The 100,531-nt window shown below is 58.9% G+C and carries 76 protein-coding genes, 3 tRNA genes and 1 other RNA gene (1 of these 80 running past the window's edge); 56 read left to right on the top strand and 24 right to left on the bottom strand.

The annotated features are described in order from the left end of the window. From zorD to recD, 10 genes are all read left to right on the top strand, one after another. Positions 1 to 532, top strand: the end of a protein-coding gene (zorD, locus tag QIW53_RS16905) for a type I Zorya anti-phage system protein ZorD (protein ID WP_371050736.1). 2,717 nt of this gene lie to the left of the window's left edge; only the last 532 of its 3,249 coding nucleotides appear in the window; its start codon lies beyond the left edge, outside the window; the stop codon is at positions 530 to 532. A gap of 446 nt (positions 533 to 978) precedes the next feature. Further along, positions 979 to 3,462, top strand: a complete 2,484-nt coding sequence (locus tag QIW53_RS16910; protein WP_371050737.1) for a type I restriction-modification system subunit M — start codon at positions 979 to 981, stop codon at positions 3,460 to 3,462. After that, positions 3,453 to 4,685 (top strand): restriction endonuclease subunit S, encoded by a 1,233-nt coding sequence (locus QIW53_RS16915; RefSeq protein ID WP_371050738.1) that lies wholly within the window; start codon positions 3,453 to 3,455, stop codon positions 4,683 to 4,685. Before QIW53_RS16910 ends, QIW53_RS16915 begins: the two co-directional genes overlap by 10 nt. 11 nt (positions 4,686 to 4,696) lie before the next feature. Then, the gene (locus QIW53_RS16920; RefSeq protein WP_371050739.1) at positions 4,697 to 6,091 is read left to right on the top strand and encodes a DUF262 domain-containing protein; all 1,395 of its coding nucleotides are present in this window, start codon (positions 4,697 to 4,699) and stop codon (positions 6,089 to 6,091) included. Beyond that, positions 6,084 to 8,057 carry a GmrSD restriction endonuclease domain-containing protein gene (locus QIW53_RS16925; protein WP_371050740.1) on the top strand — a complete coding sequence of 658 codons (1,974 nt, stop codon included), beginning with the start codon at positions 6,084 to 6,086 and terminating at the stop codon, positions 8,055 to 8,057. The genes QIW53_RS16920 and QIW53_RS16925 overlap by 8 nt, the downstream gene beginning before the upstream one ends. Before the next feature lie 19 nt (positions 8,058 to 8,076). Beyond that, entirely contained in the window at positions 8,077 to 11,229 is a 3,153-nt protein-coding gene (locus QIW53_RS16930; RefSeq protein WP_371050742.1) for a type I restriction endonuclease subunit R, read from the top strand. Next, complete coding sequence (locus QIW53_RS16935; protein ID WP_371050743.1) at positions 11,229 to 11,945, top strand: M48 family metallopeptidase; 717 nt, start codon at positions 11,229 to 11,231, stop codon at positions 11,943 to 11,945. Before QIW53_RS16930 ends, QIW53_RS16935 begins: the two co-directional genes overlap by 1 nt. A gap of 200 nt (positions 11,946 to 12,145) precedes the next feature. Continuing rightward, positions 12,146 to 15,616 (top strand): exodeoxyribonuclease V subunit gamma, encoded by a 3,471-nt coding sequence (recC, locus tag QIW53_RS16940; protein WP_371050745.1) that lies wholly within the window; start codon positions 12,146 to 12,148, stop codon positions 15,614 to 15,616. Next, positions 15,613 to 19,284, top strand: coding sequence for an exodeoxyribonuclease V subunit beta (gene recB / locus QIW53_RS16945; protein ID WP_371050746.1), 3,672 nt, complete (start codon positions 15,613 to 15,615; stop codon positions 19,282 to 19,284). The genes recC and recB overlap by 4 nt, the downstream gene beginning before the upstream one ends. Continuing rightward, entirely contained in the window at positions 19,281 to 21,374 is a 2,094-nt protein-coding gene (gene recD / locus QIW53_RS16950) for an exodeoxyribonuclease V subunit alpha (protein ID WP_371050747.1), read from the top strand. The genes recB and recD overlap by 4 nt, the downstream gene beginning before the upstream one ends. On the opposite strand, the gene QIW53_RS16955 is transcribed toward recD, so the two are convergent. The 3 genes from QIW53_RS16955 to QIW53_RS16965 all read right to left on the bottom strand — a co-directional run bounded on the left by QIW53_RS16955 (position 21,362) and on the right by QIW53_RS16965 (position 23,246). Beyond that, positions 21,362 to 21,526, bottom strand: a complete 165-nt coding sequence (locus tag QIW53_RS16955) for a hypothetical protein (RefSeq protein WP_371050748.1) — start codon at positions 21,524 to 21,526, stop codon at positions 21,362 to 21,364. The two genes, recD and QIW53_RS16955, sit on opposite strands and share 13 nt — an antisense overlap. 25 nt (positions 21,527 to 21,551) lie before the next feature. Continuing rightward, positions 21,552 to 22,229, bottom strand: a complete 678-nt coding sequence (locus QIW53_RS16960; RefSeq protein ID WP_371050749.1) for a hypothetical protein — start codon at positions 22,227 to 22,229, stop codon at positions 21,552 to 21,554. 141 nt (positions 22,230 to 22,370) lie between these two features. Further along, positions 22,371 to 23,246 (bottom strand): helix-turn-helix transcriptional regulator, encoded by an 876-nt coding sequence (locus tag QIW53_RS16965; protein ID WP_371050750.1) that lies wholly within the window; start codon positions 23,244 to 23,246, stop codon positions 22,371 to 22,373. Positions 23,247 to 23,348: 102 nt separating this feature from the next. Here QIW53_RS16965 and QIW53_RS16970 point away from each other — a divergent pair, with 102 nt between their 5' ends. The 3 genes from QIW53_RS16970 to QIW53_RS16980 all read left to right on the top strand — a co-directional run bounded on the left by QIW53_RS16970 (position 23,349) and on the right by QIW53_RS16980 (position 24,537). Next, the gene (locus QIW53_RS16970; RefSeq protein WP_371050751.1) at positions 23,349 to 23,624 is read left to right on the top strand and encodes a hypothetical protein; all 276 of its coding nucleotides are present in this window, start codon (positions 23,349 to 23,351) and stop codon (positions 23,622 to 23,624) included. Positions 23,625 to 23,926: 302 nt separating this feature from the next. After that, positions 23,927 to 24,049 (top strand): hypothetical protein, encoded by a 123-nt coding sequence (locus QIW53_RS16975; protein WP_371050752.1) that lies wholly within the window; start codon positions 23,927 to 23,929, stop codon positions 24,047 to 24,049. A gap of 278 nt (positions 24,050 to 24,327) precedes the next feature. Beyond that, positions 24,328 to 24,537, top strand: a complete 210-nt coding sequence (locus QIW53_RS16980; protein ID WP_371050753.1) for a hypothetical protein — start codon at positions 24,328 to 24,330, stop codon at positions 24,535 to 24,537. On the opposite strand, the gene QIW53_RS16985 is transcribed toward QIW53_RS16980, so the two are convergent. The 3 genes from QIW53_RS16985 to QIW53_RS16995 form a co-directional block, all read right to left on the bottom strand. Continuing rightward, positions 24,534 to 25,202 (bottom strand): hypothetical protein, encoded by a 669-nt coding sequence (locus QIW53_RS16985; protein ID WP_371050814.1) that lies wholly within the window; start codon positions 25,200 to 25,202, stop codon positions 24,534 to 24,536. The two genes, QIW53_RS16980 and QIW53_RS16985, sit on opposite strands and share 4 nt — an antisense overlap. A gap of 99 nt (positions 25,203 to 25,301) precedes the next feature. Next, positions 25,302 to 25,952, bottom strand: a complete 651-nt coding sequence (locus QIW53_RS16990) for a hypothetical protein (RefSeq protein ID WP_371050755.1) — start codon at positions 25,950 to 25,952, stop codon at positions 25,302 to 25,304. A gap of 37 nt (positions 25,953 to 25,989) precedes the next feature. Next, a complete protein-coding gene (locus tag QIW53_RS16995; protein ID WP_371050756.1) occupies positions 25,990 to 27,003 on the bottom strand; it encodes a helix-turn-helix transcriptional regulator in 1,014 nt (337 codons plus the stop codon). A 356-nt stretch (positions 27,004 to 27,359) separates the two neighbouring features. Between QIW53_RS16995 and QIW53_RS17000 the strand changes: the two genes are divergently transcribed. Continuing rightward, a complete protein-coding gene (locus tag QIW53_RS17000) occupies positions 27,360 to 28,043 on the top strand; it encodes an EcsC family protein (RefSeq protein ID WP_371050757.1) in 684 nt (227 codons plus the stop codon). A gap of 71 nt (positions 28,044 to 28,114) precedes the next feature. Here QIW53_RS17000 and QIW53_RS17005 read toward each other — a convergent pair whose 3' ends face one another. From QIW53_RS17005 to QIW53_RS17020, 4 genes are all read right to left on the bottom strand, one after another. Continuing rightward, positions 28,115 to 29,464 (bottom strand): dynamin family protein, encoded by a 1,350-nt coding sequence (locus QIW53_RS17005; RefSeq protein ID WP_371050758.1) that lies wholly within the window; start codon positions 29,462 to 29,464, stop codon positions 28,115 to 28,117. Positions 29,465 to 29,544: 80 nt separating this feature from the next. After that, the gene (locus QIW53_RS17010) at positions 29,545 to 31,788 is read right to left on the bottom strand and encodes a dynamin family protein (RefSeq protein ID WP_371050759.1); all 2,244 of its coding nucleotides are present in this window, start codon (positions 31,786 to 31,788) and stop codon (positions 29,545 to 29,547) included. After that, positions 31,785 to 33,869, bottom strand: coding sequence for a dynamin family protein (locus QIW53_RS17015; protein ID WP_371050760.1), 2,085 nt, complete (start codon positions 33,867 to 33,869; stop codon positions 31,785 to 31,787). The genes QIW53_RS17010 and QIW53_RS17015 overlap by 4 nt, the downstream gene beginning before the upstream one ends. Further along, positions 33,859 to 37,563 (bottom strand): patatin-like phospholipase family protein, encoded by a 3,705-nt coding sequence (locus tag QIW53_RS17020; protein WP_371050762.1) that lies wholly within the window; start codon positions 37,561 to 37,563, stop codon positions 33,859 to 33,861. Before QIW53_RS17020 ends, QIW53_RS17015 begins: the two co-directional genes overlap by 11 nt. Positions 37,564 to 38,022: 459 nt before the next feature. On the opposite strand from QIW53_RS17020, the gene QIW53_RS17025 reads away from it, so the two are divergent. The 4 genes from QIW53_RS17025 to QIW53_RS17040 all read left to right on the top strand — a co-directional run bounded on the left by QIW53_RS17025 (position 38,023) and on the right by QIW53_RS17040 (position 41,597). Next, positions 38,023 to 38,691, top strand: a complete 669-nt coding sequence (locus QIW53_RS17025; RefSeq protein ID WP_371050763.1) for a GTPase domain-containing protein — start codon at positions 38,023 to 38,025, stop codon at positions 38,689 to 38,691. Further along, positions 38,688 to 39,203, top strand: a complete 516-nt coding sequence (locus tag QIW53_RS17030) for a hypothetical protein (RefSeq protein WP_371050765.1) — start codon at positions 38,688 to 38,690, stop codon at positions 39,201 to 39,203. Before QIW53_RS17025 ends, QIW53_RS17030 begins: the two co-directional genes overlap by 4 nt. Beyond that, positions 39,158 to 40,042, top strand: a complete 885-nt coding sequence (locus tag QIW53_RS17035; RefSeq protein WP_371050766.1) for a hypothetical protein — start codon at positions 39,158 to 39,160, stop codon at positions 40,040 to 40,042. Before QIW53_RS17030 ends, QIW53_RS17035 begins: the two co-directional genes overlap by 46 nt. Positions 40,043 to 40,457: 415 nt before the next feature. Then, entirely contained in the window at positions 40,458 to 41,597 is a 1,140-nt protein-coding gene (locus tag QIW53_RS17040) for a PIN-like domain-containing protein (RefSeq protein ID WP_371050767.1), read from the top strand. A gap of 1,120 nt (positions 41,598 to 42,717) precedes the next feature. Here the strand turns inward: QIW53_RS17040 and ssrA are convergent. The 7 genes from ssrA to QIW53_RS17075 all read right to left on the bottom strand — a co-directional run bounded on the left by ssrA (position 42,718) and on the right by QIW53_RS17075 (position 51,214). After that, positions 42,718 to 43,111, bottom strand: a transfer-messenger RNA (tmRNA) gene (gene ssrA / locus QIW53_RS17045). 97 nt (positions 43,112 to 43,208) lie between these two features. Further along, positions 43,209 to 43,496 carry a hypothetical protein gene (locus QIW53_RS17050; RefSeq protein ID WP_371050768.1) on the bottom strand — a complete coding sequence of 96 codons (288 nt, stop codon included), beginning with the start codon at positions 43,494 to 43,496 and terminating at the stop codon, positions 43,209 to 43,211. A gap of 130 nt (positions 43,497 to 43,626) precedes the next feature. Continuing rightward, on the bottom strand, positions 43,627 to 46,437 hold the full coding sequence (locus QIW53_RS17055; protein WP_371050769.1) for an FAD-binding and (Fe-S)-binding domain-containing protein: 2,811 nt from the start codon (positions 46,435 to 46,437) through the stop codon (positions 43,627 to 43,629). After that, complete coding sequence (locus QIW53_RS17060) at positions 46,434 to 47,105, bottom strand: LutC/YkgG family protein (protein WP_371050771.1); 672 nt, start codon at positions 47,103 to 47,105, stop codon at positions 46,434 to 46,436. Before QIW53_RS17060 ends, QIW53_RS17055 begins: the two co-directional genes overlap by 4 nt. After that, positions 47,105 to 48,559 (bottom strand): LutB/LldF family L-lactate oxidation iron-sulfur protein, encoded by a 1,455-nt coding sequence (locus tag QIW53_RS17065; protein ID WP_371050773.1) that lies wholly within the window; start codon positions 48,557 to 48,559, stop codon positions 47,105 to 47,107. Before QIW53_RS17065 ends, QIW53_RS17060 begins: the two co-directional genes overlap by 1 nt. Continuing rightward, entirely contained in the window at positions 48,556 to 49,380 is an 825-nt protein-coding gene (locus QIW53_RS17070; protein WP_371050774.1) for a (Fe-S)-binding protein, read from the bottom strand. Before QIW53_RS17070 ends, QIW53_RS17065 begins: the two co-directional genes overlap by 4 nt. A 139-nt stretch (positions 49,381 to 49,519) precedes the next feature. Continuing rightward, positions 49,520 to 51,214, bottom strand: a complete 1,695-nt coding sequence (locus tag QIW53_RS17075; protein WP_371050775.1) for a lactate permease LctP family transporter — start codon at positions 51,212 to 51,214, stop codon at positions 49,520 to 49,522. Positions 51,215 to 51,475: 261 nt separating this feature from the next. Between QIW53_RS17075 and QIW53_RS17080 the strand changes: the two genes are divergently transcribed. Continuing rightward, positions 51,476 to 52,243 (top strand): GntR family transcriptional regulator, encoded by a 768-nt coding sequence (locus tag QIW53_RS17080; protein ID WP_371050776.1) that lies wholly within the window; start codon positions 51,476 to 51,478, stop codon positions 52,241 to 52,243. 130 nt (positions 52,244 to 52,373) lie between these two features. Here the strand turns inward: QIW53_RS17080 and smpB are convergent, their stop codons facing one another. Beyond that, entirely contained in the window at positions 52,374 to 52,856 is a 483-nt protein-coding gene (gene smpB, locus QIW53_RS17085; protein WP_371050777.1) for an SsrA-binding protein SmpB, read from the bottom strand. Positions 52,857 to 52,974: 118 nt separating this feature from the next. Here smpB and QIW53_RS17090 point away from each other — a divergent pair, with 118 nt between their 5' ends. Genes QIW53_RS17090 through QIW53_RS17100 form a run of 3 tightly spaced genes read left to right on the top strand, consistent with a single transcriptional unit; the run spans position 52,975 to position 55,127 of the window. Next, on the top strand, positions 52,975 to 54,378 hold the full coding sequence (locus tag QIW53_RS17090) for a sodium-dependent transporter (RefSeq protein ID WP_371050778.1): 1,404 nt from the start codon (positions 52,975 to 52,977) through the stop codon (positions 54,376 to 54,378). 7 nt (positions 54,379 to 54,385) lie between these two features. Next, positions 54,386 to 54,820, top strand: coding sequence for a type II toxin-antitoxin system RatA family toxin (locus QIW53_RS17095; protein ID WP_371050779.1), 435 nt, complete (start codon positions 54,386 to 54,388; stop codon positions 54,818 to 54,820). Further along, positions 54,813 to 55,127: an RnfH family protein gene (locus QIW53_RS17100; RefSeq protein ID WP_371050780.1), complete on the top strand. Its 315-nt coding sequence runs from the start codon at positions 54,813 to 54,815 to the stop codon at positions 55,125 to 55,127. The genes QIW53_RS17095 and QIW53_RS17100 overlap by 8 nt, the downstream gene beginning before the upstream one ends. A gap of 59 nt (positions 55,128 to 55,186) precedes the next feature. Here QIW53_RS17100 and QIW53_RS17105 read toward each other — a convergent pair whose 3' ends face one another. Continuing rightward, positions 55,187 to 55,714 (bottom strand): outer membrane protein assembly factor BamE, encoded by a 528-nt coding sequence (locus QIW53_RS17105; RefSeq protein WP_371050781.1) that lies wholly within the window; start codon positions 55,712 to 55,714, stop codon positions 55,187 to 55,189. 97 nt (positions 55,715 to 55,811) lie between these two features. On the opposite strand from QIW53_RS17105, the gene fur reads away from it, so the two are divergent. Then, the gene (gene fur / locus QIW53_RS17110) at positions 55,812 to 56,216 is read left to right on the top strand and encodes a ferric iron uptake transcriptional regulator (protein ID WP_110966279.1); all 405 of its coding nucleotides are present in this window, start codon (positions 55,812 to 55,814) and stop codon (positions 56,214 to 56,216) included. 75 nt (positions 56,217 to 56,291) lie between these two features. On the opposite strand, the gene recN is transcribed toward fur, so the two are convergent. Beyond that, entirely contained in the window at positions 56,292 to 57,965 is a 1,674-nt protein-coding gene (recN, locus tag QIW53_RS17115) for a DNA repair protein RecN (RefSeq protein WP_371050783.1), read from the bottom strand. A 239-nt stretch (positions 57,966 to 58,204) separates the two neighbouring features. Here recN and grpE point away from each other — a divergent pair, with 239 nt between their 5' ends. The 8 genes from grpE to QIW53_RS17155 all read left to right on the top strand — a co-directional run bounded on the left by grpE (position 58,205) and on the right by QIW53_RS17155 (position 68,675). Next, on the top strand, positions 58,205 to 58,771 hold the full coding sequence (gene grpE / locus QIW53_RS17120; protein ID WP_371050784.1) for a nucleotide exchange factor GrpE: 567 nt from the start codon (positions 58,205 to 58,207) through the stop codon (positions 58,769 to 58,771). 102 nt (positions 58,772 to 58,873) lie between these two features. Then, positions 58,874 to 60,790 carry a molecular chaperone DnaK gene (gene dnaK, locus QIW53_RS17125; protein ID WP_371050785.1) on the top strand — a complete coding sequence of 639 codons (1,917 nt, stop codon included), beginning with the start codon at positions 58,874 to 58,876 and terminating at the stop codon, positions 60,788 to 60,790. A gap of 297 nt (positions 60,791 to 61,087) precedes the next feature. Next, the gene (gene dnaJ / locus QIW53_RS17130) at positions 61,088 to 62,212 is read left to right on the top strand and encodes a molecular chaperone DnaJ (RefSeq protein ID WP_371050786.1); all 1,125 of its coding nucleotides are present in this window, start codon (positions 61,088 to 61,090) and stop codon (positions 62,210 to 62,212) included. A 9-nt stretch (positions 62,213 to 62,221) separates the two neighbouring features. Then, positions 62,222 to 63,028 carry a 4-hydroxy-tetrahydrodipicolinate reductase gene (dapB, locus tag QIW53_RS17135; protein ID WP_371050787.1) on the top strand — a complete coding sequence of 269 codons (807 nt, stop codon included), beginning with the start codon at positions 62,222 to 62,224 and terminating at the stop codon, positions 63,026 to 63,028. Positions 63,029 to 63,288: 260 nt separating this feature from the next. Continuing rightward, entirely contained in the window at positions 63,289 to 64,425 is a 1,137-nt protein-coding gene (gene carA, locus QIW53_RS17140) for a glutamine-hydrolyzing carbamoyl-phosphate synthase small subunit (protein WP_371050788.1), read from the top strand. Positions 64,426 to 64,541: 116 nt separating this feature from the next. Continuing rightward, entirely contained in the window at positions 64,542 to 67,763 is a 3,222-nt protein-coding gene (carB, locus tag QIW53_RS17145) for a carbamoyl-phosphate synthase large subunit (protein ID WP_371050789.1), read from the top strand. A gap of 2 nt (positions 67,764 to 67,765) precedes the next feature. Continuing rightward, on the top strand, positions 67,766 to 68,242 hold the full coding sequence (gene greA, locus QIW53_RS17150) for a transcription elongation factor GreA (RefSeq protein ID WP_371050815.1): 477 nt from the start codon (positions 67,766 to 67,768) through the stop codon (positions 68,240 to 68,242). Positions 68,243 to 68,270: 28 nt separating this feature from the next. Next, positions 68,271 to 68,675 (top strand): MFS transporter, encoded by a 405-nt coding sequence (locus tag QIW53_RS17155; RefSeq protein WP_371050816.1) that lies wholly within the window; start codon positions 68,271 to 68,273, stop codon positions 68,673 to 68,675. 9 nt (positions 68,676 to 68,684) lie between these two features. Here the strand turns inward: QIW53_RS17155 and QIW53_RS17160 are convergent, their stop codons facing one another. Continuing rightward, positions 68,685 to 68,993 carry a YhbY family RNA-binding protein gene (locus QIW53_RS17160; RefSeq protein ID WP_007942889.1) on the bottom strand — a complete coding sequence of 103 codons (309 nt, stop codon included), beginning with the start codon at positions 68,991 to 68,993 and terminating at the stop codon, positions 68,685 to 68,687. Positions 68,994 to 69,095: 102 nt separating this feature from the next. On the opposite strand from QIW53_RS17160, the gene rlmE reads away from it, so the two are divergent. From rlmE to QIW53_RS17245, 17 genes are all read left to right on the top strand, one after another. Beyond that, positions 69,096 to 69,725 (top strand): 23S rRNA (uridine(2552)-2'-O)-methyltransferase RlmE, encoded by a 630-nt coding sequence (rlmE, locus tag QIW53_RS17165; RefSeq protein WP_371050790.1) that lies wholly within the window; start codon positions 69,096 to 69,098, stop codon positions 69,723 to 69,725. A gap of 200 nt (positions 69,726 to 69,925) precedes the next feature. Then, positions 69,926 to 71,836, top strand: coding sequence for an ATP-dependent zinc metalloprotease FtsH (gene ftsH / locus QIW53_RS17170; RefSeq protein WP_371050791.1), 1,911 nt, complete (start codon positions 69,926 to 69,928; stop codon positions 71,834 to 71,836). A gap of 8 nt (positions 71,837 to 71,844) precedes the next feature. Beyond that, positions 71,845 to 72,696, top strand: coding sequence for a dihydropteroate synthase (gene folP / locus QIW53_RS17175; RefSeq protein WP_371050793.1), 852 nt, complete (start codon positions 71,845 to 71,847; stop codon positions 72,694 to 72,696). 16 nt (positions 72,697 to 72,712) lie between these two features. Further along, the gene (gene glmM / locus QIW53_RS17180; protein ID WP_371050795.1) at positions 72,713 to 74,050 is read left to right on the top strand and encodes a phosphoglucosamine mutase; all 1,338 of its coding nucleotides are present in this window, start codon (positions 72,713 to 72,715) and stop codon (positions 74,048 to 74,050) included. Positions 74,051 to 74,116: 66 nt separating this feature from the next. Beyond that, positions 74,117 to 74,872, top strand: a complete 756-nt coding sequence (gene tpiA, locus QIW53_RS17185; protein WP_371050797.1) for a triose-phosphate isomerase — start codon at positions 74,117 to 74,119, stop codon at positions 74,870 to 74,872. Positions 74,873 to 74,876: 4 nt separating this feature from the next. Next, positions 74,877 to 75,260, top strand: a complete 384-nt coding sequence (gene secG / locus QIW53_RS17190; protein ID WP_017336473.1) for a preprotein translocase subunit SecG — start codon at positions 74,877 to 74,879, stop codon at positions 75,258 to 75,260. Positions 75,261 to 75,282: 22 nt separating this feature from the next. Beyond that, positions 75,283 to 75,368: transfer RNA gene (locus QIW53_RS17195), tRNA-Leu, on the top strand. A gap of 97 nt (positions 75,369 to 75,465) precedes the next feature. Continuing rightward, positions 75,466 to 75,542, top strand: a tRNA-Met gene (locus tag QIW53_RS17200). 126 nt (positions 75,543 to 75,668) lie between these two features. Beyond that, on the top strand, positions 75,669 to 76,127 hold the full coding sequence (rimP, locus tag QIW53_RS17205) for a ribosome maturation factor RimP (protein ID WP_085578886.1): 459 nt from the start codon (positions 75,669 to 75,671) through the stop codon (positions 76,125 to 76,127). A gap of 59 nt (positions 76,128 to 76,186) precedes the next feature. Continuing rightward, positions 76,187 to 77,668 carry a transcription termination factor NusA gene (gene nusA / locus QIW53_RS17210; RefSeq protein WP_371050798.1) on the top strand — a complete coding sequence of 494 codons (1,482 nt, stop codon included), beginning with the start codon at positions 76,187 to 76,189 and terminating at the stop codon, positions 77,666 to 77,668. Positions 77,669 to 77,695: 27 nt separating this feature from the next. After that, positions 77,696 to 80,224, top strand: coding sequence for a translation initiation factor IF-2 (gene infB / locus QIW53_RS17215; protein WP_371050799.1), 2,529 nt, complete (start codon positions 77,696 to 77,698; stop codon positions 80,222 to 80,224). A 160-nt stretch (positions 80,225 to 80,384) separates the two neighbouring features. Next, on the top strand, positions 80,385 to 80,786 hold the full coding sequence (rbfA, locus tag QIW53_RS17220) for a 30S ribosome-binding factor RbfA (RefSeq protein WP_192309540.1): 402 nt from the start codon (positions 80,385 to 80,387) through the stop codon (positions 80,784 to 80,786). A 3-nt stretch (positions 80,787 to 80,789) separates the two neighbouring features. After that, positions 80,790 to 81,707, top strand: a complete 918-nt coding sequence (gene truB, locus QIW53_RS17225) for a tRNA pseudouridine(55) synthase TruB (RefSeq protein WP_008024455.1) — start codon at positions 80,790 to 80,792, stop codon at positions 81,705 to 81,707. A gap of 142 nt (positions 81,708 to 81,849) precedes the next feature. Further along, the gene (rpsO, locus tag QIW53_RS17230; RefSeq protein ID WP_003197723.1) at positions 81,850 to 82,119 is read left to right on the top strand and encodes a 30S ribosomal protein S15; all 270 of its coding nucleotides are present in this window, start codon (positions 81,850 to 81,852) and stop codon (positions 82,117 to 82,119) included. A gap of 196 nt (positions 82,120 to 82,315) precedes the next feature. After that, positions 82,316 to 84,421: a polyribonucleotide nucleotidyltransferase gene (gene pnp, locus QIW53_RS17235; RefSeq protein WP_371050800.1), complete on the top strand. Its 2,106-nt coding sequence runs from the start codon at positions 82,316 to 82,318 to the stop codon at positions 84,419 to 84,421. Between the two features lie 139 nt (positions 84,422 to 84,560). Then, positions 84,561 to 84,636 (top strand) — tRNA-Thr (locus QIW53_RS17240). Between the two features lie 135 nt (positions 84,637 to 84,771). Beyond that, positions 84,772 to 85,077, top strand: a complete 306-nt coding sequence (locus QIW53_RS17245; protein WP_371050801.1) for a DUF6388 family protein — start codon at positions 84,772 to 84,774, stop codon at positions 85,075 to 85,077. A gap of 113 nt (positions 85,078 to 85,190) precedes the next feature. On the opposite strand, the gene nadC is transcribed toward QIW53_RS17245, so the two are convergent. Further along, on the bottom strand, positions 85,191 to 86,039 hold the full coding sequence (gene nadC, locus QIW53_RS17250) for a carboxylating nicotinate-nucleotide diphosphorylase (protein WP_371050802.1): 849 nt from the start codon (positions 86,037 to 86,039) through the stop codon (positions 85,191 to 85,193). 251 nt (positions 86,040 to 86,290) lie between these two features. Between nadC and QIW53_RS17255 the strand changes: the two genes are divergently transcribed. From QIW53_RS17255 to QIW53_RS17275, 5 genes are all read left to right on the top strand, one after another. Continuing rightward, positions 86,291 to 88,480: a DUF1631 domain-containing protein gene (locus QIW53_RS17255; RefSeq protein WP_371050803.1), complete on the top strand. Its 2,190-nt coding sequence runs from the start codon at positions 86,291 to 86,293 to the stop codon at positions 88,478 to 88,480. A 64-nt stretch (positions 88,481 to 88,544) separates the two neighbouring features. After that, the gene (ampD, locus tag QIW53_RS17260; protein WP_371050804.1) at positions 88,545 to 89,105 is read left to right on the top strand and encodes a 1,6-anhydro-N-acetylmuramyl-L-alanine amidase AmpD; all 561 of its coding nucleotides are present in this window, start codon (positions 88,545 to 88,547) and stop codon (positions 89,103 to 89,105) included. Then, positions 89,102 to 89,938, top strand: coding sequence for a regulatory signaling modulator protein AmpE (ampE, locus tag QIW53_RS17265; protein ID WP_371050805.1), 837 nt, complete (start codon positions 89,102 to 89,104; stop codon positions 89,936 to 89,938). The genes ampD and ampE overlap by 4 nt, the downstream gene beginning before the upstream one ends. Before the next feature lie 179 nt (positions 89,939 to 90,117). Continuing rightward, complete coding sequence (locus QIW53_RS27290; protein WP_442439649.1) at positions 90,118 to 92,148, top strand: methyl-accepting chemotaxis protein; 2,031 nt, start codon at positions 90,118 to 90,120, stop codon at positions 92,146 to 92,148. A 237-nt stretch (positions 92,149 to 92,385) separates the two neighbouring features. Then, on the top strand, positions 92,386 to 92,775 hold the full coding sequence (locus QIW53_RS17275; RefSeq protein ID WP_371050806.1) for a hypothetical protein: 390 nt from the start codon (positions 92,386 to 92,388) through the stop codon (positions 92,773 to 92,775). Between the two features lie 2 nt (positions 92,776 to 92,777). Here the strand turns inward: QIW53_RS17275 and QIW53_RS17280 are convergent, their stop codons facing one another. Continuing rightward, positions 92,778 to 93,554: a TatD family hydrolase gene (locus QIW53_RS17280; RefSeq protein ID WP_371050807.1), complete on the bottom strand. Its 777-nt coding sequence runs from the start codon at positions 93,552 to 93,554 to the stop codon at positions 92,778 to 92,780. Between the two features lie 3 nt (positions 93,555 to 93,557). Then, entirely contained in the window at positions 93,558 to 94,553 is a 996-nt protein-coding gene (gene cra, locus QIW53_RS17285) for a catabolite repressor/activator (RefSeq protein WP_371050808.1), read from the bottom strand. A 285-nt stretch (positions 94,554 to 94,838) separates the two neighbouring features. Here cra and ptsP point away from each other — a divergent pair, with 285 nt between their 5' ends. The 3 genes from ptsP to QIW53_RS17300 are packed head-to-tail and all read left to right on the top strand — an operon-like array spanning position 94,839 to position 100,389. After that, positions 94,839 to 97,700: a phosphoenolpyruvate--protein phosphotransferase gene (gene ptsP / locus QIW53_RS17290; protein ID WP_371050809.1), complete on the top strand. Its 2,862-nt coding sequence runs from the start codon at positions 94,839 to 94,841 to the stop codon at positions 97,698 to 97,700. Then, the gene (gene pfkB / locus QIW53_RS17295; protein WP_371050811.1) at positions 97,700 to 98,641 is read left to right on the top strand and encodes a 1-phosphofructokinase; all 942 of its coding nucleotides are present in this window, start codon (positions 97,700 to 97,702) and stop codon (positions 98,639 to 98,641) included. The genes ptsP and pfkB overlap by 1 nt, the downstream gene beginning before the upstream one ends. An 11-nt stretch (positions 98,642 to 98,652) precedes the next feature. After that, positions 98,653 to 100,389, top strand: a complete 1,737-nt coding sequence (locus QIW53_RS17300; RefSeq protein ID WP_371050812.1) for a PTS fructose-like transporter subunit IIB — start codon at positions 98,653 to 98,655, stop codon at positions 100,387 to 100,389. Positions 100,390 to 100,531 lie beyond the last annotated feature (142 nt).

Genomic DNA, 100,531 nt, shown 5'->3' on the forward strand with positions numbered 1-100,531 from the left:
GCAGTGGTTGATGCAGACACTTGAGTCGATCAAAAGAGCTGGCAACGGTGACAAGGTGATTGTTTTTACCGAGTTGCGCGATATTCAACGGGAGTTGCAGCATGCGATCCAGGAGCATTTCGGGTTTCGGGCGACCGTCATCAACGGCGATACCAGTACCAGCAGTCAGAGCGCCAATAGTCGGCAGAGGTTGATCGACCAATTTCAGGAGCTGCCGGGTTTCGCAGTTATCATCCTGTCGACCATCGCCGTCGGTTTTGGGGTGAACGTGCAGGCGGCCAACCATGTCATTCACTTCACTCGTTGCTGGAACCCGGCCAAGGAAGATCAAGCGACGGATCGGGCCTATCGGATTGGGCAGCAGAAGGATGTGTATGTGTACTACCCAACGGTTAGAGATGCCGCGATGCCGACGTTTGAGGCGACGCTGGATGAGCTGCTGAGTAAGCGACGAGCGTTGGCGCGGGACATGTTGAGCGGGGCTTCGGATATTCAGGTTTCGGATTTTGAGGCATTGCTGAAAGCACGCTGAATGCGCCTGCCGAAAACCAGGGCTGGGTGATATGTCAATTATGAGTACAGGTCAGTTCATCCTCAGCTTTGCCTATGAGCAAAAAACAGCGAAGGCTGCTTGCTTGCTATCATATTGCGATCAATTTATGAGCGGATTATTTACCTGTGCACACGTCCAGTATTGGCGCCGGAAGCGCAGCGACTTAATGTGCGTGGCATTCAGGTCTGCCGCCGCTTTCTGCGACTTTTCGGGTGATTGACTGAGGTAGTGGATGAAGACCAGAAATAAGGGCGAAATACTGGCCCGACGTAACCGAAATAGATAAGGTTCACCCATTAACCGCAGGTAAAGCTCCGCTCCGAATATCTGTCGACCCCTGTCTAACGTTGGCGCTCTGGGCTGATTCCCAGGCGCGCAACAGGGGACGCCTGCGCACTTACTTTTTACTCCATTCAGGATTGCCAATGGCTATCAAGAAATCCGATCTTTACTCCTCCCTCTGGGCCTCGTGCGACGAGCTGCGCGGTGGGATGGATGCCAGCCAGTACAAGGACTATGTCCTCTTCATGCTGTTCATCAAGTACATCTCCGACAAGTACGGCAATTCGGACGACTTTGCGCCACCGGTCAATATCCCGTCGGGTGCCAGCTTCAAGGACATGGTCGCGCTCAAGGGCAAGGCCGATATCGGTGACAAGATCAACACGCAGGTCATCCAGCCATTGATCGATGCCAACGCCCGGCTGGCGCGCAGTGACTTTCCCGACTTCAACGATCCCAACAAGCTTGGCGAAGGCGACGCGATGGTGGAGCGTCTGACCAACCTTGTGTCGATCTTCGAGAAGCCCGAGCTGGATTTTTCGAAGAACCGCGCCGATAACGACGACATCCTGGGAGATGCTTACGAATACCTGATGCGTCACTTTGCAAGTTTGAGTGGCAAGAGCAAGGGGCAGTTCTATACCCCTTCAGAAGTGAGCCGCATCATCGCCAAGGTCATCGGTATCAACCCGGCCAATGCCGTAGGGTCGACGACTGTTTATGACCCGACTTGCGGCTCAGGCTCGCTGTTGCTGAAAGTGGCCGATCAGGCGGGCAAGCACATCACCCTGGAAGGTCAGGAGATGGATGTGACCACTGCTGGTCTCGCCCGCATGAACATGATCCTGCACGACTTCCCGACTGCCAACATTCTGCAGGGCAACACACTGTCCACGCCCAAGTTCAAGGACGGCGAGCAGCTGCGTACCTATGACTATGTCGTAGCGAACCCGCCGTTCTCGGTCAAGAGCTGGAGCGTCGGGCTGACGCCCGCCAATGACCCCTATCAGCGCTTCGCCTGGGGAGAACCACCGGCGAAGCAGGGTGACTACGCCTTTTTGCTGCACATCATCCGTTCGCTGAAAAGTACCGGTAAAGGTGCCTGCATTCTGCCCCACGGCGTGCTATTTCGCGGCAATGCCGAGGCAGTGATCCGTGAGCAACTGGTGCGCTCCGGCTATCTGAAAGCCATTATCGGCCTGCCGGCGAACCTGTTTTTCGGCACAGGCATACCCGCTTGCATCCTGGTCCTGGACAAGGAAAACGCCAGCGCTCGCAAAGGCATTTTCATGATTGATGCCGCCAAAGGCTTTATCAAGGACGGCCCGAAGAACAGCTTGCGCGATCAGGACGTACACAAGATCGTCGATGTCTTTACCCGGATGGCAGACGTGCCGCGTTACGCACGTATGGTCTCCTTCGACGAGATCTGCGATCCGAAGAACGACTTCAATCTCAACCTGCCGCGCTATATCGACAGTACCGAGCCTGAGGACATTCAGGACATCGACGGTCACTTGCGCGGTGGCATTCCTGGGCGGGATATCGATGCGTTCGATAGCTACTGGAAGGTCATGCCTGGCCTGCGCACAGCGCTGTTCAAGCCGGCCAGCAACCCCGGCTACTTTGAACTGGTCAGTCGAGAGGTGAAGTCGGCCATCTTCGCTCATCCACAGTTCAACGACTTCAAGGCTGGCGTTGATAAGTTGTTTAACCAGTGGCTGGAAAAAAGTACCCCACAACTGAATGGCTTCGCTGCCAATGAAGCCAGCAGCCACCCCAAGACGTTGATCGCGACATTGTCTGAAGACCTGCTCAGCGCCTTCGCCAAAGCGCCTTTGCTCGACTATTACGACATCTACCAGCACCTCATGGACTACTGGACCGAGACCATGCAGGACGACTGCTACCTGATCAGTGCCGACGGCTGGAAAGCCGCCGCTAAAGCACGTGAAATTCACAAAGTAAAGGACAAGAACAACAAGCTGGGTTGGGCTGAGAAGCATGACTACTGCCAAGGCAAGCGCCGCTTCAAGTCGGACCTGATTCCGGTCGAGATTCTGATTGCCCGCTATTTCATGGCCGAGCGCAACGCTATTGAAGACCTTGAAGCCCGGCTTGCCAGCGTTGAGCAAAGCATGAGCGAAATGCTTGAAGAGCACAGCGGGGAGGATGGCTCGCTCAGCGAAGTAGTCGAAGGCGAGGGTGACAGGCAAAAGGTGACCGCCAAAGCGATCAAGACACGTCAACGCGAGATTGGCATGGATCCGAATTATGAGGATGAGTTCAAGGTATTGGCCGAATACGACGCCTTGATTGATCAGCAAAGCAGCCTTAAGGCCAAACTCAAAAAGGCTGAGGAAGACCTTGAGAACAAGATCCACGCGAAATACCCGCTGCTAAGCGAGGACGATATCAAAAGCCTGGTGGTGGATGATAAATGGTTGGCTACCTTGGCCGCTGCCGTGCATGGCGAACTCGACCGAGTCTCTCAGACTCTGACCGGACGCATCCGCGAGCTGAGTGAGCGTTACGCCACCCCGTTGCCACAACTCACCGATGAAGTGGTAACCCTTGCCAGTCGTGTGGCAGAGCATTTGAAAAAAATGGGGGCGGTATGGCAGTAAAGCCAGGCTACAAGCAGACCGAAGTAGGTGTAATTCCGGACGAGTGGCAGGTTTCCACCCTTCAAGACGCATGCCAGGAGCCAATCTCTTACGGCATCGTTCAATGTGGTCCTCATCTAAATTCAGGTATTCCATACATACGGGTTTCTGATATGGATGAACCGGAACTTAACGTGGACGGAATGCTTCGCACATCCCCCTCAATTGCATCAAGGTTTGGGCGTTCAACCGTTCAAGAGGGAGATCTTGTTTACGCGCTTAGAGGAAAGCTAGGTGAGGTGCGTCAAGTTCGTGCAGATGTTGCAGGCGCAAATCTTACACAAGGGACAGCAAGACTATCTCCAAATAAGAAAGTATTAAGCGATTATTTTCTTTGGGCGCTGCGTAATCCGCCGACTGTACGGCAGGCAGAGATAGAGGCGAAGGGAACAACGTTTCGTGAAATCACACTTGCTGATCTGAGAAAGATCAAAGTTCTGATTCCGCCCCTTTCCGAACAGCTCTTCATCGCGACGGCGTTGAGCGATGTGGATGCGCTGCTGGGTGCGCTGGAGCGGCTTACCGCCAAGAAACGCGACCTCAAACAGGCCACCATGCAACAGCTCCTCACCGGCCAAACCCGTCTTCCTGGGTTCTATGAAGAATGGATGGTGAAGCGGCTGGGGGATGTTGCTCGAATTCAGCGTGGAGCCTCACCGCGTCCAATCGATAGTCCAGTCTGGTTCGATCAGAACTCCTCCGTCGGATGGGTACGCATCTCAGATGTGACGAAGTCGGGGATGTACCTTCGCGAAACTACACAAAGACTCTCACCATTGGGCGTTCAACACAGCCGTCCAGTCGCCCGGGGAAGTCTTATCATGAGCATCTGCGCTACTGTTGGTAGGCCTGTCATCACTAAGATTGACGTATGTATTCACGACGGATTCGTCGTATTCGACGATCTTCAAGCAGACAAGCTGTTTATTTACTACACGCTGAAGTGGATCGAGCCGGATTGGTCTAAACATGGTCAAACCGGTTCGCAGATGAACCTCAATACAGGCCTGATTACCGGCACAGAGGTCTCGCTTCCACCCCTGCCCGAACAAGCTGCCATCGCCGCCGTGCTGTCCGATATGGACGCCGAACTGGCTGCCCTGGAACAGCGCCTAGCCAAAGCCCGCGCCCTCAAGCAAGGCATGATGCAAGAACTGCTAACTGGAAGAACCCGACTGCTATGACCAACCTGAGCATGGAAGCTATTCAAACGCAGCAGGCTACTGAGCTATCCAGCAAGATCATCAGCGTTTACGAACTGCTCATTGACTCTGCGCTGGATATTCCCCAGTACCAACGCCCCTACAAGTGGACCGGCAAGAACATCAACCAACTGTTCTCCGATATCGCCATCCACAAGGACAAGTCCGCCTACCGCTTAGGCACCATCGTGTTTCACCAGGAAGGTGGGACCAGGAACATCGTCGATGGTCAGCAGCGCACTATCAGTCTGATGCTGGCGGCTCGTGCGCTGATCCAGCGGAACAAGGAAGAAAAGCTCAAACGCGATGATTTGCGGAACCGACTGCTCAAGCTTGAGCAAGCGATGGTGAACCCCAGCTTTACCAGCGAGATCTCACAGAAAAACATCCACAGCAATTACCTCGAGGTGGCCCGCATCGTTTCCCGCACGGACTTCACCGAGGCGCACATCGACTTTTTCCTGAACAAGTGCCAGGTCGTTGCCGTGGCGCTTAACGATGTGTCGGAAGCCTTTCAGTTTTTCGATTCGCAGAATGCACGGGGCCGGGATCTGGAGCCCCATGATTTGCTCAAGGCTTACCATCTGCGTGAGTTCAGCCCCCGTGACGAGCCATTGAAGGCGGCCACGGTCGCGCATTGGGAAAGCAGTGAAACCGAGGAATTGGCCACGCTGTTCTCGCAGTACCTGTACCGCATCCGCAATTGGTCAAAAGGGGTTTCGGCGCGTTATTTCAGCAAGGATGACAGCGACTTGTTCAAGGGCGTGAACATCGACACGGTGGCCAGCTACCCCTATGTGGAACAACTGCGTATCGCCCACCATTTTGTCGATCACTACAACGGGCAATACGAACGCAGGATCGATTCGCGCGAGCTTGGTTTTCCCTTCCACCTGGATCAGATCATCATCAATGGTCGGCGATTTTTTGAGCTGATCAGCCACTACCAGAGCAAGGTGGCGCGGATCAGCGCCGAGTCCTGGAGCGGACACGAGTTGGTGGGTACTGAAGGGCTCGATGGCTACGCGCAGACGATCATGGACACGCTCAATACCTACCCGGCAAGAAACCGCACCGGCGATTGTTACGTGCGGGCGATGTTCGACAGCCTGCTGATTTTTTACATCGACAAGTTTGGCCATGCGGATATTTCCCGGGCCATCGAGAAGATTTTCATCTGGGCCTACAGCTTGCGCCTGCAGATGCAGGTGGTGCAGCTGGCGAGCATGGATAACCACGTACTCAGGAACAACCTGTTCAGACTGATCAAGGAAGCCACTCGCCCTGCGGACTTTATCAACTGCAGCCTGCCCGTGCTGAGCAGCAACAACTCAACTAAGACCGAGAAGATCGAGGCTCTGTTCAGGGAGATGAAATATTATGAGTGAGGAGATCACCCAGCTTTCCATCAAGGCCCTGCTCAGCGGCAAAGTTGAATACATGATCCCGATGTACCAACGAAACTACGCCTGGGAGGAGGGAGAAATCACGCAGCTGATTCAGGACGTGATCGATTACCTGCCTGAGGAAGGTAGTACCGCGCAAAATTACTACATTGGTACCCTGGTGGTGTATGAGCGCCGGGATACCAAAACACCCGTATTCGAAACCATTGACGGGCAGCAGCGCCTGACGACCCTGTCGTTGTTGACCTCGTATTTGAAAAATACCCGAGCTGTCGAGCTCGACTGGTATTCGACGCTGAGTATCCACTTCGATAGCCGTGAGCATTCGCGCGCGACTTTTGCGGCCATCTTCGAGGGGAAATTCAACGATGACCCTGCCGAGGTGTTGGTTGAGAAGCAGATCAACACAGGCATCCTCAATGGCTATCGGCTGATCCAGAAAGTCCTTCCGCAAAAGCTGAAAGAAAACGACGTTTCGCCTCAGCAGTTTGCTGACTACCTGTTTCGCTACGTGCAAATCATGCGGGTGAAAGTACCGGCGGATACGGACCTGAACCATTACTTCGAGATCATGAATAACCGCGGTGAGCAGTTGGAAAAGCACGAAGTGCTCAAGGCGCGGATGATGAAAGCGTTGCAGGGTTGCGAGCAAAGTCAGAATTGCCTGCATGCTGTTTGGGAAGCGTGCGCCAACATGGAGCGCTACGTGCAAATGGGCTTTACACCCGAGCAGCGCAGCAACCTCTTTGGCGATAAGAATTGGGGGACTTTTGAGCTCGCAGACTTTGATGCGCTTCGGGAAGCGCTGCACCGTATGCAAAAAGTGGCAACCAGAGAAAGCGAGGCGTTAACCCTTGATCAGATTATTGCCAAGGCACCGAGTAGCGTAGAGGCGAAAGAGTCAAGTGACGACGCGCCAGAACGCTTCAACACAGTGATCAACTTTCCAAACTTCCTGCTGCATGTACTGCGTGTCGATACGCAGGCGGACCTTCCTCTGGATGACAAGCGCCTGCTCGATACCTTTGAAAGGTATGTACTCAAGCAGCCCGACCCTGTTGCGGCCGTTAAGCGTTTTACCTTCAGCCTGCTGCGTTGCAAGTATCTGTTTGACCAGTACGTGATCAAGCGCGAGTTTATCAAGGGCTCGGATGGCTGGAGCCTCAAGCGCTTTAAATGGAATGACGGCGGCAAGGCTGGCGGAGCAGGTCGCGGTAGTTACGTGAATACCTTCGGTGAGGAAGAAGGCAGCGATGGCATCAACCGTCGCATCCTGATGCTGCTGTCGGCGTTTCATGTTTCTACGCCAACGCTGGTTTACAAGCACTGGCTGAATGCGGCGTTGCATTACCTCTTCCAGGCCAGGCAAGTTGAGGCTCAGGCCTATCTGCAGCACATGGAGTCGGTAGCAAAAGCGTTTGTCTTCGACCGCTTTCTGGCTCCAGCGGCAGGCTTGGAATACTTTGCGATGATCTATACGAACCAAGGTGTCTGTCAGACACGCCGCGAAAGTATTGCAGTACAGACGTTTGAGCCCCGGTTGAGATTCGGCAATATCGAAAACAACTTGGTGTTCAACTTCCTGGACTATCTGCTTTGGCTTGAGCACGGAGCGAGCGAGAAGGTCAAACCCTACGAATTCACCTTCCGTAGTTCGGTGGAGCATTATTACCCGCAGCATCCATTGGACGGACAAGTTCAGCTCGACACTGACACGCTCAACTCGTTCGGCAATCTATGCCTGATCAGCCATAGCAAGAACTCCCGCCTGAGCAATTTCATGCCATCGGCGAAAAGCGAGTTTTATCTGAAAAACTCCATTGATAGCGTCAAGCAGTATTTGATGATGGAGACCAAGCCTTGGGATGCCAGCGCCATTCGCGTCCATGCCGAGCAAATGAGTAACGTGTTGCTCAACAGCCTCGCCAGTAAACACGAAACCGAATAAACCCTGCAGGATGCACCTGATGACTCAACAACCTCGCTCCGAACGCCGCACCCAGAATCGTGTTCGAGCCTTGTTTACAGACAAGACGCGGCCTGATTACCTTGGCTACGACTACTTGGGCGATTGGGGCAAGCGTGGGCAAAACCGCAACATCGAAGACGAGCTGCTACAGGCAAATCTGAAGCAGCGCGGCTATTCCGATGCGCAGATATCGGCGGCGTTGCAAAAGCTGAAGACCGCAGCGGATGCCACGGGCATCACCCTGTACCAGGCCAACCTGCGTACCTACCAGTTGCTTCGGTATGGTGTGCCGGTGCAGGTTGTCGTCGGGCAGGCCCACGAAACGGTGCATTTGATTGATTGGGAGCACCCTGAGCGCAATGACTTCTCCATTGCCGAGGAAGTGACCCTGCGCGGTGGCCATGAGCGCCGTCCTGATCTGGTGATTTACCTGAACGGTATCGCCATCGGCGTGATCGAGCTCAAGCGCAGTTCGGTTGAGGTAGCCGATGGAATTAACCAACTGATCACCAACCAGGAGGAAATCTTCAATCAGGGTTTTTTCAGCACGGTGCAGTTGGTCTTCGCTGGCAGCGACTCTCAGGGCCTGCGCTACGGCACGGCAACGACTCGCGCCGAGTTTTTTGTCGAGTGGAAGGCTTCGGCGGAAAAATCAGCGTCAGTCGAACTGGACACCCAGCGCGAGATGCCTGCCCCCTATGACGTAACGCTCCGCGCAGAAGCGGCGCAGTGCGGTTTTCTGCTGGATCGCCCCTTGGCGCAAATGTGCGAGAAATCCCGTCTGCTTGACCTGATCCGCAACTTCATCATTTTCGATGCGGGGATCAAAAAGGTGCCGCGTCCGCATCAATACGTCGCTGTGAAGGCAGCACAGGAGCGGGTTCGGCGAAACGAGGGTGGGGTGATCTGGCATACACAGGGCAGTGGCAAGAGCATCCTGATGGTGCTGATCGCCAAGTGGTTGCTCGAACATGATGCTGACGCGCGCGTTCTGGTGATCACTGATCGCGATGAGTTGGACAGGCAAATCTCCGGGGTCATGCGCAACGCCGGGGTGATCGGCAGTGACGCTCCGTCGCCACGGATCATCTCTCGTGCCGATCTCGTACAGAAACTCGCCGCACCTGCGCCGCGCCTGCTTTGCGCTTTGCTGCATAAATTCGAGCCGGACCTGAGCGTGCCACCGCCGCCCATGCATGGCCGTTTTTATGTCTTCGTGGACGAATGCCACCGCACTCAAGGTGGCGACATGAACAAGCAAATGAAGCAATGGCTGGCCAATGCCGTTTTCATTGGCTTTACCGGAACTCCTTTGCTGCGCAAGGACAAGCAGACCACGCACGATGTGTTCGGCACCTACATACACACCTACAAATTCCACGAAGCCGTTGCGGACAAGGTTGTGCTGGACCTTAAGTATGAAGCCCGTGACGTACCGCAGCGTTTGACTTCGCAAAAGGCCATCGATGCCTGGTTCGAGCAGAAAACCAAGGGGTTGAACAACTATCAGAAATCGATCTTGCGCAAGCGCTGGGCGACCATGGAGTCGCTGATGAGCGCTGGCGAACGCAAGCAGCGGATCGTCGCCAGCATTATCGAGGACTTCAGCCTGAAGCCGAGGCTGAATAACGACCGGGGCACCGCCATCCTGGTGGCAGCCAGCATTTATGATGCCTGTCACTATTTCCGTTTGTTTGAAACTACTTCGTTTGGCCCTTACTGCGGCATCGTCACTTCGTATGAGCCGAACCACAACTCGATCTCCCGCGACCCAGCGCAGAGTGATGAGCGTTACAAGTTCAACACTTACACACAGTACGTGCTGAAGCCAGGTCAGACCACCACGGCGTACGAAGAGGAAACCAAGCGTCGGTTTATCGAAGAACCCGCCAATCTGAAACTGCTCATCGTGGTGAGTAAGCTGTTGACCGGTTTTGACGCGCCCAGCTGTTCTTACATCTACCTGGATAACGAGCTTCGGGACCATAACCTGTTCCAGGCAATTTGCCGTACCAACCGATTGGACGGAGATGACAAGGATTTCGGCTACATCGTGGATTTCAAGGAATTGTTCGGTGACGTGCAAGACGCGATTTCGGTTTACACCTCGGATGAGCTGGATGTCGACACGGGCAGCGGTGGCAGCAACAACATCGAGCTGAAGAACTGGTTGGTTGAAGGGAAAAAGCAGCTGGATGCAGCTCGAGAGGCGCTGAGTTACTTGTGCGAACCTGTCGCGCCGCCGCGAGAGGTTGAGCAGTTTATTCATTACTTCTGTGGTGATGCGGCTAATGCGAATGCTCTGGATGAGACCGAAGCACTACGGGTCGCTTTCTACAAAGCGGTGGCCTCGTTCACCCGGGCTTTTGCAGACTTGGCGCAGAACCTGACTGAGGCCGGTTACTCAGCAGCGCAAGCTGCCACACTGCAGGCCGAAGTGCAGTTTTACGCCGATGTGCGTGAAGCGATTAAGAAACACTCCGGTGAAGAATTGGATATCAAGCCATTCGAAGCGGATATGCGGCATCTGCTCAACACGTATATTCAGGCAGATCCAGCCGATCCAATGAGCACAGTCGATAGTTTTTCGCTGGTTGAGCTGATCGTGCAGACTGGCGTGCATGATGCCATCGCCAAAAAGCTCAATGCCAAAGGCAATCTTTCCAAGGATGCGATCGCCGAAGGCATTATCAACAATGTGCGTAAGACCATCATTCGTGAACAACTGACCGACCCGAAATTTTACGAGGGGATGTCTAGGCTGCTCGAAGACCTGATCAAGCAGAGTCGTGATGATGCTGCGGCTTACGAGGAGTTCCTGCGCAAAGCCGAGGCGGTGGTCAGGCAGATGGCGAAAAAAGGTTCAGGAAATACTCCGGCCGCGCTCAATGGCCATCGAGAGGCGACGGTGCTCTTCAACAACCTTGGCAGCATTGCCGCGAAAACCTTTCAGTGCCCGCAGGACGAAGATTCAAGAGTCAGATTGGCACTGGATATTGATCAAGTCATGCGTAAGGAAGCCCCTTCTGCCTGGCGAGGAGAAACGACACGCGAATCGCGGATTCTCAATGCGTTGTTTCCTCTGATGGGACGTGACGGAGAGGCGACCATGGCCATTTTCGAGATCATCAAGAACCAACCGGGCTATTGATGGACGAGATTATCGAACTGGGCGACATCTCAATTTCGGTGACCCGCAAAGACATCAAGAATGTCCATCTGAGCGTGCATCCACCCGAGGGGCGAGTGACCTTAGTCGCCCCGACAAGCACGCGGCTCGAGGTCGCTCGGGCTTACGCTATTTCAAGGCTTGGGTGGATTCGTGAGCAGCAGAGCAAGCTGCAAGCCCAGGCACGTGAGGCGCCGCGTCAGTTTGTGGAAAGGGAAAGCCACCATGTATGGGGGCGGCGGTACCTGATGGTGATTAAACACCAGAACGCCAAGCCCTCCGTGGTGCTCGACCATAAACGCCTCACCTTGACTGTTCGCCCCGGTAGCGACGCGAACAAGCGTGCCGACGTGATGTACGAATGGCAGAAGCTGCAACTGCACGCCGCGGTGCCGGTGTTGATCAAGAAGTGGGAACGCAAGCTTAAGGTGAAGGTGGCGGGGTATTACCTGCAACGGATGAAAACCAAATGGGGTAGCTGTAACCACCGAGCAGGGAACATTCGACTGAACACCGAGTTGGTGAAGAAGCCGAAAGATCTGCTGGAGTACGTGATTGTCCACGAGATGATTCATTTGCTTGAGCCGACTCACAATGAACGCTTCATCCTCCTCCTTGGTGAGCATTTTCCAACGTGGCGTGAGGCCCGTGCCGAGTTGAATGAGCTCCCGCTGGCGGCCGAAGTCTGGAAGGAATGAAGCCCGCTTGGTATTCCAGCAGGCTTGCTCAGCTATGCGGAAAAGCACCTCGTAAGCGCTCTGGTATTTCTGAACGATGAATTCGATTTGTCGAAGGTCTTGCGTCTTTTGTAGGGCTGGCGGCACCGGTTTCTATTGTTCTAGAGTAGTGGCCTTTTGCTGTTCCCCCCGAGCAGCGCATTCAAACCTCAGGATGCCCTATGCAGGATGCAAACGCGTTAAAGCCCGGATTCATGATCATCCACGGCAATCGCCTTGACGATTTGCGTGAGCTAGCGGTGAGCTGGATGCAGCGCTACCCATTAGCCCCGTTGGAAAATGAAGTCGTGCTGGTGCACAGCAACGGCATTGCTCAATGGTTGAAGCTGGCGCTGGCTGAAGATCCTGATGTCGGTGGCTGCGGTATCGCCGCAGCGTTGGATGTGCAACTTCCTGCGCGTTTCCTTTGGCAAGCCTACAGGTCTGTCTTGGGTTCGGAGACGACACCAGAGACCTCCCCGCTGGACAAGGCGGCACTGAGTTGGCGACTCATGCGCTTGCTGCCTCAATTACTAAGTAAAACCAATTTCAGCAGTTTGCGGCGATTTCTTCAGGAGGATGACGATCAGCGCAAACTCTACCAACTCTCCGAGCGGCTGGCGGACCTGTTCGATCAGTATCAGGTCTATCGTGCCGATTGGCTGGAGGACTGGGCGGCCGGGCGTGATCAGCTAAGGCACATCAAACGCGGTGTGAAACCGCTGGATCCCGATAACCTGTGGCAAGCGGAACTGTGGCGGGAAGTATTGGCGGATGTTGGCGAGGGCGCTCTTGAGCAGAGCCGGGCCGGTGTTCACAAGCGCTTTGTCACACACCTGCGTGAAGCCGGGCAGGCCCCGTCCGGGGTGCCTCGGCGTGTGGTGGTGTTCGGTATTTCGTCTATGCCGGCACAGGTTCTCGAAGCTCTGGCCATACTCTCGCGCTACAGCCAGGTGTTGCTGTGTGTGCACAATCCTTGTCGCCACCATTGGGGCGATATCGTCGCTGACAAAGACTTGCTGGGCCATGCCTATCGCCGCCAGCCAAACAGAAGCACTTCTGTGGCAGCGAGCCAACATGGCCAGCCATTGCTCGCCGCTTGGGGCAAGCAAGGTCGCGACTACATCAATTTGCTCGACCACTATGACGAGCCGACGAGTTATCGATACCTGTTCGAGGGCCTGAACGGCGGACGTATCGACCTTTTCAATGACGAGCCACCTTCAAGCCTGCTGAGCCAATTGCAAAGCGACATTCTTGAATTGCGTCCTCCGGCGGAAACCCGCGAAGTATGGGGCCCCGTCGACTTGGCCCTAGATCGCTCGGTACGCTTCCACGTGGTCCACAGCGCGCAGCGTGAAGTGGAAGTGCTGCATGATCAGTTGCTCGCCCGCTTCAGTGCCAATCCGGCGCTAAGCCCTCGGGATGTGATCGTGATGGTGCCGGACATCAACGCCTACGCACCGCATATCGAGGCGGTGTTCGGCCAGGTACCGCGTCATGATCCTCGTTATCTGCCGTTTACCCTGGCCGACCAGGGGCAGCGTGGCCGCCAGCCATTGCTGATTGCCCTCGAACACTTGCTCAAACTTCCTCATAGCCGCTTCGCCGTCAGCGATATTCTCGACCTGCTGGACGTGCCGGCGCTGCGGGCGCGCTTCGGTATCAAGGAAGCGGATGTGCCGATCCTGCAACGCTGGATCGATGGTGCCGGTGTGCGCTGGGGACTCGATGCGCAGCAGCGTGAGAGTCTGGGCATGCCGGCGGGCCTGGAGCAAAACACCTGGCGTTTCGGGATGCGCCGCATGCTGCTGGGCTACGCAGCCGGGCAAGGGCCCGAGCTCAATGGCATCGAGCCTTACGATGAAGTGTCCGGGCTGGAGGCGGCATTGGCAGGGCCTTTGTTGACCCTGCTCGATCACCTGGAAGTCGCCCGCGAAGACCTGCAGCAGCCAGCGACACCGGTGCTCTGGGTTGAGCGCCTGCAATCGCTGTTGAAGGTGTTCTTCCGTCCGGTGGGGGATGGCGAAGAATTACTGGTCAACCAGTTGCTCAAACTGCTCGATGACTGGCTGCGCACCTGTGAGTCTGCGCAATTCAACGAGCCTTTGCCGCTGAGCGTGATGCATGAAACCTGGCTATCCGGCATCGAGGATGGCGGCTTGTCGCAACGTTTTCTCGCCGGTGCGGTGAACTTCTGCACGTTGATGCCGATGCGTGCGATCCCTTTCAAAGTGGTGTGCCTGCTGGGCATGAACGATGGCGATTATCCGCGCCAACAGTCGCCAGTCGATTTCGACCTGATGCGCAACAATTACCGTCCGGGCGATCGCTCACGGCGCGAGGATGATCGTTACCTGTTGCTTGAGGCGCTGCTATCGGCCCGAGAACAACTGTACGTCAGTTGGGTTGGCCGCAACATTCGCGACAACAGCGAGCGCGTACCTTCGGTACTGATCGGGCAACTGCGCGATCACCTGTCCAGCGGCTGGCGCTTGGCGCAGCCTGGCAAATTGCTGCATGCCTTGACCCAGGAGCACCCGCTACAGCCTTTCAGCGCCGCCTACTTTGCCGACAAGCCGGGTCCGGACGGGCTGTTCACTTACTCTCACGAATGGCGTGAGGTGCATGATTCGCCAGATCAGCAGCCATCGGAAAACCTGTTGCCAGCACTCGCCCAAGACACGCCTTTAACCCTGCGCCAACTGGCCGGGTTTGTGCGCGACCCCGTCGGGGCGTTCTTCCAGCAACGGCTCAAGGTTAACTTCGACAATGACGAGTTGACCAGCCGCGACGACGAAACCTTTCAGCTCGACGGCCTTGAGAACTGGCAGCACCAGGACCGGCTCAGCCAGGCGCTCAAGCGTTGGGTTGAAGAAGAGTACCGACCCGAGGACGCGGTGGCCGAGCTTGATCGACATGTTCAGCGTTTGCAGCGCGAAGGCAATTTGCCGCTGGGCGGCTTCGGAACCTTGAGTGCCTCGGCATTGGCAGAGCCGCTGCCGGACCTGCTGGAGCGTTACCACGCGCAGTTGCAAGCATGGCCTGAAATCGAGGACGGCCAGACCGCCGCAACGATCGCCGCGCAGGACCCGAGCCCGGGATTTAGTGATTGGCTGGGTGGCATTCGCCGTAACGCCCAAGGTGAGCGAGCCTACTTACAGTTGGACAGCAAGAAACTATGCAACGACGACAGTTGGCGCTGGCACAACCTGGTTCGTCCCTGGGTGCGCCATCTGGCGTTGCAATTGAGTGAACCGGGCTGCACCACAATTCTGGTCAGTTTGAACGGGGATGTAGTGTTCCGGCCAATGCCGGCGCAACAGGCGCAGGAACAGTTGCAGTCGCTGCTCGACGCCTGGGTGGCGGGCATGCGTGAGCCGTTGCCGGTTGCCTGTCAAAGCGCATTCGCATGGCTTGAGGAGGTGGGGGTGGAAGGCGAAGACAAAGACTCGGCCTTGGACAAGGCCCGTGAGACATTCGAGGGTGGCTTCATGCGCACCGGAGAAGCAGAGAGCTCCTTTGCCTTGCGCCGCGCCTATGCTGACTTCGACCAGTTATGCGCCTCCGGTGATTTCGTCACATGGTCCAAGCGGTTGTATGGCGGACTGTTCAAACATTTACTTTCCAGCCGCGCAGGGAGCGACCAATGAGCCCGGTAAATCTCAACCCCCTGGACTTTCCATTGCATGGCAGCCGATTGATCGAGGCCAGTGCCGGCACGGGCAAAACCTTCACGATCGCTTTGCTTTATGTGCGGCTGGTGCTGGGGCATGGCGGCGAAAACGCTTTCAAGACACCGCTGACACCGCCGCAGATCTTGGTGGTGACGTTTACGGACGCCGCAACCCAGGAGCTTCGCGACCGTATTCGCGCGCGCCTGACCGAAGCGGCGCAGTGTTTTCTGGAGCCGGATCGCAAACATGACAAGTTGCTGCAGCAACTGCGTGCCGAGTACCCAACTGAGCAATGGCCCGATTGTGCACGGCGCTTGCAACTGGCCGGGGAGTGGATGGATGAGGCCGCCGTCTCGACCATCCACGGCTGGTGTTATCGGATGCTGCGAGAGCATGCCTTCGACAGTGGCAGCCTGTTCGCCCAGACACTGGAAACCGACCAGGGCGAGCTGCTGGCGGAGGTGAGCAGGGATTATTGGCGTCGGCATTTCTATGCCTTGTCACCGGCGCTCTCCAAGGTGGTGGCCGATTGCTTCAAAACCCCGACTGATCTACAGAAGGCGCTCAGTCCTCTGCTATCGCGGGCAGACGCGGAGTTCCGGCAGGCAGGGGCATCGATCAGCGCTCCGGCACGATTGGATGCGCTTCTGCAGTCCCCTATCGATTGGGAGCAGCGATGTATTGCGCTTGAGGACCGTGCCAGAGCTGAGTGGTCGCGAGACGTCGCCGGGATAAATACGCTGCTGGGTGATGTACGAACGAAGTTGAGCGGAAAATCCTATCCAACCAAGACTCCCGAAACCTTCGAGCAGATGCTTGGTGATATCGCGAAATGGAGCCTGGGAGACGAAGCCTGTGCTCATGTTCGCAAGTGTGGGCAAACCCGGTTCAGTGTGAACAAAGGCGGCGTTGTCAGCATGCACCCCGCTTTTCAGGCCATCGATACGTGGGTCGATCATCTGGAGTCAAAAACCGAGGTGCGCGCGCAACTGCTGCTACATGCACTGCGTGAGGTGCAATGTTCGTTCAATGCCGAGAAAGTGCGCAGGGCGCAAATCGGTTTCGACGACCTGCTCAATCGTCTTGACCAGGCCTTGCAAGGCCCGTCGGGCCCTCGTCTGGCTGAGACCATTCGCAAGCAATATCCGGTTGCCCTGATCGATGAATTCCAGGACACCGATCCGGTTCAGTACCGGATCTTCGAAACCATTTACCGCATTCCCGACAACCTGAATAACTGCGGCCTGTTCATGATCGGTGACCCGAAACAGGCGATCTATTCCTTCCGTGGTGCGGACATCTACACCTACCTCCAGGCGCGCGAGGCAACGGCTGGCCGTCATTACACACTGGGGACCAACTATCGTTCCACCAAATCGATGGTCGACGCGGTCAACCACTGCTTCCGATACGCCGAAGCCCAGCCTCGGGGCGCGTTTCGGTTTGCCACAGAAGACCAGGGCAACCCGGTGCCGTTCAACACCGTCCAGGCCAATGGTCGTGACGATGTTTTGCAGATCAAGGGTGCGGATCAGCCTGCCTTGACGTTCTGGCAGCTGGAAACCGAGGGTGTGGTCAATAACGCCACCTACTTGCGTAAAGCCGCTGAAGCCTCGGCATCGGCGATTCAGGCCTGGCTTGATCCCGCTGCAACCGAGCGTTCCGGTTTGCTGAAAGGCAAGGGTGAATTCGTCGCCTTGCGGCCCGCCGATGTTGCCATTCTGGTACGTAATCGCAAGGAAGCCGAAGCCATCCGCAAGGCCCTGGCGCATCGACAGCTGGCCAGTGTCTATCTCTCCGACAGGGACTCGGTCTTCGAAAGCGAAGAGGCCGGAGACCTGTTGTATATCCTGCGAGCGTGCGCTCAACCCACCAGCGACCGGCTGGTGCGTGCTGCCATGGCGACCCGCAGCGTCGGGCTGACATGGCAGACCCTGGAGCAATTGAATCAGGATGAGTTGTTCTGGGAACAACAGGTTTTGCTATTCAGGGATTTTCGCGCGTTGTGGCAGCAACAGGGCGTGCTGCCGATGCTGCGAAAACTGCTTGCCACGTTCAAGGTTCCGGCCCGTTTGCTTCTGGAAGACCAGGGGGAGCGTCGCCTGACCAACCTGTTGCACCTGGCCGAGTGGTTGCAGCGCAGCGCCGCCGAACTCGATGGCGAGCATGCGCTGATCCGCCACCTGGCCGAGCAGGTCGATGGCCAGAGCGAAGAAGAAATTCTGCGCCTGGAAAGCGATTCGGATCTGATCAAGGTCATCACCGTGCACAAGTCCAAGGGACTGGAATACCCATTGGTGCTGCTGCCGTTTGCCTGCAGCGCCAGGGCGATCGATGGCCGAAGCACAACACCGCCCATGTTCCACGACGACAAGGGGCTGGTGATCGAGCTGATCAAGGGCGATCTGGCGAAACCGGCTCAGGCGCTTGCCAACGATGAGCGCATGGGCGAAGAGATGCGCTTGCTCTACGTCGCCCTGACCCGAGCCCGTTATGCCACCTGGATCTGTGTGGCGCCCCAGGGCTTCAAGGCTGGCGGTGCATCGACGGACCTGCACAAGGCTGGCCTGGGCTACATGCTAGCGGGTGAGAAGCCGATCTCAGCGGCTCAATTGCCTGACGTGGTTGCAGCGTTGGCCAGCGGCTGCGCAGACATTGCAGTGTGCGCAGCCCCGGTGCCGTCTGATGCTGTGCATACGGCGCCAACGCCACCGCTGGTGGGGCCGGCATTGCGCCCCATGCACACGCTCGCGGCGAACTGGTGGATCGCCAGTTACTCGGCCTTGGCCATTGCCGACGGTAATGTCTTGATGGGTGCGCAGCCGAGTGTCAACCTTGAGCCGGCGACCGCACTGGAAGCCAACTTGCAAGAAGAGGACGAAGTTGAAGCTTTGCCTGCAGGGGCCGGGATTCACGGGTTCCCTCGTGGCGCAGGACCGGGCACCTTTCTCCACGGACTGTTCGAATGGGCCGGTCGCGAAGGTTTTGCCAAGGCCGCTGGAGATCCAATAACTCTCCATAACACCGTTGCCCGACGCTGCAACCTGCGCGACTGGGAAACCTGGATCGAGCCACTGTCCGCCTGGCTGGGCAGCTATCTGAATGCACCGCTGCGGTTCAACGGTACCCAATGCAAACTCTCGACCCTGAGCACCTATCAGGTGGAGATGGAGTTCTGGTTTTCCAGCCGGTCGGTGAACGTTCAGCGCCTCGATGCACTGGTGCGTCAATACACGTTGGGTGGTGCACCGCGCCCAGTACTGGCTGCCAACGAGTTGAACGGCATGTTCAAAGGCTTCATCGACCTGACGTTTGAACATCAGGGTCGCTACTACGTGGCGGACTACAAATCCAACTGGCTGGGCAGCAACGATCAGGCCTACGACGCCGAGGCGATGGTCGAGACCATGCTGGACAAGCGTTACGACCTGCAGCTGTGTCTGTACCTGCTGGCTTTGCATCGCCAGCTCAAGCTGCGCCTTGCCGGGTATGACTACGAACAGCACATGGGCGGGGCGGTGTACCTGTTCGTTCGTGGGCACCAGGCGCCCACCCATGGTGTGCATTTCGAACGACCGCCACGGCAGTTGATTGAACAACTGGACCAACTCTTCATGGGCCAACACGCGGAGGTCAGCGCATGAGCCAGACCCTTAAGCAACTGAGCAACAGCCAGCGCAACGTTGATCACCCGCTGTTGTTCGTTGGCGATGCCGACAGCAGCGCGCTGCTGCATCAACTCGACAATTGGGTGAGCCGAGGCTGGTTGCGCGCACTGGATCGCTCATTCGCCACCTTCCTTTTTGAACAGGATCCCCAGGCCCAGGCCAGTGTGTTGCTGGCCGCCGCGATGACCAGTCATCAACTGGGTCGCGGGCATTCCTGCCTGGATCTGGTCGCTACCGTGCAAGCGCCTGACTTTGTGCTGTCGTTACCTCCTGAAGGAGAGGAGGGTGGTCAATTACCGTCGCAATGGTTGCTGGGCCTGGATGTCGCGCAATGGCGCCGGGCGTTGTGCTTGAGCACGATGGTGGAGGATCGGGACGAGCCGCAGCGATTCCCGGAGCGGCCGCTGGTGTTGTCCGGACAGCGTCTGTACCTGCGTCGTTACTGGAACTATGAGCGCAGCATTGCCCAGGCGCTGAGCGCCCGTTTGAGTGTGGACGCGGTAACACCGGGAAAACTTTCGAGTCGGCTCGATGCCTTGTTCCCTGACACCTTCGAAGTTAACGGTGAACGCCGCAGCGACTGGCAAAAAATTGCCTGTGCGCTGGCAGCGCGAGGTAACTTCAGCGTCATCACCGGCGGCCCTGGCACCGGCAAGACCACCTCGGTCGTGCGCTTGCTGGGGCTTTTGCAAACACCGGCAGTGGAAGAGGGGAAGCCGCTGCGCATTCGTCTCGCCGCCCCCACCGGCAAGGCAGCAGCACGCTTGTCCGAGTCCATTGGCAAGGCCGTCCGTGAGCTGCCGGTCAGCGCCCCGGTGAAGGAGGCGATCCCGACGGATGTTTCCACATTGCACCGTCTATTGGGCAGTCGACCGGATTCGCGCAACTTCATTCACCACTGGGATAAGCCGCTGGAGCTGGATGTATTGGTGGTCGATGAAGCGTCGATGATTGACCTGGAAATGATGGCTTGCCTGCTCGATGCCTTGCCTCGGCAGGCGCGCTTGATCCTGTTGGGTGACAAGGATCAGCTGGCCTCGGTGGATGCAGGCTCCGTGTTGGGCGACCTTTGCCGCGACGCTGAAACCGGCGGCTATAGCGAGCAAACAGTGGCCTGGCTGGAAGCCCACAGTGGCGAGTCGGTCAGCGCTCCGGGGTTGCAAACGGCAGTCGGTGCTGGCGATCCGCTGGCCCAGCAAACCGTCATGCTGCGATACTCCCGACGCTTCGACGCCCAGCAGGGCATCGGGCGTCTGGCCAAACTGGTCAATGAGAAAAATGCCGCCGAAGCACGAAGCCTGCTTGATCAGCAATTGCCTCAGCTGTTCAACCTCAAGTTGCGAGGCGAGCATGATGCCGCACTCACCGAACTGATTATCAACGGCACAGGCGATGCTCCTGGTTATCGCCATTACCTTGAGCAGCTACGAGACCAGCGTCCTGCCAAAGACACTCCCTGGGACAGTGCGCTCTGGGCCGGTTGGGCTAGCAAAGTATTGGGCACGTTTGATGAGTTCCGTCTGCTCTGTGCGCTGCGTCGCGGGCCCTGGGGTGTCGAGGGATTGAATCAACGAGTGGCCGCCGAACTGCGCCGCTGTGAGTTGTTGTCAGGGGATCAGGGATGGTTCGAAGGGCGACCGGTACTGGTCACCCGCAATGATTACAGCCTGAGCTTGATGAATGGTGACATCGGCATTGCTCTCTGGGTACCGGGCCCCTCTGCAGAACGAATTTTACGTGTGGCTTTCCCGCGAAACGATGGCAGCGGCGGCGTACGTTTCGTGATGCCGAGTCGGCTGGTGGAGGTTGAGACCGTTTTCGCCATGACGGTGCACAAGTCCCAGGGTTCGGAGTTCAACCATACGGCTCTGGTATTGCCCGACGCATTGAACCCGGTGTTGACCAAGGAACTGTTATACACCGCCATCACCCGTGCCAAACAGTGGTTCAGCCTGGTCGAAAGCAGTCCGGGTGTGTTTGAAGGGGCGGTGAGTCGCAATGTGCAGCGCACCAGCGGCCTGGCGCTGCAACTGCAAGATGAATTGGCAAAACTTCAACGCACCTGAGTGGGGGCGTTCAGGCATTTGTAGCCTGGGTACTGGGCTTCAGCGGTGACCTTTGCCATGGCAGAGGTCACCGCTTGGACCGTGATGGAGAAGTTGGCTTGGGGGCCGGCGGTGGCAACCACACGTTGCATGAAGGCTTTGTAGGTTTTCATGGCGCTGTCCTTGATGGCGGTGGTATCACGCTGCTTCGCCGTTACCACGCTTGCTGGTGATCTTTACCGCTCGACCGAGCGCAAACAGCAGCATGTCGATGTTTACTACGAATCCCGGTTCCGAATCCTGACGCACTTTAAAGTGCTTCGAGAGCCAGCCTTTGTAGCGTTCGATACAGGCGACATCGTTATCCCAGTTGATCTTCTTGCGAATGGTCTGGATCTTGGAAAAGTCTGGGTCGTTGATCTGTTCATAGAGTTCGAAGGCACGAAGCACGTGCTGATCGACAATGGATTCCGAGCGATCAGCCAGGTGTCGACCGAACTGTTTGAATACCTGACCTGGGCCGTTAGTCAGCGATGTTGGTCTGACATCGGCTGCACCTTTGATGATGTGCGCCACCTTTTGCAGGTCGCCGTTCTTCCAGACGAGGGCGTAGAGCAGCTTCTCCAGAGGCGTTTCCAGTTTGGCGCTGAGGTCCGTATGCAAGCGAAGATCGTTGCCAACCTTGGTCATGAGGGAACTGATGTCGTGGTCCGTCAACTTCAACTGCAATTCTGGGTACTTGTTGCGGTCCATCTGCCATTTTTCCAGTAGGGGATCGGACGTCAGTATCTTTTTCAGGTCGGACACTTTGTCGGCGTTCAGTATCTCGGTGAACGTGGTTTCCACCAGCTTCAGGACTTCCAGATTATTCAACATCGCACTCTCTCGTGGGGTCTGATACAGAGCTTGATTCACTCGTGCGACAGATCATGTCGCACGGCGTCAGGGCTCGGTATTTTTTGGAGTCGATTGCCAGCGGCAGGTTGTCGCGAACACGGCAGTCGAAAGGAACTGGTATCAGTCATACAGCCAGGGTTTCAACTCCTTCAGGTTCTCCACCACGATCTGTTGCGCCTCGGGTTTTGGGTCCATGTTCTTTGGATCAATCTGATAGCGCTGCAGTACATACTTGACCAACGCCTGGCGACAGGGAATCTGCAGTCGCCCATCGACCATCCCGAAATCCTCCTGGATTATCGCTTTTTGCATCAGCGTCAGACGCTCGTCGGGTTTGATGATGACGTTGACCTCGCTATTCCACTGGTCGTCGTCCGAGAGGCCATTCTCGGTTTCGCCGTCCATCAACTCAGGGATCCCGCGTAGTCGGCTCAGTACAAAGTCCCGGTACTCACGGTTTTTTTCGCAGTATGCGCGCACGTGCCAGCGCATGCCTGTGTAAACCAACGTATGCGGTGCGATGGTTCGCCCTTCAGGTTCAGGGCTGTTGAGCGAAACGTAGTCGATGTCCAGGCGCAGATGCTCCCGGCAAGCCTTGAGCAGTGGGCGCAGTATCTCGGCCTTGATCGAGCGATCCGGCACCTCCAGCACTTTGGTATGGGCGTAGGCCAACGCCAGGCCCTCAACGTGTGGCGCTCGGGCATTGTTCTGGTAGAGCAGGTGCAGGTAGGCGCTGGCACTGTCGTCGATGAACAGGGGCTTGAACTGTTTGCCCGGCACGTACCCTTTGATCTGTCGATCATATGTAAGGTTTTTGGGCGCATGCTCGGTGATGTACGTATTGATGTCCTTTGACGCCTGTTGGCGGCTGATGCCGAAGCTCTGCATCAAGTGCACCGTGGTCAGCCGGCCTTCCCACCAGGCGACGGTTTCAATCAGACGATAGCGAAGGGCGAGGTCCCAACGGACCTGCTCGATGGTTTGCTTGCGTTTCATGTCGCCTCCATGTGAGTGAATACTTTACCTGTATAAGTCTACATTCTAGACGTGTCGTTGAACACTACATATCGTGACTCTGGCAAGTTTGGAGTTGATGACATGAGGGACATGTTTATGGACGGTTGGGATTGGGTGGCTTTGGTAGCCATGCTGATGCTGTTGACGATCCTGCTGATGCTTTTGGTGCAGTATCTGCAGACTAACAAAGCCTGGAGATTGCTCGAGCATTGGCATGCGACCACGAAGGAGCGTCAGGCGCGGTTGAGCTGGCATGCCGAAGAAAATCGAGAGCTGAAATCGGCGCTGCGGGCGGAAAAGGCTCATGTGGAGCAGTTGCAGCGCAAAGTTGAGATTCTGCAGGCATTGCTGCCTTAGAGGTAGGGGACGAGGGCTCTGGTGAAGTGCCCCGAGATCCGACTTCGCCTGGGGCGTTACACCACATGAACCTCCCAATTCATTTCGTCATTCGAGGTGATGAGCGTACCACCAGTGCGCGTCATGTACTCCGGCAGACTAAGTGCGTGGAGGGCGTGAAGGTCGCGCAACCAGGCTCTTGCCGGGGTCGTTCGAACAGGATGCAGACATCAGTCAAACGGCAGGGGGTCATGTGATCACGACACGTGTTGTCGCGTGGCTAACCCATGCTTACCTCGTCAGCCAAAACAGGAGACCGAAGCATGAAAAATCTTTTCGCATTCATTGGCGTCATCGTCGTTGTCAAAAAGGGCTACGAGTTCTTCTGCGAGTACAACGAGATGAAAGAGGAGCTGGAAAGAAAGCGTTCCGGTGATCCAGCCTGACACACGCCGACGAGCGCCATTCAATCAGACTCACGACAAACAGGTTTTTTTCATGCCTTGGCCTCCCCATCCTTTTACATTTACCTGCCCCCAATGCCATTGGCATAAAACGACGGTACCACCCAGTGATGCGCTGCGTGAGGGCAGAGACTGGTTTTCGGCGTGCCCTTCATGCCAGCACATCGAATTGGATGTCCGACCCGCGACGGGACTCGAGATCTTCAAGGCCAAGCTAGTGCGTCCGTTCAGTTGATTTCCATCTCAATTCGAGGTCCCCGATGTGCAAAGATGATGCTGATACTCCCGCGATTATCCTGTCATCCTTGCAGGATCAGTCGGGGGATGTAGCCGAGTACAGCGAGGAGTTTGCAGCCATGATTCTCGATCAGGAGGAGAATGGCTGCTTCAAGGAAATTGACGTCGACGACATGCTCGAAATGCTCGACCGCATGATCCTTGAGGCTGCAGGTTTGGGCAGTGTGCATTAGCTTTGCAGGGACAGCGTCAGCAACTGATCCAGTTTGCATGACGTTACCTGGCCATCCATGCCCCAGTGGTCGCAGGAGTAGGTGCCGCCGCGCAGCGCTTTTCCGTCATCGTCGTAAACTGCAATCACCGCATTCCAGAGTGATGATTTCGGAGCTTCGCTCAGCGGGTCCAGACACAGGAGATGAGTGGGTTGGTAGACGCCATTTTCCTCGTAGCCCTGATGCCCCACAACCATCAACCAGTGACCTTCCAGTTTCGACCAGCTCACGCAGATCAGAGCAACAGCATCGCGAGCAATCTCGTCCTGTACGGATTTAACAAGCTCTTTCTTGTTGCCATCGATCAGCGCTGAAATAACATCTTCACGGCGAAAATGCTCAGCGAGTTCCATCAGGTCTCTCGTGGTGGTGCCCCGGGAAACCAAGGCGCCATGCTCTCGAAGTGCGTTACGAAAGCGTCCTTCGCGGCTGCGCCCGTCCCAGTCACCCATGTAGGCAATACGGTCCCGTTTCAGTGCTCCCAAGGTGATCAGGCCCATCATCAATGCGTATGGCCCGCAGGCACCGTCCGCATCGCCTTGACGCATATGGACCAGGCCCGGCTCATCTAGGGCGCAGGTAACCGGACCATCGGGAGAAACCAACAGCCAAGGGCTGACAAACATTTTGTTCACGGCAAATTTCCTTGTTGCTGCGAGTTTTGAACCAGTAGCCGTAGCTAACATCGTTGGATGGACGTCACAATCACGATGCAAGCGGTCAAATCAGAGCTGGACCACCGGGTAACAGGCATCTCCCCAGAGTGTGTCGGGGTTATCCAGCATCAACTCAATGATCAACGGGACCAGCTTGCCTAGCAGATTGCTGCAGTCGCGCAGTTGCGGCCGGTTGATGCTGCTGTTCCAGGTTGCACCACCGTGCATCACCTGATTACGCAGGGTGTAGATTCGATTGAACAACACAGCGAGTACTTCGGCAGTATCACGCTTTGCCAGAGCGGACTGCGCACGACGTCGGCCTGCTGCGAAGCGTTCCGTCCACTGATCTTGCGAGATTTTTCCATTCTGGTAATCCCAGAAACTTTGAAAAACATACTGATTGTCCAGTAGTACTCGAATGCTTCCCGAAAATTCCGTCCAAACCAGATTCTCGATCTGTCGCTGGCGATCCAGGTCACACAGCTTGCACAGGAAGGCTCGGAAAGTTTCCTGCTCCGACAACCGAAAGTTCTCGTCGATGTCAGTGGCATAAGCCGCGTTGAAGGCGATCCAAAGAAAAACAAAACGGCCGTCGGCGTCGTCTGTCTGTTCGGCTCGTTGCAACCAACTTAAGGCGCGGTGCACACGCAGGGTCAGATTGACGTGGTGGTTGTCACGTTCAAGACGGTGGCGGGCCTTGAGGGTCTGGTAATTCATGAATGCTGGCTCGTTCGGAAAGGTGAGGAAATATCGGTCAGATTGCGGTTTCGTGCAGAGCCAGGCTCTGCCGCTGACAGTCGATCAATGCCTGACGCAAATTAGCCGGCTCATCGACACGGATGGCGCCGGCCTGAGACAGCAACCACCATTTGAGCTCCCAACTGTCGTTGACTGTAGCGGTCAAGCGAGCGCCATTGGGTTCGACCATCAGAGCCATATCTTCTGATAGCGGGGTCTCACGAAGGCGGTTGGCGAGAGCAGGGTCGACCCAGGCACGCAGTTTGATCGACTCGGAGATACCAAATTGCATTGCACCACTCTGGATGTAATCCGGAAGCTCAAAATCCGCAGGACGTCGGCTGGATTTCCCTTTGAGTGCGACGTCTTCGAAGCGATGCATGGCATAGAGTCGCACATCGTCAAATGAGTCGGCACAGGCAACCAGATAGGTGATTTGCCCTCGTTGAACCAATGCCAACGGGTTGAGCGTCAGCTCTTGGACGCGGTTTTTGTTTGCCGACTGGTAGAGGCAGAGCAACTGCTGATCTTCGAGCAGCGCTTGCTGGAGCACGTCCAGATGCTCTGCGTTGATTTCCGGGGCAATCAGATTCAGCGTCGGTTGAACGCTGGCAACCTTATCGATCCAGCGCGCCGAAGCACTCTCCTCACTCAATGCCTTCAGCTTCTGTCGAGCCTGGTTGAAGCGAGGTTCCAGGCTTTTGAGCATCAGGCCCGGAACCAGGGGGCGAATGCTGTCTTCCACCAGACGCAGGGTCAATGCCTCTCCCACCGTGATGCCCGGCAGGTCAATGGATTTACCTGGTTGCCAGTACCAACCGTAGGGCGTGCCTTTATCGTTGCAGTGCAGCGGGAAGAGCCGCGAGAGTTCGTTGAGATCTCGTTCAACCGTGCGCTTTGTCGTGCGGTGGCCAGCGTCTTGCAGTTGCTGGTGCAGGTCGGCTGCAGATAAGCCGGGGGCACGATTGGGTAATAGTTTGAGCATTTCCCATTGGCGGGAAATTGTTCTGCCGGTCGAGTGCGTGGGCAACGTTCGCTTCCTTACTCTGGCTCACGGAGAGCAGAGCATGGCGTGAAGTTTGTCTAATATCAACTGGCCATTCTACGAGTCGCACCGAGCCGTTTTTTTCGATTTTGGATGAGCTCGGCATTTGCTCTTTTTAGCTACTACGTGCGTCGCACCCTGTCGCAGCGTAATAAATAATAAAAAATGAATCGAAAAATTGCGCGTGATATCGTAATGATATTACGCTGCTAGGCTTCGAGCTTCGAGCTTTGTCTACGCGAGGGCTGGTTCGGGATTTCGATCAAGATATGGACCCATCTGCCGATGGCTTCAGGGTAGCCCCTTTCGATACGCCACCAAGGAAAAGGACAGGAAAAGTTATGGCTAACGAGTTGACGCTGAGCAAACTGACCCAAGCGCTGGATTGGGCCTACGAAAAGGCAATGGACGGCATTCCTGGGACGGAAACGGCTCGAGAGTTCGCTGAAGAATACCGAAAAAATAACGACAGCGCGCTGGATGCAGCCAACTCCCTTATTCGTTGGCAAAATACTAAAGCGGCTACATCAGGCTTTCTGACGGGGCTCGGCGGAATCATCACACTTCCGGTAACCGTTCCCGCAAACGTTGCCAGCGTGATGTATGTACAACTGCGTATGATCACTGCCATGGCCTATCTTGGAGGGCATGACCCGCGTGATGATCGGGTTAAAACCCTCGTTTACACATGCTTGGCAGGAAATGCAGCCAAGGATATTTTGAAAGATGTCGGTATTGTCATAGCCAGTAAAGTGGCCATGAGCTCAATCAACAATATCAGCCGAGCTACGATTACCAAAATAAACCAGGCCGTAGGTTTCCGTCTGCTGACCAAGTTCGGCACTACAGGCGCGATAAATCTCGGCAAGGCCGTCCCTCTTTTGGGGGGGCTGGTTGGGGCAGCGTTCGATTCGGTGACCACAAACACTGTCGGCAACGTGGCCAGGGATATCTTTGTCCTGAATCCAGCGCCGGCAGCTACGACTGACGTTCGATCCGAAGCGGAAACTGGAGAGGTTGTGTAATACGAAGTTTAGATGCGACATTTGAGACACTCTCTCACCAGTTAGGTATTGCGTCTGTCCGCATCGCTACCTCACTTCTCAGGTAGCCGCGATGTGTTCAGGTTCCTGCATGCGGATTGCAGATCGACCTCTTCATCTTCGGCTATACCTCCAACGATGCGAGTGATGGTATCGAGCATTTCCTGCTTGAGTTCGCTGAACGCGCTGACCATTTCTTTGAGTCGGCGCTGATCATTGCGTAATCTTTCGATCTTTTGCTTGATCGTTCTACGCCGTTTCTCAGCCAAATTTTCGGCGATAGGCAAGAGCTCGTTCAAGGCAGCCAGCAGCTCACGGTTATGGGCCACAGCATTACTGTTGTGGGCGATGATGGCGTCCATTACTCGTGCGCAGGCCAAACGCTTCTGGGTGCGCTTGGGCTGGTTACTGAGCGTATCAAGCCAGGCGCGTACGTCATCGCCGGCAACGTGCTGACCCGCGAGATCATCCAGTGGGGCGGCCCAGGCCATCAGCCCGGCCCGGATGATGCCAGCCTCGTCGAGTGCCTGCGCTGTGCTGTTGAGAATCCCCTGGATGCGTGAACGACCGACCAGATCCGCTTGGGTGACGACAAAGAAGATGGGTTTTGGGTGGTTGAGGGTCTGCAGAAACTCCAGGTCATCACGGCGGATGGAGCCATTTTTGGCACTGAGCAGCCAGATCACGTGGTCGGCGTCGGCCAGTTGGCGCTGGGCGATCCGTGCATCGCTGTGCACGGCGTCGTTGCGGTCAGCCTTGCTGTAGCCGGGCGTATCGAGGAAGGCGAGGCGCTGCCACAGGCCTGGCAAATGGATCATCAGCAGGCGCAGGACATGAGCGAAACCGATCTCCACTCCGAGCGTTTCCTGGTAATGCTTCTGGAAGGCATGGGTGATTGCCTCTAGAGCACTGCGGTCCAGGGCAACCTCCTGGGTGAAACTGTTCAGCGCGATGATTTCCTCACGCTCGCCCTGCACGAGGTAGCTGGGGATCGCGGTGGTGGGCTCAAGCGATTCGGGCAGCACATCGACGCAGAGCAGGCTGTTGAGAAAACGCGATTTGCCGGCACTGAAGCCGCCGCCCACACCGATCACGGTTTTGTTGGCCAGGTTGGGGAAAGCAACCAGGTCTTCCAGCGACTGCTCCAGCGCCACCAGCTCGCGATAGGCTTGTGCTTCGGCCGGGTAGTCGTCGCGCGCCGCGAGATTGACAAAGCTATGGTGGATCATTTGGTGCAATCGATGCAACTGCTGGCGATGTTGGCTGCGGATCGTACCTTGAGGCTGGGCGATCAGCCGGGTGATCAGCTGCAGGCCCATCGCCGAATCCGCCAGATAGGGATTGGCAGTTTCGGCTTCGGCGGCCTCCAGTTCTTCGGGGGAGAAGATGTAATCAAGGGACATATATAGTTCTTCTGTTTGCAAGCCACTGTTTCGTGCTGGCCTCTATTTCATGACGCTTTCAGACGCTCGGCACTTCACGGTCACAGCGTTGCCAGCGCTTTTGCTACCGCCTGACGGGCGGCAGCGATCTGCTGGATGCTCTGCTCCTTGTTGGCTATGTCATTGCGCAAGCTGGTCAGGCTCTGCTGAATGTCGCGGCTCATGCTTTCGACAAAGGTTTGGCCGGTGCTTCCCAGGCTCTTTTCGATTGCCTCTACCTTGCCCTTCACTTCGCCTTCCAGATCACGAATGATCGCGGCCACTGCTTCGCGTTGAGCTTCCTTGAGGCCGTTGATCTGGCTCTCTGATACTCGGTCGCTGCCAAATGATTTGAGGATGCTGAGGCTGTAGTCCTTGTCGCCGAAGCTGACATTTGGAATGGTGATACGGCGCAGGCTCTTGTTGACCTCTGCCAGCATCAGTTCGGCATCGAATTCGGCGCTGCCAGTGTCGAACAGCGACATCGCCGCGACACCCACTTTGCTGCGCAGTTGATCGAGGTCGACACAGCCAATGATTGCCGTCTGCAGCGCCCTGGTGGTCTCTAAGGCGAAAACATGGACCTTTTCGATGGCATCCTGGGCGCTGGCGTAGGCGGTGACTACGTCACGGTAGCGTGTTTCTCGATTACCCCAAGAGAAAGGGTTGTACCAGTTGGACGTCGAAACTGAGTAAGACTCGGTCTTGGTTTCCTTGATTACATCCACCCTCGAATGCTTCTGTGCCTGCTCGCGAATATCTGTCTTGAGCAGCGCGAATTGCTGGCTGGCTTTGACCACCTGCTCGTCAAACACTCCCTCCAGGCGCGCCTTGCCGCTTTGCATGCGCCGGAGCATATCCTGTTCGGTTCTCTCCAACCCTCCAATGTCGCCGTTGCGAACCCGTTCACTGCGCGCCTGCAGGCTGAGCTCAATCTGTTGCAGGCGTTCGCGCGTCCCGTTGTGCACGCCTTCGATCAGCTGTTGTTCCTTGCTGGCAATCAGGTGCTGTTTGCGTTCTCGCTGGGCGAGGATCTCGTCGCGTAGCGCCGGAATGTTGGAGAGTTGCCGCAGGCTGTTCGGTTCAAAGGCAAAACCCGTGGTGGTGCACAGCTGATCGAGTTGTTCCCGGTCTTCTTCGGACAGCGCATCGAAGTGCTCGGCGACCAGCCACGCCCAGCTGGAAATGAAGCGTGGTGGGGATTTTTTGACAGCGCCGAGGATGCGCCGGGTCTTGCTATCCTGGTCTGGCTGGTTGATCTGCGCTTCCAGTGTCAGGCTGGCCTGATCGGACATTTTCTTGTCCAGCAACTGCAGCATGGCACCGGTTCGTACCGCAGAACGTTTCTCGGCAGGTGCCCGTTCGGCGAGCTTGCTGGCTGTGATGGCGATACCACGATCCTGACGCAGAGCAAGATCGCGCTGCGATCCGACCAGAAACACCGCCTTTTCGTCGATACCCGCTTCGGGTAGCTGCTCGCGCAGCACCGCCATGTCGGAGGAGGTGAGGAACTGGCTGACTGCGGAGAGCAGGAAGATCACGTCGCACTGGCCAAGGAAGCTTCGGGTGATTTGGCCACGGGATACCACTGGGTCGTTGAAGCCGGGGGTGTCAATTATTTCCAGGCCCTGCAATCGTTTGTCGTCGACATGCAGCACGGACATCTTGGTGATGGCCGTGAAGCGTCCGCCGCTGCCAACATATTCGTGCAGTGCATGGGCGAGATTCTCTGCGCCGCCGGCGACGTCCAGTACCTCGGTTTTACCCAAGTAGTCGCGGACGTCGAGGCCCTTCCTGCGTGCCATTTCCACCAGCTCCCTTGAGGAACGGATGGCTTCGGGAACGTGGCGATCGATCTCCTGCGCACTATGCATGCGAGGTGTCACGTTAGCTTTGGCGAAAGGGCTGTCGGACTTCTGCGGCTCATTCAGCCTGCGCTCTGCTTCGGCATACGCCTTGGGGTACTCGTTGGCACGTAGTTCGATATCTTCCCAGTCGTCGGCGCTGTAGAACACCACTTCAGCCTTGGCTTTGGAGGCGTAGACAATTTTGGTCAATGCAGCAGTCATTGGCGTGTCCGCCTTTGGCAGCAAGTCGCGGCCGAAGAAGGCAGCATTGAGGAACGAGGACTTGCCGGCCTTCATTTGACCGACAACCGCGATGCGCAGGTCGCGATCTTTTTCGCGTACAGCTTTAAGGTTAACTTCCAGCCCGTCGAGCAAGGCTTTCAAACCACTGAGTTGTTCTGGGTCGATAGCGGCGGCATGCGGGGTCAGCGAATCCAGGGAGAACACATGGGATGTCATTGGATTTTATTCCTGAACATATGAATCTGAGAAAACCAGCCTGCCGACTGAGGGGGGCGACTCAATCGTTGTTGATTCAGCAATGAAGCGGCCTTGGCATGTTTTTGCACCGCCGCCTTTTCCAGCCAACTGATCGCGTGAGCGGAGTTTTTCCGTAGTCCCTGTCCATTTAAATAGCGCTGGCCAAGTTCAAATTGGGCATCGGCATTTCCGCCCTCGGCCGCTTTGCGATAAACCGCGATGGCCTTTTCCAGGTCCTGGGAAACGCCCAGGCCTTTCTCGTAGAGCACCCCGAGCGCGTACTGTCCGGCGGAGCTGCCTCGTTGGGCCGCGAAATTGACCACGTGGAAGCGAGCTTCGGGGTGACCTTGCTCGGCTGCTTTTTCAAACCAGTGCAGTGCCTGCTGGTGGTCTTTCGAAGTACCTTCACCATTGGCAAGGCAGACGCCCAGGTTGAATTGAGCGTCAATGTGCCCTTGCTCCGCAGCCTGAAGGTAGCAGGCCACAGCGCTTTGCAGATTTTCTTGCAGGCCTACACCGTTCTCGTAGCAGACGCCCAGGTAAAACTGAGCCTCCATATGGCCCTGATCTCTGGCCTTGCGGTACCACTCTGCTGCGAGGCGTTCGTTTAGACACACGCCCTGGCCTAGCTCGTGGTAGATGCCCAGGTGAAACTGAGCAGCGGAGCTACCCTGGTCCGCTGCTTGCTGGAAGAAGGTAATCGCTGAGTCGTAATCGCCTTCTTCATGCAGGGCCAGCCCCTTGGCAAACAGTTCTTCAATGGAAAGCGCATCAATGGCCAGATCACCGATGATCTGCGTGATGATTTCCTGCATCTCGTGTTTCAAAGCGGTGAACTCGTCGACCAGTTCAGCAAAAATTTTCTGCTGGGCACGTTGCTCCTGGAGCAGTTCCTGGAGCGTTACCTGTTCACTTTGAGGCAGTTTTTCCCGGAGGGGCATCAGGGTATTGAACAGCGATAATTTTCTGCGGCTGTTGGACAGATTTTCCCGGTTGTGATGGATGTAACCGTCCAGCACACGTTCGCATGTGCGCCTGTGGTGGGTGTACTTGGGCGCTTCGTCCAGTGCTTGGAGCCACACGCGAATATCATCACCAGCGATCAACGTTCCCTGTTCGGTTTCCAGGGGAGCCGCCCAGGCCATCAGTCCGGCGCAGGGAATGCCAGATGCGTCGATCGCCTCTGCTGTGGCTTGCAGAATAGAACCGATAGACGAGCGGCCAACCAGATCGGCCTGAGTGACAACGAAGAAAATCGGTTTGGGATGATCGAGGCTGCGCAGAAAAGCCAGATCATCCTGACGAATCGAACCGTTCCTGGCGCTGAGCAGCCATATCACGTAGTCGGCTTCGGCCAGTTGTCTTAGCGCAACGGTCTCATCACTGTGATGGCTGCCAAGGGCGTCTGCCTTGCTGTAGCCGGGCGTATCAAGAAAGGCCAGGTTGTTCCAGTCGAAGCTTGCGCAGTGGAGCATCAACAGCTTGAGCACATGGGCGAGACCGAATGACTCATCAAGGCTGTCGCGGTAGTGACTGGTGAAGGCGTGAGTGATGGCCTGGAGGCCGTCGTGGTCCAGCCGAATCTGCTGGTTGAAGGTGTTTAGCGCGACGATACCGTCTTCGCCACGGGTGATGAAACTGGGAATCGCCGTGGTCGGCTCCAGCGACTCCGGTAGCAGATCCACGCCGAGCAGGGTGTTGAGCAGGCGCGATTTACCGGCGCTGAAGCCACCACCGACACCGATCACGGTCTTGTTTGCCAGATCGGGAAACAGAGCAAGGTTTTCCAGTGACGTCTCCAGCGCCTGCAGTTCTCGCAACGCCTTGGCTTCGCCGGGATAGCTGCCTTTAGACGTGAGGTCGATGAAGCGCTCATGGATCAGTCGATGCAGCGTGGCGGACAGTTGTTGACCTTGCGACAGGCCCACGCCAGGGCGTGGTTGGCCGACCAGGCTGGCAATCAGTTGCAAGCCTTTGTCGGGGTCACTCAGGTAAGGGTTGGTGGTGGCCGATTGCGCAGCTTCCAGGTCTTCGAGGGAGAGGTTGAAATCAAGCGACATCGGTGCAGGCCTCCGCAGGGCAGGGTTGGTGCTGGCTGCTGTGGTCGAGCAATTGGGCGACGCTGTTCAGCGCCTGTTCGGCCTTGTGCTGGATTTGTTGCTTGCGTTCACGGTCGGCCATCAGTTGTTGTTCGATGCGTTCGAGGTTTTCCCGCTGCGTGGCCAACTGTGCGGCCAGTCTGTCGCACATATCGGAGATGAATTTACGGGCATGCTTGTCGAGTGCATCGGGAATCACGCCTTGCAACTGGCTGATGACTGTTTCAATCGCGTCATTGGCTTTGCCTTCAGCTTCACTCTCCTTGTTGCTGCGCGAAGCAAGCTGGCCAACCGCGCTGCCGATCAAACCGCCGATCAAGGTGCCAATTCCCGGCACTATGGTGCCTATGGCCGCCCCGGCCGCTGCACCGGCTGCGGAGGCACCCAAACCGGACTCGGCCTCCATTCCGGCCGGGCCGTCGCCGGAGATTTGAGGTCCCTCACCGGCGTTGAACTCGATATGACTGCCCAGGCGTTGACAGGCGTCCTTGAGGCGTGTGGTCAGGTTTTGCTCAATGGCCAACTGGCTAGCGTTACGCGCATCGGCGGTGAGCAGCGGGCCAATGCCCTGGCCAGCCAGCAGCATCTGCTTGTAGGCCTGGCGACGGTTGCGCAGGTAGCTGTTGACGGTGGCCAACACGTGGCGGCTGATCGGTCCGCGGCAGTCGCGTAGCAGGCTGTCTTGCTCGTTGGTGTAATTTTCTTTGAGGCGGGCCATGCCCTTGTCGAGGATCTTCTGCTGCTCGAGCAATTGCTCGGCGCTGGTGTCCATCGCCAATTGCTGACGAATCAGACGTTCGGCCTGAACCAACAATGCCTTGATCTGCGCAGCGAAGCGCTCGTGGAACAAGTCCGCCTTGCGTGTTTCGAGGCCAGCAAGCGAATCCTCGAAGCCACTCAGATCACCCTCACGCGCAGAGCAACCTCGGGTCGGCTGGCGTGGGTCTAGGCCAGCCTGTTCGGCGAGGGAGCGGCGCAAGGATTCGCGCTGCTGACGGCTGTTCAGTGCCTCCTGGCAGACCAGCAGGGAAAACGTCTGACCCAGGGAGCGCTGGCGATCAATGAATGCCAGCTCGTCGATACCGACCTGGCTGATACGGGTGACGCAGAGGATGCACGAAACTGCTTCACCGATGTACTGCTCCAGGGCACGTTCATGTTGGCCGTTATTGGAGCCCAGGCCCGGCGTGTCGACCAGCACCAGATCAGGGTGGCGGGCGAGGGCAGTGCGGCAAAGGTGCAGTTCGACGAACAGCGGTGGCCGGGCGCTGGTGTCTGGGTTGGCGATCAGTGCGTCGTAGGCTGTGAGCGGTTTTTCTTCGCGACTTACCTGGCCGGTCGCGGCGTCCTCCAGCCAGTGGATGACCAGCTTTTCCGTGCCCGGTTCAGCATAGTGAAATTCAGTGGCCAGACTGGTACAGGCACCCAGGTCGTCCTTCTGGATCTCCTCGCCCAGCCAGCAGTTGAGCAGGGTCGACTTGCCAACACTGAACTTGCCGATCAGCGGCACCTTGAGGTGGAAGCCGGTGATCTGCTGGCGTAGGGCGTTGATCTCCCCGGCGAAGCTCTTGGGCAGGATGTTGTCGCCCAGCAGGTCGTCAAGCACTTGCAGTTGCCCCAGCCAGTGCTCCTTGTACCGACTCAGGTCGCTGCTGCGTACCACCGAAAATCCGGCACACTGGAGGTGGTAGAGCAGTTCGGCGAGAAAGTCCCAGGCGGGTAGCTCCGTGGCCGCGCCATACCCCCAGCGGGCCGATACGCTGTCGAAGTCTGTTGGTGCAGTACCGCCGCGCAAATCAAGCAACCAGAGGGCGTTCGGGTTGCACAGGTCAGCCTGAGGCAGCGCGGCCAGTTGCAGGGTAAGTGCCTGCAGACAAGCAGGTTGCTCGCTCAACTGGGTACAGAACTTGCCGATGTGCACGGGGTGAGCATGATCCAGCCCTACGAGCAGGCACATCTCTTTGAGGCTGTTCAGCTCGTGGACTGTCCACTGGCCGTCGGTGAGGCGAAAGAAATCGTTGGCCAGACAGCTGAGACGCAAGGCCGCAGGCAGCTCGCTGAGCGCTTTGCCGTCAAGATGACGCCTGTTGGGATGCAGTAGCCAATCGTGCAGGCGGCTGGTGCGTTCCAGGGTATCGAGGCGGCTCTCATGCGCACTCAGGCGGTCGCGTAGCTTGCAGTAGACTCCGGCGAGCGAGAGATAGACGCGTCGCAGATCCCGGTTATGACGATCTCCCAATCGCTGGATCTCGGCGAAGGCGCCGTTCAAGCGGTTCTGCAACGTGCAGGCGAACTCGAGGGAGATTGCGCCTTTTTCCTGAACCGCTGCAATCAGGCGTAGGGCGGCGAATTGCGCCTGGGCCAGATCACGGTCGTTCTCGGCGGCAATGTGTTGATTCTTGCCGGTGATGGCGCTCATGAAACGCGACAACACTCCCTGTTCACGCAGGTGTGTGGCCCGCCCGCTGACGGGGGAAAGGGTGGCGAGGGCGTCCAGCACCGAGGTTTCGACCGCCCTGCGGTTGTTGCTGTTCTGAGCCAGGAAACTGACGACGGCCGTTTCAAGTTGCTGCCGCTCGATATCAGCCAGCAGCGCAGTGTTGTCCAGAGCCAGGTGCTCGAGCGCGAGGGGAATATCGTCTTCGGCCAAATCGAATTTCTGACTGAAATCGTCGTTGCGAATGTGCCGGTCGAAGTCATGGATATCGCCGATGGTGCGGCTGTGTTGACGGTCCACCTCGTACAGCTTGTGACTGATCTTGCGCTCCTCTTCGGCTGCCAGGCGGGCGCGCTCCCACAGGGCTTCGTACTGCGCCTCATTGTCCAGGAACATCTGCAGGTGACTAAAGATATGAAGGCTGTCGGTATAACCTTGTTCCATGCGCCTTGCAGCGCCTTCGTTGGAAAAGTCGAGCGTGGCGCTGACGCCGCCCAGGCTATTGGCAGGAACGATTGGCAAAATTCGCACCCCGGGATAGTGGCGCGGGTCGATACTCAGGTCGTCGGGCGACAGATACACCACCACGATGGTGTCGCAGCCAGTCTCGATCAGTGGCCGGATCGGGGTGTTATCAATCTGTTTATGCGGCAAGCCCCAGTAAAAGCCACCATCGGTATAAATGCCGTCGTCAATGGCGACCTCATCGAAGATCAGGGGCAGGGCCGCCGTACCGAGCAGCATGTCCGCTGCAGTGTGGGTGTCGCGTACCGAAAGGTAGTCGACCCGGTTGGCGGCAGTATTGTGCAGCGCCACGGTCAGCGGCAGCGCCGAGGAAGCCAGCCTGCCTGCGTCCAGGCCTTCGGCGATCATGCTCTTGAGGCCATCCTGCTTGAAAAAGCCCTTGGTGCTGATGAAGTGGCTGAGCAATGGCGAGATCATGCCGCTTGCGGTCAGTAACGCCAGCCGTGAAGCCAGCCCAGGCACATCCTGTACGGAAAGCATGTTGTTGCTTTCGATGTTCAGCCACATGGATTTGGCCTGGTCGAGTTTGTTTTGAGCAAACATGGCCCCGTTGAGTCCGCCTACTGAAGTGCCGGAGATGGCGCTCAGTTGGCTGTCCAGTCCCAGGTCGCGCATAGCCTGCCAGACGCCGATCTGATAGGCGCCCTTACCACCGCCGCCAGATAGGGTAAGACCGAGTTTCCTGAATTTCATGCTCTGCTCCATGAGGGGGGCGGCGTCTCTAAGAGGGCTCGTCCGAGTCTTCCAGATGAGGGGTATCGGGGGAGGGGCTGTACGAATTGTCGGAAGCTCGGGGAATCGTCGTTGCCCGATAACTCACGGCAGACGGCCTCTTTAGTCGGGCGCGGGGGGAGGGACATTCCAAGTTCCTTTTGACTGGAGCAATTTCCATGGTGGCGTTCTGCCCTTGAAGACCAGTATGCTGACTTTGTGCGAAAGATTTTGCAATTGGTCAGACGCGTCGTCTGACTTCATGGGCTATGCAGTTCAGGTCGACGCATAGTGGCTAGCCGGCTCTCCCACAGCGTAAAACCCGCCGCGTACTTAAGTGCAACACTGGGTAGCCGATAGCCTCTCCATGCTTATGCACGCTTATAAACAAATGGGCCACAATGTTGGCCATTCGAGAAACGAAGGACAGGGACTGCTCGTATGGGTTGGGAGAGACTAATCGTTGCCGGAGCCGCAGCTGTGGTCGCGGCTGGCGTCGCTTACTGGAAGCGTGACGAAATCAAGGATGGCTGGGACAGCCTGATCATTAGCCTCAAAGGCAAGCGCGTGGCGGTGCTGGGAGAGCGTAACGTCGGCAAGACGGTGCTATTGAAGTTCCTTGCCAGCGGCGAGCTTCCCGACGAATACATGCAAACCACGCTGACCGAGAAAGTCCAAGGGAAACGGTTTGCGCTGGATGACCTGAAGCTGGACCTTAAGGAAACCCGCGACGTTCCCGGTGCGCCTGATGCAATCGAGGACTGGAAAGCACTGCACAATGAAGCGGACATCGTTCTTTATCTGGTCAATGCTCAAGAGGTCAATCAACAACGTATCAAGCGCGATCTCGAAAAGCTTGAAAGCTGGAGGAAGGCTCCGGCGCCATCGCCCAAACTGGTCGTGATCGTCACGCATATGGACCTCGACCCTACGTACGTCGCCACTCCCGTGTCCAGTCAGGGGCATTTCCGTGATCGTTTCGTCAAACTCCACCTTGATGCAGGCCTGTCGAAACTCAGTCAACGGCCGCCGATCATTCTCGGCAGTCTTGTGAGTCGAGATCAGGCGGCCAGACTTGTCGCGACGTTGATCAAGACGGTAACGGCATGATGCACGCCAAGGTTTTTCAGGCTCAAGCGCTGGATAACAGCTCCTCGGACCATTTGCGCCTGGCGGAGTCTGGGGCGGAAATTCGCAGCCCGATCCGCGAGCAAACGTATTCCGCACTGACCCGTATTAGCGCGCAAGGTAGTGTGCTGTACGCACAAGATGGCGTGAAGTTGTTCGTCAAAGGCAACGCAGCAGTTTTGCAAGTCGTCGCCGAGGAGCGGGACCGCGCGGGCCGCTTGGCGCCAGTGGTGTGCTGGATCGAGCGCAACACCGGGCAGGGTCCAGGAGCGATTGGTGTCGATGCGGTGTGGGCATCGCTCGAGCAATTCGCTACCGCCATCGGGCGCAGCTTTTCAGAGCCTAAACGCTTGGCTGCGCGGGAGGCGCTTGAGCAATTCGAAAAAAAGCATTCGAGCCAGAGCTTCATAGCCCTGGCGATAACACTTTTACAGCGCAAGTGGGCAGCGTGGCTCAGACGCACACTGGCGGCGCTGAAAACTTTCGGCAAATGAACGAACAGGGCACGCGCATCGCGCGAAAGGGGAGCAATGTGGCAACAGGCAAGATTCCGCTGGACCATGGCGCACGCAGAGTGATGCTCGTGTTGGATGAGAACACGATCAATGAGTGTCTCTATGATCTCGAGCCCGAAGCCAAGGGGTTTCTATTTGATACCCAGTCCCACGTCCTGCAGTACCCGCTTACGGTCGATGAGCCAGATAGCCAGGCGCTACAGAATATTATCGATGCTGACCTGCTTCGACCGGGCGCGGTGCTCTTACAGAGCCCGTATGACCGTAACGCCTATGTGGACCTGAGCCAGGCCACGGATCAGTTCGCGATTGAGAAGCTGCGGCATTTTTCGCGTCTCTGCCAATACCTGGGAGCTCGGGACGTAACCGTTGAGCAGGTCGAAGTCAGCAAGGACTCTTCGTCCGAAGTGTACGAGTTGCACGGCAAAGCTCCTGTTGCCAAGCTCGATGTCAAGGTCGAAAACAAAGTGGGCAATTCACTGGCCAGAAAGTTTTCCATCAATGCCTCGTTTCGCGGAGGCAAACCCAACACCGAGGCAGCTGAAAAATACTTGCGTGGCAAACAGCTGTGGGGCGATGTGGTAATGCGAAGCCTGGTCGAGCAGTGCGCTGATGAAGACAACCAGATCCTTGAACAGAAGGTGGTCATCAGCCTGTCGAGTGAATCGAAGCGTTCTTTGGGCGTAGTGGCCAAGCTTAACCTGCCGGCCAAGGGGCTAGGACTGACGGCAAATTACCTGGACAGTGCTCATTCGATCGAAGAGTACCTTCTGACCTTGACGGTAAAATTTGACAGCCCTGAAACCGATAGTTTGTAGCGGTGCGTCGCATGATTACTATTGCCTAGCCTGGACTATCATGTTTGATACCGGGTGGGGGCTTGACCAAGATTTTTGACAGTCTTCAATGGATGCTTAACGTTAGGTTTCTCTGTATCCCACACATAAAAAAGACGCCCTAAGGCCTCTTTTTTTCAGTGTTGGTGGGCCGGGGTCATTTTAACTTATCGCTAAATTTGCCGTTTTTACTGGGGTTTGTGGCATTCGAGTTTTGAGGATACAGGTTGGGATACAAGAGTCGACATGCTGGACCTTCTGAATATTAGAAAGTTTATCGGTATGGATGGATTCTATTCATAATGCTTGATTGCCAAATAGTCAGATTTTCGATGTTGTATCTACAAATACTCGACAGCCCGACTAAAAATAGTATTGATCTATAAGGGAGTGTTTGGTGATAAATTTTGACATAAGAAAAGAATTGCCGATATCGCTATCTGCAAAAGCATTGCAAACCTATGCAGAAAATTTTGAGAAGGCTTATTCACTTAAAAAAGATGTCGCCATTTTTTTAGATACGAACGTATTACTAAGCTATTACGGCATGGCGGCGAGCGAAAAAACTAAACTATTATCCTTCTTGAAAGATAATAGTTCGCATATTTACCTGACTGCTCAAGTACAAGAGGAGTTCAGAAGAAATCGTGTTAAGAATATTGAGAAGGATCTTTTTGAACCTCTGAGAAAAATCCCTGATAGTTTTGTTGGGGTGTGTGATGAAATAACGAATAAATTTGAGGCTGTACTGCACCTTAATAAAAAAATTCTAGTTAACGACTATCCGGAAGAGTGGAGGGAGCTAGAAAAGGTGCGGGATGAGTTGAATGAGGTAATGTCCATTCAGCTTACGCTGGATAAGCTGAAGGCGCGTATTTCAGAAACCACCAATGACTTTAAGGATGTTAAGATAAAAGATGAGCTTTTATTTACTTGTGCTAGTTTGAATACAACCGAAAAGTTAAGTGAAGGCGAAATTTCTGGGATTGAGAAGTTATATGCAGAGCTGTTGGATGCACATAAAAATTCTAATCAATCAACCAAGCCTTACACGGTTTTTCCTGGTGCAGGCGACTCCAAGGGGAAAGAATACCCTTATGGTGACTTCATTATTTATCATGAGATTTTGAAGTTTATAAAAGCGGAAGCTAAGCACGCGGTGTTCTTGACTAACGAGAAAAGTAAGGGTGATTGGATTGCTGATGATTTCTCTCCGCATGTTCATTATATAGAGCACACCTATTCTTTGACAGATCAGATAATATTTATCCTCAATGCAGAAAAGCCACTTAGTCTTTCTTTAGCAAACATTCATCAGACGATAGAGCAACCAACTAATTTGTGGCGAGAGGCAGTGGTCACAACTATCGATCATGAGAAAGGGTACGGCTTCGTCTTTAATGATGGCGAGACATACTATTTTAATGTTCGCTCGTTTATGGATGATGCTGATTTTTACGCTCTCAATAAGCAAGATTATCTCAGGTTTAATTTGACCAGCACTCCGGATGGTAGAGTTGCGGCTGTTTTGTGTTAAGCAGAGTTATGACTTCTCTAGCTCCTCAAAAATTTGCTCTGGGCATATTGTTACGTTGCATGGGCGGTACGGGTTTGTTAGGTCGGGCGATGCTACTTTATACTTTCATTTTTTGACTGTTGATGGTAGTTGTAATTTTTCGAATTTTAAGGTTGGGGACTTGGTAGAGTATGTTACTGGTATAAATTTTGATGGTGATCAACTAGTTAGGAAAATACGGCTTTTGCAGTAATGTTAGATTGCTTTGAATACGCCAGATTTAAAGGTGGATTAAGGGTTCAGCGTTAGGAAGTCGGGTGCCAAGTTTCAGAAGTTAGAATGGGTTCTGGTTCTAGCCAAGGACCCTGTGTAGTTCAAAGACGTACGGGGTCGGTAACCCGCGGCATCGTGTTAGCTACAGACTGCGCAGCTTACTGAAATTTTAAACTTTGAAATTGAAAGGATCTTGAAGAAAAAGGGGCATCGTTACCGTGTCCGTAACTATGCCCCTTTGTGGTGGTGATAACGCACGCTTGGCGTTGGTCAATCGAATCAGCCAGCAAGATCAGAATTGAACTGCAATCTGCGTTAGCTCGGGCTGAAAAAGCTAAAATTATTGTCCTCGCGAAAAGTGTTGAGATTGCTGTGCTCGAGAACCGAGATAGGCTTAGTATTTTTGAGCTATCTGCAAAACAACGAACCATACAGTCACAGAAATTAGAAATCCAAAAGTTACGAGAAAAGCTGGAAGTCTTGGGCGAACGCGGGAAAAGACCGCGCCCTCAACCTGCCAAAAAGCGCGCAATTATGGCTGTCCATGAAATGGCAGCACGCCTAAGGGCGTCGATCAGTCATGGGGGGTGTCAACATGAGTGCATTCCTCCTGACTCAGATTGACGGCGAGCCCCGTCTAGACAGCCGCCAAATTGCAAAACAAATGGGTAGTCAGCACGACCAATTAAGGCTCCTTGCCGTTTTTGGTATTCCCAAAACTAGCAGCCGGAGGCTGGGAATACCATTGGGAATACCGATGCGCCTGGAACCCAAAGGGCATCAGTGGAGCCCAATAGCCCTTAAGCCCTTGATTTAACTGGGTTTCAGGCACAAAAAAGACGTCCGTGGACGTCTTTAGATGATGAAGTGGTGGAGCCGGGGGGATTTGAACCCCCGTCCGCCAGTACTCCGCTGTCGGTACTACATGCGTAGCCGTGTCTATTAAGTTAACCCTCAGCGACCCGACGGGCAGGGTGCTTTGGGCGAGTTGTGTAAGTTTTAGCCGCTTCGTCCACAACGTACTGCACGGCGATTCTGTTCTATATGACAATCACTTTGGGTTTACAGACATCCCCTGATGATTGCTGGACCCGAAGGTACCAGAAGGGAAGAGCTAAGGCTGCTTACGCAGCGAGAGCGTATTCCCCGTAGGTTTCGTCATTGGCAACTATAAGAAGTTGCAACAGTGGATTTACGAGTTCTGTTACCAACTCGGCATGCACCTAAAGTTTCGCAACCGGCGTCGAATCCTAAACGGCCCCGAGCCTGATGCTCGGTGAATCATGTGAGCAACAGGCCTGTGCAGTGTACGCCAAAGCGGCCCGGAAGGCCAACCCGAAGGTTGGCCTGCGCGCCAGGTCAGCTGCTTTTGCCGTCTTTGTTGGTTTTCTGCAGTTCGGTGAGGGTCTGCTCGGTCTCGGTGATGCATTGCTTGATGCTGGTGTCATCACCTTTGTTCAGCAACGCCTTGGCTTTGTTGAGCGAGACTTCAATCTGCCCCTGCATGTCCGGCTTGACCTGTGCCTTGTTGTTCTCGATGGTTTTGATATTGGTTTCACACAGATTATCCGTCTTGCTCGCCGCAAACGTGGTGGACGCCATCATGGAAGCTGTAACGAACAGACCTAACAGTACAGAACGTTTCATGTGTATCTCCTTGAACTGAGGGTCCAGGCATTTGCTGGCCGTCAGCACGGGCTGCCGAGTTTGGGTATGGCCCGGCAATGTCCGGGCTTATTCGGTGGACTACAGCCGCGCGTCAGGGTTCTATTTTTCTTCAGATGGCCCTCGCCCGGGTGACGCGATCCACGAGGTAGACCAGGCCGTGGTAGTCGATGCCGCCGTGTTGGGTCAGGCCGATTTCGCAGGTGCGGCTGGTGGAAATCCCTTCGTTGCAGGTCTGCACGGCGTCCTTGAGGGTGCGCAGCGAGTGGGCGTTCAGTTCCGGTGTGGTGAAGCCCTTGTCGCCGGCAAACCCGCAGCAATGAATCCCTTCGGGAATCACCACGTTTTTGCTGCACTTGCGGGCCAGGTCGATCAGCGCCTGGCTTTCGCCCAGGTGTTGGGTGCTGCAGGTGACGTGGACTGCGATCGGGGCTTCCTGGGGCATGAACTCGAGCCGGTCCATCAGGTGCGTACGGATGAAACGCACCGGGTCGTACAGGTCGAGTCGGACATCGCCCAGGTCCTGGACCAGGCGCAGGGTGCAGGGGCTGGTGTCGCAGTAGATCGGATCGAGGCCGCCACGGCTGGCGTGCAGCAGGGCGCCCAGCATTTCCTGGCGCTTGTGTTCCGCCTGCTCGGCGTAGCCTTTTGAGGCGAACGGTTGGCCGCAGCACAGGCTGTCGAGGTTGTCCGGAAGGACGACCTGGTAGCCGGCTTTTTCCAGCAGGCCACGGGTCTTTTCGTACAGCGACGTTTGCTCTTTGTCACCGGCCGCCGGCCCCATCACTCGCGAGACGCAAGCCGCCAGGTACACCACGCGCGGACGGGCGTCCGATACGCTCGGGCTGAAGCGAATCGCTTTCTCCGGCTGCGGCATGGCGTTGGTCCATTGAGGGACCTGGCCCTTGGACACCTTCGTCAGGGTCGCCGACAGTTTGGCCAGGCGTGGCGCCCCCAGCAGCATCCGCGCGCCGTTGGCCACGTGCAGGGTGAAGCGTGCGCCTTGCAGGGCGGTGGCGAAATTGCCTTCAAGCCAGTTGGCGGTTTTCGTATGGGTGGCTGTACGGCCGCGCAGCTTTTTCACCAGGTCGCCGGTGTTGATGCCGACCGGGCAACGCTGGGCGCACAACCCGGTGGCGGCGCAGGTCTCGAGGCCGTGGTACTCATACGCGGCTTCCAGTTCGCGGGTGTCCACGCCGGCACGCTTTTTCGCCTGGATGTCACGCCAGATCACGATGCGCTGGCGCGGGCTCAGGGTCAGGCCTTTGGAGGGGCACACCGGTTCGCAGAATCCGCACTCGATGCACTTGTCGACGATCTCGTCGGCGGCCGGCAGCGGTTTCAGGTGCTTGAGGTGAATCTGTGGATCTTCGCTGAGCACCACGTCCGGGTTGAGAATGCCGTTGGGGTCGAGCAGGCGTTTGAGTTGCCACATCAACTGATAGGCGTCGCTGCCCCATTCCAGTTCGACGAAGGGCGCCATGTTGCGGCCGGTGCCGTGCTCGGCCTTCAGCGAGCCGCCGAACTCCACGGCGACCAACTGCGCGACGTCATCCATGAACGCCTGGTAGCGTGCGACTTCTTCGGGGTTGTTGAAGCCTTGGGTGAAGACGAAATGCAGATTGCCTTCCAGGGCGTGTCCGAAAAGGATTGCTTCGTCGTAGTGATGTTTGTCGAACAGCTCGATCAGGCGGTTCACGCCAATCGCCAGTTGTTCCACCGGGAAGGTCACGTCCTCGATGATCACTGTCGTGCCGGTTTTACGCACGGCGCCGACGGCGGGGAAGGTGTCCTTGCGGATGGCCCAGAGACGGGCGTTTTCCACCGGGTTTTCGGTGAAGTCGACCTGTTTCTCCACTGGGAACGACGCCAGCGACGCCATGATCTGCGCCAGTTGCTCGTGCAGCAGGGTGGAGGATGCGGCGCGGGATTCGATCAACAGCGCGCAGGCATTGTCCGACAGGTGTTGTACGAAATCCGGCATGCCTGGCTTGTTCTGCACCGAGCGCAGGCTGCGCCGGTCGAGCAGTTCCACGGCCGACACCGGCTGGCTCTTCAACACGCTGACGGCGTTGCAGCAGGTCTCCACATCGGGGAACACGATCAGCGCCGAGGCTTTGTTCGGGTGGTCGATCACGGTGTCGTAGGTGACCGCGCTGATGAACCCGAGCGTGCCTTCGGAGCCCACCAGCAGGTGGCTCAAGATATCCACAGGCTCGTCGAAATCCACCAGGGCATTGAGTGACAGGCCGGTGGTATTTTTCAGGCGATACTTGTGGCGGATCTTCGCGGCCAGCTCGCTGTTGGCGCGGGTTTCGCGGCCCAGCTGCGCCAGGCGATCCAGCAGTTCGCCGTGGCTTTGGCGAAACGCCGCGACACTCGCCGCATCTTCGGTGTCGAGACGGCTGCCGTCGGCCAGCACCAAGCGAATCCCGGCCAGCGTGTGGTAGGTGTTTTGCGCCGTGCCGCAGCACATGCCGCTGGCATTGTTGGCGACGATGCCGCCTATCTTGCAGGCGTTGATCGAGGCGGGGTCCGGGCCGATCTTGCGTCCGAACGGTGCCAGCCAGGCGTTGGCCTGGGCGCCGATCACGCCCGGTTGCAGGCGGATTTGCGTGCCCTGGCCACGAATCTCGCGGCCGTTCCAGTTATCCCCCAGCACGATCAGCACCGAGCCGCTGATGGCCTGGCCGGACAGGCTGGTGCCGGCGGCGCGGAACGTCACCGGGACCTGATCCCGTTGTGCCAGCTTGAGCAGGGCGATCACCTCGTCCTCGGATTCGACGCGGATCACCAGTTTCGGAATCAGCCGGTAGAAACTGGCGTCGGTGCCGAAGGCCAATGTCGACAGAGGGTCGTCGAAACGGCGCTCTGGGGGGATCAGTTGCTGCGCATCTCGCAGGAAAGCGGCCGGTAGACTCATTGGTCCTCCAGAATCAAAACCACCAGGTCCTTCGGACCGTGGGCGCCATATGCCAGGACTTGCTCGATGTCGGCGGTCTTCGACGGGCCGGACACCAGCAGCGCGTTGGTCGGCATGCCCTGGGCCCAGTTGAACTCCTGCTGCACCTGATAGAAGTTGTCGCGGATTTCACTGGCCTTGACCAGGGCGAAATGCACCGAGGGCGCCAGGCTCATCAAGCGCGGTTCTTCCCGCGTCGGCCAGAGAATCAGGCTGCCTGTCGCCGCGATGGCCCCGAGCGTGCCGGTCAGGCTGGCCGGGGTGTCGTTGAACAGCTCGGCTTTCCATTCCTCCACCGGACGGTCGTAGGATTTGAGTGCCGGCAACCCCGGATTGTTCGCCCAGTGCTGAGTGATCTGTTGACCGTGAGCGGTGGTCGGCGCGATCAGCAGGCTCGGCAGTTGGCGCTCGCCAAGCAATTGCGCGAGCAACGCCGGCCAGCCTTCGCCCGAGGTCAGATGGATTTCCGTGTGCACCGCTTCCATCAGTTTGCGCAGTTGCGCAATGCGCTGTTCCGGTGCGTAGGTGTAGGGCGCAGTCACCAATTCGACATCGAAGTTGTCGGGCACGGGTGTGGTACCGGTCAGACTTTTGCGCAATTTGCCGAGGATGTTTTGCTTGGCGCTCATCAGCGGTCTCCCTGTTTGCCCAAGTGTTCGCGGGCCATGTCGTGCAGTGAGCGGGCAGCGGGTTTCGGCGCGCTGTGGTTTTGCGTCCAGGGGCCGACGTTGCTCGGTGCGAGCGCACGCAGGCGCGTGGCGAGAAAGCCGAACAGACGGTACAGCGTCGGCGAGCTGTTGAGCCGCGCCCAGGCGTTCCAGATCAGGCGTTCCTTGCGCGAATACTTGCTGCCCTGGCCGCGCATGACTTGATGCGGGCTGTCCGGCGCCTTGACGTTTTCTTCGCGCAGGCGGCGCAGCAGCGAGGGGATCGGGATCTTCACCGGGCACACCTCACCGCAGGCCCCGCACAGCGACGAGGCGCTGGGATGGTTCGGCACTTTCGCCAGGCCGACCATGTGCGGGGTGATGATTTTTCCGATAGGGCCGGGGTACACCTCCCCATAGGCGTGGCCGCCGATTCGGGTGTAGACCGGGCAATGATTCATGCAGGCGCCGCAGCGGATGCAGTTCAGACTCTGACGCAGTTCGCTGTCGGCAAAGGCCTGGCTGCGACCGTTGTCCAGCAGCACCAGGTGCACTTCCTGCGGGCCGTCGAGCTCGTGCTCCTTGCGCGGGCCGGAGATCATGTTGACGTAGGTGGTGATCGGAATGCCCAGGGCAGAGCGGGTCAGCAGCGACAGCAGCGGCACCACGTCGCGCAGGTTTTCCACGACTTTCTCGATGCCGGTAACGGCGATGTGCACCGGCGGCACGGTGGTGGTCATGCGCCCGTTGCCTTCGTTTTCCACCAGCAGCAGGGTGCCGGTTTCGGCCACGGCGAAGTTGACGCCGGAGACGCCGATGTCCGCTTCGAAGAATTTCTGCCGCAAGACCTTGCGACCGATCTGAATGAGTTGGTCAACGTCCTTGGTGTATTCCACGCCAAGTTTGTCGTGGAACAAGGACGCGACCTGACCGGCATTCTTGTGGATCGCCGGCATAATGATGTGTGAAGGCTTCTCGTGGTCGAGCTGAACGATGTATTCCCCCATGTCCGACTCCAGGCATTCAATGCCTTGAGCTTCGAGGACATGGTTCATTTCCATCTCTTCGCTGACCATCGATTTGCCCTTGATCACTTGCCGCCCCTCGTGAGCGCGGATGATCGAGAGGACGATGTCATTGGCTTCGTCCACCGTTTCCGCCCAGTGCACTGTCACACCGTTGCGGGTCAGGTTCTGTTCAAGCTGTTCGAGCAGGTCGGGCAGCTTGGATAACGCACGGGCGCGGACGGCATTGCCCAGCGCTCGCAAATGTTCTCTTTCGTGGGCATCGCTGAAGGACGCTGCCCGTTTTGTCATCAGTGAATCCATCGCCTTGCGAAAGTTGTTTCGCAATTGCGGGTCACCCAGTGCCTTGTGCGCACGGGTGTGGAAATCTTCTTCTACGGCAACCGTAGGAATGATCGTGGAAGCGTTCATTGGCCGCCTCCGGTTCGTTGCCAGAGGAAACTCGCCAGGTGCTGACCGCGCAACGCTTCCTGCTGTTTTTCCAGAGAGCCGTTGATGTTCATCAGGCATCCGCAGTCGGCACTGAGTACCTGATGCGCACCGGATTCCTTCAACGCGCGGGTCTTGTCAGCCACCATCGCCCCGGAAATATCCGGCATACGGACGCTGAACGTCCCACCGAAGCCACAGCATTCGCTTTCATGGCTGTGCTCGACCCGCTCCACATTGCCCAGTTGCGCCAACAGCTCGCGACCGTGCAGGTGGGTATTCATTTCCCGGCGCGCCGAGCACGACGTGTGCAGGGCCACCTTGACCGGGGCGCCATTGTCCTCGAGCTGCACCTTGCAGACAAACAACAGGAACTCGGCCAATTCGTAAGTCCGGGCCGCCAGGGCCTGAACCTGTTTCAACGTGTGCGGCTCGTCCTTGAACAGGTCGGCGTAGTGTTCACGAATCATGCCCGCACAGGAACCCGACGGCACCACCACCGGATAGTCACCGGCAAACAATGCCAGCTGCGCACGCGCCACGGTCCGGGCCTGTTCGGTGTAACCCGAGGTGTAGGCCGGCTGTCCGCAGCAGCTCTGCCCTTGCGGGTACTCGACGCGAATACCTTCGCGCTCCAGCAGGTGGATCGCATCCATCCCGGCTTCCGGATAGAACAGATCCACCACGCAGGTGCCGAACAGATAAACCCGGGACGGTTTTTCGCCGGGATACTGTCGAGGCTCGGGCAGGGGCGGGGCGACGCGGGTCGCGTTCGGCACGGCGTTGTAAAAAAGCTCGCTCATCAGGCGTCTCCGGGTGGTCCCGGTTATTCGTCCGCTGAGGCTGCTCAAGCATAGCGCGCGATGCTTTCAGCAGCCTTGCGGACCGGGTGGTGAATAGCTGACGCCGCCATCCGGGCGGCGTCGGTTCGTGCGTGTTGACTCAGTGCACCAGCATGCCGGTGAACCAGTAGGCTTGAGCCAGGGTGATCAGGCCGACGATGGTGGCGAAGAACAAACTGTGCTTGAGGGTGAAACGGAACAGATCCGATTCCTTGCCCACCAGGCCGGTCGCGGCGCAGGCCACGGCGATCGATTGAGGCGAGATCATCTTGCCGGTCACGCCGCCGCTGGTGTTCGCCGCTACCAGCAAGGTGTCGTTGACGCCGATCTGGTGCGCGGTGGTCGCTTGCAGGGAACTGAACAGCGCGTTCGACGACGTATCGGAACCGGTCAGGAACACGCCCAGCCAGCCGAGAAACGGCGAGAAGAACGGGAACGCCGCGCCCGTGCCGGCCAATACCAGGGCCATGGTCGAGGACATGCCCGAGTAGTTGGTGACGAAAGCGAAGGCCAGCACCATGCCGATGGACAGGATCGGCCAGCGCAGTTCGAAAAAGGTTTCCTTAAAAGTGGTCAGACCAGTTTTGACGTTGATCTTCAGCACCAGCATCGAGATCAATGCCGAAAAGAAGATCGCCGTGCCGGTCGCGGAGATCGGGTCGAGCTTGAACACCGCTGGAATGGCGGTAGGCGCGGCCACGATCGGTGCGGTCTTGATCACCAGTTGATCCAGGTGCGGAATCGCGAAGTTGAACACCCAGCTGTACATCGAGCCACCGGCGGCAAACATCGCCTTGAACGGCTTCAGGGTCCAGATGGTGACCAGTACGGTAAGGATCAGGAACGGCGACCAGGCCTTGATGATTTCACCCAGGCTGTAAGGCGAGGCCTCGGTGGTGCGCTTCTGGCCAAACCCGCCGACGCTGGCGTTGACGACGGAGGCCGAGACGGCCCCGGCGATGTGTTGGCCGGCGGCGCGTTTTGGCTGCCAGACTTTCAGGAACAGGGTCAGGGAAATCAGGCTGGCCAGTGCCGAGGTGATGTCCGGCAGTTCAGGGCCGATGAAGTTCGACGTGAAGTACTGGGTGATGGCAAAGCTCAAACCCGCCACCAGCGCGGCCGGCCAGGTTTCACGCACGCCACGCAGGCCGTCCATCATGAACACCAGCCAGAACGGCACGAACAGCGACAGCAGCGGCAGTTGACGACCGGTCATGGCGCCGATCTTGAAGGCGTCGATGCCGGTCACTTGCCCGGCCACGATGATCGGGATGCCCAGGGCGCCGAAGGCCACTGGCGCGGTGTTGGCAATCAGGCACAGGCCGGCCGCGTACAGCGGGTTGAAACCCAGGCCCACCAGCAGGGCGGCGGTAATCGCCACCGGCGCGCCGAAACCGGCCGCACCTTCCAGGAAAGCACCGAAGCAGAAACCGATCAGCAGCACCTGCAGGCGCTGGTCGTCGGTGATCGAAAGGACCGAACTGCGGATCACCTCGAACTGACCACTCTTGACCGTCAGTTTGTAGAGGAACACCGCAGCCACGATGATCCACGCGATCGGCCACAGGCCATAGGCGAAGCCATATCCGGCTGCGGCGAACGCCATGTCGGCCGGCATCTGGAACGCGAAGATGGCCACCAGGATCGACAGGGCCAGCGTAATGCTGCCGGCCACGTGGCCCTTGAGGCGGAACACCGCCAGTGCCAGGAAGAAAAATACGATGGGAATGACGGCCGCGAGGGCGGACAGGCCGAGACTGCCGAGCGGGCTGTAGAGCTGTTGCCAGGTTTGCATATGGGGTGGCCCCTAGTTGTTGTTGGTAGGCACTGGTCAGCGTGCTTGGTTAATTGGTAATACCAATTTACAATCGCTGTTCGCTAGGGTAAAAGCCTTGTCGGTGGTGTGTCAATTTGCAGCACTTAAACTTTTGTCGAATAAGCGCTGTGCCATCTGCGTGATTCGCCCGAACAAATGCTGTCTGGTGCGTGCCGGCCTGGCGCCGATAGGCCAGAATAGAGAGCCCGGCGAGCCGTCGGGATCGTGGAGATTTGAGTTATGGGGTTTGATCAGATTCGTCAGCGCCGTTTGTCTGACGATATTGTCGAGCGGCTGGAGGGGATGATCCTCGAGGGTACGTTGAAGGCGGGCGAGCGTTTGCCGGCCGAGCGTGCGCTGGCCGAGCAATTCGGCGTGTCACGCCCTTCGTTGCGCGAAGCGATTCAGAAACTGGCGGCCAAGGGCTTGCTGGTCAGTCGCCAGGGTGGCGGCAATTATGTGGTCGAGTCCTTGGGCACCACGTTCAGCGACCCGCTGCTGCACCTGCTGGAGAGCAACCCCGAAGCCCAGCGAGACCTGCTGGAATTTCGCCACACCCTGGAAGCCTCCTGCGCCTATTACGCGGCGCTGCGTGCCACGGATGTCGACCGCGAACGCCTGACGACCGCTTTCAACGAGTTGCAGGATTGTTACTCGCGCCACGACGAGGTCAGTCGCGCCGAAGAAGGGGCAGCGGACGCCAAATTCCACCTGGCCATCGCCGAAGCCAGTCACAACGCCGTGCTGCTGCACACCATCCGTGGGCTGTTCGACCTGCTCAAGCGCAACGTGGTGACCAACATCGGCGGCATGTACAAGCAACGCACGGAAACCCGCGACATGCTGATCACGCAGCATCGCGAGTTGTACATGGCGATTATCGAGGGCAGGGCGGAGCAGGCGCGGGAAGTTTCCAGCCGACACATTCTGTATGTGCAGGAAGTGCTGGAAGAGGTGCGTCAGGAAGTGCAGCGGGTGGCTCGGGCGGAGCGGCGGAAGGGGATGTAGGCGGCAGATTTGCAGTGACAGGGCAATTGCTATCGCGAGCATGCTCGCTCCTACAGGGGGCGTGATATTCCTGTAGGAGCGAGCATGCTCCGGGCGGCGCTCCGACGATGGGGCCATCAGGACGAGCGAATTACTCTTCCTTGCCCTTGTTGCGCACCGCACGCTGCAGCTCGCGACCGGCGTCGCGCTCGCGTTCGGTATCACGCTTGTCGTATTCCTTCTTGCCCTTGCCCAGCGCGATTTCGCACTTGACCATGTGCTTGCTCCAGTACCAGGACAGGCACACGCAGGCGTAACCCTTTTGCTGCACCGAGGTGGCCAGCTTGTCCAGTTCGCGTCGGTTGAGCAGCAGCTTGCGGGTACGGGTCGGGTCGGCGATGACGTGGGTGCTGGCCGTCATCAGCGGCGTGATGTGGCTGCCGAGCAACCAGGCTTCGCCGTCCTTGAGCAGCACGTAGCTGTCGACCAACTGCAGCTTGCTTGCCCGCAGACTTTTTACTTCCCAGCCGGCCAGGACCAGTCCAGCCTCGAACTTGTGCTCGATGAAGTAATCGTGTCGCGCCTTTTTATTCTGCGCGATGGTCCCTGTAGGGTGTTTCTTCTGTTTAGCCATAGGGGCGGCATTATAGGGCGTTGCAAGCGAGTCGGCTACGGGCATGCTGCGTGCTTGAGCAGGTTGATCGAATCCCGGACAATGCGCGCTCTTTTTGCAATGCTTGGACGTGACAACGATGTCGACAGACAAGGTTTCTGTCCACGGCAGCTGGGCCAGCCGCTGGGTCTTCATTCTGGCCGCGACCGGTTCGGCCGTGGGCCTGGGCAGCATCTGGAAATTCCCGTACATGGTCGGGATCTACGGCGGCGGGGCCTTCGTGTTGATGTTCCTGGCCTGTATCGCGCTGATCGGTGTACCGGTAATGCTGGCGGAAACACTGATCGGGCGGCGCGCGCGGCAAAGTCCGGCCAATGCCCTGAAGGTGCTGGCGCTGGAGGCCGGGCACTCGGCGAGGTGGTCCTGGGGCGCCTTCGCCGGGATGATCACGGCCTTGCTGATCCTGTCGTTCTACAGCGTCGTCGGCGGTTGGTCGCTGGATTACATCATCGACATGGGGCGTGGCGATTTCCAGGGTGTGACGCCTGATCAGGTCGGCGCGTACTTTGGCAAGGTGATCGCCGACCCCTGGCGCCTGACACTTTGGCACACAGTTTTCATGCTGCTGTCGGCGTTTGTGATCGCCAAGGGCGTGGTGGCGGGGCTTGAGCGCAGTTTGCGCATCATGATGCCGCTGCTGTTCGTCATGGTTCTGGTGTTGCTGGGCTACAGCATGACCACCGGCCATTTCATGGACGGCCTGCACTTCATGTTCGACTTCCACCCGGAAAAGGTCCTCGACGGCCTGTTGCCGGCCATGGGGCATGCGTTCTTCTCGTTGAGCGTCGGCGTGGGCTCGATCATGATCTACGGCGCCTACATGCCCAAGCAGTCATCGATTGCCGGCACGGTGGTCGGCGTCGCGTTGCTCGATACCTTCGTTTCGCTGGTGGCCGGCCTCGCGCTCTTCCCCATCGTATTTGCCGCCGGGCTGAACCCCAGCGAAGGACCGGGGCTGATGTTCGTCAGCCTGCCCTTTGCCTTTGGTAACGTAGCCTTTGGCCAGCTGATGGGCGTAGTGTTCTTCGTGCTGGTGGCGATTGCGGCCTGGAGTTCGGCCATTTCGCTGCTTGAGCCCATGGTCGCCTACCTGGTCGAGCGGACTAAAGTCAGGCGCGCCTGGGTGACGTTCTGGCTCGCGTTCACTTGCTGGTTCGTTGGCCTGGGGACGGTGTTTTCGTTCAACATCTGGAAACAGGCCCGGTTTTTCGTGAACGAAGGCGGCGTATTCCATCTCTACCAGTGGGGTGCCGCCGGCGGTCTGGATTTCTTTGGTGTGATCGATTTCTTCACCTCGCGGATCATGTTGCCACTCGGTGGCTTGTGCTTCGTGTTGTTTGCGGGTTGGGTGATGGGGCGTGAAGCGGTGCGCGACGAATTGTCGATCCGTAACCCCGGGCTGTTCACCCTGACCCTGTTTTTGATGCGCTATGTGGCGCCCATCGGCATTCTCGTAGTGTTTGCCGCCCAGCTGTGGAAGTGACGCTGACATGACGACACACATTCAACGTTCGGCCTTGCTGCCGTATCCGGCGCAAGCGCTGTATGACCTGGTCAACGACGTGGCGCGCTACCCGGAGTTTCTGCCCTGGTGTTCCTCGGCCGAAGTCCTGGAAAGCTCCCCCGACTACATGCGCGCGAGCGTCGGCGTGGCCAAGGGCGGGCTCAGCCAGCATTTCGTGACGCGCAATACCCTGGTGCCGGGGCAATCGATCGAGATGAACCTCGAAGAGGGCCCCTTCACCCAGTTGCACGGTATCTGGGTATTCAAGGCCCTGACCGACAAGGCCTGCAAGATCAGCCTGGACCTGTCGTTCGACTACGCCGGGCCGATTGTCCGCGCCACCCTGGGGCCGTTGTTCAATCAGGCGGCCAACACCCTGGTGGATGCGTTCTGCCAGCGCGCCAAGCAGATGCATGGTTGAAGCCGTGATCGAGATTGAAGTGGTGTATGCCGCCATTGATCGCCAGGTGTTGCGCAGCTTTTCGGTGCCGGCCGGCACCAGCGTACGCGCCGCGCTGTTGAGTTGCGGGCTGGACAGCGAATTCCCGCAGTTGAACCTGGCTGATTGCCCGGTCGGGGTTTTCGGCAAGGTGATCGGTGACCCGGATGCGCGTCAGGTTGAGGCTGGGGATCGCCTGGAGATCTACCGGGCGCTGGTGGCGGACCCCAAAGAGGTTCGCCGCCTGCGCGCTGCCAAAGCGGCCGAGGCGAAGGCGCGCAATGCCTGACGGCTGAAACCCAGGCAATAAAAAACCCGGAATTTCCGGGTTTTTTATTGCGTCGCAAATTATTGCGGCGATGTGTCCAGCGGTTCTGGTGTCGGGACCGGGACGGTTTCTACGCCGTCGACGTCCTTCTGGATCTGATCCAGCAACGAACCTGGCTTGGCCGGTTTTTCCGGTTTTGGCTTCTCGACGTTCTCGGCAGGAGCGGTCACGGTAGTGCCGCTGTCCTGGCCCAGAATGGCTTCATCACGGCTCACGCCTGGCATGAAGTCACCGGCGAGGCTGACAAGTTGATCATTTGGGTTGAAGATAAGGCTGATGCGTTCCTGTTGGCGTTCACCGCCACCCGGTTGCAGGCTGTACAGATAATCCCAGCGATCGGCATGGAACGTGTCGGTCAGCAGGGGGTTACCCATGATAAACCGTACTTGCCGTCGGGTCATTCCCGGGCGTAACTGGTCTATCATATCCTGCGTGACGACATTGCCCTGCTGGATGTCGATTTTGTAAACCCCGGGGAATGAACAACCGGCGAGTGCGAGCAGTCCCACAAAGGTGAAACTGGTTAGCAAGAGCTTGGTGTTTTGCATCGGTGGGCGACTTCCACTATCTTGGCTGGGACAACGTAAACGCCGATCATACCCGCATTAAGAGAAGCTGCGAAGCAGCATCGCGAGAAAGCTGACCATGGTTGAAAATAGCGAACTACGCAAAGCCGGCCTCAAAGTGACCCTGCCACGGGTCAAAATTCTGCAAATGCTCGATTCCGCCGAGCAGCGCCACATGAGTGCCGAGGATGTCTACAAGGCGCTGATGGAGGCTGGCGAGGACGTCGGTCTGGCCACGGTCTACCGTGTACTGACCCAGTTCGAGGCAGCTGGCCTTGTGGTGCGGCACAACTTCGACGGGGGCCATGCGGTCTTCGAGCTGGACGACGGCAAGCATCACGACCATATGGTCAACGTCGAAACCAGCGAAGTGATCGAGTTCTTCGATCAGGAAATCGAAAACCTGCAGAAAGCGATCGTCGAGAAGTATGGCTTCGAAATGGTTGATCACAATCTGGTGCTGTACGTACGCAAGAAAAAGTAAGCATGTCGCGTGAGCTGCCAGGCTCGCGAAACGAACAAAGGCGACCCCAGGGTCGCCTTTGTGCTTTGTGCGCCGCTAGATTTTTGCGGTGACCACCATCTTCTTCGCGTGCGCCAGGGATTCCTTCGTCAAGTCGATGCCGCCCAGCATTCGAGCGACCTCCTCGACGCGATCATTTTTGCTCAGCTTGGAGACGGCCGTGTGGGTCGCTTTCTCGCCGCGCACCTTGTGCACAAATAGATGCTGATGCCCTTGGGCCGCCACTTGCGGCAAGTGAGTCACGGTCAGCACCTGGCCGCGCTCGCCCAGGCGCCGCAGCAACTGGCCGACGATCTCGGCGGTTGGCCCGCCGATGCCCACGTCCACTTCATCGAACACCAGGGTGGGCACTCGCGATGTCTGTGCGGTGATCACCTGGATCGCCAGGCTGATCCGCGACAGTTCACCGCCCGAGGCGACCTTGGCCAGGGCTTTGAGTGGCTGGCCGGGATTGGCGCTGACCAGCAGCTCGACCTGCTCCAGGCCATTGGGCAGCAGGTCGCCGCCACTGTTAGGGCGCAACTCGATGGTGAAGCGACCGCCCGGCATGCCCAGGCGTTGAATCTCCTGCTCAACGGCGCTGGCCAGGCTGCTTGACGCCTGGTGGCGCAGATCGCTCAACTCCCGGGCCTTCTCCTGGTAATGACGGGCGTAGGACGCCAGCTCGTCGCTCAGGCGTTCGATCGACTCGTCGTTGGCGTTCAGGGTCTCGATTTCATCCAGCAGCCGTTGCTGCAACTCGGCCACCTCGGTGGGCTGGATACGGTGTTTGCGCGCCATGGTGTAGATCGCGTCGAGGCGCTCTTCCAGGTATTGCAGGCGTGCCGGGTCGGCGTCGAAGTTGTCGAGGAAGCGATTCAGCTCGCCCACGGCCTCCTCGACCTGGATCTGTGCGCTGGTCAGCAAGCTGCTGGCCTCACCCAGTGCGCCAATCGAGCTGTTGACGCTCGACAGACGATTGAGGCTGGCGGTCAGGGCGTTCAGGACATTGCCTGAATCACTTTCGCTGCATTGCTCGACCACTTGCCGGCAGATGCCGAGCAAGGTTTCGGCATTGGTCAGGTTCTTGTGTTCCTGCTCCAGCTCTTCCAGTTCGTTTTCGCCAAGGCCCAGGTTTTCCAGCTCTTCAAGCTGATAACTGAGCAACTGATGGCGAGCGCGTTGCTCGTCGCCCGAGTTGGTCAGGCGCTCCAGCTCCTGACTGGTTTGGCGCCAGCGCTGGGCGGCGAGCTGCACCTGACGGGCAAGGTCGGTGGCGCCGGCATATTCGTCGAGCAGGCGGCGGTGCGTGTCGGTCTTGAGCAGGGACTGGTGTTCATGCTGGCTGTGGATGTCGATCAACAGCTCGCCCAGGGCCTTGAGGTCGCCCAGTGGGCAGGGCGTGCCATTGATGTAGCCGCGCGAGCGGCCTTCGGCGGTGATGACCCGGCGCAGGATGCACGGCCCGTCATTCTCCAGGTCGCGCTCGGCCAGCCAGGCGCTGGCTTCCGGAATATCGATCAGGTCGAATGTGGCCAGGATGTCGGCCTTGTCAGCACCGGGGCGGACCACGCCGCTGTCGGCGCGATCCCCCAGCGTCAAGCCCAGGGCGTCGAGCATGATCGACTTGCCGGCGCCGGTTTCCCCTGTGATCACGCTCATCCCGCGATCGAGTTCGAGATCGAGATGTTCAACGATGGCGTAGTTGTGTACGGACAGGTGCACCAGCATGACGGCCGCTCCCAGGCTTTAGGTCTGGTTATTTATACAGTGTTTTATTTGCGGCTGACAATGCCCTCGCTTAGGTCGATTCGCTTGGTCCGACGAAATCGTTAGCGCATCAAGGAATGACAATGCAGGGTTTTTTGTAGGGTTAATCAAGGGCACCCCTTGAAGCTGGTTTTTGCGGCCCCATATACCGGGACAGAAGCGCGAGTCGAGCTCGCGGACGTTATTGAAAGGAGAATTCTATGGCTGACGAACAGACAGTAGATACGCAAAACCCAGACGCCAACCAGGCGCCCGAGGCTTCGGCTGAAGACCTGGCGACTCGTGTTCAAGTGCTCGAAGAGCAACTGGCCGGCGCGCAGGATAACGCTTTGCGCGTAGCCGCCGATCTGCAGAACGTCCGTCGTCGCGCCGAGCAGGACGTCGAAAAGGCTCACAAATTTGCACTGGAAAAATTCGCCGGCGACTTGCTGCCGATCATCGACAGCCTGGAGCGCGGCCTAGAGCTGTCCAACCCGGACGACGAAAGCATCCGTCCGATGCGCGAAGGCATCGAGCTGACCCTGAAGATGTTCCAGGACACCCTCAAGCGTTACAACCTGGAAGCGATCGACCCGCATGGCGAACCGTTCAATGCCGCTCTTCACCAGGCAATGGCCATGCAGGAAAGCGCCGACGTCGAGCCCAACAGCGTTCTGAAGGTGTTCCAGAAGGGTTATCAGCTCAGCGGTCGCCTGCTGCGCCCGGCCATGGTCGTGGTCAGCAAGCCTGTCGCGCCAGTTTCGCCTTCTATCAACGAGCAGGCTTGAAATTGGCCGCAAGGCCCCCATTTATAAGTCAAGCGTTTAAGTGCTACCGCAGTTAGCCACCACTGCTGCGGCAACCAAATCCAAAGTTTCGGGAGAGTGAACATGGGCAAAATTATCGGTATCGACCTGGGGACTACCAACTCCTGCGTCTCCGTGCTGGAAAACGGCAAGGCCAAAGTGATCGAGAACGCCGAAGGCGCGCGCACCACGCCTTCGATCATCGCTTACGCCAACGATGGCGAAATCCTGGTCGGCCAGTCGGCCAAGCGTCAGGCTGTGACCAATCCCCACAACACCCTGTACGCGGTGAAGCGTCTGATCGGTCGTCGCTTCGAAGAAGAAGTGGTTCAGAAAGACATCCAGATGGTCCCTTACAAGATCGTCAAGGCTGACAACAATGACGCCTGGGTTGAAGTGAACGGCCAGAAAATGGCACCGCCACAAATCTCGGCTGAAATCCTGAAAAAGATGAAGAAAACCGCCGAAGACTACCTCGGCGAGCCAGTGACCGAAGCGGTGATCACCGTTCCGGCCTACTTCAACGACAGCCAGCGTCAAGCCACCAAGGACGCCGGTCGCATTGCCGGTCTGGACGTAAAACGCATCATCAACGAACCGACCGCAGCCGCTCTGGCTTACGGTATGGACAAGGCCAAGGGCGATCACACCGTGATCGTTTATGACCTGGGTGGCGGTACGTTCGACGTCTCCGTGATCGAAATCGCTGAAGTCGACGGTGAGCACCAGTTCGAAGTGTTGGCCACCAACGGCGACACCTTCCTGGGTGGTGAGGACTTCGACATCCGTCTGATCGACTACCTCGTCGACGAATTCAAGAAAGAAAGCGGCATGAACCTCAAGGGTGATCCGCTGGCCATGCAGCGCCTGAAGGAAGCTGCTGAAAAAGCCAAGATCGAGCTGTCTTCCGCTCAGTCGACCGACGTCAACCTGCCGTACATCACTGCAGACGCGACCGGTCCTAAGCACTTGAACGTGAAGATCTCCCGCGCCAAGCTGGAATCGCTGGTGGAAGACCTGGTTCAACGCACCATCGAACCTTGCCGCATCGCGCTGAAAGACTCCGGCATCGACGTCGGTTCGATCAACGACGTGATCCTGGTCGGCGGTCAGACCCGTATGCCACTGGTTCAGAAGCTGGTCACCGAGTTCTTCGGCAAAGAAGCACGTAAAGACGTGAACCCGGACGAAGCCGTTGCCATGGGTGCTGCCATCCAGGGCGCCGTTCTGGCCGGTGACGTGAAAGACGTTCTGCTGCTCGACGTCAGCCCGCTGACCCTGGGTATCGAAACCATGGGCGGCGTGATGACGGCGCTGATCGAGAAAAACACCACGATTCCTACCAAGAAATCGCAAGTGTTCTCGACGGCCGACGACAACCAGGGCGCCGTGACCATTCACGTGCTGCAAGGCGAGCGCAAGCAAGCGGCGCAGAACAAGTCCCTGGGCAAGTTCGACCTGGCCGAGATTCCACCAGCACCACGTGGCGTGCCACAAATCGAAGTGACCTTCGACATCGACGCCAACGGCATTCTGCACGTAGGCGCCAAGGACAAGGCCACCGGCAAGACTCAGTCGATCGTGATCAAGGCCAACTCCGGCCTGTCTGACGAAGAGATCGAGCGCATGGTCCGTGACGCCGAGGCGAACGCCGAGGAAGACCGCAAGTTCGAAGAGCTGGCCGCTGCCCGCAACCAGGGTGATGCACTGGTTCACTCCACGCGCAAAATGGTCGCCGATGCTGGCGACAAGGTGAGCGCTGAAGAGAAGACTGCAATCGAAGCGGCCGTGGTTGCCCTGGAAGCCGCCGTCAAGGGCGACGACAAGGCTGCCATCGAAGCCAAGGTCGAAGAACTGTCGAAAGTCTCCGCTCCTGTGGCGCAGAAGATGTACGCCGAGCAGGCTCAACCTGCTGAAGGTGCTGCACCGCAAGGCGAATCGGCCGAGAAGGCTGACGACGTGGTCGACGCCGAGTTCGAAGAAGTCAAAGACAACAAGTAAGTTGTTGGTCGTCCGGTTGACTGCCTTCGGGCAGTGACTGGTAGGATGTCGCCGCGCGGGAGCCTGCTCCCGCGTTGGCGTGTCTGGAGTACACGAATTTTTACAGCATGCGACAACGCTCGCGTGTTGCAGGCATGGCCGGGGATGCTCCTGCTTTCCGCGCCGCAAATGCCACATCGAATCAAGACCAGGATCGTTGAATTGACGTGAGTTGGGTCCGGGCCTGTATTGGGGCTCAACGAGTTTGGCGAAGCTCAGGAGAGGTTGGCTGAACGTCCTCAAGGGTGCAGAAGACTTATGGCAAAGCGTGACTATTACGAAGTATTGGGTGTCGAGCGCGGCTCGAGCGAAGCGGACCTGAAGAAGGCCTATCGCCGTCTGGCGATGAAGCACCACCCGGACCGTAATCCTGATGACAAGGCGTCGGAAGAGCTGTTCAAGGAGGCCAACGAGGCCTACGAAGTGCTGTCCGACTCCAGCAAGCGTGCCGCGTACGACCAGTACGGTCATGCCGGCGTCGACCCGAGCATGGGTGGCGGCGGTGCCGGTTTCGGTGGCCAGAATTTCTCCGACATCTTCGGTGATGTGTTCAGCGACTTCTTCGGTGGCGGTCGCGGCGGTGCCCGTGGCGGCGCCCAGCGTGGCAGCGACCTGCGCTACACCCTGGAACTGAACCTGGAAGAAGCGGTGCGCGGCACGACCGTGAATATCCGCGTTCCGACGCTGGTCAACTGCAAGCCGTGCGACGGCTCCGGGGCCAAGAAAGGCTCTTCGCCTGTGACCTGCCCGACTTGCGGTGGTATCGGTCAGGTGCGCATGCAGCAAGGTTTCTTCTCGGTGCAGCAGACCTGCCCGCGCTGCCATGGCCAGGGCAAGATCATTTCCGATCCGTGCAGCTCCTGCAACGGTGACGGCCGTGTCGAAGAGTACAAGACCCTGTCCGTGAAAGTGCCGGCCGGTGTCGATACCGGTGACCGCATTCGCCTGTCGGGTGAAGGCGAGGCGGGCGCCCAGGGCGGCCCGACCGGCGACCTGTATGTGGTGATCAACGTGCGTGAGCACGCGATCTTCCAGCGCGACGGCAAGCACCTGTTCTGCGAAGTGCCGATCAGCTTCGTCGATGCGGCGCTGGGTGGCGAACTGGAGATTCCGACCCTCGATGGTCGGGTCAAGCTGAAAATCCCTGAAGGGACCCAGACCGGCAAGCAGTTCCGTGTGCGTGGCAAGGGCGTTGCCCCTGTGCGTGGCGGCGGTGCCGGTGACCTGATGTGCCGTGTCGCGGTCGAAACCCCGGTCAACCTGGGTCGCCGTCAACGCGAACTGCTGGAGGAGTTCCGCAGCTCGCTGGAGGGTGACAACAGTCACTCGCCAAAAACCACCGGCTGGTTCGAAGGCGTGAAACGCTTCTTCGGCGATCTGTAAGGAGTGAGCATGCGACGTATAGCTGTCATGGGCGCCGCTGGCCGCATGGGCAAAATCCTCGTCGAGGCGGTGCAGCAACGCGCACCGCTGACCGGCCTGACCGCCGCGATCGTGCGCCCCGGCAGCACGCTGATCGGCGTGGATGCCGGTGAGCTGGCCTCGCTGGGGCGTATCGGTGTGCCACTGTCCGGCAACCTGGACGCGGTCGCGGATGAGTTCGATGTGCTGATCGACTTCACGCTGCCGGAAGTCATGCTGAAAAACCTGGCGTTCTGCCGCAAGGCCGGCAAGGCCATGGTCATCGGCACGACCGGCCTGGACGCGACGCAGAAGCAGTTGCTGGTCGAAGCGGGCAAGGATATCCCCATCGTGTTCGCCGCCAACTTCAGCGTCGGCGTCAACCTGTCGCTCAAGCTGCTCGACATGGCGGCGAGGGTCCTGCGGGATGATGCCGATATCGAGATCATCGAGGCTCATCACCGGCACAAGATCGATGCGCCGTCCGGCACGGCCCTGCGCATGGGCGAAGTGATCGCCGATGCGCTGGATCGCGATCTGCAGAAAGTCGCGGTCTATGGCCGTGAGGGTCACACCGGTGCGCGTGAGCGTGAAACCATCGGTTTCGCCACCGTTCGCGGCGGCGACGTGGTGGGCGATCACACGGTGTTGTTCGCTTGTGAAGGCGAGCGGCTGGAGATCACCCACAAGGCGTCCAGTCGCATGACGTTCGCCAAGGGTGCGGTGCGCGCCGCGTTGTGGCTGGATGCGCGCGAACCTGGCCTCTATGACATGCAAGACGTGCTCGAACTGCGTTAAGATGTGCCCCGAAACCGGGCTCAAATCCACGATTGGGCCCCGGTTTCATTACGCCAAGTGACGTCCTGTCGCATTCTCCAGCCTTAACGGCTCATTGGCGGTAGACCAAAAACGCCTTTTTCTGTAAGCTACAGCTTTAGTGTGTCCACTAAAAGCGCGCAGAATAATTCAGTGAAGAAGCGGGGTGACGTGTCCATACGTCACTCCGCTTTTTTACAACCTGCGATCGCCCTTTCAGGCTTTATTTACGGGAGGTCTTCTTGACTAAGCCAGCCATACTTGCCCTTGCTGATGGCAGCATTTTTCGCGGCGAAGCCATTGGTGCCGACGGTCAAACCGTTGGTGAGGTGGTGTTCAACACCGCAATGACCGGCTATCAGGAAATCCTTACCGATCCTTCCTACGCCCAACAGATCGTGACCCTGACCTACCCGCACATCGGCAACACCGGCACCACGCCGGAAGACGCCGAGTCGAACCGCGTTTGGTCCGCTGGCCTGGTTATCCGTGACCTGCCACTGGTGGCGAGCAACTGGCGTAACACGATGTCCCTGTCCGATTACCTGAAGGCCAACAACGTGGTGGCCATCGCCGGTATCGACACCCGCCGCCTGACGCGCATCCTGCGTGAGAAGGGCGCGCAGAACGGCTGCATCCTGGCCGGTGACAACATTTCCGACGAGGCCGCCATCGCCGCTGCCCGGGGTTTCCCAGGCCTCAAGGGCATGGACCTGGCGAAAGTCGTGAGCACCAAGGAATCCTACGAGTGGCGTTCGACGGTCTGGGATCTGAAGACCGACAGTCACGCGACGATTGAAGCGTCCGAGCTGCCTTACCACGTCGTGGCCTACGACTACGGCGTCAAGGTGAACATCCTGCGCATGCTGGTTGAGCGCGGCTGCCGCGTCACCGTGGTGCCTGCGCAAACGCCGGCTGCCGACGTGCTTGCCCTCAAGCCCGATGGCGTGTTCCTGTCCAACGGCCCTGGCGATCCGGAGCCTTGCGACTACGCCATCCAGGCGATCAAAGAAGTGCTGGAAACCGAAATTCCGGTATTCGGCATCTGCCTGGGCCACCAACTGCTGGCCCTGGCGTCCGGCGCCAAGACCCTGAAAATGGGCCACGGCCACCACGGTGCCAACCACCCGGTCCAGGACCTGGACAGCGGCGTGGTGATGATCACCAGCCAGAACCACGGTTTTGCGGTAGACGAAGCGACCCTGCCAGCCAACGTCCGGGCGATCCACAAATCGCTGTTCGACGGCACCCTGCAAGGGATCGAGCGTACCGACAAGAGCGCCTTCAGCTTCCAGGGTCACCCTGAAGCCAGCCCTGGCCCGAACGACGTAGCACCACTGTTCGACCGCTTCATCAATGAAATGGCCAAGCGACGCTGATCGCTGGCCCTGATGCAGCAAGGCCTGGAGGCGGTCCCGAGACCGGCGGCCCCTCCAGGCTTCACCGATTGAACAAGACGGCTTGCCGACTGACCTGCGGATTTGAGTGACAACCCATGCCAAAACGTACAGACATTAAAAGCATCCTGATTCTCGGCGCTGGCCCGATCGTGATCGGCCAGGCCTGCGAATTCGACTACTCCGGCGCCCAGGCCTGCAAAGCCCTGCGCGAAGAGGGCTACCGCGTCATCCTGGTGAACTCCAACCCGGCCACCATCATGACCGACCCGGCCATGGCCGACGCCACCTACATCGAGCCGATCAAGTGGCAGACCGTTGCCAAGATCATCGAAAAAGAGCGTCCGGACGCGCTGCTGCCGACCATGGGTGGCCAGACCGCCCTGAACTGCGCCCTGGACCTGGAGCGCGAAGGCGTTCTGGAAAAATTCGGTGTGGAAATGATCGGCGCCAACGCCGACACCATCGACAAGGCCGAAGACCGTTCGCGTTTCGACAAGGCCATGAAGGCCATCGGCCTGGCCTGCCCGCGCTCCGGCATCGCCCACAGCATGGAAGAGGCCAATGCGGTCCTCGAGAAGCTGGGCTTCCCGTGCATCATTCGTCCGTCCTTCACCATGGGCGGCACCGGTGGCGGCATCGCCTACAACCGTGAAGAGTTCGAAGAAATCTGCGCCCGTGGTCTGGACCTGTCGCCGACCAAGGAGCTGCTGATCGACGAATCGCTGATCGGCTGGAAAGAATACGAAATGGAAGTTGTCCGCGACAAAAAGGACAACTGCATCATCGTCTGCTCCATCGAAAACTTCGACCCGATGGGCGTGCACACCGGTGACTCGATCACCGTGGCGCCGGCACAGACCCTGACCGACAAGGAATACCAGATCCTGCGTAACGCCTCCCTGGCGGTACTGCGCGAGATCGGCGTGGAGACCGGTGGTTCCAACGTTCAGTTCGGTATCTGCCCGAACACCGGCCGCATGGTCGTGATCGAGATGAACCCGCGTGTATCCCGCTCTTCTGCCCTCGCCTCGAAAGCCACCGGCTTCCCGATCGCCAAGGTCGCGGCCAAGCTGGCCGTGGGTTACACCCTGGACGAGCTGTCGAACGACATCACCGGCGGCAAGACCCCGGCGTCCTTCGAACCGTCCATCGACTACGTCGTCACCAAGCTGCCACGCTTCGCCTTCGAGAAATTTGCCAAGGCCGACGCACGCCTGACCACCCAGATGAAGTCGGTCGGTGAAGTCATGGCCATCGGCCGGACCTTCCAGGAATCCCTGCAGAAAGCCCTGCGCGGCCTGGAAGTGGGCGTTTGCGGCCTGGACGAAAAGGTTGACCTGAGCAACCCGGAAAGCATGAGCATCCTCAAGCGCGAGCTGACCGTGCCGGGTGCCGAGCGTATCTGGTACGTGGCGGACGCCATGCGCGCCGGCATGAGTGTCGAGGACATCTTCGGCATGACCATGATCGACCCTTGGTTCCTGGTGCAGATGGAAGATCTGATCAAGGACGAAGAGAAGGTCAAGACGCTGGGGCTGTCGGCGATCGACAAGGACCTGATGTTCCGTCTCAAGCGCAAGGGCTTCTCCGATCAGCGCCTGGCCAAGTTGCTGGGTGTGACCGAGAAGAGCCTGCGTGCGCACCGCCACAAGCTGGAGATCTTCCCGGTCTACAAGCGCGTCGACACCTGCGCCGCCGAGTTCGCCACCGATACCGCCTATCTCTACTCGACCTACGAGGAAGAGTGCGAAGCCGCGCCATCGGGTCGCGACAAGATCATGATCCTGGGCGGCGGTCCTAACCGCATCGGCCAGGGTATCGAGTTCGACTACTGCTGCGTACACGCCGCCCTGGCGCTGCGCGATGACGGGTACGAGACCATCATGGTCAACTGCAACCCGGAAACCGTGTCCACCGACTACGACACCTCCGATCGCCTGTACTTCGAGCCGGTGACCCTGGAAGACGTGCTGGAAATCGTGCGGGTCGAGAAGCCGAAAGGCGTGATCGTCCAGTACGGTGGCCAGACCCCGCTGAAGCTGGCGCGTGCCCTTGAAGCCGCCGGCGTGCCGATCATCGGCACCAGCCCGGATGCCATCGACCGTGCCGAAGACCGTGAGCGTTTCCAGCAGATGGTTCAGCGCCTGAACCTGCGTCAGCCGCCGAACGCCACCGTGCGCAGCGAAGACGAAGCGATTCGTGCCGCTTCGAAGATCGGTTACCCGCTGGTGGTGCGTCCGTCCTACGTGCTGGGCGGTCGGGCGATGGAAATCGTCTACGAGGAAGAAGAGCTCAAGCGCTACCTGCGTGAAGCGGTTCAAGTGTCCAACGACAGCCCGGTGCTGCTGGACCACTTCCTCAACTGCGCCATCGAAATGGACGTGGATGCGGTCTGCGACGGCAAAGACGTGGTGATCGGCGCGATCATGCAGCACATCGAACAGGCGGGCGTTCACTCCGGTGACTCCGCATGCTCCTTGCCGCCGTACTCGCTGCCAGCGCACATCCAGGACGAGATGCGCGAACAGGTCAAGAAAATGGCCCTGGAGCTGGGAGTTGTCGGCTTGATGAACGTGCAGTTGGCGCTGCAAGGCGAAGACATCTACGTCATCGAAGTCAACCCGCGTGCTTCGCGGACCGTACCGTTCGTGTCCAAGTGCATCGGCGTTTCCCTGGCCATGATCGCGGCGCGCGTGATGGCCGGTAAAACCCTGCAGGAACTGGGTTTCACCAAGGAAATCATTCCGAACTTCTACAGCGTGAAAGAGGCGGTGTTCCCGTTCGCCAAATTCCCGGGCGTAGACCCGATCCTCGGCCCGGAGATGAAGTCCACCGGTGAAGTCATGGGTGTCGGCGACACCTTCGGCGAAGCCTTCGCCAAGGCCCAGATGGGCGCCAGTGAAGTGCTGCCGACCGGCGGTACTGCGTTCATCAGCGTGCGTGATGACGACAAGCCATTGGTTGCAGGCGTAGCGCGTGATCTGATCAACTTGGGCTTCGAAGTGGTCGCCACTGCCGGTACTGCCAAGCTGATCGAAGCCGCAGGCCTGAAAGTGCGCCGTGTGAACAAGGTGACCGAAGGCCGTCCGCACGTGGTCGACATGATCAAGAATGACGAAGTCACCCTGATCATCAACACCACCGAAGGTCGCCAGTCGATCGCCGATTCGTATTCCATTCGTCGTAATGCCCTGCAGCACAAGATTTACTGCACCACCACCATTGCTGCGGGCGAGGCCATCTGCGAAGCGCTGAAGTTCGGTCCTGAAAAGACCGTGCGTCGCTTGCAGGATCTACATGCAGGGTTGAAGGCATGAGCATAACGAAATACCCGATGACCGTTCAGGGCGCTCGCGCCCTGGAAGAGGAACATGCTCACCTGACCAAGGTCGTGCGTCCGAAGCTCAGCCAGGACATCGGTACGGCCCGTGAGTTGGGTGACCTGAAGGAAAACGCCGAATACCACGCTGCTCGCGAACAGCAGGGTATGGTCGAGGCGCGGATCCGTGACATCGAAGGCCGCATGCAGAATGCGGTGATCATCGATGTCACCTCCATTCCTCACACCGGCAAGGTGATTTTCGGCACCACCGTCGAAATCGCCAACGTCGAGACCGATGAAAGCGTGACCTACCAGATCGTGGGTGAGGACGAGGCCGACATCAAACTCGGCAAGATCTCCGTCGGTTCGCCGATCGCTCGCGCCTTGATTGCCAAGGAAGAAGGTGATGTGGTCGCGGTCAAGACGCCAGGCGGCGTTATCGAGTATGAGATTGTCGAAGTTCGTCACGTCTGACGGCGGGCGCCCGTATCGTGCGGGCGCCATGCTTTGGCAGCTGACCCAGATGCTGTGGGTGGGCGGCCTGTGGTTGTCGCATGTGGGTCTGCCGCCGGCGCTGGGTCGAATTGGCCTGGCGCCGCTGCTGATCGACGAAATTGCCGGCATGCTGAATGCGCTGATGGTGGGTTTCGCCGCAGTTTGTGTGATTTTTCAGGCGATGGTGCTGGTTCGGGCCGAAGGCCTTGCCAGTCTGTGGCGGGATATTCGCGGGCAGTTGCTGCTGATGGCGCTTTATGCGAGCGCGATGTTCTTCGCGGTGCTGCTGGGTTGGCCGCAGGCCGTGCGTTGGCAGGTGTTCAGTTATCTTGTGCTGGGCTTTTCCGGGGTCATACTGGTGCTGCAGCCGGTGCCGGGATGGAGTGGCAGGGTGCGCGAAGCACACCCTTGACCCTTGCCATCACTTGAAGCGATGGACGTTCGACAGCTGCTTGTTGACGCTGAAGTTCTTGCGGTAGATCAGGGCCATCTTGCCGATGACCTGAACCAGATCAGCCTTGCCAACCTTGCACAGTTCTGCGATGGAGGCCAGGCGCGATTCGCGATCGAGGATGTTGAGCTTGATCTTGATCAGCTCATGATCCGCCAGGGCGCGTTCAAGTTCGGCTAATACACCTTCAGTCAAACCGTTGTCCGCCACGATCAAAACCGGTTTCAGGTGGTGACCAATGGATTTGTACTGTTTCTTCTGCTCTTGAGTGAGCGGCATAAATCTGACCCTTTCGTCTGGATTCTGTAAAATGGCGGCCATTTTACCCGAGGGCTCGTTGATCCGCCCAATTAATCACGACCCTAATCATCGAGGTGCCCAATGGCGCGTTCCAAGACAAGCCTTGGTTGGCTGAAACGACATGTCAACGATCCTTATGTGAAGCAAGCGCAGAAGGATGGCTACCGCTCGCGTGCGAGTTACAAGCTTCTGGAAATCCAGGAAAAATACAAACTGATCCGTCCGGGGATGAGTGTGGTCGACCTCGGTGCGGCGCCGGGTGGCTGGTCGCAGGTCACCAGCCGTCTGATCGGTGGTCAGGGGCGTCTGATCGCCTCGGACATCCTGGAAATGGACGGCATTCCGGACGTTACCTTCATCCAGGGTGATTTCACCGAGGACGCAGTGCTGACGCGGATCCTGGAAGCCGTGGGTAATTCGCAGGTAGACCTTGTGATTTCCGATATGGCCCCCAATATGAGTGGTACGCCCGAAGTGGACATGCCCAAAGCCATGTTTCTTTGTGAGCTGGCGCTTGATCTGGCCGAGCGGATACTCAAGCCCGGTGGCAATTTCGTGATCAAGATCTTTCAGGGCGAAGGCTTCGATGTGTACCTGAAGGACGCTCGCAAGAAGTTCGACAAGATCCAGATGATCAAGCCGGACTCTTCCCGTGGCACCTCCCGCGAGCAATACATGCTGGCATGGGGCTATCGTGGTAATGGCGAGTAAACCGAGGTTTTTTGTCGGGTCGATAGGTTTTTCGTATTTCGCCCGCGAGCATTAGCGAATACTGTGTAGAAAGTGTTTCACAAAGGGTTACAGACGGCGCCTGCCAAGCCGTACGTAATGTAGTAAGTTAGGCCGGTGAATATCATGCGAAGCGCGCGCCATTAGCGGAGCTTGCTTCAGAGGGTAGTTAATTGAACGATATGGCAAAGAATCTGATCCTGTGGTTGATCATCGCGGCTGTCCTGGTGACGGTGATGAACAACTTCTCCAGTCCTAACGAGCCGCAGACCCTCAACTATTCCGACTTCATCCAGCAGGTCAAGGATGGCAAGGTCGAGCGCGTAGCGGTTGATGGCTACGTGATTACCGGCAAGCGCAACGATGGCGACAGCTTCAAGACCATCCGTCCTGCGATTCAGGACAATGGCCTGATCGGCGACCTCGTGGACAACCACGTCGTGGTCGAAGGCAAGCAGCCGGAGCAGCAAAGCATCTGGACTCAACTTCTGGTCGCCAGCTTCCCGATCCTGGTGATCATCGCCGTGTTCATGTTCTTCATGCGCCAGATGCAAGGTGGCGCGGGGGGCAAGGGCGGGCCGATGAGTTTCGGCAAGAGCAAGGCGCGCCTGCTGTCCGAAGACCAGGTGAAAACCACCCTGGCTGACGTCGCCGGTTGCGATGAAGCCAAGGAAGAAGTGGGCGAGCTGGTCGAATTCCTGCGCGATCCGGGCAAGTTCCAGCGCCTGGGCGGTCGTATTCCTCGCGGCGTGCTGATGGTCGGCCCTCCGGGTACCGGTAAAACCTTGCTGGCCAAGGCAATCGCCGGTGAAGCCAAGGTGCCGTTCTTCACCATTTCCGGTTCCGACTTCGTCGAAATGTTCGTGGGTGTCGGTGCCAGCCGTGTTCGTGACATGTTCGAACAGGCCAAGAAACACGCTCCGTGCATCATCTTCATTGACGAAATCGATGCCGTCGGTCGTCACCGTGGTGCCGGCATGGGCGGCGGTCACGACGAGCGCGAGCAGACCCTCAACCAGTTGCTGGTAGAGATGGACGGCTTCGAAATGAATGACGGCATCATCGTCATCGCGGCCACCAACCGTCCTGATGTATTGGACCCTGCGCTGCTGCGTCCCGGCCGTTTCGACCGTCAGGTCGTGGTCGGTCTGCCGGACATCCGTGGCCGTGAGCAGATCCTCAAGGTTCACATGCGCAAGGTGCCCATGGGTGACGACGTCGCTCCAGCGGTCATCGCCCGTGGTACTCCAGGCTTCTCGGGTGCCGACCTGGCCAACCTGGTGAACGAGGCGTCGTTGTTCGCCGCCCGTACCGGCAAGCGCATCGTAGAAATGAAAGAGTTCGAGCTGGCCAAAGACAAGATCATGATGGGTGCCGAGCGCAAATCCATGGTCATGTCCGAAAAAGAAAAACAGAACACCGCATATCACGAGGCAGGTCATGCCATCGTCGGTCGCGTGGTTCCCGAGCATGACCCGGTCTACAAGGTCTCGATCATCCCGCGCGGTCGAGCGCTGGGTGTGACCATGTTCCTGCCGGAAGAAGATCGCTACAGCCTGTCCAAGCGCGCATTGATCAGCCAGATCTGCTCGCTGTACGGCGGCCGAATTGCCGAAGAGATGACCTTGGGCTTCGATGGCGTCACCACCGGTGCGTCCAACGACATCATGCGTGCCAGCCAGATTGCGCGGAACATGGTGACCAAGTGGGGCTTGTCGGAAAAACTCGGTCCGTTGATGTACGCCGAAGAAGAGGGTGAGGTGTTCCTGGGTCGCGGCGGCGGTGGTCAGAACGCCAGCTTCTCCGGCGAAACCGCCAAGCTCATCGACTCCGAAGTGCGCAGCATCATTGACCAGTGCTACGGCACCGCCAAGCAGATCCTCACGGATAACCGTGACAAGCTGGACGCCATGGCCGATGCCTTGATGAAGTACGAAACGATCGATGCCGAGCAGATCGACGACATCATGGCGGGTCGTACCCCTCGCGAGCCCCGCGACTGGCCGGGCGGTACCGGCAGTTCCGGAACGCCTCCGGTGGTGCAGGATCCGCGTCCGGAAACACCGATCGGCGGTCCCGCTGCTGACGTCTAAGGTTTGAAATGACTTCTGTTCAGTCCTCGACCCGGTTGCCTTGCGGCAACCGGGTTCTTGATTTGGCCCATACGCATGTCATGGGCATTCTCAATGTCACTCCTGATTCCTTCTCCGATGGCGGCCGGTTCAGCCAGCTCGATGCGGCCTTGTGCCACGCCGAGGCGATGGTGCTGGCGGGTGCCACGCTGATCGACGTCGGTGGCGAATCGACCCGGCCTGGGGCCAGGGCGGTGTCGCCGATCGAAGAGCTGGAGCGTGTCGCGCCGATTGTCGAGCGCATCAGTCGCGAGCTGGACGTGATCATTTCGGTGGATACGTCCACGCCGGCCGTCATGCGCGAAACGGCGCGGCTCGGTGCGGGGCTGATCAATGATGTTCGCTCGCTGCGGCGCGAAGGCGCCCTGGATGCGGCGGCCGACACCGGCCTGCCGGTCTGTCTGATGCACATGCTCGGCGAGCCGGGCGATATGCAGGATAATCCGCAGTACCAGGACGTCACCCGCGAGGTAGCCGGGTTCCTCGCCGAACGCATGGCGCAGTGCGCGGCCGCCGGGATTCCGGCGGAACGAATTATTCTTGATCCGGGTTTTGGTTTCGCCAAGAATCTGGCGCACAATCTAAGCTTGTTTAAACACATGGAAGCCCTGCATGCGCTCGGGCGCCCCCTGTTGGTCGGGGTTTCGCGCAAGAGCATGATTGGTCAGGCGCTGAATCGTCCGGTTGATGAGCGACTGTCGGGTGGCCTGGCCCTCGCGGCGCTGGCATCCGTCAAAGGTGCGCGTATATTGCGCGTCCATGATGTGGCCGAAACCGTCGACGTGGTGCGAATGATCGCTGCAGTGGAATCAGCCGAATAAGAATGATGGAGCACTTATGACTAAGAAATACTTTGGCACCGACGGCATTCGTGGTCGGGTCGGCGAATATCCGATTACCCCTGAATTCATGCTCAAGCTCGGCTGGGCGGCCGGCATGGCGTTCCGCAAAATGGGCGCCTGCAAGGTATTGGTAGGTAAGGACACCCGTATTTCCGGGTACATGTTCGAATCGGCGCTCGAGGCCGGGCTGACGTCGGCGGGTGCCGACGTAATGCTCCTTGGCCCGATGCCGACACCGGCCATTGCCTACCTGACGCGTACTTTCCATGCCGAAGCCGGCATCGTGATCAGTGCTTCGCACAACCCGCACGACGACAACGGCATCAAGTTCTTCTCCGGGAAGGGCACCAAGCTGCCGGATGAAGTCGAGCACATGATCGAAGAGCTGCTCGATACCCCGATGACGGTGGTTGAATCGAGCAAGATCGGCAAGGTCTCGCGCATCAACGACGCTTCGGGTCGTTACATCGAATTCTGCAAGAGCAGCGTTCCGACCGGGACCAGTTTCGCTGGCCTGAAGATCGTGATCGACTGCGCTCACGGTGCGACCTACAAGGTGGCGCCGAGCGTGTTCCGGGAGTTGGGTGCCGACGTCGTTGTGCTGAGCGCGCAACCCAATGGCCTGAACATCAATGACAATTGCGGTTCGACCCACATGGGTCCTTTGCAGGCGGCCGTGCTGGCCGAGCATGCCGATCTGGGCATCGCCTTCGATGGCGATGGCGACCGGGTGCTGATGGTCGATCACACGGGGGCGGTGGTCGATGGCGATGAGCTGCTGTTCATCATTGCCCGCGACCTGCATGAGCGCAACATGCTCAAGGGCGGTGTGGTCGGGACGTTGATGAGTAACCTGGGGCTGGAACTGGCCCTTGCGGACCTGTCGATTCCCTTCGTGCGTGCCAATGTCGGTGACCGCTATGTCATCGCTGATCTGCTGGAGCGCAATTGGCTGGTTGGCGGGGAGAACTCGGGCCATATCGTGTGCTTCAACCACACCACGACCGGGGATGCGATCATCGCGGCCCTGCAGGTGCTGATGGCGCTGAAGACCCGTTCCGAAACCTTGGGTCAGGCCCGTCAGGCGCTGCGCAAGTGTCCTCAGGTGTTGATCAACGTGCGTTTCGGTGGCGGCGCAAGCCCTCTGGAACATGCGGCAGTCAAGGAGGCCAGCGAGCGTGTCACCCAGGCCATGGCCGGTCGTGGGCGCGTGCTGTTGCGCAAGTCCGGCACCGAGCCGTTGGTGCGTGTCATGGTCGAGGGCGAGGACGAAACCGTGGTTCGCGGTCATGCCGAGGCACTGGCAAAACTGGTTACTGAAGTTTCTGCCTGAATTCGGCTTGCCAGCCATGATTGTGTTGGGTAACATCTGCGCCCACTTTGACCGACGAGGTACAGCATGCGTCGCCCTATGGTAGCTGGTAACTGGAAGATGCACGGTACCCGCGCCAGCGTCGCTGAGCTGATCAACGGCCTGAGTCATCTGGCCTTGCCGAGCGGTGTAGATGTCGCGGTATTCCCGCCTTGCCTGCATATCAATCAAGTGATTGATGGGTTGGAAGGAAAGTCGATTTCGGTCGGCGCGCAGAACTCTGCGGTGGAATCCATGCAAGGTGCATTGACGGGTGAAGTTGCCCCGAGCCAGTTGGTGGATGCAGGGTGTTCCCTGGTGCTTGTCGGGCACTCCGAGCGCCGCCAGATAATGGGCGAGCAGGACGATGTGCTGATTCGCAAGTTCGCAGCGGCACAGGCATGTGGCTTGATTCCGGTGTTGTGCGTGGGGGAGACCCTCGAGCAGCGTGAAGCCGGTAAAACGCTTGAAGTTGTCGGGCGTCAGCTGGACAGCGTCATCGCGGAGCTGGGTGTCGGTGCCTTTGCAAAGGCAATTATTGCTTACGAGCCGGTCTGGGCCATTGGTACCGGGCTGACGGCTTCGCCGCAACAGGCGCAGGATGTGCACGCAGCCATTCGCGCCCAGTTGGCGGCAGAGAATTCTGAGGTCGCACAAGGTGTGCGGCTTCTATACGGCGGCAGCGTGAAGGCGGCCAATGCGGTCGAACTGTTCGGCATGCCGGATATCGATGGGGGGCTCATTGGTGGAGCTTCCCTGAATGCAGATGAGTTCGGTGCGATCTGTCGCGCCGCGGGAAACTGAAAAAATGCTGGAAACAGTCGTAGTCGTTTTTCATCTGCTGGGTGCATTGGGCGTAGTTGCTCTGGTATTGCTGCAGCAGGGTAAAGGTGCGGATGCTGGCGCGTCTTTCGGAGCAGGTGCTTCAAATACTGTGTTCGGAAGCCAAGGTTCCTCTACCTTTCTCAGTAAGTTTACTGCTATACTTGCCGCCGGTTTCTTCATAACCAGCTTGGGGTTAGGTTACTTTGCTAAAGAGAAAGCTCACCAGCTGACTCAAGTAGGTTTGCCAAACCCGGCAGTGTTGGAAGTTCCAAAGCAACAACCGGCTTCTGATGATGTACCGGTGCTTCAAGAGCAAAAGTCGGCTACTCCAGCGACTGACGTGCCTCCAGCTCAAGAGCAGAAGTAAGAAGGGTTTCAAACGTAGTATTGCCGAGGTGGTGGAATTGGTAGACACGCAACCTTGAGGTGGTTGTGCCCATAGGGTGTAGGGGTTCGAGTCCCCTTCTCGGTACCAATTAGTCAGGAGAGCCCGCTGTTGCGGGCTTTCTTGCAGGTGGAAGGTTACATTGACCCTGCAGGGGATCGGTCGTATACTTCCGCCCCAGCTTTGTCGCGGGGTGGAGCAGTCTGGTAGCTCGTCGGGCTCATAACCCGAAGGTCGTCGGTTCAAATCCGGCCCCCGCAACCAGTTTCAGGAGCCCCTATTCAGGGGCTTTTTGTTAGCTGAATACTTTTTGACGCCGATGTTCAATGGCGATCTCATGTGGGCTTTTTGCCCATTTTTTATTTGCAAAGCATGCACAAGGGGGTTCAGGTGTCGAGCAAGCTAGAACAGCTGCAGGCCTTGTTGGCCCCGGTAGTCGAGGCTCTTGGCTATCAATGCTGGGGGATCGAATTCATCTCTCAAGGCAAACATTCGGTCCTGCGAATCTATATCGATAAAGAGGGCGGCATCCTGATTGATGACTGCACCGCAGTGAGCCATCAGGCCAGTGCAGTCCTCGATGTCGAAGACCCGATCAGTTCCGAATACACCCTTGAGGTGTCCTCTCCTGGCATGGATCGCCCACTGTTCACCTTGGAACAGTTTGCCTCGCATGCCGGTGAACAAGTGAAGATCAAGCTGCGCTCGCCTTTCGAAGGTCGACGCAACTTTCAGGGCCTTCTGCGTGGTGTAGAAGAGCAGGACGTTGTGGTGCAGGTAGATGACCACGAGTTCCTGTTGCCGATCGATATGATCGACAAGGCCAATATTATTCCCAGTTTTGACTGAGGCGTGCCAGATACTGCGGATCCCGCGGATCCAATGGCTTGCGAAAGGCGAGGCGTACGATGAGCAAAGAAGTACTGCTGGTTGTTGAGTCGGTATCCAATGAAAAAGGCGTACCGCCCGACGTGATTTTTGAAGCGCTGGAGGTGGCACTGGCCACCGCTACCAAAAAGCGTTTCGAGGACGAAGTTGACCTGCGTGTGGAAATCAATCGCCACACCGGTGCCTACGAGACATTCCGTCGCTGGACAGTTGTCGAGGAAGATGACCTGGACGACCCGGCGATCGAAACCTGGCCGAGCAAGGTTGCCCTGACGCATCCTGGCGCCAAGGTGGGTGATGTCGTCGAAGAAAAGATCGAGTCCATCGAATTCGGTCGTATCGCTGCACAGACTGCCAAGCAAGTCATTGTGCAAAAGGTCCGCGAAGCCGAGCGTGCTCAAGTCGTTGACGCCTATCGCGAGCGCCTGGGGGAAATCATCTCCGGCACCGTGAAGAAAGTCACCCGTGACAACGTGATCGTCGACCTGGGTAACAACGCCGAGGCGTTGCTGGCCCGTGAAGACATCATCTCTCGCGAAACCTTCCGTGTGGGTGTGCGTTTGCGCGCACTGCTCAAGGAAATCCGCACCGAGAACCGCGGCCCGCAACTGATCCTGTCGCGTACCGCGCCGGAGATGCTGATCGAGCTGTTCCGTATCGAAGTGCCGGAAATCGCTGAAGGGCTGATCGAAGTCATGGCTGCCTCCCGCGACCCGGGTTCGCGCGCCAAGATCGCCGTTCGCTCCAAGGACAAGCGCATCGACCCGCAAGGCGCCTGCATCGGCATGCGCGGTTCGCGCGTCCAGGCAGTGTCGGGTGAGTTGGGCGGTGAGCGTGTGGACATCGTCCTGTGGGACGATAACCCGGCTCAATTCGTGATCAACGCCATGTCCCCGGCTGAGGTTGCGGCAATTATCGTTGACGAAGATGCCCACGCCATGGACATCGCCGTTGGCGCAGACAATCTGGCTCAGGCCATCGGTCGTGGTGGTCAGAACGTGCGTCTGGCGAGCCAGTTGACTGGCTGGACCCTGAACGTCATGACCGAATCGGACATCCAGGCCAAGCAGCAAGCAGAAACCGGCGATATCCTGCGCAACTTCATCGACGAGCTGGAAGTCGACGAAGAGCTGGCACAGGTGCTGGTCGATGAAGGCTTCACCAGCCTGGAAGAGATTGCCTACGTACCGTTGGAAGAAATGCTCAACATCGACGGCTTTGACGAAGAGATCGTCAACGAGCTTCGCGCTCGTGCCAAGGATCGTTTGTTGACCAAAGCCATCGCTACTGAGGAAAAGCTGGCAGACGCCCATCCGGCCGAAGACCTGCTCTCGCTTGAGGGTATGGACAAGGATTTGGCGATGGAACTGGCGGTGCGCGGCGTAATTACCCGCGAAGACCTGGCCGAGCAGTCTATTGACGACCTGCTCGACATCGACGGCATCGACGATGATCGTGCCGGCAAGTTGATCATGGCCGCCCGAGCCCACTGGTTCGAGTAATTAGGCGCGGCCTGAGGAGAGAAGTGCATGACGCAAGTCACGGTGAAACAACTGGCCGATGAGGTCAAAACACCGGTAGAGCGCCTGTTGCAGCAGATGCGTGAGGCAGGTCTGCCGCACACCGCCGCCGAAGAACATGTGACTGACAGTGAGAAGCAATCCCTGCTGACTCACTTGAAAAGCAGCCACAAGGCGAAAGTGGAAGAACCACGCAAGATCACACTGCAGCGTAAAACCACCAGCACCTTGCGTGTTGCTGGCAGCAAAAGCATCAGTGTTGAAGTCCGTAAAAAGAAAGTGTTCGTACAGCGCAGCGCGGAAGAAATCGAAGCCGAGCGCCAGCGTGAGCTGGAAGAGCGTCGCGCAGTAGAAAATGCTGCGCGCCAGAAGGCTGAAGAAGAAGCCAAGCGTCGCGCCGAAGAAGAAGCGCGCCGCCAGCCTGCTCAGGTTGAAGCGCCTGCTGCTGTTGAAGCGGTTGCCGCGCCTGCTGCTGCCGTCGAGCCTGTGCGTGAAAGCGCGCCGGTTGTCGCAGCGGCTCCTGCTCCTGTGGCCGATGCCCGCAAGCGCGACGAACAGCGTCGCCCCGACAAGCCACGTGCCGACGATAACAATCGTCGCGGCGGTGGCGATGGCGAGCGCAAAAACGCTCCGCATCGTGCTTCGGTCAAAGAGAAAGCGCCTGCACCACGTGTTGCCCCACGTACTACCGACGAAGAAAGCGATGGCTTCCGTCGTGGTGGTCGCGGCAAGGCCAAGCTGAAAAAGCGCAACGCCCACGGTTTCCAGAGCCCGACCGGCCCTGTCGTGCGTGAAGTGAAGATCGGCGAGACCATCACGGTGGGCGATCTGGCCCAGCAGATGTCGGTCAAGGCTGCCGAGATCATCAAGTTCATGTTCAAACTGGGTACTCCTGCGACCATCAACCAGGTACTGGATCAGGAAACTGCCCAACTGGTTGCCGAAGAGCTGGGCCACAAGGTGACCCTGGTCAGCGACACCGCCCTGGAAGATTCCCTGGCCGAGTCCCTGAAGTTTGAAGGTGAAGCCGTTTCCCGTGCGCCGGTCGTGACCGTCATGGGTCACGTTGACCACGGTAAAACCTCCCTGCTCGACTACATCCGTCGTGCCAAGGTGGCTGCTGGCGAAGCCGGTGGCATTACCCAGCACATCGGTGCGTACCACGTTGAAACCGACCGTGGCATGGTGACGTTCCTCGACACCCCGGGTCACGCCGCGTTTACCGCGATGCGTGCCCGTGGTGCCAAGGCGACCGACATCGTGATCCTGGTGGTTGCAGCGGACGACGGCGTGATGCCGCAGACCGTTGAAGCTGTTCAGCATGCCCAGGCCGCCGGTGTTCCGCTGGTCGTGGCGGTGAACAAGATCGACAAGCCGGGCGCCGATCTCGATCGCATCCGCAGCGAACTGTCGGCCCACGGCGTGACGTCGGAAGAATGGGGTGGTGACACGCCTTTCGTTCCGGTTTCCGCGAAGATGGGTACTGGTGTCGACGAACTGCTCGAAGCCGTATTGCTGCAAGCCGAAGTGCTGGAACTGACCGCAACCCCGTCGGCTCCTGGCCGTGGCGTGGTGGTTGAATCGCGCCTGGACAAGGGCCGTGGCCCGGTGGCTACCGTTCTGGTTCAGGACGGGACGCTGCGTCAGGGCGACATGGTCCTGGTCGGTTCGAACTATGGCCGCGTTCGCGCCATGCTCGACGAGAACGGCAAGCCTATCAAGGAAGCCGGTCCGGCCATCCCTGTCGAGATCCTCGGCCTGGACGGTACGCCGGATGCCGGCGACGAGATGAGCGTGGTTGCGGACGAGAAGAAAGCCCGTGAAGTGGCTCTGTTCCGTCAAGGCAAGTTCCGCGAAGTCAAGCTGGCCCGCGCTCACGCCGGCAAGCTAGAAAACATCTTCGAAAACATGGGTCAGGAAGAGAAGAAGACGCTCAACATCGTCCTCAAATCCGACGTCCGTGGTTCGCTGGAAGCTCTGCAAGGCGCTCTGAATGGCCTGGGCAACGACGAAGTGCAAGTGCGCGTGGTCGGTGGCGGTGTCGGTGGTATCACCGAGTCCGACGCCAACCTGGCTCTGGCCTCCAACGCTGTACTGTTCGGCTTCAACGTGCGTGCCGATGCCGGTGCGCGCAAGATCGTCGAGCAGGAAGGTCTGGATATGCGTTACTACAACGTGATCTACGACATCATCGAAGACGTCAAGAAAGCCCTGACCGGCATGCTCGGCAGCGATGTTCGCGAGAACATCCTGGGTGTGGCCGAAGTGCGTGACGTGTTCCGCTCGCCGAAGTTTGGCGCGATCGCCGGTTGCATGGTGATCGAAGGTGTCGTTCACCGTAACCGTCCAATCCGTGTACTGCGTGAAGACATCGTTATCTTCGAAGGCGAGCTGGAATCCCTGCGCCGCTTCAAGGATGACGCTTCCGAAGTACGTGCCGGCATGGAATGCGGTATCGGCGTTAAGAGCTACAACGACGTCAAAGTCGGTGACAAGATCGAAGTCTTCGAGAAGGTTCAGGTTGCTCGCAGCCTCTAACTCGCGCACTTCAGGGGCCGCACCACGCCGCAGCATGTTCATGCGCGGCACGGTGTCAGTGCTCTGAACGCAACGCCCGGTCTGGCTTCTTGTCAGGCCGGGCGTTTGCCGCTTTCAGACCCTGCGGATTTCACCGTGGGGCAGTAACAGGTAACAAGACATGGCAAAAGAATACAGCCGTACCCAGCGTATCGGCGATCAGATGCAGCGTGAGCTGGCACAACTGATCCGTCGTGAAGTCAAAGATCCGCGCGTTGGTCTGGTGACCATTACCGCTGTTGAAGTCAGCCGTGACGTCGGTCACGCCAAGATCTTCATCACCGTGATGGGCCAGGACAACGCCGAAGACATCGCGCAAAGCATCAAGGTGCTCAACTCGGCCGCCGGTTTCCTGCGCATGCAGCTGGCCCGCGAAATGAAGTTGCGCAGCGTTCCACAGCTGCACTTCCACTACGACGAAAGCGTCGTGCGTGGTGCGCACCTGTCGGCCCTGATCGAGCGTGCGGTGGCTGAAGACAGTCAGCACCCGGTTGCGGCAGAAGCCGAAGACACCAAGGAGTAACCGGTGGCTCAGGTCAAACGTATCCGTCGTAACGTCAGCGGCATCATCCTGCTCGACAAGCCGCTGGGGTTCACCTCGAACGCGGCGCTGCAAAAGGTTCGCTGGCTGCTCAACGCCGAGAAGGCGGGGCACACCGGCAGTCTCGATCCGCTGGCGACCGGCGTGCTGCCGTTGTGCTTCGGCGAGGCCACCAAGTTTTCGCAATACCTGCTCGATTCCGACAAGGGGTACGAAACCCTGGCGCAATTGGGCAAGACCACCACGACGGCGGACGCCGAAGGTGAGGTTTTGCAGGAGCGGCCGGTGACCGTTGGTCGATCCGATGTCGAAGCGGTGCTACCGAAATTTCGTGGGCAAATCAGTCAGATACCGCCGATGTATTCGGCGCTCAAGCGTGATGGGCAGCCGCTGTACAAGCTCGCTCGTGCAGGTGAAGTAGTGGAGCGCGAACCGCGTTCTGTTACTATTGCGCGCTTGGAATTGCTGGCCTTCGAAGGTGATACTGCTCGGCTTGCGGTGGATTGCAGCAAAGGCACCTATATCCGGACCCTGGTGGAGGATATTGGTGAGCAACTCGGTTGTGGCGCTTACGTTGCAGAACTGCGACGGACCCAGGCCGGGCCTTTCACGCTGGCGCAGACGGTCACGCTCGAAGAGCTCGAAGCGGTACATGCCGAAGGCGGCAACGAAGCGGTTGATCGTTTCCTGATGCCATCGGACAGCGGCCTGCTGGATTGGCCGCTGCTGCAGTTCTCGGAAGCGAGCGCGTTCTACTGGCTCAACGGCCAACCGGTACGTGCCCCCGACGCTCCGAAATTCGGCATGGTGCGGGTACAGGATCACAATGGCCGCTTCATCGGTATCGGTGAAGTGAGCGAAGACGGGCGCATTGCGCCACGTCGACTGATTCGGTCGGAATGACCGAAACCGGTCTGTGTAAAAGCAGGCCGGCGAGGGTGGCTGTTAGCAGGCACGGTCACAACTCATTTTTAGATACAGGGATTTGTCCCTGGCCTGTTGAAGCTGTTTCCCTGAAACAGTTTCCTGATAAAAGGATTGCCTCATGGCTCTCGACGTTCAAGAAAAAGCTCAAATCGTTGCTGACTACCAGCAAGCTGTTGGTGACACTGGTTCGCCAGAAGTGCAAGTTGCACTGCTGACCCACAACATCAACAAACTGCAAGGTCACTTCAAGGCCAACGGTAAAGATCACCACTCCCGTCGTGGTCTGATCCGCATGGTAAACCAGCGTCGCAAGCTGCTGGACTACCTGAAAGGCAAGGACGTGAGCCGTTACAGCGCTCTGATCGCTCGCCTGGGTCTGCGTCGCTAATCAGCGATTGCGCTAGAGGTTGGTTGTCTGTCGTACGTCAGTGGGTTTCCCGCTGGCGTATGGCAGGCTCCCAGCCTCAAGTTTTATCTGGATGCACGTTTTACCCTGGACAGGCGTTGGGCCGATTCCCGACATTGCCCAAGAATTTCGCAAGAAGACAAGTTCCCCCAAGAGCCACAAAAGAAGGTAGGACACCGTGAACCCGGTAATCAAAAAATTCCAGTTCGGTCAGTCGACCGTTACCCTCGAGACTGGCCGCATCGCCCGTCAGGCCTCCGGCGCAGTGCTGGTCACCGTTGACGACGACGTCAGCGTATTGGTGACCGTCGTCGGTGCCAAGCAAGCCGATCCAGGCAAGGGCTTCTTCCCTCTGTCCGTTCACTACCAGGAAAAGACTTACGCTGCCGGCAAGATCCCTGGCGGTTTCTTCAAGCGCGAAGGCCGTCCTTCCGAGAAGGAAACCCTGACTTCCCGACTGATCGACCGTCCGATCCGTCCGCTGTTCCCGGAAGGCTTCATGAACGAAGTGCAGGTTGTCTGCACCGTCGTTTCCACCAGCAAGAAAACCGATCCGGACATCGCTGCGATGATCGGTACCTCGGCTGCGCTGGCCATCTCCGGTATCCCTTTCGATGGCCCGATCGGCGCCGCTCGTGTGGCTTTCCATGAAAGCACCGGCTACCTGCTGAACCCGACTTACGAGCAACTGGCTGCCTCCAGCCTGGACATGGTCGTTGCCGGTACCGAAGAAGCCGTACTGATGGTTGAATCGGAAGCCAAGGAGCTGACCGAAGACCAGATGCTGGGCGCCGTGCTGTTTGCCCACGATGAGTTCCAGTCGGTCATCAAGGCTGTCAAGGAACTGGCTGCCGAAGCCGCCAAGCCAACCTGGACCTGGGCTCCACAGGCTGAAGCCACCGAACTGCTGGGCGCTATCCGTGCCGAGTTCGGCGAAGCGATCTCCCAGGCCTACACCATCACCGTCAAGGCCGACCGTTACGCTCGCCTGGGCGAGCTGAAGGACCAGGTTGTTGCCAAGCTGGCCCGCGAAGAAGGCCAGCCATCGGCTGCCGACGTCAAAGCCGCTTTCGGCGAAATCGAATACCGCACCGTTCGCGAAAACATCGTTAACGGCAAGCCACGTATCGACGGTCGCGACACCCGCACCGTACGTCCGCTGAACATCGAAGTCGGCGTACTGCCCAAGACTCACGGTTCGGCGCTGTTCACCCGTGGCGAGACCCAGGCGCTGGTCGTTGCAACACTGGGCACCGCCCGTGACGCACAACTGCTGGACACCCTGGAAGGCGAGAAAAAAGACCCGTTCATGCTGCACTACAACTTCCCTCCGTTCTCGGTGGGCGAGTGTGGTCGCATGGGTGGTGCCGGTCGTCGTGAAATCGGTCACGGCCGTCTGGCCCGTCGTTCGGTTCAGGCCATGCTGCCAGCGGCCGACGTGTTCCCGTACACCGTTCGTGTGGTGTCGGAAATCACCGAGTCCAACGGTTCGAGCTCCATGGCTTCGGTCTGCGGCGCTTCCCTGGCCCTGATGGACGCTGGCGTTCCAATGAAGGCGCCGGTTGCCGGTATCGCCATGGGTCTGGTCAAGGAAGGCGAGAAGTTCGCCGTCCTGACCGACATCCTGGGTGACGAAGACCACCTGGGCGACATGGACTTCAAGGTAGCCGGTACCGCCAAGGGCGTGACCGCGCTGCAGATGGACATCAAGATCAAGGGCATCACCGAAGAGATCATGGAAATCGCTCTGGGCCAAGCCCTGGAAGCGCGCCTGAACATCCTCGGCCAGATGAACCAGATCATCGGCCAGTCGCGTACCGAGCTGTCGGCCAACGCGCCGACCATGATCGCGATGAAGATCGACACCGACAAGATCCGTGATGTCATCGGTAAAGGCGGCGCGACCATCCGTGCGATCTGTGAAGAGACCAAGGCTTCGATCGACATCGAAGACGACGGCTCGATCAAGATCTTCGGCGAAACCAAGGAAGCGGCTGAAGCAGCACGTCAGCGCGTTCTGGGCATCACTGCCGAAGCCGAGATCGGCAAGATCTACGTCGGCAAGGTTGAGCGCATCGTCGACTTCGGCGCATTCGTCAACATCCTGCCGGGCAAGGACGGTCTGGTTCACATCTCGATGCTGAGCGATGCCCGCGTCGAGAAAGTGACCGACATCCTCAAAGAAGGCCAGGAAGTGGAAGTGCTGGTACTGGACGTGGACAACCGCGGCCGTATCAAGCTGTCCATCAAGGACGTTGCTGCAGCCAAGGCTTCGGGCGTTTAATCACCCGCTACGCCTGACGGCTTCATCGTCATGAAAATGCCCCGCAGTGAACGCTGCGGGGCATTTTTTTCGCCTGCATGAAACTGAAACCATTCGTGAAGTTGCCTGGCCTTACCGTCAGTGCTAGGTTTAGGCCACTGCCCGTGTAGCTCAGTCGGTAGAGCAGCGCACTCGTAACGCGAAGGTCGCAGGTTCGATTCCTGTTTCGGGCACCAGCAATTTCCTGTTTTCAGATGATCCCCGAATGGTTCTGAAGGCCAGAAAAACCGCAATACAGGTGGTTTTTTTGCGTCAGAGAGATCCTTGATGATCCAGACCCATCTTCCATTCCCCCGATCAGCGAGAACGACATGACCGTAACAGCATTGAGCCAGGAAGCCCGGCACGAAGAAGCGCTGAAAAAGTACCTGCTCGAATCGCCGCAATTGGCCGAAGAGATCAAGGACCTGCCCGCCGACGATCAGAAAGACCAGATTCAGTGGGCATTCGAAGACGAGGCTGAAGCCCAGGGCCTGCAGCCGTGGGAGCTGACGCTCAAGTACACGTCGAGCCCCGAGGAATTCGAGGCCGCACGACTGGCCCTGCACCGGGAGGCGGCCGAGGTGTTGGGCGTCGAGTGGGAAGAGTACTGCGAGATGAATAACCTGGTGGTTTGAGCCCCTGCGGCATCAAACCTGTAGGAGCGAGCTTGCTCGCGAAGCGGTATGTCAAACGAGGAAATAATCGCCTGACACACCGCTTTCGCGAGCAAGCCCGCTCCCACATTTCCTCAGATGCTCAAGCGCATCGACAGGTCCACGGCCTTCACATCCTTGGTCATTGCACCGATCGAGATGTAATCCACACCGGTTTGCGCAATCGGCAGCAAGGTCGTTTCGTTGATACCGCCGCTGGCTTCCAGTTTTGCCTTGCCGCCGTTCAGGCGGACGGCTTCGCGCATGTCATCCAGGCTCAACTCGTCGAGCATGATGATGTCGGCGCCGGCCTCCAGCGCTTCCTTGAGTTCTTCAAGGCTTTCCACTTCGATTTCCACCGGCTTGCCCGGAGCGATCTTGTGCGCTGCGTTGATCGCTTGCGCGATGCCACCACAGGCAGCGATGTGGTTTTCCTTGATCAGGAAGGCGTCGTACAGGCCGATGCGGTGATTGTGGCAGCCGCCGCAGGTCACGGCGTACTTTTGCGCCAGCCGCAACCCGGGCAGGGTTTTGCGGGTATCGAGCAGCTTGACCTGGGTCTGGGCGACGAAATCTGCCAGGTATTGCGCACGAGTGGCCACGCCGGACAGCAGTTGCAGAAAATTCAGCGCGCTGCGCTCGCCCGTCAGCAGCGAACGCGCGGGGCCTTCGAGGTGAAACAGGGGTTGATCGGGTTTCACCCGTTCGCCGTCGCGCACTTGCCAATGCACCGCGACACGCGGGTCTAGCTGGCGGAACACCGCGTCCACCCAGGCAGTACCGGCGATCACCGCATGGTCGCGGGTAATGATCGTGGCTTTGGCCAGGCGTTCGGCCGGGATCAGTTGCGCGGTGATGTCGCCGCTGCCGACGTCCTCGAGCAACGCACGGCGCACGTTGGCTTCGATTTCGGCGGTCAGGTTGGCGAGACGTAGATTCGGCATAACGGACTCCACAAACAAAGTGGCCCGATTATAGGGCCTTGGCGCAAGGCAACCCAAGGCGCGAGACGCCTTTCGGTCGCCCCGGCCCGGTTTATTTGAGCAATCCACCGGAGCAATTGGCGTGAAGCGATGGTCAATCTCCTGCGCCTGTCTTCATGCAGGTGGAGAGTCTGCTGGTACTGGGGACATGTTTTGCAAGATAATGCGCCTTGCATTTGACGCCATGGCTTTGACGGGTAAGGGAGGGCAGGATGCACAATGACGGGAACGTGGTGCCTTTGCGCAAGGCCGCTACCGATACGGCGACCGCTTCGCCGCTCGCCCGTGTGCCCGTGATTCTGCTGCAGGTTCGCGACAAGGCCGTGCTGCAGCTGCGCCATGGTTTGCAGGAACTGTTCGATAACGCCGACGACACCCTGTTCGAAATGGCCGACCGCGCCAGCAATGACGTCGAACAGAACATCTTCTTCCAGGCCATGCGGGACTTGCGCCTCAAACGCAAAAGCATTGAACGGGTGTTTTTCGAGGAGGTCCTGGAGGCGTTTGTCGGTCTTACTCGCTACAGCGCCACTGCAATCGCCGCGCCTGTGACCTCTGCCTTTGATGTGACCACCGAACGCTCCGGCGATGAGCTGGAACGCGCCGTGGCCGTGGAGGCCATGGTCAATAAAGTGCTGAACCGAGACGGTTTCGCACTCGATCAACTGACCGCCAGGCTCAGTACCCTGATCGGCAAGAAACTGCTGACCCAGCACAATCCGCTGGGGCCGGCGATGCTCTGCGACTACTTCCTGCGTGCCGGGCGCAATCTCGGGGTCGAGATCAAGGTCAAGCTGATCGTCCTCAAGCTGTTCGAGCGCTATGTACTCAGTGATGCCGATCAGCTCTACAGCGAAGCCAATGAGCTGCTGATCGCCACCGGCATACTGCCCGATCTCAAGTCTGCCCCGGGGCGGCGCGCCCTCGACCGTGCCCAGGCCAGCGTCAATGCACAGCCCGTCGAGGCCTGTGCGCCGCTCGACGAAGGTGTGCAGGAAGTGTTCGCCGCCCTGCAGGCGCTGCTCTTTAAGATGCGCGGCAGTGTGGCGCCGACGCTGGAAACCGGTGCGCCGGAACAACCCATCTCCAGCCGTGATCTGCTGCGCATGCTCTCGCACCTGCAGCAATACGTGCCGGCATCGGCGATCCAGGACGATTTCGACCTGCGCGCCCAGCTCGAGCAGCTGTTGACCCGGATCAGCGTGAAAAGCGGCAAGTCGCGGGTGGTCGGCGTCGCCGACGAGGACGTGATCAACCTGATCGCCCTGTTGTTCGAATGCATCCTCGATGACCGAAATCTGCCGGACTCGCTCAAGGCGCTGATCGCTCGCCTGCAAATCCCGATGCTCAAGGTGGCGGTGCTGGACAAGAGCTTCTTCAGTCGCGGCAACCATCCGGCCCGGCGCCTGCTCAACGAAATCGCCGCTGCAGCCATGGGCTGGGGCGATTGCGATGATCATCAGCGCGACAGCCTGTACCTGCGGATCGAGCAGGTGGTGCAACGGTTGTTGAGCGATTTCGTCGATGACCCGGCGATTTTCTCCGAGCTGTTGGCGGATTTTCTGGCTTTCACCAGTGATGAACGCCGCCGTAGCGAGCTGCTGGAACAGCGCACTCGCGATGCCGAAGAGGGCCGGGCGAAAACCGAGCTGGCCCGCCAACGGGTCGAACAGGCCTTGAATAGTCTGGTGTTGGGCAAGGTGGTGCCGCAGCCGGTGCTGGCGTTCGTCCAGGATGCCTGGAGCCAGGTTCTGTTGCTGACGTGTCTCAAGCACGGTGACCAGTCCGATGAATGGCAGGCCGACGTGCAGACCCTGGAGCAGTTGGTCTGGAGTGTGCAGCGCCATGCTGAGCCTGATACCGCGCAACGGCTGTTGGCGCTGGTGCCGGGGTTGCTCAAGTCGTTGCGCGAGGGCCTGAGCCGGTCGGCGTTCGATCCGTTCGCCACCGCCGAGTTCTTCAGTGAGCTGGAACACCTTCACCTGCAATTGTTCGAACGCACGGATCAGGCGCTGGCCACGGCTGGCGAGGTCGAGGTGCTGGTGCAGGAGAAGATTCATTTGCGCACCGCTGACGAAGGGCCGCTCGAGGCAACCTCGGCGCTTCTGCCGTTGGATGACGAAAGCCTGGTTCAGGTCGATCGATTGGCGCTGGGCTGCTGGGTCGAGTTCAGGGAAGACGAGGACAACACCCTGCGCTGCAAACTGGCGGCGATCATCGATGCCACGGACAACTACATCTTCGTCGACCGCACCGGGATGAAGGTGCAGGAGCGCAGTCGAGCTGGCCTGGCACTGGATTTCCGCCAGGGCGCGGTGCGCATCCTGGACGATACCCTGCTCTTCGACCGCGCCCTGGAGTCGGTGATCGACCATTTGCAACGCCTCAATCGCGGCAAGTGATCGCACGCCGGGGGGCTATCGCGGCATACTGGGCGCCAACACAGTCGACGTTGAAGGAACCTGTATGCAGTTGGACCCCGCGAGCGGTTGGTGCCTGGGCGTGAATACCTGCCCCTCTCCCAACTTCAATGCGCGCCCCACGGGTGAAATTTCCCTGCTGGTGATCCACAACATCAGCCTGCCGCCGGCGCAGTTCGCCACCGGCAAGGTGCAGGAGTTCTTCCAGAATCGGCTGGATGTCACAGAGCATCCCTACTTTGAGGGGATCGCTGACCTGCGGGTGTCCGCGCACTTCCTGATCGAGCGTGACGGCACGGTGACGCAATTCGTTTCGTGCCTGGAGCGTGCCTGGCATGCGGGCGTGTCGTGTTTCGAAGGCCGGGAAACCTGTAATGATTTTTCCGTGGGCATCGAGCTGGAAGGCACGGATGATCTGCCGTTCACCGACGCCCAGTACGCGGCATTGATCGCCTTGACGTCGCAGCTGCAAAGCGCCTTCCCGGCCATTACCCCCCAGCGCATCTGCGGTCACAGCGACATCGCGCCCGGCCGCAAGACCGATCCGGGGCCGGCGTTCGACTGGACGCGCTATCGATCCGCCCTGGCTGAAGAGGTACAACGATGAGTTTTCTGGTGTTGCTGTTGGCGGTGTGGATCGAGAAGTTCTCGGCCCTGCGCCATCGGATTCAACGTGACGGCGGTTGGGTGCGTGAGTTGCACAAGCTCGAGGCCAGCCCGCGCCTGATCAACCATCCCTGGTGGGTTCTGGTGATCCTGGTGTTGCTGCCGGTGGCATTGCTGGGGCTGCTGTTGGTGGTGCTGGAACCGGTGGCTTATGGGTTGCTGGCGTTGCCGGTGCATTTGCTGGTGGTGATTTACAGCCTGGGACGAGGTGATCTGCAGGGCGGTCTCGGGCCGTTTCGGGATGCCTGGCGCCGGGAGGACCTGCAGGCGGCCGCCCACGTGGCCAAGCGTGACCTCGATATCTGCGCCGACAGCGGCGAACAGCTGCTGGAACGGGTTGAGGGCCATTTGCTGTGGCAGGCCTACCAGAGCTTTTTCGCGGTGATTTTCTGGTACTTCCTCCTCGGCCCGGTGGCCGCGCTGAGTTACCGCTTGCTCGCCCTGGCCGAAGAGCATTCGCAAAACCCGGCAGTCGTCGAATGCGCGACGCAGTTGCGCCATGCGTTCGACTGGGTGCCGGTGCGCCTGCTGGCGGCGAGCTTCGCCTTGGTGGGCAATTTTGTCGCCGTGAGCCGGCTCATGCTGCATGAACTGTTGAACTGGAACATCAGCGCCGCGCAACTGATCGAGAAAATCGGCCTGGTGGCGGGTGAAATTCCGGCGCCGGTCGCCGGGCCGGATGGCATCAATAACCTGGATCGGCTCTGGGAATTGCTGCTGCGCGCCGCCGTGCTCTGGTACGCCGGTTTTGCCCTGTGGACGGTGCTGCCCTGAATCCGATTGCGCAGTCGCACGACACGCCTGCGGCTGCCGGTTCCAGCCCGTTTCCCGTTAACTTTAAGTTACAAAACCCCCTGTCGATTTGAGTTATACAACGGTAGTGCTCAATGGTGGCTTTCTGCTGTCGATGCGCGCCTGCCAATAACAATAAGAATTCGAAAGGGGGACTTCCAGTGAAGAGCTTGCTCTATCCCGCTGTCGCGCTGATGAATCGCCTGAGCTTCGGCATGAAGTTCAGCCTGATCAGTATCCTGTTCCTGGTGCCGATGCTGGTGACCAACTTCTATCTGGTGCGCGATTCCTATCGTGAATTCCAGGGCACTGAGGTGGAACTGCAAAGCCTCGACCTGCTGGGCAGCAGCCTGGCCCTGCGACGCGACCTGGAAACCCTGAATAACCTGGTGCAGATCAACGTCGTGCTTGGCCAGGCCGGCAAGGCCGGTGATGTCGAAGCCAGGATCACGGCCCTTGAACACAGCGTGCTGACCCGCCTGCAAGGGCTGACGGCAATGACGACCGACCCTGAGCAGGTCGCCGTGTTCGATGGCAAGCGCGATGAAATGATCGGCGCGTTCAAGGCCCAGCAAACGGAAAACTCGCTGCAGAGCAAAAGTGCGCTGATCGGCAAGCTGCTGGGCAACGCACAGATTTTCAGTCAGATCATTGCCAGCCAGGCGGGGTTGAGCCGTGACACCCAGAGCGACATGCGCCAGCTCACCGAACTCATCACCCACATCACGCCACCGGTCACGCAGATGCTGGGCGACGGTCGCGCCATGGGCGCCTACTCCCTGGGGCAGGGGTTTCTCAATTCGTCGTCGAGTACGCGCTTCGATGAGTTGTTGGCGCAGATCGAAAAGCAGCAGGCGGAATACGGCCTGAAACTCCAGGATGCGCTGGGCTCGAGCAAGGCCGCGCGTGAAACCCTGGCGGCCCAGGCCGAGATCAGCAAGGCGTCGTTGAAACAGGCCAGTGAACTGTTCGAAGAGCAGGTGGTGATGGCCGACACCCTCGATGCGCCGTGGCAGGCGTTCTACGATCAGGTCAGCGGCCTGATGGAGCAGACCTACCAGCTCAACGACGCCACACTGAAATTCCTCGATACCCAGTTGCAGCAGCGCCTGATCCAGAACCGCACCCACATGCTCTTGCAGGCCATCGCGCTGTCGGTGGTGTTCGTGCTGATTTTCTATCTCTACGGCGGTTTCTATGCTTCGACGCGCACCACCCTCAAGCGCCTGGGCGCGATGATGGACAAGGTCGCGGCCGGCGACATGACGGTGACCTTCAACGCGAACAGCCGTGACGAACTGGGCGAGTTGGGCGAGGTGTTCAACTGCACCGTGAAGAAAATCCATGACCTGATCGAGCGGGTTGGCCAGACCGTCGCGGAAGTCGAGCGTCAGGCCGGGCAGGTCGAGACTGTCTCCGCCCGCAGCAACCAGGCGGTGGCCGGGCAGCGTACGCAGATCGAACAGGTGGCGACGGCGATGAACCAGATGTCGGCCACCGCTCAGGAGGTGGCGCGCAGCGCAGCGGCGGCGGTCAACAGTGCCCACAGCGTCAATGACGAAACCCTCAACGGGCGCGGCCTGGTGGAGTCGCAGCAGGGCAGCATTGCGGCATTGGCCGGCGAGATCGATCAGTCGGTGCGGGTGATCAACCAGTTGGCCAGCGACAGCCAGTCCATCAGCAGCGTGCTGGAAGTGATCAAGAGCATCGCCGAGCAGACCAACCTGCTGGCGCTCAACGCGGCCATCGAGGCGGCGCGGGCCGGGGAGCAGGGGCGCGGTTTTGCGGTGGTGGCCGATGAGGTCCGGACCCTGGCCAAGCGCACCCAGCAATCGACCGAAGAAATCGAGCAGATGATCACCCGGTTGCACAGCGGCGTCGGTGCAGCGGTGAAGGCCATGGGCACCAGTCACCAGATGGCCAGCGGTACCGTTGGGCAGTCGGAAAAAGTCCAGCAGGCGTTGGAAAACATCCTCGGTGCTGTAGGAATGATCGTCGATCAGAACCAGCAGATCGCTGCCGCCGTCGAACAGCAGACGGCCGTGGCGCACGACATCGACCAGAACATCGTCGAGATCAACCGGGCCGGCGAGCGCACCGCCGACGGCGCACACCAGACCGAGGACGCCAGCCGGGCGCTGTCGGTGCAGGTGCTGGAGCTCAAGCAACTGATCAGCGCCTTCCGCGTTTAGACCTGCCGGACCTGTAGGAGCGAGCATGCTCGCGATGGACGTCAACGATAACGCTGGGTGCCTGATACCCCTCAAGGTCCCTATCGAAGGCAACTCCCTCCTACAGACTCCCGTGCACAATTTGTAATACTTGTTACCCCACCCAGTCGGCCCTTTCTGGTTTTCCTCCAGGCTCTGGTTTTTGAACTTCAATGAAGGATGATCCACAACCTTGACCTACCTTGAGGAGGCTCGGTTATGTCCATCGCTATCACTGGAATCCATGGCCACTGCGCCCACTGCGGCAGTACCTGCCTGCTTGCAGCCTGGCAACTCAATGCCATTGCCATCAACGAAACCTTTCCCTGTTCCCACTGCCACAAAGCCTTGCAGTTGAGCGACCCGAAGCAGATCAAGCGGATCAAGTCGCTGGACTCGCTCGCGATGTTGCGCGCCAGTACGTTGGTGATGGTGTGCACCGCGATGCTGGTGGCATTGGTCATGGAGTGGGTCGGGTTGCTCAGCGTCGTCGAGCAGATCAATTTTTCCCTGGTGGCGATTCTGATCTACCTGGTCGTTGTGCAGTACGCGAGGCATCGGCAACACATCACGCTGCTACTGGAAGCCGCCAGGGCACACGTCGACTGACGTTACCAACTGAATAGCTCGCAGGCATTGGCCGTGCTCGCGGCGGCCAGTTGCTCGGGACTGATCGCCATGATCTGCGCCAGCGCCGAACAGATCGCCGGCAAGTGCGCCGGGCTGTTGCGCAGGCCGGCGAACATGGCGGGCGCCATGTCCGGTGAGTCGGTTTCCAGTACCACCGATTCCAGCGGCAATTGCGCCAGCACGCGGTGCATGCGCAAGGCCTGTGGCCAGGTGGCGGCACCGCCCAGGCCCAACTTGAAACCGAGCTTGATGTACTCCCGAGCTTCTTCGCGGCTGCCGGCGAAGGCGTGGATGATGCCGGCGCGTTCGAGCTTGAAGCGCTTGAGCGTGGCGATCACCGCCGCATGACTGCGTCGGACATGAATCAGTGCCGGCAGCTTGAAGTCGACGGCCATTTGCAACTGGGCCTCGAACAGCGCCTGCTGGCGTTCGCGATCCAGGCTTTCGATGAAGTAGTCCAGGCCGATTTCGCCGACGGCGCAGAGCTGGCGATGACCGGCCAGGCGACCCAGCCAGTCACCCAGCTCGCGCAGATCCTCGGGCCGGTGCTGCTCCAGGTACACCGGGTGCAGGCCGAACGCAGCGTGCAAGTCCGGATCGCCTTGCACCAGCTCCCAGACCCGCTGCCAGTTGCCTTGATGAACCCCCAACACCACCATCCGTCGCACGCCCAGGGCGCGACTTTCGGCCATCAATGCCTGGCGGTCGGCGTCGAAGTCCGGGAAGTCGAGGTGGGTATGGGTGTCGATCAGCTCCACGGCTCAGTCCTGGCGAATGCGCTGCTTGAAGGTCCGCGCGATGGCGTGCACGCCGGGTTGGTAGTCGGACTGCTCGATGGCCGCGAGGGCCAGTTGCAGCGCCTTGTCGGCGATCAACTGATGCTGCTGGGCCATCGCGTTGACCGGCAGCGGCAGGAAATCCAGCAACTGGGTGTCGCCAAAGGTGCCGAGGCGCAGGGGGCGGGATTTCAGCGGGAAATCGTGCAAGGCATCGAACACACCCTGCAGCAGCACATAGGATGTGGTGACCAGCGCATCCGGCAGGTGCCCCAGGCGCTCAAGCAGTTCTTCCATCAATTGCTTGCCCCATTCGCGGCTGAACGACTCGCCGTGTTCGATCAGGATCTCGCCGGTGAATCCACCCAGCGCCTCCTTGAACCCGGCGGCCCGTTCCTGGCTGATGCTCAGTTCAGGGCGCGCGCCGATCAGGGCGATCTGCCGGGGTACGGGGTCGAGCAGGCTGCGCGTCAGCTGCAGGCTGGCTTCGCGGTCGTCGCTGATCACCGAACAGAAGTCGTCAGGCGCCATGACCCGGTCGATGGCGATGATCGGCATCCCCTTGGCTTGCAACTGACGGTAGCTGTCGTCATCGGCTGGCAGGCAACTGGCGACGATCAAGGCGTCGCAGCGCCGGGCGCGGAACAATTGCAGCAATTGCCGCTCGCTGTCCGGCGCATCGTCGGAGCTGGCGATCAACAGTTGATAGCCACGCGCCCGGGCTCCTTGTTCCAGCAACTTGGCGATCCGCGCATAACTGGGGTTTTCCAGGTCCGGCAGGATGAACCCCAGGGTGCGGGTGTGCCGGCTGCGCAGCCCGGCCGCTTGCGGGTTGGGCGTAAAGCCATGGAGTTCGACGACCGCACGCACGCGCTCGACGGTGGCGCTGCTGATCCGTTGCTGTTCAGCCTTGCCGTTGATGACATAACTGGCGGTGGTCACGGACACACCGGCCAACTGCGCGATATCACTGAGTTTCAAACCGGGATTTCCTTCTTTCGGGCGTGCCCCGCGATTTTCGTCAATCCTAACCGATTCGGGCATGGACCTTTTGTCGCAACCATCCGACCGCTTGGGCTTCAACCCTGGATGATTATCGAGTAACGTGCCAAACATTCTAGATTAAACGTTTCAGCAGGCGTATTTTCTATACTTTAAATGCTTTTGGCCGGTCCTGCCGCGAAACCGCCAAAAGTTGCGACCAAGCGCCTAAGCTGACTCATTCAAAACAATACCTGGCGCCCGAGGTGCCAAAAAGGAGATCCCATGCTCGAGCTTACGATAGAGCAGATATCCATGGGCCAATCGGCCGTGGACAAGTCCGCCGCGCTGGAGCAGTTGGCCCGGCATCTGGTCGCCGACGGCCTGGTGGCCGACGGTTACCTCGCCGGCTTGCAGGCCCGCGAGGCCCAGGGCTCGACCTTTCTGGGGCAAGGTATTGCCATTCCCCACGGGACCCCACAGACCCGCGACCAGGTGTATACCACCGGCGTGCGCCTGATGCAGTTTCCCGAGGGCGTGGACTGGGGCGACGGCCAGATGGTGTACCTGGCCATCGGCATCGCGGCCAGGTCCGACGAGCATTTGCGGCTCCTGCAACTGCTGACCCGTGCCCTGGGCGAAACCGATCTGGGCCAGGCCCTGCGTCGCGCCAGCACGCCTGAAGCCCTGTTGAAATTGCTGCAAGGCGCGCCACAGGAGCTTGCCCTTGATGCGCAGATGATCGGCCTGGGGGTGTCGGCCGAAGACTTCGAAGAACTGGTCTGGCGCGGTGCGCGTCTGCTGCGTCAGGCGGACTGCGTCAGCAACGGTTTTTCCGCTGTCCTGCAGCAGGTTGAAGCGCTGCCCCTGGGCGATGGCCTTTGGTGGCTGCACAGCGAACAGACGGTCAAGCGTCCGGGCCTGGCGTTCGTCACCCCGGACAAACCCATGCGTTACCTTGGTCAGCCGCTGACGGGGCTGTTTTGCCTGGCCAGTCTCGGTGAAGCGCACCAGGCCCTGCTCGAGCGCCTGTGCGCCTTGCTGATCGAAGGACGTGGCCATGAATTGGGCCGCGCCACCAGCCGCCGTAAAGTCCTCGAAGTGCTCGGGGGCGAGCTGCCCGCAGACTGGCCGAGCGCGCGCATCGCCCTGGCCAACGCCCATGGCTTGCACGCGCGTCCGGCGAAGATCCTCGCCCAGCTGGCGAAAAGTTTTGAAGGCGAGATTCGTGTGCGTCTGGTCGATGGCAGTGACAGCGCCGTGTCGGTGAAGAGCCTGAGCAAGTTGCTCAGCCTCGGTGCCCGTCGCGGCCAGGTGCTGGAGTTCATTGCCGAGCCGGACATCGCCGCCGATGCCTTGCCGGCCTTGCTGGCGGCCATCGAAGAAGGCCTGGGTGAGGACGTCGAGCCATTGCCCGCCGTCAGCCAGCCGCGCGAAGTCATCACAGACATCGCCGAAGTGCTGCTCGCCCCAGCGCCCGGCAGTCTGGTTCAAGCGATCCCGGCGGCGCCGGGCATCGCCATCGGCCCGGCGCATATCCAGGTGGTGCAGGCCATCGATTATCCGCTGCGTGGCGAGTCCGCCGCCGTCGAGCGCGAGCGTCTGCAACAGGCCCTGGCGAAGGTGCGGGGCGACATCGCCGGCTTGATCGAGCGCAGCCAGTCCAAGGCCATTCGCGAAATCTTCATCACCCATCAGGAAATGCTCGACGACCCGGAACTGACCGATGAAGTCGAGGCCCGCCTCAAACAGGGCGAGAGCGCCGAAGCCGCGTGGATGACGGTGATCGAGGGCGCGGCGCGGCAACAGGAATCGTTGCAGGACGTGCTGCTCGCCGAGCGCGCGGCGGACTTGCGCGACATCGGTCGCCGGGTGCTGGCGCAACTCTGTGGCGTCGAGACCCCGAGTGAGCCGGATCAGCCGTACATCCTGGTGATGGACGAAGTCGGGCCGTCCGATGTGGCGCGTCTGGATCCTGCCCGGGTCGCCGGCATTCTTACCGCCCGGGGCGGCGCCACCGCCCACAGTGCGATCGTCGCCCGGGCACTGGGCATCCCGGCATTGGTCGGCGCGGGGGCGGCGGTGTTGCTGCTGGCACCGGGCACGCCGCTGCTGCTCGATGGCCAGCGCGGTCGGCTGCATGTCGACGCCGACGCAGCGACCCTGCAACGCGCCCGTGCTGAACGTGATAGCCGTGAACAACGCCTGAAAGCGGCGGCCGAACAACGGCATCAACCGGCGTTGACCCGCGACGGCCACCCGGTCGAAGTGTTCGCCAACATCGGTGAAAGCGCCGGCGTCAGCAGCGCGGTGGATCAGGGCGCCGAAGGCATTGGCCTGCTGCGCACCGAACTGATTTTCATGGCCCACCCACAGGCGCCGGACGAGGCCACCCAGGAAGCCGAGTACCGTCGCGTCCTCGACGGTCTGGCCGGTCGGCCGCTGGTGGTGCGCACCCTCGATGTCGGCGGCGACAAACCGCTGCCCTATTGGCCGATCGCCAAGGAAGAAAACCCGTTCCTCGGCGTGCGCGGCATTCGCCTGACCTTGCAGCGGCCACAGATCATGGAAGCGCAATTGCGCGCCTTGTTGCGGGCCGCCGACAACCGGCCGCTGCGCATCATGTTCCCGATGGTCGGCAGTGTGGAGGAATGGCGCGCGGCGCGGGACATGACCGAACGCCTGCGCCGGGAAATCCCGGTCGCCGATCTGCAACTGGGCATCATGATCGAAGTGCCGTCGGCGGCGTTGCTCGCGCCGGTGCTGGCCAAAGAGGTCGACTTCTTCAGTGTCGGCACCAACGACCTGACGCAATACACCCTGGCCATCGACCGTGGTCATCCGACCCTGTCGGCCCAGGCGGACGGCTTGCACCCGGCGGTGCTGCAACTGATCGACATCACCGTGCGCGCCGCCCACGCCCATGGCAAATGGGTCGGCGTGTGCGGCGAACTGGCGGCCGATCCGCTGGCGGTGCCTGTGCTGGTTGGCCTGGGTGTCGATGAATTGAGCGTCTCCGGGCGCAGTATCGCCGAGGTCAAGGCGCGGGTTCGCGATCTCAGCCTGATCCAGGCTCAAACCCTTGCCCGACAGGCCCTGGCCGTGGGCAGCGCCAACGAAGTGCGCGCATTAGTGGAGGCGCTGTAATGGCCCGGATTCTCACCCTGACCCTCAACCCGGCGCTGGACCTGACGGTGCAGTTGCCGCGCCTCGAGCCCGGCCAGGTCAATCGCAGCGACGACATGCACAGCCATGCCGCCGGCAAGGGCGTGAACGTGGCGCAGGTGCTGGCGGATCTCGGGCATCAGCTCACCGTCAGCGGCTTTCTCGGCGAAGACAATCTTCAAGCGTTCGAGACCCTGTTCGCCAAACGCGGTTTCGTCGATGCGTTCATCCGGGTGCCCGGCGAGACCCGCAGCAACATCAAGCTCGCCGAGCGTGACGGGCGCATCACTGACATCAATGGCCCGGGGCCGCAAGTCAGTGCAGCGGCGCAGCAGGCGTTGCTCGATCTTCTGGCGCAGATTGCCCCCGGGCATGACGCGGTGGTAGTGGCTGGCAGCCTGCCGCAAGGCGTCAGTCCCGAGTGGTTGCAGGCATTGGTCCTGCGCCTGAAGGCACTCGGGCTGCACGTGGCGCTGGACACCAGTGGCGAGGCCTTGCGCGCGGCGCTCAAGGCCGGGCCCTGGCTGATCAAGCCCAACACCGAGGAACTGGCCGAAGTGCTCGGCGGCGAAGTGACTTCAGTGGCGGCGCAGGCCGACGCCGCGAGCCGGTTGCACGCCCAGGGGATCGAGCACGTGGTGATTTCCCACGGCGCCGACGGTGTGAACTGGTTCAGTGTCGGCACGGCGATGCATGCCACGCCGCCCAGGGTCAGCGTCGCCAGTACGGTGGGCGCCGGGGATTCGTTGCTCGCCGGCATGCTGCACGGCCTGCTCAGTGCCGACACGCCGGAACAGACCCTGCGCACCGCCACGGCGATTGCCGCGATGGCGGTCACCCAGATCGGTTTCGGCATTGGCGATGCGACGCACTTGGCGCAGCTCGAACAGGGGGTACGCGTGCATCCCCTGACAGAACAATAAGAGGGTATGTCATGAAGTTAGCCATTGTTACGGCCTGTCCGAACGGCATGGTCACCAGTGTGCTGTGTGCCCGTTTGCTCGATGCGGCGGCCCAGCGCCAGGGCTGGAGCACCAGCGTCGAGGTCATGGACCCGGCGCACCCGGAGCGGCAGTTGTCGGCGGCGACGATCGAGGCGGCCGAGTGGGTGTTGCTGGTGACCAGTGCGCCCGTCGACCTGTCGCGATTTGTCGGCAAGCGCGTGTTCCAAAGCACCCCGGCGCAGGCGCTGCAGGATGTCGAAGCGGTGTTGCGCCGTGGTGCGCAGGAGGCGCAGGTGTATGTGGCGCCTGAAGTGGTCGTCGAGCCTGCCGCCGTTGCGCAGGACGCCCCGCGCCTGGTGGCGATCACCGCGTGCCCGACCGGGGTGGCCCATACCTTCATGGCCGCCGAGGCCTTGCAGCAAGCCGCGAAAAAGCTCGGGTATGAGTTGCAGATCGAAACCCAGGGCTCGGTGGGCGCACGCAATCCGTTGAGTGTTGCGGCGATTGCCGAGGCCGACGTCGTGCTGCTGGCCTGCGATATCGAAGTGGCCACCGAGCGCTTTGCCGGGAAAAGAATCTATCGTTGCGGCACCGGCATCGCCTTGAAACAGGCCGAAGCCACGCTGAACAAGGCCCTGGCCGAGGGCAAGCAGGAAAGTGCGGCCACCGGAGCCAAGGCACCGGCCAAGGAGAAGACCGGCGTCTACAAACACCTGCTGACCGGCGTCTCGTTCATGCTGCCGATGGTGGTGGCGGGTGGCTTGATGATCGCGTTGTCGTTCGTCTTCGGCATCACTGCGTTCAAGGAAGAAGGCACCCTCGCGGCGGCCCTGATGCAGATCGGTGGCGAGACGGCTTTCAAGTTGATGGTGCCGCTGCTGGCAGGCTACATCGCCTATTCGATCGCCGACCGCCCGGGCCTGGCGCCGGGGATGATCGGCGGCTTGCTGGCGAGTACTCTGGGCGCCGGTTTCATCGGCGGGATCATTGCCGGTTTCATCGCCGGTTATGCGGCCCAGGCGATCAATCGCTACGCGCGTCTGCCACAAAGCCTCGAGGCGCTGAAGCCGATCCTGATCATCCCGCTGCTGGCGAGCCTGTTCACCGGCCTGGTGATGATCTACGTGGTCGGCAAACCGGTGGCGGGGATGCTCACCGGGCTGACGCATTTCCTCGACAGCATGGGCACCACCAACGCGATTCTGTTGGGGGTGTTGCTCGGCGGCATGATGTGCGTGGACCTTGGCGGGCCGATCAACAAGGCGGCGTACGCCTTTTCGGTGGGGCTGCTGGCTTCGCAGAGCTATGCGCCGATGGCCGCAACCATGGCGGCCGGCATGGTGCCGCCCATTGGCCTGGGCATCGCTACCTTCCTCGCCCGGCGCAAGTTCGCGCAGGCCGAACGCGAAGCCGGGAAAGCGGCGCTGGTGCTGGGGCTGTGCTTCATCTCCGAAGGCGCGATTCCGTTTGCCGCCAAAGACCCGTTGCGCGTGATCCCGGCCAGCATCGCCGGCGGCGCGCTGACCGGCGCCTTGTCGATGTATTTCGGCTGCAAACTGATGGCGCCGCACGGCGGTTTGTTCGTGCTGGCGATCCCCAATGCGATCAACCATGCCTTGCTGTACCTGCTGGCGATTGTCGCCGGCAGCCTGCTGACCGCCGTGACCTACGCCCTGCTGAAGCGCCCGGAAGCGGTCGAGCTGACCGCCGAGCCCGTGAACGCCTGAGCACGCGAGACTTGTGTGGGAGCGGGCTTGCTCGCGATGGCGGAGTGTCAGGCGCCATGGATGTTGGCAGTGAGGGCCTCATCGCGAGCAAGCCCGCTCCCCCAGGTTTTTGGGGTGTTCACTCTGTACAGGAAAGAACCCG

It is taken from the genome of Pseudomonas fluorescens, assembly GCF_041354075.1.
GTDB classification, from domain to species: domain Bacteria; phylum Pseudomonadota; class Gammaproteobacteria; order Pseudomonadales; family Pseudomonadaceae; genus Aquipseudomonas; species Aquipseudomonas fluorescens_CE.

Coding starts and splice junctions, on each gene's coding strand:
- QIW53_RS16910 (WP_371050737.1), top strand. CDS start 979: ATGGCTATCAAGAAATCCGATCTTTACTCCTCCCTCTGGGCCTCGTGC.
- QIW53_RS16915 (WP_371050738.1), top strand. CDS start 3,453: ATGGCAGTAAAGCCAGGCTACAAGCAGACCGAAGTAGGTGTAATTCCG.
- QIW53_RS16920 (WP_371050739.1), top strand. CDS start 4,697: ATGGAAGCTATTCAAACGCAGCAGGCTACTGAGCTATCCAGCAAGATC.
- QIW53_RS16925 (WP_371050740.1), top strand. CDS start 6,084: ATGAGTGAGGAGATCACCCAGCTTTCCATCAAGGCCCTGCTCAGCGGC.
- QIW53_RS16930 (WP_371050742.1), top strand. CDS start 8,077: ATGACTCAACAACCTCGCTCCGAACGCCGCACCCAGAATCGTGTTCGA.
- QIW53_RS16935 (WP_371050743.1), top strand. CDS start 11,229: ATGGACGAGATTATCGAACTGGGCGACATCTCAATTTCGGTGACCCGC.
- recC (WP_371050745.1), top strand. CDS start 12,146: ATGCAGGATGCAAACGCGTTAAAGCCCGGATTCATGATCATCCACGGC.
- recB (WP_371050746.1), top strand. CDS start 15,613: ATGAGCCCGGTAAATCTCAACCCCCTGGACTTTCCATTGCATGGCAGC.
- recD (WP_371050747.1), top strand. CDS start 19,281: ATGAGCCAGACCCTTAAGCAACTGAGCAACAGCCAGCGCAACGTTGAT.
- QIW53_RS16955 (WP_371050748.1), bottom strand. CDS start 21,526: ATGAAAACCTACAAAGCCTTCATGCAACGTGTGGTTGCCACCGCCGGC.
- QIW53_RS16960 (WP_371050749.1), bottom strand. CDS start 22,229: ATGTTGAATAATCTGGAAGTCCTGAAGCTGGTGGAAACCACGTTCACC.
- QIW53_RS16965 (WP_371050750.1), bottom strand. CDS start 23,246: ATGAAACGCAAGCAAACCATCGAGCAGGTCCGTTGGGACCTCGCCCTT.
- QIW53_RS16970 (WP_371050751.1), top strand. CDS start 23,349: ATGAGGGACATGTTTATGGACGGTTGGGATTGGGTGGCTTTGGTAGCC.
- QIW53_RS16975 (WP_371050752.1), top strand. CDS start 23,927: ATGAAAAATCTTTTCGCATTCATTGGCGTCATCGTCGTTGTCAAAAAG.
- QIW53_RS16980 (WP_371050753.1), top strand. CDS start 24,328: ATGTGCAAAGATGATGCTGATACTCCCGCGATTATCCTGTCATCCTTG.
- QIW53_RS16985 (WP_371050814.1), bottom strand. CDS start 25,202: ATGTTTGTCAGCCCTTGGCTGTTGGTTTCTCCCGATGGTCCGGTTACC.
- QIW53_RS16990 (WP_371050755.1), bottom strand. CDS start 25,952: ATGAATTACCAGACCCTCAAGGCCCGCCACCGTCTTGAACGTGACAAC.
- QIW53_RS17000 (WP_371050757.1), top strand. CDS start 27,360: ATGGCTAACGAGTTGACGCTGAGCAAACTGACCCAAGCGCTGGATTGG.
- QIW53_RS17005 (WP_371050758.1), bottom strand. CDS start 29,464: ATGTCCCTTGATTACATCTTCTCCCCCGAAGAACTGGAGGCCGCCGAA.
- QIW53_RS17010 (WP_371050759.1), bottom strand. CDS start 31,788: ATGACATCCCATGTGTTCTCCCTGGATTCGCTGACCCCGCATGCCGCC.
- QIW53_RS17015 (WP_371050760.1), bottom strand. CDS start 33,869: ATGTCGCTTGATTTCAACCTCTCCCTCGAAGACCTGGAAGCTGCGCAA.
- QIW53_RS17020 (WP_371050762.1), bottom strand. CDS start 37,563: ATGAAATTCAGGAAACTCGGTCTTACCCTATCTGGCGGCGGTGGTAAG.
- QIW53_RS17025 (WP_371050763.1), top strand. CDS start 38,023: ATGGGTTGGGAGAGACTAATCGTTGCCGGAGCCGCAGCTGTGGTCGCG.
- QIW53_RS17030 (WP_371050765.1), top strand. CDS start 38,688: ATGATGCACGCCAAGGTTTTTCAGGCTCAAGCGCTGGATAACAGCTCC.
- QIW53_RS17050 (WP_371050768.1), bottom strand. CDS start 43,496: ATGAAACGTTCTGTACTGTTAGGTCTGTTCGTTACAGCTTCCATGATG.
- QIW53_RS17055 (WP_371050769.1), bottom strand. CDS start 46,437: ATGAGTCTACCGGCCGCTTTCCTGCGAGATGCGCAGCAACTGATCCCC.
- QIW53_RS17060 (WP_371050771.1), bottom strand. CDS start 47,105: ATGAGCGCCAAGCAAAACATCCTCGGCAAATTGCGCAAAAGTCTGACC.
- QIW53_RS17065 (WP_371050773.1), bottom strand. CDS start 48,559: ATGAACGCTTCCACGATCATTCCTACGGTTGCCGTAGAAGAAGATTTC.
- QIW53_RS17070 (WP_371050774.1), bottom strand. CDS start 49,380: ATGAGCGAGCTTTTTTACAACGCCGTGCCGAACGCGACCCGCGTCGCC.
- QIW53_RS17075 (WP_371050775.1), bottom strand. CDS start 51,214: ATGCAAACCTGGCAACAGCTCTACAGCCCGCTCGGCAGTCTCGGCCTG.
- QIW53_RS17080 (WP_371050776.1), top strand. CDS start 51,476: ATGGGGTTTGATCAGATTCGTCAGCGCCGTTTGTCTGACGATATTGTC.
- smpB (WP_371050777.1), bottom strand. CDS start 52,856: ATGGCTAAACAGAAGAAACACCCTACAGGGACCATCGCGCAGAATAAA.
- QIW53_RS17090 (WP_371050778.1), top strand. CDS start 52,975: ATGTCGACAGACAAGGTTTCTGTCCACGGCAGCTGGGCCAGCCGCTGG.
- QIW53_RS17095 (WP_371050779.1), top strand. CDS start 54,386: ATGACGACACACATTCAACGTTCGGCCTTGCTGCCGTATCCGGCGCAA.
- QIW53_RS17100 (WP_371050780.1), top strand. CDS start 54,813: ATGGTTGAAGCCGTGATCGAGATTGAAGTGGTGTATGCCGCCATTGAT.
- QIW53_RS17105 (WP_371050781.1), bottom strand. CDS start 55,714: ATGCAAAACACCAAGCTCTTGCTAACCAGTTTCACCTTTGTGGGACTG.
- fur (WP_110966279.1), top strand. CDS start 55,812: ATGGTTGAAAATAGCGAACTACGCAAAGCCGGCCTCAAAGTGACCCTG.
- recN (WP_371050783.1), bottom strand. CDS start 57,965: ATGCTGGTGCACCTGTCCGTACACAACTACGCCATCGTTGAACATCTC.
- grpE (WP_371050784.1), top strand. CDS start 58,205: ATGGCTGACGAACAGACAGTAGATACGCAAAACCCAGACGCCAACCAG.
- dnaK (WP_371050785.1), top strand. CDS start 58,874: ATGGGCAAAATTATCGGTATCGACCTGGGGACTACCAACTCCTGCGTC.
- dnaJ (WP_371050786.1), top strand. CDS start 61,088: ATGGCAAAGCGTGACTATTACGAAGTATTGGGTGTCGAGCGCGGCTCG.
- dapB (WP_371050787.1), top strand. CDS start 62,222: ATGCGACGTATAGCTGTCATGGGCGCCGCTGGCCGCATGGGCAAAATC.
- carB (WP_371050789.1), top strand. CDS start 64,542: ATGCCAAAACGTACAGACATTAAAAGCATCCTGATTCTCGGCGCTGGC.
- QIW53_RS17155 (WP_371050816.1), top strand. CDS start 68,271: ATGCTTTGGCAGCTGACCCAGATGCTGTGGGTGGGCGGCCTGTGGTTG.
- QIW53_RS17160 (WP_007942889.1), bottom strand. CDS start 68,993: ATGCCGCTCACTCAAGAGCAGAAGAAACAGTACAAATCCATTGGTCAC.
- rlmE (WP_371050790.1), top strand. CDS start 69,096: ATGGCGCGTTCCAAGACAAGCCTTGGTTGGCTGAAACGACATGTCAAC.
- ftsH (WP_371050791.1), top strand. CDS start 69,926: ATGGCAAAGAATCTGATCCTGTGGTTGATCATCGCGGCTGTCCTGGTG.
- folP (WP_371050793.1), top strand. CDS start 71,845: ATGACTTCTGTTCAGTCCTCGACCCGGTTGCCTTGCGGCAACCGGGTT.
- glmM (WP_371050795.1), top strand. CDS start 72,713: ATGACTAAGAAATACTTTGGCACCGACGGCATTCGTGGTCGGGTCGGC.
- tpiA (WP_371050797.1), top strand. CDS start 74,117: ATGCGTCGCCCTATGGTAGCTGGTAACTGGAAGATGCACGGTACCCGC.
- secG (WP_017336473.1), top strand. CDS start 74,877: ATGCTGGAAACAGTCGTAGTCGTTTTTCATCTGCTGGGTGCATTGGGC.
- nusA (WP_371050798.1), top strand. CDS start 76,187: ATGAGCAAAGAAGTACTGCTGGTTGTTGAGTCGGTATCCAATGAAAAA.
- infB (WP_371050799.1), top strand. CDS start 77,696: ATGACGCAAGTCACGGTGAAACAACTGGCCGATGAGGTCAAAACACCG.
- rbfA (WP_192309540.1), top strand. CDS start 80,385: ATGGCAAAAGAATACAGCCGTACCCAGCGTATCGGCGATCAGATGCAG.
- rpsO (WP_003197723.1), top strand. CDS start 81,850: ATGGCTCTCGACGTTCAAGAAAAAGCTCAAATCGTTGCTGACTACCAG.
- QIW53_RS17245 (WP_371050801.1), top strand. CDS start 84,772: ATGACCGTAACAGCATTGAGCCAGGAAGCCCGGCACGAAGAAGCGCTG.
- nadC (WP_371050802.1), bottom strand. CDS start 86,039: ATGCCGAATCTACGTCTCGCCAACCTGACCGCCGAAATCGAAGCCAAC.
- QIW53_RS17255 (WP_371050803.1), top strand. CDS start 86,291: ATGCACAATGACGGGAACGTGGTGCCTTTGCGCAAGGCCGCTACCGAT.
- ampD (WP_371050804.1), top strand. CDS start 88,545: ATGCAGTTGGACCCCGCGAGCGGTTGGTGCCTGGGCGTGAATACCTGC.
- ampE (WP_371050805.1), top strand. CDS start 89,102: ATGAGTTTTCTGGTGTTGCTGTTGGCGGTGTGGATCGAGAAGTTCTCG.
- QIW53_RS17275 (WP_371050806.1), top strand. CDS start 92,386: ATGTCCATCGCTATCACTGGAATCCATGGCCACTGCGCCCACTGCGGC.
- ptsP (WP_371050809.1), top strand. CDS start 94,839: ATGCTCGAGCTTACGATAGAGCAGATATCCATGGGCCAATCGGCCGTG.
- pfkB (WP_371050811.1), top strand. CDS start 97,700: ATGGCCCGGATTCTCACCCTGACCCTCAACCCGGCGCTGGACCTGACG.
- QIW53_RS17300 (WP_371050812.1), top strand. CDS start 98,653: ATGAAGTTAGCCATTGTTACGGCCTGTCCGAACGGCATGGTCACCAGT.